This is a genomic window from Candidatus Omnitrophota bacterium (genome assembly GCA_041649175.1).
Taxonomy (GTDB): Bacteria; Omnitrophota; Gorgyraeia; order Zapsychrales; family JBAZNR01; genus JBAZNR01.
In genome coordinates, this window is the sequence record JBAZNR010000002.1 from 288,358 (window position 1) to 388,443 (window position 100,086).

The following is a 100,086-nucleotide window of genomic DNA, read 5'->3' on the forward strand; positions in this document are numbered from 1 at the left end:
TAAACTCATTGAAAAGATCCCGCCGCAACAAGCCTCTTTGGAAGATGCCAAAAACTCTATTCGTAATCAACTTTTCCAGGAAAAATTTCAGGAGCGCCTGCGTCGGTGGCTGGATGAATTAAAGAAAAAGGCGTACATTGAGATCAAGAAATAAGACAATTCTGATCACCACCGGAGACCCCGGCGGCATCGGCCCGGAAATAATCTTAAGGTCACTTCGTGATCCCGCCATCAGCCGGCTCGCGCGCTTTATCATTATCGGCGATCAGAAAAACTATCCGGCTTCGCTCAAAGACCTGCCTGCGCCTCATGAATTTCTCGATCTCGCGCATTCCTTTGCTCATCGCATTGTCATCGGAGACACCAACCCATTTAACGCGCGCGCGTCTTTAGCCTATTTGAACAAAGCGATCTCGCTATTAAAAGAGAACAAAGCCGCCGGACTTGTCACGGCTCCCATTTGTAAAGAATCCATTTGTTCTCTTGGGAAAAAATTTTCCGGACACACCGAATATCTCGCCCAGGCATTTCATGTTAAGAAATTCGATATGATGTTCGTCGCCGGAAAGTTGAAAGTCGTCACCGCAACCCGTCATATTCCCATCAATAAACTACACTCCGCCATCACAAAAGAACGTGTTTTAGCGAGTATTGTTCTTCCAACACAAATATTAAAGAAGCATTTCAAGATCCATAAACCAAAAATCGCTGTTTGTGGGTTAAACCCTCATGCCGGAGAAAAGGGAACTATCGGCAGAGAAGAAATTGACGAGATCATTCCGGCAATTAAGAAAGCGCAAAAATTAGGGATAAATGCCTGCGGGCCGTTTTCCGCCGATACATTGTTTTACCCAAAAAACACGGCGCAATATGATTTAATCATTGCCATGTTCCACGACCAAGGCTTGGCACCTATAAAAGCGTTATATTTTAAAGAATTGGTCAATGTCACTATTGGGCTTCCTATTATTCGAACTTCGCCCGCGCACGGAACCGCTTTTCATCTTGCCGGAAAAGGGAAAGCCGACGCTTCTTCCATGAAGTCCGCCATTAAACTTGCCGCTCAACTTGTCGGATGAATTTATCTAATATAAAACCAAAGTACCGCTTAGGACAAAATTTTCTCATCGACAATAATGTCCTCAATCGCATTGTCACATCATGCGGATTTGAAAAAGATGACCAGGTTTTAGAAATTGGGGCGGGGCTTGGCGCGCTGACAAGAAATATCGCGCCCATCGTTGGGAAAGTTTTCGCGGTTGAAACCGACCGTCAGCTATGCGAAGAACTTAAAAAAAATTGCCCTCAAGACAACATTGATATTATTCACGCAGATTTTTTAAAATATAACTTAAGCCTTTTACCTGACGGATTAAAAGCCATCGGAAATCTTCCGTACTACATTTCCTCACCCATCGTTGGAAAGATCGTTGAATATCGTAAAAAGTTCATTAGCTTATCGATTACCGTTCAGCTTGAATTCGGCAACCGCATGGTGGCATTGCCGTCTACTAAAGACTACAGCGCCTTTAGCTGTTTTGTTCAATATTACACCGTGCCAAAAATCCTTTTTAAAATTAAAAACTCCTGCTTTAGGCCCAAACCTAAGGTTGATTCCTGCTTTTTGGATATGCAGATCAGAAAATCTCCGCTTCATCCCGCCAAAAACGAAGAGCTATTATGGAAGATCGTTCACGCCGCCTTCGGGCAAAGGCGCAAAGTCATTACCAATTCACTTTTGCCTGTCATCCCGAAAGAAAAACTGCTCATTATCCTTGAATCGCTTAAGCTCGCGCCTTCTTTGCGCGCGGAAAACTTAAGCATCAAAGATTTCGTGGATATAACTAATTTATGTTCTGCTTAGAGGGCTAGATCGAGGGAGAGAACTGCCAGCAATCCTTGAACCAGCGTTGTTTAAGTTGATCACGCTTATATTCAAAGGCATAATTAAAAACTAGGTCTTGGGATTTTTTACTGATGCGCTCAAACCGAACGCCGAATAAATTTCCTTTTTCTGATTTGCTCTGCCAAACAACACGGCCCACCGCGTCAATAGGTTCAATATCTTCCGCTAAATAAACAACTAAGTCCAGTTTTTGATCAAGAGAAATATCATCGTTTGTGTTAAAACACATTCCGGAAGCATTGATATCTTTACTGCAGGCTTGCGCAGGAACTTCATCTTTTTCTTTGCGGTAAAAAAGCTTTCCTTGTGCTTCCCAGCGCGGTAAGTACCGGCGCTCCGAAGAAGCAAATTTTTGTTCGTTTGAGATTGCGTTTTGAGTGTTCATCATTTTCTCCTAAAAAAATAACCACGTTGTCCCTTTAAAAAAGGGAATCCGTGGCTTTTCTGGTTAGAATATATCACGCAAACCCCAAATGCGCAAGAAACTAATTTTTAAGCCTTTTATCACTTGACACTGCCCGGGGCAAGTGATACACATAATATAACTATTTTGGTTCTCTTATGAAAAAATATCAAGCGCTTCACATCTTATTGATAACTATTGGGTTATGCCTATCTTTTTCCGGCCTTCACACAGTGATCGCGGGAGAAGAAAAAACAACGGCCTATCAGCTGGCTTTACTTCACACTAAGGCACTTTTCCCCGAAGAAGCAATGATGAATCCGTCTCTTCGTCCGGAAAATGCCGTTATCACAGAATTTCAGTGGCTTTTGGATAGCTTGAGCACGCGCTGTATAAATTCCCAACCAGAAATTGTTAGCATTATCATCTCTGCCTGGAAACTTGTACGAAGCCGGCACTATGATATCTCGCTTTTAGACGCGACGCGCGGACTGACAAGAAACGCTTTAAATAAAAGTAAATTCGGGAATACAAAAGTTGATTTTCAAAAAACAAGCGGAATGTGGACTTCGCAATACAAGCCAAAAAAATAAGAAAGGCAAAATAAGATGGAGAAACGCATATTCTTTCATGATACCGATTCAGGTGGCATTGTTTATTACGGAAATTATTTGAAATATCTCGAGGAAGCACGTACCGAATTTTTGGAAAAAAAAGGCTTAAGTGTCGCCGAGTTTTACGCGCGCGGGCTTTTGTACGCGGTAAGCCAATGCACGATTTTTTATCGCAGTCCGGCCCGCTACGGTGAAGTGCTTTTGTGTGATGCCAAATTAACAAAAGCAACGGCCGTAAAATTAGTTTTTGACCAAACCATCCATGAGAAAAAGACCGGGCGTTTAGTCGCGGAAGCCGAAGTAACGCTCGTTTGCCTGAACAAAGAATTCCGCCCGACCGCTATGCCGGATGACCTAAAAGAGATCCTTGAGCGCTGATCTGCGCCAATTTTTCACGGTCATTTAAGAGGAAAAGTTGCGGTTTTAATCTTGTCACGCCTATTCTTTGATGGTAGTATATAACTTCACTAAACCATTAAATGCTTCACATTTCACTGTAATTAGGGAAGGTTACTATGCTTTCAAAAGACGAAGTCCGCTCCATCGCACACTTATCGCGCGTCCATTTACAAGACGATGAGATCCAAAAACTAACCAAAGATCTCGAGCAGATCCTTCATTATATTGATCAGTTAAGCCAAGTTGACGTCTCAAAAGTTGAACCAACCAGTCATGTCTTACCGCTAAAAAATGTTTTCCGCGAAGATATTGTTAAGCCGTCGCTGGCACAAAGCGAGGCATTAAAGATTTCCGTATCGCAACACAATGGCTCATTTAAAGTCCCGCAGGTAATCGAATGAACCTCAATGAACTAACCGCTCATGAGCTTCTAGAGCTTTTAAAAGCGAAAAAAACGAACGCCCAAGAGATCTTTTCATCGTTTAGGCAACAGATCCAAAAAGTTGACGGAAGAGTGAAAGCCTTTGTGCGGCTTCACGAGCAGGACAATAAAGAAAATTCTACGAATGGAAAGTTAGCCGGAATTCCTATCGCCATCAAAGATAATATTTGCATCAACGGTGCCGAGACAACCTGCGCTTCACATATCCTTAAAGGTTTTAAACCGCCGTACGATGCCACCGTTATTGAAAAACTTAAAAAATCCGGAACAAACTTTTTAGGCCAAGTGAACATGGACGAATTTGCGTTCGGCTCTTCAACCGAAAATTCTCATTATGGCCCGACGCACAATCCCTGGAATCTTGATCATGTTCCTGGCGGCTCCAGCGGCGGCTCCGCCGCCGCCGTCGCCGCCCACGAAACTCCGTGGGCTTTAGGCTCCGATACCGGAGGCTCTATCCGTCAACCGGCATCTTTTTGCGGCGTGGTCGGTTTAAAACCAACGTACGGACGCGTTTCGCGTTACGGACTTATCGCGTTTGCATCCAGCCTTGATCAAATCGGGCCGATCACCAAAGACGTTTACGACTGCGCTTTATTGTTAAATATTATTTCCGGGCATGATGAAAAAGATTCCACCTCCGCCGAAATCCCAGTTACAGATTTCACCGCAAAACTTGACGGAAATGTTAAGGGCCTTCGTATTGGAATTCCCAAAGAATATTTTATTGAAGGGCTTGATAAAGAAGTCCATGGTGCCACCACCGCCGCCATTGAACAGTTAAAGAAAATGGGCGCAAGCTTCAAAGAAGTTTCCTTGCCGCACACCTCATTCGCGGTTGCAACGTATTATATTGTAGCAACGGCCGAAGCAAGCTCGAATTTAGCGCGTTTTGACGGCGTACAATACGGATTGCGCCAGCAACCTAAAGCCACGCGGCGGTCAGCTTTGATCGACATGTATGAAGAAACAAGGGACGCTGGGTTTGGCGCGGAAGCAAAACGGCGCATTATGCTGGGAACATATTCGCTTTCCGCCGGATATTATGACGCTTATTATCTGCGCGGGCAAAAAGTAAGAACGCTTATCAAAAATGATTTTGATAAAGTTTTTACGGAATTTGACGCGGTTATTTCACCCACATCGCCGACAACGGCCTTCCGCATCGGAGAAAAATCGTCCGACCCATTATCCATGTATCTTTCGGATATTTATACCATCTCGGCTAATTTAGCCGGTATTCCGGCAATTTCTATTCCGTGCGGATTTGGGAAAAATAATTTACCCATCGGATTACAGCTAATGACAAAACCTTTTGACGAAGAAACATTATTGCGCATCGCTTTTTCTTATGAGCAAAATACAAATTGGCACAAACAAAAAGTATCGTTATGACCGAATTTGAAACAGTAATAGGGCTAGAGGTCCACTTGCAATTTAACACCGCCACAAAAATATTTTGCGGCTGTGCTAATCAATTCGGGCAAGCTCCTAATTCTCAAACCTGTCCGGTTTGCCTCGGGCTTCCCGGGACTTTGCCCGTGTTTAATAAAAAAGCCTTAGATTATGCCATCAAAGTCGCTCTGGCCTTAAATTGCTCCATTAATCCTTACATTAAATTCGACCGGAAGAATTATTATTATCCCGATCTCCCCAAAGGCTATCAAATATCGCAATACGATCTGCCGATCGCCAATCACGGATTTTTGATGGTTAAAACCGGGAACGAGCTTAAAAAGATCAATATCAAGCGCGCGCACTTGGAAGAAGACGCCGGAAAGCTTATTCACGACGCGTCGAATAACTGTAGCCTCGTGGATTATAACCGCACCGGAACACCTCTCATGGAGATCGTCAGCGATCCGGATATGCGCACGCCCCAAGAAGCTTACGATTACTTAACAACGCTCAAACTTACGCTGCAATATTTAGACGTGTCCGATTGCGATATGGAAAAGGGAAGCTTGCGCTGCGACGCCAATGTCTCTCTTCGAAAAAAAGGTGATAAAGAGCTCGGCGTTAAAACAGAGATCAAAAATCTCAATTCCTTCAAAGCCGTTAAAGCGGCTCTGGAATTTGAGGAAAAGCGTCAAGAAAAAATGATCTTAGCCGGGGAGCGCATCATTCAGGAAACCCGCCTTTGGGACGACGCCAAGGAGATGACCAATTCCATGCGCAGTAAAGAAGAAGCGCATGATTACCGTTATTTTCCGGAACCGGACTTGGTTCCGTTTATCGCCGGACAAAACGTGATCGACACTATTAAGAATTCCATGCCGGAACTTCCTCCGCAAAAATTTGACCGTTTTGTCAAACAGTACGGCTTATCCGAATACGACGCCAATGTCCTTATTCAAGATAAAAAGTTGTCCGCGTTCTTTGAGAAATGCGCCGCAAAATCTAATTTAACAAAAAAAGTCTGCAACTGGATCATCGGCCCATTAATGAGTGAACTGAATTCCAGAAAAAAAGACATCAACGCGATCAGCTTAACTCCCGAAAACCTTATTTCTCTTATCGAGAAAGTAGAAGACGCCACCATCAGCAATTTAACCGCTAAAGATATTTTACCGCTTTTGATCGATTCGGGAAAAACGGCCGAGCAAATTATCCAAGAAAAAGGATTAGCACAAGTTTCAGACGACAGCGCCTTAGAAAAAATTGTCGATGAAGTTATTTCAGAGAACGCGTCCATTGTTCAACAGATCAAACAGGGAAAAGAAAGCGCCATGGGTTTTCTGGTCGGCCAATCAATGAAAAAAACCGCCGGAAAAGCCAACCCTAAAAAGATCGGTGATATCATTAAAAGGAGGCTTACCAATGTTTAAGCGGTTTTCCGTTATTCCACTCTCGATTCTTCTTTTGGCCATTTTGATCGGCCCGGCCATTTGCCAAATTGACCAAAAAGCCAAAGACGACCTTTACCAACAAGTTGAGCTTTTTAGTTATGCCCTCACAACCGTTCAATCGGAATATGCCGAAGAGCCTGCCGCCAAAGACCTTATTTACGGATCTTTAAAGGGAATGCTGGCCTCACTTGATCCGCACAGCCAATTTCTTTCTCCGGATGATTACAAAGAACTCAAAACAGAAACCGAAGGGAAATTCGGCGGGCTGGGCATTGAAATATCTGTGCGCGACGGGCTTTTAACCGTTATCACGCCACTAGAAGACACCCCGGCGTGGAAAGTCGGATTAAAACCGGGAGATAAGATCGTTAAAATAGAAGACGAATTAACCCGCGACATGACGCTCGATGATGCTGTTAAGAAATTACGCGGCAAACCTGGAACCGATGTCAATATAACGATCTTGCGCGAATCCGAATTCAAAATTCACGAATTCAAGATCACCCGCGAGATCATCCATGTCCAAGACGTCAAAGACCCCATGATCTTAGAAGACACCATCGGCTACGTGCGATTGGCCGAATTCAGAGAAGATTCCGCCAAAGATTTTCATAAAGCCCTAATGCAAATAAAAGACCAGGGAGCCGACAGCCTCATTTTGGATCTGCGCAATAATCCCGGTGGGCTTTTGAATGTCGCCATTGACATTACCCAAGAATTTTTACCGGAAGGAATGGTTGTCGTTTCCACCAAAGGCCGCCATCCATCCTTGAATACTGAAACAAAATCAACGAACAAAAGCACCGACTTTACCACGCTTCCGATCGTGGTTTTGATCAATGAGGGAAGCGCTTCGGGAAGCGAGATCTTGGCAGGAGCTTTAAAAGATAATAAGCGCGCCATTATTTTGGGCGAGAAATCATTCGGAAAAGGGTCCGTTCAATCAGTCGTCCCACTGCCTGACGGCTCGGCACTTCGTTTAACGACCAGCAAATATTTTACGCCATCGGGAGTTTCGATCCATAATGTCGGGATCATCCCGGATATCGTCGTTGCTAAGATCTTTAAAGACGAGACGGAAGGATCTCCCGAAAAAAGCCTTAAAGAAAACGTCGATAAAATATTTAACAACATTGAAGAGAACGGCGCGCAAGAAAAATCAAAAGAGCCTGAAGGCGCCACGGTTCAAGAAGGCGACAAGCCTGCCGAAACAAAAGAAGCAAAAGAAGTAAAAGAACCGGAAGCCAAGAAAAAGCTTTTAGAGGATAATCAGGTGCAAAGCGCTATCAGCGTTCTTAAAGGCATCAAAGTTTATACAAAACTTAAAAACCCGTAAAACTTATGGCGCCACTTTCACGCGGACCAAACATCAAAGATGTCATTATCGGAGTTCTGCTTTTCGTCATTGCTCTCCAGGGGTTTTTGCTTTTTTCCACACAAAAGAAAAAGGCTCCTCATAAGAAAAGGCCCGCTATCACCAAGCCTTTAGCCGCAAAGCCAAAACCTCAGAAAACAATCGGGAATATCGTCATTATCATTGACGACTGGGGATACAGCATCGACCGCTGTTCTCATTTGCGAAAGATAAAATCGCCGGTGACCGTATCTATTCTTCCTAATCTTGAGTACAGCACCGAAATAGCCGCCTGCGCGCACCATAACGGCAAAGAAGTCATGCTGCATCTTCCCATGGAACCGCATAAATTTTTTGAACAATATCCAAAAGGCTATCTGATCTCCTCAAATATGAGCAAGGCGCAAGTGGAATCCATTATCAGCAGAGCGCTCGACAATGTTCCGTATGTTTCCGGTGTCAATAACCATATGGGCTCACGGATCACAGAGAGCAAGCGCATTATGCCTATTGTCTTTGACGCTTTGAAAAAGAAGAATTTGTTTTTTGTCGATAGCTTTGTCACCGCAAAGTCCGTTTGCGCGAAAATAGCCGCGGAAATGAAAATGCCGTTCGCGCAACGAAACATCTTCCTCGACAACGAGAACAAACGCGAATATATCGAAGGGCAATTCGCCCAGCTCGCCCAAGAAGCGCGAGAAAAAGGATCTGCTATCGCCATAGGGCACGACAGGGAATTGTCACTAGAAATTATCGCGGAACAAACCGAACTTTTAGAAAAACAAGGTTTTAAATTTATCACGGTCGCCGAATACCTTAGCTTAAGATGAATATCTTAGGAATAGAAACATCGTGTGATGAAACCGCCGCCGCCATTGTTTCCAACGGCCGCAAAATCCTCTCCAATATTGTCACCTCAAGCTTGAAGGAACATAAGAAATACGGCGGCATTATCCCTGAGATCGCCTCTCGACGGCAGATCGAGCTCATCAATTTGGTTGTTCAACGCGCTTTAGATCAAGCAAAACTGACTTTAAATAACGTTAATGCCATTGCCGTCACCACAAAACCCGGCTTGATCGGTTCGCTTTTAGTCGGAATTTCTTTTGCCCGGGCATTATCCTTTGCGGCAAAAAAACCTCTTATTGAAGTGGATCATATCAAGGCTCATCTTTACGCCAATTTTCTTGAAGGAATAAACGCTTTGAGTGAAAACGCGCCGCTCAACAAACAACGGCCCAAATTACCGGCTTTAGGATTAGTTGTTTCCGGCGGTCATTCCAGCCTTTTTCATATCAGATCATTTAAAGACTATCGTCTTTTAGGAGAAACGCGTGACGATGCAGTGGGGGAAACATTCGACAAAGTTGCGCGTATGATGGAGCTAGGTTATCCGGGAGGCCCGGTGATCGACCGGTTGGCGAGGACAGGAGAAAATACCGAGATCCATTTTTCCTGTGCTGACCTTCCAAAAACTTTGGATTTTAGTTTTAGCGGAATTAAGACAGCTGTGCTATATTATGTTCGCGACCACAAAATGAAGAAAGATTTTTCTCCTGAGAAGATCGCATTCGCGTTTCAAGATAGCGTAACAACCGTACTGGTGAATAAATCTTTACGGCTGTGCAAAGAGATGAAAATACCCACTCTTCTCATCGGGGGAGGCGTCGCGGCAAACTCCATGTTACGAAAAAAACTTTCAGTCGAAAGCAAAAAACAGAATATCCGCGTTTTTTTACCGTCGCTGGGTCTTTGCATGGACAACGCGGCCATGATCGCCGGTTTAGGATACCATCTTATTTAGAAAGGAGACATCACGTTGACAGGAGAAATTCTTGACACACTTATTAAAATCGTTTTAAGCGTTGTCTTGTCGGGCTTTATCGGGGCAGAGCGCGAAATACGGCATAAAGGCGCCGGCCTTCGAACCCATATCTTAGTTGGCGTCGGTTCAACGTTGATCGTCCTAACATCCTTTCACGTTTCGGATATGTATAAAGATATTATTTTCGTCGATCCCTCGCGCATGATCGCGGGTGTAGTTACCGGCATCGGATTTTTATGCGCCGGAACGATCTTTCGTAGCGAAGCGCAGATCACAGGGCTAACAACTTCCGCCAGTGTCTGGATCGTTTCCGGGATAGGGATCGCGGTCGGCTGCGGCGACTTTAGCGCGGCGATCGTCGTGACCGCGGTTGTCTTTTTAGTTTTGATCGGGCTTCGTTCGCTGGAAAAGAAACTTCAAAATTTCAATTATTTGATCTAATTAAATTATTACCAAGGAGGCGGTTATGGCCATGTTAAGAGACAGAAAAGACCAGGGGGAAAGGATCGTTGAGATCAGCGCCAAAATGCAAGGGACGCTTTCCTTTAAAGATTCCGTGAATTTAAAAATTACCGGACGTTTTGAAGGAACTCTGGAAACCAGAGGAACGCTCACCATCGGCGAAACCGCCTCTGTCGAAGCGCACATCACCGGAGAGAATATTGTCGTTGCCGGAAAGATCAAAGGCGATGTGACCGCCAAGAAAATGCTTGTCTTAATGCCAACGGCCGTTTTAAACGGGAATATCGCCACGCCAAAGCTTAATATCGTGGAGGGCGCCATTTTCCACGGAAAATGCCAGATGTTCGAAGACTCCTTAGACGTCGATGAATTGTCAAAATATCTAGAGATCGAGATCAATGCGATCTTAGAGCTCGCCAATTCCGGAAAGATCCCCGCCATGAAAAACGGCAATGCCTGGCGGTTTGAACGCACCAAGATCGACGAGTGGGCCGCCTCGGAAAGAGTAAAATAAAATGTCCGATCAATTTATCTCGGTTCGTGAAACAGCCCAGCTTTTAGGCACCACCGAGAAAAAAATCATGGATCTGGTGGAAAAAAACGAACTGCAGGCTTACCGAATTGCCGGCCAGTTTTTGCGCCTTAAAAAAAGCGAAATCTTGGCTTTAAAAAGCAAGGGGACCGTTGCGGTTGAAACAGCGCAAATTGCGTACACTCCGGCCGAGCGCCTGCGTGATTTTATTTATTTTAATGATTTTTACATCTTAGCGGTCGCCGTTATTTTAATCCTTCTCTATATCATCTTCTATGTGGTCTAATTTTAGAAAATACAATTTTGTTATTAGCATCTTTACCGGAGTATTTTTCCTGGCCGGCTGTGCTATGTTCCAGCCTAGCGCTAAGGCCGATAAAAGGCGGGCGGAAATAGAAACTCGCCAGAAGAATTATGAAGCACTACATACGGCTGTCCGCGCGAATACCCTTACGATCGACACGAGTGACTCGGCAATCCGCGATCTGTACGGAGAACCGGGGCAAGTCTTTAGCTCCGGGTCTTCCTCGGGGATGTTCCAAATTTGGACCTACGAAAAAATTCTCTCGACCGGCAAACCGGAATGGGAAACCATACGCCTTTACTTTAACAATGGCAAGCTGGTCAGCTGGAGTTATTAAGCAAAAGGTCCCGCCGCATTTTAGGCCACGCGCAAGCAGAGAAAAGTCTTGATATTTTATATTCTTTCACGTAGAATTTAAAAAATTCGACGGAACACACTTTATTGGCGGGGTAGCTCAGCCCGATAGAGCACTCGGTTCATACCCGATTGGTCGAGAGTTTAAATCTCTCCCCCGCCACCATTTAGGAAAAATAAAATGAAAAAAAATAATATCCTTACCATTGTCTTCATCACCGTCTTGTCTATTGTCCCTCTCGCAGCCTTTGCTCAAGAAAGCTTAAATCCTTTGATCGAAAAATCCGCGCCAGTGCAGTGGCTCAAAGTAGACAGAGTAAGGTCGACCGATACGCTGGTTTTAGACAATGGTCAAAAAGTGCAGTTGATCGGGCTCAATGCGATCGACGTTCCCCAAAGAAAAGACGTTAAGCGAAATTCCTATAACATCATCATTGAAGAAGTCGACCCCGTGGCAACCCTAGAAGAGCAAGGTATGGATTTTGTTAATTCACTTTTGACCGGGGAAAAAGTCCGCATCGAGCTAGACGCGCAAACCAGAAATGATGACGGAATAATGTTAGCGTATGTTTTCTTAGAAGACGGCACCTTTGTTAATGAAAAAATACTTAGCGAAGGATACGCCGCGTTCAAGACGATCCCACCGAACACAAAGTATGAAGATGTTTTACGCCGCGCGTATCAACAAGCCCGCAGTGAAAAGCGGGGAATACACGGCGAATAATTTTCTGCTTAAAACAAATTTGGCTGTCACGCTATGCCGCTGATCAAGATCTTTCTGGTTCTATTTATTTCCATTCTCCTATCAAGTGTCATTGCCTATTATGGCGCCCGCTGGTTTAACAAATTCTAATCTCTTGTATGGATATTTTTATTCAAAAAGTTAAAGAGTCGGCTTTGCACAACAAGCTTTTTTCAAACGGCGACAGGGCCCTCGTTGCTGTTTCCGGAGGGCCGGATTCGGTCGCGCTGTTACACGCCCTTTCTCAACTGCGTTACGCGCTCGGCATTCAGCTTGTGGTTGGACACGTCGATCACCATTTACGTGCGACATCCTCAAAAGACGCGAGCTTCGTTAAAAAACTATCTAAAGAATTGAATATTCCCTGCGAGGTCGTTTCCGTGAAAATTCAAAAGTCTTGGCGCGCCAGTTCCGTTGAGGAACTGGCGCGCCAGGCGCGTTTTAACGCCTTGGTTCGCCTAGCAAAGAAGCATAAAATGAACACGATCGCCTTAGGACACACCCAAAATGACCTGGCCGAAACGGTTTTAATGCGCATTTTACGCGGCAGCGGGCTTTTAGGCATGCAAAGCATTTTACCCAAACGCGTTCTTTACAATACGGTCTTTGTCCGCCCGCTTTTGCATATGACCCGGGCTGAAATTGACAAATTCTTACAGAAAAACCGCTACGCTTTTCGCCTGGACCCCACAAACAAGCAAAAACTATTTTTCCGCAATAAGATCCGCCTGGAACTTTTGCCGCTTCTTCAAAAAAAGTTTAATCCCGGAATCCAAAAAACGTTAACCGGATTAGCCGAAACAAGCGCAATCGATTACAGCTATTTAGAAGAACAGGCGCAAAAAGAATTGAGAAAAATTTCCGGGGAAGATCCCAAAAAAATTCCTTTAGAAAAATTTAACAAGCTCCATCTAAGCCTGCAGCGTATGATCATCCGCCTTTGCATCCAACAAAAAGCCGGAAATACCCGGCAGATCACCCTTGACCATATTAGGGAAGTGGAAAAGCTGATCGCCTCACGCGGTAAAAACGCGCGGATCCGTTTTCCCAACGGCCTTCGCGTTACCAAAGAGGGCGCTTTTCTTGTTTTTAAATAAGAAACTCTTGATTAAATCAACAAATACGATATAATTGTGGCGCTCATGAATAAATCAAATTCAAAAACTCCGAAAAAGCCTTCCTTCAGGCTAAATCCTAAAAATCGTTTGCCGCAAAACGGCCAAAGCGGTTTGTGGCTGTGGGTCATTTTGATCTTTGTCTTCTTTTTAATGTTCAGCCAAACCAATGTCAGCACCGTAACCCTTCCGCAAGAAATGACTTATGGAGAATTTTATTCCATCGTCAAAGATAATACCGCAACGCAAAAAATAAAATCATTAGCATTAACTGAAAACCTCTTGCAGGGAACTTTAAGTGACGGAAAGAAGTTCACCGTCTATCTTCCTACCGACGACAAAGTGATCCTGGACTTGATCCGCACCAATGTCAGCGATTTTAACGTTACTCCGGCTAAAACATTTTGGAGCAATTTATTGTTTTCACTGGGGCCCATGGTCCTTTTGATCTTATTTTTCTGGTTCGTCTCTTATCGCGGCGCCCAGATGGGAAATAAGGTCTGGTCATTCGGAAAATCCCGCGCGAAGGTTAGCGGTGACGGAAAAAATAAATTCACCTTTGAAGATGTGGCCGGCGTTGATGAAGCCAAAGAAGAATTGCAAGAGATCATTGAATTTCTAAAAGACCCTAAAAAGTTTCAGCGTTTGGGGGGAAAAATTCCAAAAGGCGTTCTTTTAGTTGGGCCTCCGGGAACCGGAAAAACCCTTCTCGCCAAAGCTGTTGCCGGCGAGGCAGGCGTTCCATTCTTCTCGTTAAGCGGATCGGATTTTGTGGAAATGTTCGTCGGTGTCGGCGCCTCGCGCGTCCGTGACCTTTTTGAACAAGGCCGAAAGGCTTCCAAAACCTCCGGTAAAGGAGCCATCATTTTCATCGATGAGATCGACGCGGTAGGGCGTTTACGATTTTCAGGGATCGGCGGCGGACACGACGAGCGTGAGCAGACATTAAACGCGCTTTTAGTGGAAATGGATGGCTTTGATACGCACGCCGGGCTTATCCTGATCGCCGCGACCAATCGTCCTGACACTCTCGACCCGGCATTACTGCGCCCGGGGCGCTTCGACCGTCAGATCGTTGTTTCTTTGCCCGACATTCTCGGACGAGAAGCTATCTTAAAAGTACACACGCGAAATTTAAAACTTTCTCCAACGCTTGACCTTAAGGCCATCGCGCGTCAAACCGTTTATTTTTCCGGAGCTGACCTGGCGAATGTCTGCAACGAAGCCGCGCTTTTAGCCGCGCGCCACAACAAAGAGGCCATCGGCCAAGAAGAACTTTTAGCGGCCGTTGAACGCGTCACCATGGGCCCGGAAAAAAAGAGCCGTGTGACATCGAAAAAAGAAAAAGAGATCACCGCCTATCACGAAGCAGGGCACGCACTTTTATCACTTTTGATCGAAGAAGTTGACCCCTTTACAAAAGTTTCCATTATTCCGCGCGGCATGGCCGGCGGATATACCATCACACCACCAAGTGAAGACCGCCATTATTGGGGCAAGAGAGAATTAAACGGAAAGATCGTCGTCGCCTTAGGCGGACGAGCCGCGGAAGAAATATGTTTAAATGAAATTACCACCGGCGCGCAAAGTGACCTTCAATTCGCCACCGAGGTCGCCCGAAAAATGATCTGCGAATACGGCATGAGCGAAAAACTCGGGACCTTAACGCTGGGGCGTCACAATCATCAGGTTTTCTTAGGCCGCGATATGATGGAGCAAAAAGATTACAGCGAAGAAACCGCCCGAGCCATTGACAATGAAATTCGCCAGATCATTGACGCCGCGTATACAAAAGCACAAAAATTACTGACCCAGCATCGTGACCGATTAGATATCCTGGCAAAACGCTTAATTGAAAAAGAAGTGCTGGACGTTGAAGAAACACGCATTCTTTTAGGATTGAGCCTTCCGTCATCGGAACAAAATTCATCACAACCAGATCCATCTTCCAATAAGTCTTGAAATTATTTACCCCAACACCCCGAACACCCTTTAAACACTGCGCCTCGCATAACTTTCGTCCCCAATTTACCGTCCGCGCGAGAAATATCTCTTTACCTCTCGGAAAAAAAACAAAGATCATGGGGATCTTAAATCTCACGCCGGATTCTTTTAGCGGCGATGGATTCTTAACAAAAAACTACAGCCCCGCGCTTGGGCTAGAGCTCGCGCAAAAACTCATCCAAGACGGTGCTGACATTATTGACGTCGGGGGAGAATCCACCCGGCCCAGCGCCCGTTTCATCAGCGCCAAAGAGGAAATAAGACGCATTATTCCCACCATCAAACTTCTCACTAAGAAAATAAAAAAACCTATTTCCGTCGATACTTATAAAGAGCCCGTCGCGAAAGCCGCGCTTGATTGCGGCGCGGCGATCGTTAACAATATCAAAGGAACCTCTCTTGATAAAAGTTTAATTAAAACCATCAAAAGCTACCGCGCCGCCATTGTCCTGATGCACATCCGGGGAAACCCAAAAACAATGCAAAAAAATATCCGCTATCAAAACGTGATCGCGGAAATAATTTCAGAGCTGAAAGAATCGATAGAAAAATGCTTGGAGTTTGGACTATCATCAGATAAAATCATTGTAGACCCCGGTATCGGGTTTGGAAAAACCGTCGATCAGAATTTTGAGATCATCCGGAGATTATCGGAATTTAAGACGCTGGGATTTCCTATTCTTGTCGGAACATCCCGAAAATCTTTTATCGGTAAAGCGCTGAACAAAGAAGCACATCAGCGTCTCTGGGGAACAGCGGCCAGTGTCGCCGCCGCCATTTTAAACGGCGCGCACATCGTGCGCGTTCACGACGTTAAAGAAATGCGCGACGTCGTTAAAGTGACCGACGCGATCCTTAACGCAAAAAATAAAAACTAAAAAATGCTCGAGACCATCATATCTTTCTCTAAACCCGCCGCCGAGATCATCATCCTCTGGGTCGTTCTTTACCGCATTCTCGTTTTTTTTGAAGGCACGCGCGCCATTCACGTATTTAAAGGGATCTTTTATCTTTTGGCGCTTTTTGTTATTTGCCAGCTCTTTGCGCTCGGAACGCTCAATTGGCTGCTCACCAAGATCTTCGGGATCTCCGTTATCGCTTTTTTTATCATCTTTCAGCCCGAGCTTCGCCACGGATTAGCCCGATTAGGACAGCCTCATTTATTTACCATTGATCTCGCAGAACCGGAACTTATCATGATCATTGACGCGCTCACCTCCGCCGTTTACAAGCTTTCCGCAAAAAAAATAGGCTGCATCGTCGCCATTGAACGCCAGGCAAAACTTAATACCTGCATCGAAAGCGGCATTAAGATCGACAGCCATGTTTCGACGGAGCTTTTGCAAAGCATCTTCACACCGCCATCGCCTTTACACGACGGAGGTGTGGTGATCCGCGCCGAACGCATCATTGCCGCGTCGTGCCTTTTTCCGCTTTCGGAAAATCAAAATTTCAGCAAACTCATCGGAACACGCCATCGCGCGGCCTTAGGAATTACCGAACAAACCGACGCCATCGTTATTCTCTCATCGGAAGAAACAGGAGAGATCTCCATCGCAGTGGACGGAAAGTTTATCCCTGTCACCAATAAAGAACGATTTGTTAACATTCTAAAAGAACTCTTGATAGGAAAAAAATGATAACGCGCTGGTTTACTCATAACCTTGCCTTAAAAATTATTTCTCTAGGACTTGCCATTGTCATTTGGATCTATGCCAATAGCGAGCTCTTAAAATCTCTGCGATGATCTATGCCTAAACTCGGTGTTAATATTGACCACGTGGCTACCTTGCGCCAGGCCCGGCGGGAATTCGAACCGGACCCGATCGCCGCGGCTCGTCTTTGCGAAAAAGCGGGCGCGGAGAGCATTGTGGCGCATTTGCGTGAAGACCGACGGCATATCAACGATAAAGATATTATCGCGCTAAAAAAATCCGTAAAAACGCGTTTTAATTTAGAGATGTCCGTTAACGAAGGAATCGTTAATATCGCTTTAAAGATTAAACCCGACCAGGCAACTCTTGTTCCCGAACGCCGCCAAGAAGTTACCACTGAAGGGGGACTTGATGTTTCGAAAAATTTTAGCAAAATCAAAAACGTTGTCGCGCGTTTAGAAAAAAAGGGGATCACCGCAAGCCTTTTTATTGACCCCGATAAAGCTCAAATAAAAAAATCTTTTGAAGCCGGCGCGCGCATGATAGAGCTTCATACGGGCTGTTATGCGCGCGCCAAAACAAGATCCGCTATCAAGCGCGAACTTTTCAAATTAAAAGACGCAACAAAGTTCGCGCAAAATTTAGGAATAACGGTTAACGCCGGACATGGGCTTAATTATAAAAACGTTACGGCAGTCGCCCAAATTAAAGGAGTGGAAGAGCTTAATATCGGACATTCGATCATCTCCGAATCTGTTTTTTGTGGACTAGAGAAAGCTGTTCAAGAAATGATCAGGAAAATAAAGAAATGATCCTCGGTACCGGAATAGACATTATCGAAATTGACCGTGTAGAGGCGGCTATTAAACGTTGGGGAGATAGCTTTTTGCGTTATATCTTTACCGACGACGAAATTGCCTACGCCAAAAAACACAAATACCCAACCCAGCATTTCGCGGCGCGCTTTGCCGCTAAAGAAGCTGTTCTAAAGGCCATCGGTGATAATAGTGTTTTGCATTGGAAAGATATTCAGATCACCAACGATAAAAACGGAAAACCCGTTTGCCGCTACAATAAAAAAAGCTTCAAGAAAAAGATCCTGATCTCGCTTTCGCACACCAAAAATTATGCGGTTGCCAGCGCCATTATTACGGACTAAAAGAAACGTCCACAAGAATGATTTCGGCCATGTGCTTATTTTAGCCGGATCAAAGCAGATGCTGGGCGCGGCGGCCCTTTGCGCTTTATCGGCTATGCGCGCCGGAGCAGGGCTTGCAACGATCGGAATTCCAAAAAGCCTGAATTTAACTCTTCAGAAGAAAATCTCTCCCGTCATTATGACTTGGTCGCTTCCGGAAACAAAAGAGCAAACACTCTCATTCAAGGCTTATCCGGCTATCAAAAAAAGGCTGAACTCATTTGATTGTGTCGCCATCGGGCCCGGTTTATCGACAAACACGCAAACACAAAAACTCATCCGAAAAATTATCACAACTGCCGATAAGCCTTTAGTTATTGATGCCGACGCGTTAAACGCGCTCGCCAAAGATCTCAAGGTGCTTTTAAAAAATCCTTCCGAGAAAGTTTTAACACCGCACCCGGGTGAAATGGCGCGATTAACCGGGCTTTCCAAAAAAATGATCGAGAACTCTGGGCTGAAAATTGCGCAGCAATTTTCCGCCCAATATCACTGCATCCTCCTATTAAAGGGAAGCCGCACCATTGTTGCCGCGCCAAACGGAAAAACTTATATCAATAAAACCGGAAATCCCGGTATGGCAACAGCCGGAAGCGGAGATGTCTTGACCGGAATGATCGCCGCGTTTTTGGCGCAGGGAATTCCGGCATTTGACGCGGCCAAGCTTGGCGCTTATCTGCATGGCAAAGCGGGAGATATCGCGGCACGAAAAAAAACCCGCCTTGCGCTTATTGCCACGGATATCATTGATGAAATTCCTAAGGTCATAAAATTCTCTTCGTAGGAATTGGCCATTTGGCATTTATTTGACATTAGTAATTTGGAATTCAAATTAGGCAGCCTTGTTTTTATTATTGCCCTTAACGTCGTCGCCTGTTATACTTAACCCGTCTTAAACGTATTTGAAAAAACGACTCCTGACTTCACTTTGCCTACTCGTTTAATTTTTAAGCTTCCTATCATTCATGCTTAAAAAAATCATTCTCTTAAGCCTTCTCCTTCTAACACTCGTTAGCTCTCCTCTCTTTGCCGATACCATTATTTCTTCCAATATTGCCGGAAATACAACTTGGACGCTAGCCAATAGCCCTTATATTGTTACAGGAGATATTCAAGTCGCCTACGAAGGCCCCTGGTATTGGGGTGCCCGAGCCGTCCTCACAATACAACCAGGTGTTCTGGTCAAATTTGAACCAGGTGCCGGTCTGGTCATCGGAAACGGAGCGGCAGGTGGCCTTCAAGCGGTGGGTACAACCGAGCAACCTATCACGTTTACTTCCAATGCCGCTACTCCCGCACCAGGAGATTGGAAAGGGATTTATTTTCACAACAATACCGTCCAAACCAATCTTGATCATACAATAGTCGAATATGGCGGCCATACCAACAACGCCAATCTCTACTTTGAAGGAACGTCTCCTCCTGTTATCAATTCGACTATCCGCTTTAGTAGCGGTGACGGTATTTATGCCAACGACACCTCTGTTCCTGCTTTAAGCAATCTCGCCATTAACGATAATACGTTTTATCCCGTCAATATTCATGCCACGACTGTTGACAGTCTTGGCCTGTTAAGCGCTTCCGGAAATGGGCAGGGAGATATAGTGAAGTTACGAAGCACTGGCACAATAGGCGCAAGTACCGCTTGGCCATACACATCAATTCCTTATCTTGTCGCCTCCGACATTGAAGTCGCTTACATAGGTCCGTGGTATAACGGCGCCAGGGCTGTCCTGACAATACAACCCGGCGTCACCGTAAAGTTTGACCCCGGTGCCGGCTTGTTTATGGGGATCAACAATGCGGGAGGGCTTCAGGCTGTGGGTACAACCGAGCAGCCTATCACGTTTACTTCCAATGCCGCTACTCCAACTCCCGGAGACTGGAAGGGGCTTTATTTTGGGACCGGCACCGTGCAGACCAATCTTGACCATACGATAGTTGAATACGGCGGCAATACCAATAACGCCAATGTGTATTTTAACGGCACCTCTCCTTTGATGACAAACTCGACGATCCGCTCGGGCAGTGGTGACGGTATTTATGCCAACGACACCTCTGTTCCTGCTTTAAGCAATCTTACCATTAACGACAATGCGTTTTATCCCGTCAATATTCATGCCACGACTGTTGATAGTCTTGGCCTGTTAAGCGCTTCCGGGAATGGACAGGGAGATATAGTGAAGTTACGAAGCGCTGGCACAATAGGCGCCAGCACCCCTTGGCCTTACACATCAATTCCATATCTTGTCACCTCCGACATTGAAGTCGCTTACATAGGTCCGTGGTATAACGGCGCCAGAGCTGTCCTGACAATACAACCAGGTGTTACCGTAAAGTTTGATCCCGGTGCCGGTTTATTCATAGGAGGCGGCCACGATGGCGGACTTCAAGCGGTGGGCACAGCCGAGCAACCTATCACATTTACGTCCAATGCCGTAACCCCCGCGCCAGGAGACTGGAAGGGAATTTATTTTCAAAGCAACACTGTCCAGACCAATCTCGATCATACGATAATTGAATACGGCGGCAATACAAATAACGCCAACATCTATCTTAATGGTACTTTTTTTGCTATTACTAATTCGGTCATCCGTCTTGGCAGCGGTGACGGTATTTACGCCAGCGACGGTTCCGTTCCTGCTTTAAGCAATCTTACCATTGATGATAACGCGCTTTACCCTGTCAATATTCACGCCTCGAACGTTGACAGCCTTGGTCTGTTAAGCGCTTCCGGAAATGGGCAGGGAGATATGATAACGTTACGTAGTGCGGGCGCAATAGGCTCCAGTACCCTTTGGCCATACACATCAATTCCTTATCTTGTCACCTCCGACATTGAAGTCGCGTACACAGGTCAGTGGTATTGGGGTGCCAGAGCCGTTCTCACAGTCCAACCGGGTATTACCGTTAAATTTGATCCGGGTGCCGGCCTGTTCATAGGAGTCAACCATGATGGCGGGCTTCAGGCTATGGGCACAACCGAGCAGCCTATTACGTTTACTTCCAATGCCGCTACTCCCGCGCCGGGAGATTGGAAGGGGATTTATTTTGGAACCGGCACCGTTGAGGCTAATCTTGTCCATGCGATAATTGAATACGGCGGCAATACCAACAACGCTAATCTCTACTTTAATGGCACATCTTTTCCTGTTGTCAACTCGACCATCCAATACAGCAGTGGTTATGGCATTTATCTCAATAACGCATCCTTGAACCTGAGCGCACTGACAATTCGCAATGGTTTAAATGACGGAATTCATTTGAGCGGCGCCTCGGCTTTATCTCTTACCAATAGTGCTATTGAGAATAATTCAGGTGACGGCATTGAGCTAAATGAAACTTCAAGCCTGGCGCTGATGCATAGCGCAGTACAAAATAATTCCGGTTACGCCCTGAATTCCGCAAGCTCCCAATCCCTTAGCGCAAATTATTTGAATATCGCTTCCAATGGCGGTGGCATAAATGCAACTGCTGGCAATATCAACGCTTCTTATGTTTGGTGGGAAGATGTCTTCGGCCCATCCGGCGCGGGACCGGGGACAGGGCAATCGGTAAGTACCAACGTTACTTACGAGCCCTGGTGTGCCGAACCGGTCAATGACACTTTTTATTTTTCCAATGTCGCGCCATCTTTGCCACAGTTTAATCAAAACAGTGACATCACAGTTTTACATGCACAGTTGGCCCAAAACGCGAATTGGCAAGCCACGATTAGAAATAGCGATTTGCAGGCAGTGAAGAATTTTTCCGGCGCAGGCAGCATCATTGACCAGCCTTGGGGCGGAGACGATAGCAATGATCAGCCGCTTCCCAACGGTACTTATTTTTATATGATTTCTGCGCAAAGCACGCAAAATCCCGAAACGACCACCTCTGTTGCCGGACGCATAACGCTTGATGACAGCCTGCCGCTTCATATCCTCAATAATTCAGTCTCGCAGCGGTTTTTCAAGCCGCGTCTTCACACCACGACATCCATTCAATACACTCTTCGGTTTAATGCCAATACCACCATTCAAATTAATAATTCGTCCGGAAACATTGTGCGCACACTGATCAACAGTGAACTTCGTTCAGCCGGAGATTACGCAGAAAACTGGAACGGCACCGATGACAACGGACAACTTTTACCCGATGGGATTTACACCTACACCATTGATGCGCAGGCGATTATCGGAGGAGAGGCTCAATACAGCCCGCCACCCACCAGCGAGCATGTGCCCCTGACCAGCGTCACCTTCGCGCCTGAGCCGTTTTCGCCCGAGCGAGGAGAACGCCTGGCTATTAGCTATAATGTTGCAGTACCAGCAAAAGTAAAGTTTGGCATTAATTTCTGGGCATTTGCGTCGGACAAGCCCAGTGAAGGAACCGGCAATATCGTTTATTGGAACGGCCGCAACGACCAAGGACAATTTTCGGATTCGGTGCAGATCGTATCCCAGAGCTTACGACTTCCAGAAAATTTCATCGCGATTGTCGATGACCGCACTCTAGATATTTCCGCGCTCACCACCGATCCCTATTTGATCAAACCAGTTTACAATGAAGTTACAACCATTACCTATACGATCAATGAGCCGGCGAGTGTCACGACAAAGATCATAAGTCAAAATGGAAGTCAAATCATAAGGGTTGCGGAAGAAAACGTTCAAAGAGAAGCCGGAACTTATTCGGTCATCTGGGACGGCAGGAGCACGTCAGGAGAAACTGTTACAACGCCGGCAGATTATCGGGTTCGCGTAGAAGCGATAGACAATTACGGAAAAATTACTATTCGGGATGGCAATATTCGAATTGCTTACTAGCGCAATAACCAAGAAACCATGAGCAATCTTTTTAAAAATATCATTCTCAAATTTTCGCTAATAGTCGCACTGCTTTTCTGTGCCGTTCCGGCCGAGGCTACGAACGGGTTTTGCCACGACATGTGCTTTGGCGGCCCTGTTCAGCCCTGTGAGGTTGAAAATTGCTGGTGGTGCTGCGAAGTCATCACGACTGAATTTGACAACATCTATGACCCGGTCGACAGATATGGCAACTTGCAAAGCATGGAAAGCTTAACAGGAGAAACCTGCCCAAATACAAAGCCAGAAACGCCTATAAACCCTATTCATGGCAAAACCGACCCCGTCAACTTATCCAACGGCCAATTCTATTACAATTGCCACGATACGCAGATCCCGGGACGCGAAATCGACCTTGAAGCAACGCACATCTACAATAGCGGCTCGGCTTACAATGGCCCCTACGGCTACGGCTGGACATTCAACTATCATATGCGCCTGCACGAACTCGCTAGCGGCGACGTCGCCATCACCACCGGCAACGGACGTAAACTTTCCTACACCTATAATGGCTCGGTCTACGCGCCACCGACGGGGCGTTTTGAAGAATTACTTTCCAATCCCGATGGAAGCTGGACGCTTGTGCAAGCGCACGGCCAAAAATATCAATTTGACGCGGATGGAAAACTTGTCCAGATCCAAAACCGCAATGATAATACCATCACATTATCTTATGAAGAAATCCGCCAGCCTATTTTTGGCTACAGCCCTTTTGCCTTGGCTGTTGAGATCCAAGTCATGGTCGGCATTGATTGGCGCCTAACGCAAATCACCGATACAACCGGACGCGTTATCACGCTTAACTATAACGCGAGCGGACTTTTGGAAACGATCATAGATGGCGCCAGGCAATACACCTTTACCTACGACTCCAACACCAATGATCTTTTAAGCATCACCAAGCCGGCCACAAACGAATTTCCCGAAGGAGTTACCCAGTCTTTTACCTACGATGCTGAGCACAATCTCGTTTCGATGACCGATGCCCGCGGGCAAGCCTTTGTTCAAAATATTTATAATACGGATGGGCGCGTGGAAGAACAGATCTTAGGAGGAAATACCATTTCCTTAAGCTACAACGGCAATCAAACCGTCCAAACCGACCCCAACGGTAATGAAACCGTTTATACGTTCGACACCAACGGCCTCCTTTTAAGCCGGGAAGAACGCACCCGAGATTTACGCCCCGATGATCCGGATTCGTTCATAACCGCCTATGCGTATGACGCGTATCAAAACCAGATCGCGCAAACCTTACCCGGCGGTAACGGAGTTAAACTCACCTATGATACGGCCAATCCCAATATCCGCTCCAAGGGAAATCTTTTGGAAGTTCGCCGCAAAGAGGATATGAGCCAACCCGATAATAATATCAACGATATCGTCGCCAACTTTAGCTATGAGCCCAATTTTAATTTTGTTCAAACGGCAACCGATCCTAATGGAAATACAATAAATTACACCTACGATTATCAGCTTTCCCCCGAAGACCCGCGTTACGGGGAAAACGGAAATTTAGCCGAAGTGGCGTATCCGGAAATTAGTGGCGAAACGCCGCGAGCGGCGTTTCGCCACAACCAATACGGCCAGGTCATTGAGGCGACTGACCCTAACGGCAATACAACGCACTATGAATATTTCCCGCAAACCGGATATTTACAGCGCGTCATTGAAGACCCCAATGGCATTAACGCCGTCACCCAATTCGCTTATGATGATTTTGGAAATCTATCTTCCGTCACCGATGGCAATAATCACACAACGGGCTTTCTCTATAATGAATTAGGCTGGCTGACGCGAGAAACCGATGCGCTCGGGTTTCAAACTAAATATTTTTATGATGAAAACGGAAATTTGATCAGGACAGAAAGACAGACAGATGTGCAGGGAAATCAGTGGCAAATCACGCGATCTACCTATGATATTTTAAACCGATTAACATCCATTACTGATCCTTTAAACCGTGTCACAAGTTTTGAATATGATCTAAATGGAAATCGGGCTTCCGTCACCGACGCGCTGGGACGGATTACCCATTACGATTATGATGAAAGAAACCTGCTTTGGAAGGCGACGGATGCTCAAAACGCGGTAACCGAGTATTTTTATAACGCGAACGCAAAGCTATCGCGCATTGATGATGCCAATGACAATTCAACTATTTATGACCATGACGGGTTTGATAGATTAACGCATATGACGTATGCGGATAACTCTTTTCATGAATATAGTTATGATAAGAATTCGAATATGACGGAAGATTTGACACCGAGCAATGCGGCGATCAGTTACGAATATGATGTTCTTAATAGACTGACCGCTAAACGCTATCCCCTAAACCCTAGTGACGATGTGGAATATGATTACGATTTGGGCTCGCGTCTTATTAGCGTACAGCGTATAGCAAATGGCGTAGCGTATGGATATGACGCGCTAAATAGAATTGTTTCTTCCGAACAAACGCTAAACGCTATACGCTATGCGCTCGGTTATGCGTACGATTTAGCGGGCAACCGTATAGGCGTTGATTATCCATCCGGACAGAGGATAGGATATGGATATGATGCGTTAAATAGAATCAGCCAAATATTTGATAATGGAACTTTGCTGGGAAGTTATGGCTACGATGTGTTGGGCCGCCGTACGAAAAAATCTCTACTCGGAGGCGGCCCTACCGGCATCGGCCCGCAAAAAACCACTTCCTATTCCTACGATCTTGCCGATCAATTGGTTAAACTGGATAACTCGATACCAACGACAAGCACTGTTCCCGACGCCGGAATTATTTCACAATTAAGTTATGGATATGACTTGGCGGGGAACCGCACTGCGAAAAAAACACTCTCCGTAAGAACAGATCCGAATGGGACAGGTAATACACCGCATTTTACTTCAACGACGTTAAAAGAAATCTACAGCTACGATCCAACCTATCAAATCATTGGCTTTGATATTTCTACGGAAGCTTCCGTCACCCATCACAGCTTTGCTTATGATCTTCTTGGAAATCGTACTCAAGCGGATGATATTACATATCAATCGAACAGCTTAAATCAATATACGAGTGTTGATGGGGAAGTTTATGCGTATGACGGTAACGGGAACTTAACTGATGACGGGAATAATACCTATTCCTATGACAGTGAAAACAGACTTTTGTCTTCAGTCTTTAGTCTTGGGTCTTTGGTCTACGAATATGATGGTTTAGGCCGCCGGATAAGTAAAAACATCGGCGGCCGTCTCACTTACTTCATTTACGACGGTGACCGTATTATTGAAGAAAGAAGCGATAGCGGTTCTTTACTTGCTTCTTATGTTTATGGAAGCGGCCTCGATGAAGTTCTAACAATGAATCGCAATAATCAGAATTATTTCTATTTTCAAGATGGGCTTGGTAGCACCTCTGAGATCACAAACAGTAATGGACAAGTTCTCGAAAGCTATGCTTATGACGTGTACGGAGCACCTACGATTCGAGATACTGACAACAGAATAGCTCCTTCCAGTGTTATTGGTAATCCTTTCATGTTTACGGGTCAAGAGTATGACAGCGAAACCGGAAACTATCATTACAATGCCAGGGCTTACCATCCTCTTACCGGACGATTCCATCAAAGAGATCCGCTGGGCAATATTGATAGCGAAAACTTGTATACATACGTCCTCAATAATCCAATAAATTTAATTGATCCTTATGGAGAATTAACGTTTCCTGGTATCGGATGGGTTGACGTGGGAGAAAAAGCAGGGCGATCAGCATTAAATTATTGGGCGTCTCGGGCTGCTCTTGCTCGTAATCCATTTGAAGGTGGATTGTATAATACATTGGGCTTCTTTTCGGCACTTTGGACACCATGTACGAGTGATGCTACTTTTACAGTTCTTGGTTTGGCGACTGGAGTGAATGCTTATGGAAAATCACCAGCTTATTGGCAATATTATCCAAAAGGAAATCCCAAATATGCCTCACCGTGGTTAACAAAAGGTACAAAATTTAGCCCACCTTATAAGACAGGAGCAGGGGCTCAAAAAGCATTGAATTTGCCACCGCACAACCCTGGAACCGCTGTAAGACCTATGAGAATTGGGCCAGGGGAGCAAATTGCAGGTCCACGAACACCGAGACCACAACCATGGAGAAACCTACCCGGAGAAGGACAAGAATATTACAGAGGTTATAATTTTCCTAATTAAAGGAGGGAACGAGTGCTTATAGTAAGAAAATTAAATAATTTTAACAAAGTTGCTAATAAAGTAACTCTGGCTGAACTTAAAAAATACATACTTCCTGATGGCGATTATGCTGTTGAGCTGTTTGAGGACGAGAAAGTAATACATTTAAATATTCCTCATGGCAATATTTATTCAGAGTGCAACGAGAAAGAATGGAAAGAAGTCTTAGGGGGTTTAAGAAAATTAGGGTTAGAATTTTAGAAAACAGAAAACGGGACAGGTTAGAATTCCAATCATCTCATTTGTGTTGTTGGTAAACCAGTTTCCCAACAACACAAATGTTGCTTGTTCAGTTCTGCCCCTTATCGTACTAAATCCAATAATTAACGGGGCATTGGCTGATTAAAAACCAATCAGCCATCCCGCCAAAAGCGGCGGGATAACTTTCTTCGAAATTTATTATGAAGTTAGCAGAAATAGATCTTTCACCTGAATCAGGCCGCCCTTTTGCCACAAACGCTAGGTTTTGTTTCGCTTCAAAAGCAAGCAAAACAAAACCCGCGTGGCTTAGGGTCTTCGACCGCACGAAAAAAAGCCTACTAGGAGGCGGCCCTTCCGGCATCGGTCCCCAAAAAACCACTTCCTATTCTTATGATCTTGCCGATCAATTAGTTAAACTGGATAACTCGATACCAACGACAAGCACTGTTCCCGACGCCGGAATTATTTCACAATTAAGTTATGGATATGACTTGGCTGGAAACCGTGTTGTGAAGAAAACACTCTCCGTAAGAACAGATCCGAATGGGACTGGCAATACACCGCATTTTACTTCAACGACGTTAAAAGAAATCTACAGCTACGACCCGACGTATCAAATAACAGATTTTGATATTTCTACGGAAACGTCCGTCACCCATCACAGCTTTGCTTATGATTTGCTAGGGAATAGAACTCAAGCCTCGTAACATTGCTATCATGACATAGCAATTATCTATTGACACCAAATTTTCCATACGTTATATTGAAAACCTTACTGGATTTGTCCCGACTCGCTAGATATAAGGAGAGAGAATTATGTTAGCACTTGCACTACTTGCCATTGGAGTTATCTCACGACTCATTACTCACGCACCGAATTTTAATCCTGTCATCGCCATTGCTTTATTTAGCGGAGTTTACGTGAGCAGGAAATACGCCATTATTTTGCCATTGGCATTAATGGTTTTAAGCGATGCTGTGATCGGATTTCACGATACAATATTTTTTACATGGGGAAGTGTTGCCCTTATTGCCGCCATAGGAGTTTGGGTGCGCAACCGCAAAAATCCCGCAACCATCATTGGCTCAACGCTTTTTTCGGCCGTTTTATTTTTTATCATCACCAATTTTGGCGCCTGGCTTTCTTTGTATCCAATGACACAAAAAGGATTTATTGATTGCTACACCTTGGCTATTCCATTTTTCAGAACGACTCTTTTAAGCACAGCCGTTTACGCGGCTGTCTTTTTTATTACTTACGAGCTTATTGCTTTACGGGTTAAAGACACACGCTTTGCCCGCGCTCTTTTAACAACTTAATTTACTATTGGGTTTTCTGAATATGAAGAACTGATAGTTTTCCATCAGTTTTTCAGACTTCAGGATGGTTAGTTTTCAACTAACCAAGGGAAGTCCGTGAAATTCTTACCATAGGAATTAATTCGGACGCGGTCCCGCCGCTGTAATCCTTGATTTAAGCCTTTTAGCAAAGTTTGCCACTGTTCATCTGCGGATGAACGGGAAGGCCGCTAAAAGAAAAGGAAAGCCAGAAGACCTGCCTATAGTTAACCACAAACCTGCGCGAGACAGGATCGAACACATTTAACCCGGGACTAAGATACAGGGTGCACTCCCAGATGATGATATTCGTCTGGGAGTTTTTTGTTTGATCTTGCCTTGCCTTCGCCACAAGGAGGGCGCCATGAACAAAAGATTATTAGGATTACTATTGTGCTTTTGCGTTGCCGCAAGCGGCAACGCAAAAGCACAAAACGCGGCAGAAACCGAGCTAGACCCTATCGTTATTTCTACCAGCCGCATCGCGCACCACGATTACAAACTGACCGGTAATATTACGGTCATTCAAGGTGAGGATATTACCGCGTCCACCGCACAAAATATCCCGGAGCTTTTAAACGAAACGCTCGCCATCCACGTGACCGATACCGGCACATCCAAAACATCCACGCTGGATATCCGCGGCTTTGGCGACACCGCCGCACGCAATATCTTGGTTTTAGTCAATGACCGCATTTTAAATACGGTGGACATTTCGCCGCCGGATCTGATGCAAATTCCATTAAGCTCGGTCGAGCGTATTGAAATTATCCGCGGAGCCGGTTCCGTCCTTTATGGCGACCGCGCGGTCGGAGGCGTCATCAACATCATCACCAAAAAAGGAAAAGGGAATTTGTCCGGAAAATTTGGTTCGTCCATCGGAAGCTACGATAAACGAGAAACGGATATAGAGCTTTCCGGCTCTAAGGGCGACTTTGCTTATTTTCTATATTCTCTCTACAAGGACGACCGCGGATACCGGCAAAATAGCGATGTTTTATCCAAAAGTTTTAACACCCGTCTTGATTATGAATTATCCAATAAATTCGCGGCCGATATTGACCTTAGCCATCATGAAGATAGCTATGGTTTGCCCGGATACTTGACCGGACCTAATTTATCAGCGCTAGGGCCACGGGCGAGCACTTTCCCGAATGATTTTGCCCGAAGCAAAGATGATAATTTAAAGTTGGGTTTTAACATCACTCCTTGGCCGGAAAATCTTTATTTAGGAAGCTTAGGCGTAAATCTTTATTATCGCGACCGCAATATTTTTGACAGTTTTGATTTTGGGATGAGTTTGCCGTATAAAACAAATCGCAGTACTCGAACAAAAGGGCTTGGCACGAAATACATCTTTGACCACGAGGTTTTTAATAAGGAGCTTCATTTTGTTACGGGAGTTGATCTTTACGATACGGAGAATGACATTATCGGCAGCGGATCAAATCCGGATGATGTCACCATCTCCAGGACCGATGTGGGATTATTCGGGCAAGCAGAGTATGAAGCCTTGGACAATATTTTTGTTAACGCGGGACTGCGTTATGCGAGGGCTGATTACGCCTTTAGCCAAAGAAATAGCGCCGTGGATGAAAAAAGAGACCCCGACGCGCTCGTTTATAACGGCGGGCTAAAATACGAATACGCCAAAGGGTCGAATGTTTATTTTAGCATTCAAAGGACATTTCGATTTCTCGCGACCGATGAATGGTACAGTTCTTCCACATTTTTTGGAGCGACCCCGGGGCTTAATTTAAACCTGGATCAGCAAAAGGGAATTCAATACGAGGCGGGCCTTAAACATAATTTAAACAACATCACGACGTTAAGCTTAACGCCTTATTGGATAGAAAATAGGAATGAAATTTATTTTGACCCCAGCGCCAGCGTAAATTCCAATTACAAGAAAACCACGCGTTATGGCGTAGAGGTCGGGCAGGAAACCGATATTGCCAAATTAATGAACATTGCTCTTTTGGATAAGCTGTCGCTTTCGACAAGCTATACATTCCAAAGGCCTTTTTTTAGCGGGGGAGCCAACGACGGGAAAATAATTCCTTTAGTACCGCGCCAGCAATTTACCACCACGCTAGCCGCGCAGTTTTGGGATCATTATAATGTTTCTTTGATCACAACTTATGTCGGCGCGCAATTTGCCGTGAACGACGTCACCAATATCGTCCCCAAGGTTGAGCCCTATATCACGCTCGATGAAAAGATCTCTTATCAAAGAGAGAACTGGGAAATATTTGGCTCCATTAACAATATCTTTAATCAGCGGTATTCGCCGTATGTTTTTTCTTACGGAACGGCTCAGTATTTTTATCCGGCCCCGGGGCGGAATTTTATTTTCGGGACAAAAATTAAGTTTTAAATCGCGCGCTTTGCGAGGAGTGATATACTACAGGGGCTGTTTGCGGCATGCCGCAAACAGCCCCATTTTTATGAAATTTCCTTTTATTGTTAATTTCACCGAAAAACTTTCCTTAAAGATCCTTTGGCTTTCCATTGGGCTATATGTTTTCGTTTTTTCGTCCTATTCTTACTTTAAATTCATATCCTTTTCCTATTTTGATTTCGATCTTGCCGTCCACGCGCAAGCCCTCTGGAACATTATTCACGGCTCCAGCGAAAGCTCTATTTTAGGGATCAACTTTCTGGGAAATCACGCGCATTTTATTTCTTTTCTCATCGCGCCCATTTACTTCATTGCTCCACATCCTTTAACTTTGCTATTTTTACAAACACTGTCTTTGGGCTTAAGCGCTTATCCTATTTATCTGATCGCGCGTAAAGCATTAGATTACCGCTGGGCCACCGCCATCGCCGTGATCTATCTTTGTTATCCGGCGCTTGGATACGTTAATTTATTCGAATTTCATCCCACCGCATTCGCCACACTTTTCTTAGGGTTCACACTTTATTATTTTTATACCAAAAACTTTTCCAAATTCCTTATCTTTGCGTTTCTTTCCATGATCTGCCAGGAGAATATCCCGCTTGCCATCATTGCCCTCGGGCTTTACGCGCTTTTTATCCGCAGAACATTAAAATGGGTTCTTGTCCCGATTGTCGCCGGTACGCTGTATTTCTTGCTTTGCGTCAAAGTGTTTCTGCCGTATTTTAATTCAAATACGATCCAATTTTCCATTCTTTATAGTCATCTAGGAAATTCTCCGCAAGAGATCCTTAAAACGATTTTCTTTGATCCGGTAAAAATGCTATTGCTCATTTTTTCCCCTGAAAAAATCTTTTATTTCTTTGAGGTTTTTGGCCCTCTGGGATTTTTGCCGTTTTTCTCTCCTTTGAGCCTTTTGATCTCCTTACCATTTTTCTTGCAGCATTTACTTTCGCAGCGCCCCAATGAAGTCACATTGTATTTTCACTACATGGCGGAAATAATTCCTTTGATCTTCTTTGCCTTCATCCTTGGGATACAAAAACTGCTTAAAAGGGGAGCATTTCAGGGCCGACAGAAGATCTTGATAGGATCATTGGCGGCCCTTATCCTCTCATTTAATATCTTTTTAGGGCCGCAAACTCAATCATCCAACGGCCTAAAATACTTACACCAAAGCACGTTTGATCGTCAAAAAGAACAAATACTGAGCTTAATACCTCCCGGCGCGTCCGTTGCGGCAACGTTCGAATTCTTGCCGCGCCTAACAAGCCGAAAAGAGCTTTATTCGCTTCATCATATTTATGACGCGAAATACACGCTCTCAACAAAACCTTATGAAATTCCGGGCAATATCCAATATCTGCTTTTAGATGCCGCCGATCAGATGACATTTTCAAGCTTCTACGGGGCAGCCAGCTATCGGAATCTGCAAAATTTCCTGCAACAAGATCCCTGGGGCGCGATCGAGATAAAAAACACGGTCGTCCTCTGGAAAAAAAACGCGAACAGCGTCTATGATCCGCATTCTGTTTTGAAAACAGCGCCCGGCCCGCAATATCCGCTTCACGAAAATATCGGTAAAGATCTGATCTTTTTAGGTTATGATGTTAACGATATTGGTGGTGATCAAATTTACCTTACGCTCTATTGGCAATGCATCAATAAAATTTCTGATGATATCGATATTATTTTTGATATTGTAGATAGAAACGGCACCATTGATCAAAGACTGATCCACCCGGCAGGGTATCGTATTTTTCCCACACAGTCCTGGCAACCCGGGCAATGGATCAAAGAAGACCATGTTCTTTTGACTCCTAAGAATTACAGACGGGACAAGCTTAGCGTTGAAATAGGATTTTCCTCGTTTTTCAGCAAGAAAAGTTATGATATCAGCGATCACACGTTTGGGCGAATTCCGTTAACCGGAACAAAGGTAAAATAAAGCTTATGTCGATCAGCGTTAAATGCAATCTCTGCGGCGGCGATCACTACAGCGTTTTGTATCACGCCCGCGACCCAAAAGAAAAAAGCGACTCTGTTGCGCCCTACAAAATAACCGATCACGAAATTAATGTCCCGGTGCGCGTGGTTGTGTGTTTGCGCTGCGGACTCACTTACGCCAACCCTCAGCCGGACAATAAAACGCTTATTTCCAGTTACGCGGAAATGACCGATGAGCCTTATTTGGAAGAAGAGCAAGGACGGCGCGCGGCCGCGCGCTTAATCCTCAATTTCTTAAAAAAACAGAAGAAATCCGGAACGCTTCTCGACATAGGATGCGCGACGGGATTTCTTTTAGATGAAGCGCGCAAAGATGGCTGGGATGTTTTTGGCGTTGAATTATCCGACTGGGCGGCCGGTTACGCGCAAAATAATTTATCTTTAAAAAATATCACCAAGGGAACCGTTCACGAGGCTCATTATCCGGATAATTTCTTTGATGCCATTATCCTCAAAGACGTCATCGAACATCTGCGCGATCCCAGAGCAACACTTTTAGAAATACGCAGAATATTAAAGCCCAACGGTGTTATTTGTGTCAACACGCCAAATATCAACAGCCTTTTAAGCAAGATCCTCAAGGCAAAATGGTGGGGCATTAAGCAATTGCATTTGTTCTATTTTACGCCGGCAAGTTTGGCAAAGATGTTCGAGGCGACGGGTTTTGTTTCATTAAAGATCCGCTCGCACGCCCGCGTATTCACGCTCAATTATTGGCTGAATAATTTTGGCCGCTATAACCCGGCCGCAAAATGGTTCATAAAATTCCTAAGCCGCTATCCTTCGCTTGAAAAAAAACTCATCTGCCTTGACCTCGGCGACCAAATGGAGATCTTCGCCCGAAAAAGCCGCCAGCTTCAGTACATCCATGAACTTGAACCAACGCACCCAAATCCCGGAAAAAGAAAATTAAAATGCGTCGCCGTTTTACCGGCCTATAACGCCGCTAAAACTTTGCAAATAACCTACAACGATATCCCCAAAAATGTTATTGATGAGATCATTTTAGTCGACGATGCCAGCCGAGATGACACGGTCGCCATCGCGAAAGAATTAGGAATAAAGGTTTTTGTCCATGAAAAAAATAAAGGGTACGGGGCAAATCAAAAAACATGCTACACGAAAGCTCTGGAGCTCGGCGCCGATATCGTGGTCATGGTCCATCCTGATTATCAGTATGACCCGACCGTTATTCCGCAGCTGATCGAGCCAATTCAAAAAGGAGAAGCCGATGCCGTTTTTGGCTCGCGCATGATGCACAAAGGAGCTTTGGAAGGCGGCATGCCTTTATGGAAGCACAACGCCAATATTTTGCTGACGGCACTTGAAAATGTTACTTTGGGAACTTATTTAACGGAATATCACTCGGGGTTTAGGGCTTACAGCGCGAAATATCTGCGCAGCGTTAATTTTGCGGGCAATTCGGACGGATTTATATTCGACACGGAGATCATCGTGCAGGGAATGCTGAAGTTTATGCGCATCGCGGAAATCCCCATCAAGACCAGATATTTCGATGAAGCCTCCAGCATCAAATTCTGGCCGTCGGTCAACTACGGACTGGGAATTTTAAAAACACTTTTCAAATATCTTCTCCACCAACACGGTATTCGATTTAAACAATTCGAATAATTTTCCGCCTAGAAAATTCTTTCAATAGGGCAGTCGATTCTTTCAAATTTTGGCTGCAACTTGGCGGGCTGACGCCCAAAACACATTCCCAAACTTTCATAAAGCCCAACCATATCCAAACTGACATAGCGTTGTTTAATGGCTTCGGCCGTATTGACATATTTTATTTTATCGCCGCTAATACCGGCAACCGTCACGCCAACCGTTCCGTTCAACAAAAGCAAAACTGCGGCGGCTCCGGCTTCTTTACCAAAATTCACATCATAAGCAGAGGAGTGCCCGCAGCGAACCAAATGGCCGGGCGTTACTTCGCGCACTTCAGGGGCTTCATTAATTCCTTTAACGTAAAGCCCTTGTTTTTTCATGAATTCTGTTATTTCCGGATCTTTCTTAAGACGCTTTCCTAATTCCTGGCGTACATATTTGGCGGCACCCGCTAATTTTTTATGGCCAAACGCGTCAGCCACAGATGACTCATCATAAAGCTCCGCGCCGCTGGCATCTTTTAATCCTTCCGCCACCACGATCATATAGGTTCCGGCTTTAACATCGCTTTGACGAATGCGGTCCATATAACGTTTTTTCATGTGATCATAGAGAATATCAAAATTAACCGGAACTTCCGGGATCAAAACCGCGTCGGCATCCGCCGCCACACCACCGCGAAATGCCGTATGCCCGGCATAGCGGCCAAAAACTTCCAGAACAATAACGCGATTATGCGTATTGCCGGTTGTTTTAAGCTCTTCGGCAAATTCCGCAATGCGATTAATGGTAGAGTCTCCGCCGACCGAATACGTTTGCAGATCCAGATCCATCGTCTTTGGCGCGTGGACGCATTTAATTCCTTTTTGCGTCAGATCGACCATAACACTTCCGGAATCATCGCCGCCGCTGATGACCAATCCTTCAATGGCAAATTTCTTTAAGCCTTCTTTAATGCGGTCATATTTCTTTTCATCGTCGATGGATTTGATCTTAACGCGGGAATGCCCGGCTTCGGAACCGGCCAAATTAGCATCGATTTTATCGGCGCGCTCTACGGTCAATTCGGTCAGCTTATCAAAATCCACCAGATTATATAACCCGGCATAACCGTTAGGGATCACGTAGCAGGAAACCCCGTGAGCCTGAGCCATTTGTGCCGCGCCTTTAACAACGCCGTTAAGTCCGCCGCAATCGCCACCGCTGGTAAGAACAGCTATCTTTTTCATGTGTTGCTCCTTTTCGAGAAAATATTTAGAATAAACGATAAATTCAAAATTATGTGTTAGCTTATCATAAGAGAAATTGAAAATCAAATCAAAATAAAGCCGTGAAACCATCGTGAAACCATATAGACTTTTCACTATACCCGTGATAAACTACAAAAAAACAAAATGATCACTGTCGACAAAGTTTCAAAATTTTTTGGCTTATCCCGCGCTTTAAACGATGTGTCCTTTCAGATCGCCAAAGGCGAGATTGTCGGATTTTTAGGGCCCAACGGCGCCGGAAAAACAACGTTGATGCGCATTTTAACCGGCTATTTTCCGCCCAGCCAGGGGAAAACCACGATCGCCGGATACGACATCGTCAAAAATCCTCTCTGCGCAAAACAATCTTTGGGCTATCTTCCCGAAAATCCTCCGCTATATCCTGAAATGAGCGTTGCTGACTATCTTCGTTACGCCGCGCAGCTTAAAGGCCTTAACGCTACCACGGCAAGATCACAGATCGATAAAACGCTTGCTAGCTGTGACATTGATTCAGTTAGAAACAAGGCCATTTCTTCGCTTTCCAAAGGATTTAAACAGCGCGTTGGCATCGCCCAGGCGATCATTCACGATCCACAAGTCCTTATATTAGACGAACCAACCAACGGGCTTGATCCGCTGCAGATCATTCAAGTTAGAAATCTTATCAATAATTTAGGAAAAGAAAAAACGGTTTTGGTAAGCACACATATTCTCTCTGAAATAGAACAAATCGCCCATCGCGTCGTCATTATTAGCGAAGGAAAAATTGTTGCGGACGATTCCCTGGCAAATATGCTTAACGGCCCCCAAGGAAAAAATAATTTGGAAGATACTTTTTTAAGACTAACCGCTTCAACCGAGCCTCGACCATGATCAAAAAAGCCTTTGCCATCGCCGCAAAAGAATGGGGAACTTATTTTAAGTCTCCCATGGCCTACATTATTCTGATCATTTCTATTTCTGTTTTTAACGTCTTCTTTTTTATGATCATTGACCAAAATAGAGAAGCATCCTTGCGCGACATGTTCAAGTTGATGGAATTTATTTTCGTCTTTACCATACCGCTTTTAACAATGAAAGTCTTTGCCGAAGAAAAACGGCAGGGGACATTTGAATTTTTGCTAACATCGCCCATTTCCAATACCACTATTGTTTTGGGAAAATATTTAGGGACACTTTTATTTTTCACATCCCTGATCTTCGCGACGTTCATTTACTACATTATCATCGAATATTTCGGGCAACCGGACCGCTGGGCTGTTTTGGCCGGTTATTTTGGCATATGGCTTGAGGGTGCTTTGTTCATCGCTGTCGGAATTCTCATATCATCCTGGACGGCAAATCAGATCATTGCCGCCATTATTTCTTACGCTGTTTTGCTAACACTTTATCTTTCGGCCGTCTTTGTAAAATATGCCGATCCTGTTACGGCGGAGATCATCCGGAACATAAGCTTCTGGAGCCGGACAGAATATTTTAGCAGCGGGCTTGTGCAAAGTTCTGACTTGATCTATTACGTCACATCCATCGGCTTTTGTCTGTTTTTAACTCGATTAAGTATTGAAAACCGTCTATGGAAATAAAAGTTAAACAAAGCTGTTCTTTCTTCCTTTATATAGGTTCATTGCTTTTCTTTTTTCTTGGGATGAGCTTGAACTATATCAATCAAGGAACTGATCTTTCGAGCGCAATTTTCTTATCCGCCGGGTCTTTTTTTCTGATCGGCGCTCTATTCTTATCCGCCCAGAAAATCAAAAAAATATTCACGGTCTTTAAAGTCATTCAGCACAGCTTCATTGTCAGCGGTGTTGTTTTGCTTTTCATCGGCCTCATCACCTTAAACATTGCCGGACTTGAATACAATGTCAGGTTCGACCTTACCCAGTACAAACAGCACACCTTAAACCCCGAAACAATATCGATCGTTAAGTCTATTAAAAAAGATGTCCGCTTGATCGTTTTATACGTCGGGATCCCGCCCGGATATATTCAGGACCTCTTGGCTGAATATCAGAAATTAAATCCTAAATATATCAAAGCACAGGTCATTGACCCCTTAGAACAATTGGGGTCCGCCGCAGAATTTGGCAATACGATCCGCGCCGATGAGAAAAAGGCAGTGGTCCTTTGCGATAAAGAGCGCCAAGATATTGACTTTACCGAAGCCCCGCTAACGGAGGAGATGCTAACAACTGCCATCGTCCAAGTGGGGCGCGACAAACGAAAGATCTGTTTTGTTGCGGGGCATAACGAATATTCCATCCACGATACAAAACCCGAGGGCTTAAGCATTTTTAACGCTCTTTTAAATGAGAATAATTGCATCACGCAAGAGACCTTATTAGAAGCCACCAAAGAGATCCCGAAAGACTGCGATGTCTTAGTGATCGCCGGGCCAAAATCGGCATTATCGCCATTGGAAGATAAATTGGTCCAAGATTATTTAGAGGGCGGGGGAAAAGCATTATTTTTGATCGAATCAACACCAATGGCAGAAGAAGGATCGGTTTTAACTGAACAAGATCGCCAGAAAAATCCGCCGTTTAATAATTTGCTTAATCGCTGGGGATTTAAAATTAACGATGATGTTGCCGTTGACCTAGAAAATCATGCCGGCCAGGATGTCGGCTGTCCGGCGACGCGCAATTACCCAAAACATAAAGAGATCGTTGACGGATTAGATTATACGTTTTACATCCGTCCGCGTTCCATTTCGCTTTTAACAGACGCATCTTCAACTATCCGCGTGGCACCTTTAGTATTGACCTCCTCCGGTAAAAACAGCTGGGCTGAGACAAACCGTAATCTTCAAGTGAAATTTGAACAAGGACAGGACGATCCCGGGCCGGTCATCATCGCGGCTGTTTCCTGGGAACCTAAAAACGACCAAAGAAAATCCGACACCAAGGTCATTGTTTTTGGTGATGGGGAATTCCTAACCAATAATTTTATTTCCCAATACAGTAACGCCGAAATCGCTTCCAATGCGATCAGCTGGCTTTCGGAACTCGACAAAGATATTTCCCTAAAATCTAAAGATATCAAGATCCATCAGCTGAATTTAACCAGCCAGCAAAAGCGTATCGTCATTGTGCTTCTTTTTTCTGTCCCGCTTTTGATCGCGCTGATCGGGCTTTTTATTTGGAAAAAGCAGGGCCGTTAGAAATGCCGATGTTTTAGCTAAAAGCGTTCAGGATTGGGGAAATCTTTCTTTACACCCTTGCGCAAATTTGATATATTACAGCGCTTGAAAAAATAATTTTCGGTCGAATTATTACGCCGACGTAGCTCAAGGTTGGCTCCGGTCTTTCTGATGAAATTGGTAACCGGAGTCCCGGCTTCAACAAATTGAAAAATAGAAGAGCAGGGAAGAGCAGCTGTTTTGCTCCTTGGTTTTTTCACATTTGCTGGCGTAGCTCAGTTGGTAGAGCAACGGTTTTGTAAACCGTGGGTCGGGGGTTCAATTCCTCTCGCCAGCTTTAATTAGGGGTTAGGTACATCCTATACCCCAAACGCTAATTCGGGCAGATACTCAAGTGGTCAACGAGAACAGACTGTAAATCTGTTGCGCTTGCGCTTCGGAGGTTCAAATCCTTCTCTGCCCATTGTTTCGTCCACTCGGGTAAAACCTTTCAACCAGAAATGGGGAAAGGTTTTACCCGATAATGAGAAAAGGAACAATGGGGTTGACGAGGCTCCGCCCGAGTCAACCCAAATAAAAAACTTTTCTCCCGTTCGTTCTTATTAATGTCCTTCGCTTACTGAAGCGAAAATAAAAAAAGAGCTCAGGACGCTCAATCTTTCTGTGCATCGCAGTGGAAGATTTTCGCGCGAGAGTAGTTCAGTGGTAGAACACTAGCCTTCCAAGCTGGATACGAGGGTTCGATTCCCTTCTCTCGCTCCAAGTTTTTTTCTGTAAGCGAGACTCCGCCTACCATAAAAAGGGGAAGGGCGGAGCAAGCTGGATACGAGGGTTCGATTCCCTTCTCTCGCTCCATTTTTTCAACCCTTTAAAAAAGGAAAACGAAATGAAAGTAACCTTGCTTATTCCTACCCTCAACGAAGTGATCGGCATGAAAGAGATCATGCCGAAGATCAAAAAAGAGTGGTATGACCAGTTATTGATCGTCGATGGCAAATCAACCGACGGCACCATCGAATACTGCAAACAAATGGGTTACCCGGTCGTTATCCAGCAAAAAAAGGGAATGCGTAACGCCTATATGGAATCATTGCCGCACATTACCGGTGATGTCATCCTGACATTTAGCCCCGATGGAAATTCAATTCCAGAACTTATTCCGGTTTGTATCGAAAAGATGAAGCAAGGTTATGATATGGTAATCGTCTCTCGTTATGCGCCGGGCGCCAAAAGCGAAGATGACGACCCCATCACAGGTTTCGGCAATTGGTCTTTTCGCACCATGATCCGCCTTTTCTTTGGCGGCGGTATGACCGACCCGATGGTTATTTACCGAGCCTACAGAAAACAACTCATTTACGACCTAGATCTCACTAAAGATTCGAGTTTCGAAAAAGAGGAAAAACTTTTCAACACAAACATAAGCTGGGAACCTCTTTTGTCTATTCGTGCCGCCAAGCGAAAACTAAAGATCGGCGAAATTCCCGGAGACGAACCTGCCAGAGTCGGCGGGGAACGGAAACTCCAAATTTGGCGCTGGGGCGCTTGCTTTTTGTACGAAGTGATCCGAGAGATCTTTGTCTGGCGATAGGCCACCTTTTCACAACCTAACATGCCTTTAAAAAAGAATTTCCGAAACACGATCCGGTCGGATTGGTTCCTTAGCCTTATTCTTTTGGCGATCTTTCTGGTCGTTATGGGCTATAAATACAACTGGGACGATCAGCATTTAGAGATCCCGCTTTTAAAATCCCTCATTGACCCCAACTTGTATCCGGGCGATTATTACGTTCAAAGCCTCAAAAATAATTTCACCAGCTATTTTTACATCATCTTATCCCGCATTATTACCGTCGGTCAAATTCCAGCGGCTTATTTCATCCTTTATCTTTTTTCCCGCTATTTTCTTTTATTCTGGACTTTTAAACTTTGGAAATTTGTAGCCCAAGAAAAAAGCGCAGCGTTCATCTGCACGGCGATCTTTATTTTCTTCGGCCACACGCCCGAATTCCTTTACCGAACATTTTCCCATCAGGAATTCAGCTTTGCCTTTATTCCGGCAGGGATCTACTTTTTGTTTCGAGAGCGATTTATCCTCGCCTCGGGCATTTTAGGGTTCGCGACAAATTTTCACGCCCTCTATAGTTTTTTTCCGATGTTCTATCTTTTGGTTTATTTAGGATTGAACACCAAACGCCACGGATGGCTTATCCTCTTGAAGTCATGCTTATCATATTTTCTCTTCGCTTTGCCGATATTGATCTGGATCCTTAACAAAAGCTTGCCGCATTACATCGCCGGGGGAAACACCATCAGCCCGTCGCAGTGGATACCGCTTTACAAGCTCGGATGCCCGCAAAACTTTATTTTTGACGGAATGACTTTGGGGCATTTATTCGCGAATCCCAAAGAGTGGTTTTTCGCGACGCAAAAATATTGGTTTTTTCTTTTTCTGCTTATTCTCAACTTCAGCCACAATGAGGAATTTCGACGCGAGCGAAAGGTGGCCGCTGTTTTAATTGGCGCGCTAGCACTTATGGCAATTTCGTATTTCTTTACCTACATCCAACCGTCGCGCTTTATCATTGACCTCAATTTTGTCCGAAATATTCAATTCCTGAATTTCATTTTTATGGGATATTCCTCGCTTTTTTTCATCCGCCTCATCAAAAGCGAAAAACCGTTTAACGCCTATTGCATCCTTATTATGTTCATCTTTTTTTCTTTTAGCGATACCATCGCGATCTTGGCGGCAATTCTTTTGACCATATTTCTTTTTGCCAAGAAACTACTTTCCCGCATCAAGAAAGAACGCGCGGCCGAAATTGCTTTAAAAATCATCGGATGCGTTTGTTGCGCCATTTTGATCTTTATTTTAAAAGAGCGGCTGGCCGGAAATGGAGCCAGGGCTTTTTATTTAACGATCGCGCTGATCCTTATTCTGCCGGCTATTTTTTACGGCATAAATTCTTTCTTGACGAGAAAACTCAAGAAAGAACTCCTCTCGTCGGCTCAGCTATTCATCATTTTGCCCTTGATTATTCTTCTTGTCTATTTTGGATACCGCCACCATCGCTATGTCACTATCGAAAAACAAGGCACCGGTTTCTGGCAATTACAAAGGGATTGGGAAGATGTTCAACGCCACGTACAAACGGACACCCCCAAAGATGCCGTCATTCTCGCGCCGATCGATATGGAAATGGGAGGGTTTAGGATCCTCTCCGAGCGAACGCTCATCTGTTGCGAGCGTGACTGCGGCATTGTCGGATTTGATTATCATGCCGCGGAAGAGTGGAGACGACGGCGAGATGATGTTTCGGCGTTTCGCGTATTAATTAAAGATGATATCCGTTCTGCGCTCACAAACGCGATCGTACGCTATCAAGCGACCCACATCATTTTTACCAGTTATTCCCAGCCGAAAGAAAAGCAGGGAGTTCTGCAGAAGATCTACGCAAATAATAGTTTTGCGCTTTACAAAATTGCTGTTTCCGGCCCTCGATAGAAAAAATACAGCAGTGCCTGTATCCTTCCTCTAAGTTGTTTATTTTCAGCGGATAAAGAAATTTATAAAGACGATTTGTCAAGATTTTTCTCTTGAACAGCCTATATAATAGTATATAATACACACTAAGTTACGCCCTTCAAAAGCAGTATAAACGAGCGTGTATAAGCGAAAAAATCCGGAGGGCGGCCTTTGGCAAAAGCCAAAGGCCGCCCCTCCTTTAATTTTCATTGGAAATGAGCAGCGCAATTAACGACGAAAATCAAAATCTTCCCGAACGACGCGCCGCAATACGCATCAGTTGCCAAACTCCTTTGGCATTTAAAGTCTGTAAGGAAGAGACGATCTCAAAGATCATGGAGGGCTACGCGCAGAATATCAGCAGCGACGGTTTGCGCTGTACTATTTCGCAGGAAGTTCCCGTGGGTTGCACCTTATGGCTCAAACTTGACACCGACGCGTTAAGCCTTTGTGAAGAATTGGATAAAAATGCCGTTATTTTACAGCACGGGATTTTAGGAAAAGTTGTCTGGCTGGATAAAGTCTCCGATGACCATTATGATATCGGGTTGCAATTTATTACACGAGAAGAACGAGAATAACACTTCCATGAAACAACAAAAATCTTTACAACAAATTGCGGTCCTGGGCGATGGAGGATGGGGAACAACCCTGGCGATCCACTTAGCCAAAAAAGGATACTCCGTTAAGCTTTGGGGAGCTTTTCCCACCTACGCAAAACAAGTTAGCGCGACTAGAGAAAATAAAAAATTTCTACCCGAAATAACGATTCCTCAAAGCGTTGCCATTACCGGCGATTTATCTTTCGCGCTTAGCGGCGCTTCGGTGATTGTCTTGGCGATCCCGTCTCAGTATACGCGCAGCATCGTTCAGCGATTAAGAAATTTCGATCTTTCAGGAAAGGCTCTGCTGAGCGTAACGAAAGGTATCGAGATCTCAACACTTAAACGTATTTCGCAGATCATCCATGAAGAATTAGGGGCTGTGAATTTGGCGGTCCTTTCAGGGCCAACCATCGCCAGAGAAGTTGCGCTGGGGATCCCGACAACAGCTGTCATCGCGTCAAAAAATATGGTCATCGCTAAAAAATTACAAAAGATATTTAATTCAAATTCGTTTCGGATCTATACGAACACCGATGTTGTCGGCACCGAACTTGGGGGAAGCGTTAAAAATGTCATCGCCATCGCTTGCGGCATTTGCGACGGATTAGGATTTGGAAGTAACGCGAAAGCGGCTATCTTAACGCGCGGCTTAGCGGAAATGGCGCGCCTAGGTATTGCTTTAGGCGCCCAAGCAAAAACATTTTCGGGATTAACGGGGTTAGGCGATCTGGCGACCACCTGTTTTAGCCCTGAAAGCCGCAACCGCCGTGTCGGCGAAAAGCTCGGGGAAGGAAAAACCATCAAGCAGATCCTCGCCTCGACCAATATGATCGCCGAAGGGATCAGCAATGCCAAAGCGGTTTTTCTTTTAAGCAAAAAAAATAAAATTGATATGCCCATCACATCTCAGGTTTATAGTATTATTTATCAGAAAAAAAATGTCCGAAAAGCTGTTACCGATTTAATGCAACGAACACTAAAGTCAGAATAAAAACTTAATTTTAAGGAGAGTTGTCGGAGCGTGGCGCAGCTTGGCTAGCGCACTTGTATGGGGTACAAGGGGTCGTGAGTTCAAATCTCACCGCTCCGACCATTAAATGTATGGAAAACTGGAATAATAAAGAACGTCGGCGCTATATCCGGATCACCAAGCATTTCATTATTTCTTACTTTGACCGCAATGATCCGGCAGTCAAACATGATGTCTCTCAAGTGCGCAATATCAGCCTAGGAGGGATCTGTTTTATTACATCCGTGCAATACGCGCCGTCCACAAAACTAGCCATTGAATTAAAGACACCCTATTTATCGGACACGGCGCATATGGAAGGAACGGTTCTGGAATCCAGCGAAAAGATCACCGGAATGATCTATGAAACACGGCTTGTCTTTAGCCCTTTAGCCCCTCAAGTCGAAATTATATTAAAACGCGTGATCGAGACATTTTTAAAGATGAAAGAGGAGAAAAACAGCAATGAATAAACTTAATGTGGGACTGATCGGATTTGGCGTTGTCGGATCCGGAGTCGTCAAATTCCTAACGGAACGAAAAAAATTCATCGCCCGAAAATTCGATACCGAATTTGTTATTAAGAAGATCTGTGACCGTAATATCCGCGCCATCAACCGCACAGGGTTAAGCAAGTCCACTGTTTTTACAACAGATTATAACAATGTCATCAATGACAGCGAAATTGATGTCGTCGTTGAGCTCATCGGAGGGCTTAAACCGGCCGAAGAGATCATGATGACATCATTACGCAACGGAAAACATGTCGTCACGGCCAACAAAGAACTTTTAGCGCATAAAGGCAAGGAACTTTTTACTGAAGGAAAAGAGCGCCACCGTGACATTTATTTTGAGGCTTCTGTCGGCGCCGGAATTCCCATTATCAAGTCCATCGCCGAAGGATTAGCCGGAAACAAATTTAACGGTGTTTACGGTATCATCAACGGAACTTCCAATTTCATCTTAAGTGAAATGACCAAGAATGAATGCACCTTTGACTATGCGCTAAAAGAAGCTCAGCAGCGCGGCTACGCGGAAAGTAATCCGACGCTGGATATCAGCGGGATGGATTCGGCGCACAAACTGGCCGTTTTGATCTTTTTGGCGTTCGGAAAATTTGTTGATATCAAAGATGTTTATACGGAAGGGATCTCGCATATCACCCATGCGGATATTGAATACGCGCAAAGTTTAAACTTGACCATTAAACTTTTAGCGATCGCAAAGAAATCAGACGACCGCCTGGAAGCGCGCGTCCATCCGACACTGATCCCCAAGAATCATCCTCTGGCATCCGTTAACGGCGTTTTTAACGCGCTTTTACTAGACACGTATCCAACCGGAGACGTTTTGCTTTATGGACAAGGCGCGGGACAAATGTCGGCCGCCGGAGGAGTCATCAGCGATCTGATCAACCTGGCGCTTCGGCATAAATTAAAATCAGCCGCAAGAATTGAAAGCTTGGTCAAAGAAAACCCAACTTTAAAATTAAAGAAAATGGATGATATCGAGGCGAAATTTTATATTCGGTTCATGGCGATCGACAAGCCGGGAATTTTATCTGTTATCAGCGGCATTTTAGGAAAACACGGTATCAGCATTGCCTCGGTGACCCAAAAAATACACAAACGTTCTTCGGCGGTTCCGGTTTTTATGCTCACACATCCGGCTAAAGAAAAAAAGATCCGCCTAGCCTTAGAAAAGATCAGCCGGCTGGCTATTGTTAGAAGCGACCCCGTTGCTATTCGAATGGAGAAATTTTAAATGGCTTGGCGCGGCATTATCGAACACTATAAAGAATTCTTACCCGTAACGGATAAAACTCCCGTTGTTTCGCTTAATGAAGGGAATACGCCGCTTATTTTGTCAAATTACCTGACAAAAAAGATCGGGCTCAATGTTTATCTTAAATACGAAGGATTAAATCCCACCGGATCATTTAAAGACCGCGGGATGACCATGGCGATCTCAAAAGCCCTGGAAGCCAATTCAACCGCCGTTATGTGCGCCTCCACCGGAAATACTTCGGCCTCAGCAGCCGCGTATGCCGCGCGTTGCGCTATGAAATGCATTGTCCTTATTCCCGACGGAAATATCGCTTTAGGAAAATTGGCGCAGGCCATGATCCACAATGCCCAAGTCATTGCGGTTAAGGGAAATTTTGATGATGCCCTTGAATTGGTTAAAGAGATAACGAATAAATATCCGATCTCGTTGGTTAATTCTTTAAATCCGTTTCGCATTGAGGGGCAGAAAACTGCCGCCTTTGAGATCTGTGATTTTTTGGAAGACGCTCCGGAATTCCACGCGATCCCTGTTGGAAACGCGGGGAACATCACCGCGTACTGGAAAGGGTATAAAGAATATAAAAATGCCGGTCGATCATCACGGCTTCCGGTGATGCTAGGATTTCAGGCCGCGCTTTCCGCGCCAATCGTCAAAAATAAGATCATCAAAGATCCTAAAACGATCGCAACCGCTATCAAGATAGGAAATCCGGCCAGCTGGAAATCCGCACTTGCCGCACGCGACGAATCAAAAGGGCTCATCAATGCTGTCACCGATAAAGAAATATTATCGGCGTATAAAATATTAGCGCAATATGACGGTGTTTTTGCCGAACCGGCCTCCGCGGCATCCGTTGCCGGAATTTTAAAACTGAACGCCGCAAATTATTTTCGCGATAAAAAAGGGCCGATCGTGTGTACTTTAACCGGACACGGGCTTAAAGATCCCAACATCGCTATTCAAAGCATCAAGAAACCTGTTTCGCTTAAAGTTGATCTTAAAACCATATTAAAATACATTGGTTACTAAACGCTCTTTAAAAAATAAAAAAGTCCTGGTGACGTGCGGGCCGACGTGGGTCGCGATCGACGATATGCGTGTTATCAGCAACCGATCCACCGGAACGCTGGGGCATTTGATCACCAAGGAACTCATTAAAGAAGGGGCTCTCGTAACACTTTTGCAAGGGCCGACGACTGATCCGGCTAACTGCAAACCAAAAAAAATCATTCCGTTTCTTTTTTTTGAGGAACTTAAGCGTCTATTAAGCCAAGAGTTAAAAAAAGGATATGATGTTGTCATCCACGCGGCAGCTGTTTCGGATTACAAACTTCGAAAAACCTATTCCGCGAAACTCAGCTCACATATTCCACGGTTAACGCTTAAGCTCACTCCAACTGAGAAGCTGATCGAACGGATCAAGAAAATATGCCCCCGGGCTTTCTTGGTCGGTTTTAAACTCGAATCAGACATAAGTAAGAACTTGCTTTTAACAAAAGCCGGACGCCTTTTTACAAATGCCGGTTGCGGCCTTGTCATCGCAAACACTTTTGACAAAAACGGTTATCGCAGTTATATTTTAGGCTCAAAGAAAAACGTTTTAGGGCAAGCAAAAACCAAAACGGTTACGGCAAGAAAAATCATTCAAACCTTAAAGAGATGTCTATGAAATATATCATTATAGTTCCCGATGGCATGGCAGATGAGCCCGTCACGGAATTAGGCGACAAAACACCTCTGCAAGTTGCTCATACGACCAATATGGATTATTTAGCTCAAAACGGTTTTGTCGGCTTAGTTCAAACAATTCCGGCTAAAATGCCGCCGGGATCCGACATCGGCAATTTGGCCATGCTCGGCTATAATCCCAAAAAACATTTTTCCGGACGGGCCGCGCTAGAAGCCGCCAATCTCAACATCACCCTCGCGAATGATGAGATCGTGTTTCGTTGCAATTTAGTTACTATTTCTAACGGTAAAATGGCCGACTACAGCGCCGGGCATATTTCTACCAAAGAAGCCGCGCCCATTATTGAAACGCTCAATAAAGAAATTGATATTCCGGGCGTTAAATTTTATGCCGGAAAAAGCTATCGGCATCTGGTCGTCATCAAAACAAATAAAAAGGAACTCTTAGCCAAAATTAAATGCGCTCCGCCGCACGATATTTCGGGGCAGGATATCAAGCGCTATTTGCCGGGCGGACGCCAAGCCGAAATCCTTTTGCGGCTCATGGAACATTCGAAGAAAATTTTGGAAAATCATTCCATCAATCAAGTACGCCTTGACCTCAAGGAAAATCCGGCGAACATGATCTGGCTTTGGGGGCAAGGAACCCGGCCGCATTTGCCGTCATTTGAAGAGCGATTCGGCATTAAGGGATCAGTGATCTCTGCCGTCGATCTCGTCAACGGCATAGGGAAGCTGACCGGCCTTGACGTTATTACCGTTCCCGGCGCAACCGGATACTATGACACCAATTACGCCGGAAAAGCGCAGGCCGCTTTAGATTCGCTCAAGAAAAAAGATTTTGTTTTTGTCCATATTGAAGCGCCCGATGAAGCCGGACACAACGGTGATTTTAAAATGAAGACGGCGTGCATTGAACGCATTGATCGAGAGATCGTCGGGCCGATCTTAAATCATTTTGACAAACACAGCGATTTCCGTATTCTGATCGCGCCGGATCATCCCACACCGGTTAAGAAACGCACGCACACAAGCGATCCGGTTTGTTTTGTGATGTACGGCAAAGGTATCATTAACGATAGTGCTCAAGAATACAACGAAATAACCGCGCAACAAAAAGGATTAAAATTCCAAAGTGGGGAAGCGCTCATCGAATATTTTATCAAGGGTTAACAACACCAAAAACAAAGGGCAAGAAAAGATGGAAAAGAAATTAGTTGTGCAAAAATACGGCGGGTCTTCGGTCGCCGATATCGACAGGATTAAAATAGTCGCTCAGCGTATCGCGTCCTATAAAAATCCTCATCAAAATGTTGTTGTTGTTGTCTCCGCGATGGGAGACACAACTGACGAATTAGAGGACTACGCGTTTAAGATCACCAAGAATCCTCCGGAACGAGAAATGGACATGCTCATGTCAACGGGAGAGCAGATCTCTTCCTCACTTTTAGCGATGGCGATCCGAACACTAGGCCACGACGCCATTTCGTTTACCGGGGGACAGGTCGGAATTAAAACCGATAGATCGCATACCCGAGCACGAATTTTAAGGATTGACACGCGAAGAATTAAAAAAGCTCTTTTGGAAAATAAGATCGTTATCGTCGCGGGATTTCAGGGCGTCACTCACGACGACGATATCACAACTTTAGGGCGCGGCGGATCAGACTTAACGGCTGTTGCCTTAGCGCAAGCGCTGGGCGCGAATGTTTGCGAGATCTATACCGATGTGACTGGAATTTTCACGACAGACCCGCGCATTGTTCCAAAGGCAAAGAAGATTCCGGTCATTACTTTCGAAGAAATGTTGGAAATGGCGGCCTTGGGCGCGCAAGTCATGCAAGCCCGTTCTATTGAAGTCGCCAAGAAATATAATATCCCATTACACGTACGTTCAAGTTTTGCCAAGGAGGAAGGAACCATGATCGTGAAAGGAAATGAGAAATTAGAAAGTGTTTCAGTGCGCGCCATTACCAGCAATAAATCAGAGGCCAAAATTACCATTTGCGACGTTCCGGATAAACCAGGCGTTGCAGCACGTATTTTTACCGAAATTTCTAAAAAAGGCGTTAATGTCGATATGATCGTGCAAAATGTCAGCCGCACGCGCCATACCGATATTTCGTTCACAGTACCCAAAACCGAGATCAATAAAGCGCTTACAACGGTGCGGCATATCAATAAAACCATCGGTTTTGGAAATATCACCTACGATAAAGACATCGCGCGCATTTCTATTGTCGGATCGGGTATGCGTTCGCACCCCGGAATTGCCGCGAAGATGTTCAAATCATTAGCCGATAATAAAATAAATATTGAAATGATCTCAACATCAGAAATTAGCGTTTCCTGTATCATCGAAAGAAAATTTGCCAACAAAGCTGTTAAGGAACTACACAAAAGTTTTAAATTAGAAAAGGTATAGAAAGGACCGCTTCATGCCTCACATTGTTATTTACGATACCACCTTACGCGATGGCGCCCAAACTGAGGGAGTTTCGTTCTCCGTCAACGACAAAGTGAAGATCACGGAAAAATTGGACGAACTCGGGATTCATTACATTGAAGGCGGCTGGCCGGGCTCTAATCCGAAAGATAAAGAGTTTTTTGCGTTAATGAAGAAACACAAGCTCAAGAATTCTGTTCTGGCGGCCTTCGGCTCGACCCGGCGCGCTCAAACAACACCCGCGGAAGATAAAAACCTTCAAGAGCTCATCAAATCCGAAACAAAAACGATCACCATCTTCGGAAAAAGCTGGGACTTGCATGTCACCGACGTTTTGCGGACAACTTTGGATGAAAATTTAAAGATGATCTTTGATTCGGTGGAATTCCTCAAGAAAAAAAAGAGGGAAGTCTTTTATGACGCCGAACATTTCTTTGATGCTTATAAGCGCAATCCCGAATATGCCTTAAAAACAATTCTGGCCGCGCAATCTGCCGGCGCCGATTGCATTATTCTTTGCGACACCAACGGCGGAAGCCTACCCGAGGAAGTCCGCCGTATCGTCTCGGAAGTAAAACCAAAACTTAGCGTCCAGCTAGGAATTCATACGCATAATGACTTATCCGTATCGGTTGCCAATTCCATTGCCGCTGTTCAAGCCGGCTGCACGCAAGTTCAAGGAACACTCAACGGTTTAGGAGAACGCTGCGGAAACGCGGATCTTTCTTCCATCATCGGGATCTTAAATACAAAAATGAAGATGAAGTCAATCCCCGACGATAAACTTAAGCTCTTGACCGAAACGTGTTACTTCGTAAGCGAAATGAGCAATCAAAAACTCCCCGATAATCATGCTTTCACGGGGCATTCGGCATTTGCCCACAAAGGCGGCGTTCATATTGATGCCGTCAACAAAACGCCCATAGCCTACGAGCACATTGATCCGCAGTCAGTGGGAAATCATCGCCGGTTTTTAACATCCGAGCTGGCAGGAAAAATTCCCATCGTTTTAAAAGCGCAGGAATTAAATTTAAAGCTGGATAAAAAATCTCCGCAAGCCAAGAAACTTTTAAAATCTCTTCAGGAAAAAGAGCATGGAGGTTATCAATTTGAAGCGGCCGACGCTTCGTTTGAATTATTCATGAAGCGCGAGCTTAAAAAATATCCGTCTTTCTTTAAATTGGAAGCGTTTAAAGTCACCGTGGAAAAACGCCACGACGGAAAAGTTTTCGCCGAAGCATCTATCCGATTAAATGTCAAAGGCCACGATGAATTCAGCGCCGCCGACGGACACGGGCCGGTAGACGCCTTAGACAAGGCTTTACGTAAAGCTTTAAATAAATTTTATCCGCATTTAAATCAAATGCATTTATCGGATTTTAAAGTGCGTGTTTTAGATACAAAGGCCGGCACCGCCGCCAAAGTTCGGGTTTTGATCGAATCGCAGGACGATAAAGATTCCTGGACCACCGTCGGTGTTCACGAGAATATCATTGAGGCTAGCTGGGAAGCGTTGATGGATTCTGTAGAATATAAATTATTAAAAGACCAGAAGAAATCTTAACTGAAATTTCCAAATGGCCTCATTAACATGATCGAATTATCCACGCGTTATGATCCCAAAGAAACAGAAGATAGGCTGCGCGCCTACTGGGAAAAGAATAATTTATTCCACGCTAGGCCCAATCCCGATAAAAAGCCATTTACCATCGTCATCCCGCCGCCCAATGTCACCGGCATTTTGCATATGGGCCACGCGCTCAATAATACTTTGCAAGATATCCTCATTCGCTATAAGCGCATGAAAGGATTTGAAGCGCTTTGGATGCCCGGCACCGATCACGCCGGCATTGCCACCCAGAACGTCGTCGAAAAACAGATAGCCAAAGAAGGAAAACGCCGTCAAGATCTAGGCCGAGAAGAATTCCTTAAGAAACTTTGGGAGTGGAAACAGCAATACGGCGATACCATCATTCATCAGCTTAAAAAACTCGGAGCTTCCTGTGACTGGGAGCGTACGCGTTTTACCATGGATGATGAATACAGCAAATCCGTACGCCATGTATTCGTTGAACTTTATAAAAAAGATTTAATTTACCGCGGACAATATATCATCAACTGGTGCCCGCGCTGCCAAACAGCCCTTTCCGACGAAGAAGCCCAACACAAAGAAACACAAGGATCGCTTTACCATATTCGCTATCCCTTCAAAGACAGTCCTGACGAATACGTCACGGTCGCTACAACCCGTCCAGAAACCATGCTCGGCGACACCGCCGTTGCCGTTAATCCCAAAGACAAGCGATATAAAAAATGGATCGGGAAGATCCTTATTTTGCCTTTGATGAATCGTGAAATAAAAATCATTGCCGACGATCTTGTTGATAAAAAATTCGGCACCGGCGCAGTGAAAGTCACTCCCGCCCATGACCCGAACGATTTCATTATGGGACAAAAGCACAAATTAGAATTTATCAATATTATGCACGCGGATGCCCGGCTTAACAATAATGCCGGACAATTTAGCGGTTTAGATCGATTTAAAGCAAGGGAAGCCGTCATTGAAGCCCTTAAAGAAAAAAATCTTTTAGAGAAAATTGAACCGCACCAGCATGCCGTCGGGCATTGCTACCGCTGTCATACGGTTGTTGAGCCATATCTTTCCAAGCAATGGTTCGTCAAAATGAAACCACTGGCCAAACCGGCTATTGAAGCGGTCAAAAAAGGGAAGATCAAGTTTTATCCCAGCCGCTGGACCAAGGTTTATCTTAATTGGATGACGGAAATCCGCGATTGGTGCATTTCACGGCAGATCTGGTGGGGACATCGTATTCCGGTTTGGTATTGTCAAGATTGCCCGGAAGATAAAAATATTATTGTTTCTGAAAATACGCCGCAATCTTGCCCGAAATGCCGATCAACGAACCTCATCCAGGACGAGGATGTTTTAGATACTTGGTTTTCATCATGGCTTTGGCCTTTTGCTACTTTCGATTGGCCCAAGAAAAATGAAGACCTCAAATACTTCTACCCAACATCCACTTTATTGACCGCTCCGGAAATTATATTCTTTTGGGTAGCGCGAATGATCATGGCCGGAATAGAATTTATGGGAGATATTCCATTTTCTAAAGTTTATCTGCACGGAACCGTGCGCGATGCCAAGGGGCAAAAAATGTCAAAATCCCTCGGCAACGCCATTGATCCCCTGGAAATCATTAATGAATACGGAACCGACGCGCTGCGTTTTAGCCTTATCGTCAATGCCGGGCAAGACCTCTACATTTCCAAAGAAAAATTTGAAATCGGACGAAATTTCGCCAATAAGATCTGGAATGCTACGCGTTTGATTTTGATGAATATTCCTGATTCCAGACAAAGCAGCAGCACCGCCCAAACTTTCAACATCAAAGACCTTGATCTTCCGTCCCGATGGATTTTAGTTCAACTCGACATCACAATCAAAGGAGTTGAAAAAGCGCTTGAGAATTACCGATTCTCCGAAGCAGAAAGCCTCATCTATGATTTCTTTTGGAAAAACTTCTGCGATTGGTATTTGGAAATCTCCAAAGAAAAACTTAACGACAAAACCACGCGATCAGTTGCTTTGTTCGTCCTTGAGCGATCTTTAAAAATTATTCACCCCTTTATGCCTTTTGTGACCGAAGAGATCTGGCAGAAAATAAAAGGCAGTGAGCAATCGCTGGTCATCAGTTCTTGGCCAAAAATCGATAAAGATCTTGTCGATAAAAAAGGCGCGAATTCCATGCAGGTGTTGATCGATCTCATCACGGCCATTCGCACCAGCCGCGCGCAATGGAACATCGATCAAGCCTCAAAAACAGATTGTACTTTAGTTGCTTTAGATTCAAAAACCCGCAACCTCTTTAAAGAAAATTCTTCCGTGGTCAAAACACTGGGCAAAATAGAAAATCTTTCCATTGAAGAAGATTTTCAGCGGTCAAAAAATACCGCCGCTGGAATTGTCGAGCAAATAAAGTTTTTTATCCCACTTTCCGGAATTATTGATATTGAAAAAGAAAAAGCCAGAATCCAAAAGCAAGTCACAGAACAAGAAGCCGCTTTAAAAAATCTTTCCGCGCGCCTCAATAACAAGGAATTCACTCAAAAAGCCCCCGCAGAAGTCGTGGCAAAAGAAAAAGAGCGCTCCGCAATCCTTCAAAAGCAAGTGATCACGCTCAAAAAAGCTCTCGCCGAATCCGCCTAACCTCTTTAAATGCTAAGGCTTAAATAGTTCAATCTCCGCTTGAAAATATGTTATACTTTAACTAAGATAATTAAAGGCAAACTGTTCGAAAGAACGGGGCATCTCGCGCAACAAGCGAGATCTTCATCGTGAGGATGAGGGCAAAGCCACAGGTCTAAAACCTGAAATTAAGGGAACGACAGCTGGGTTGCATTATCTTAAACCGAAACATAAAAATATTCGGATCTTAAGAACGCATCCATCCTGTCGACAATTGGCAGGATTTTTTATTTTAAAGAAAATGAAATTACCAAAACTAAATAAACGCGGTTTAAGCTTGGCAGAGCTTCTGGTAGCAGTTTTTATTCTGGCCATCGGCGTTTTGAGCGCTGTTATGTTTTTCGCGAATGCCATTGCATCAACCGAATTCGCTAACAATATTACCATCGCAACATCGCACGCGGAGCATATCCTAGAAGAAATGAGAACGCGCAGTTCTTTGTCAAACATTACATCAACAAACTGGAGCACCTGGGGACAGGACGACGGGATGATAACTTTGCCAAGTGAGACGATCAGTGTCACCTATACTAATCCCTTGGCTAACCCCCTGGAAGCCGCAGTAGCTATTGGCTGGACAAAAAGCGGACGAACGAGCAATGTTACTATGACAACACGGATAACGAAATGAAATTACGAAATATTCATGCTCTAACATTAGTTGAGGTTATGGTCACCACGGGAATTCTCGCGGTAATCATCATTGCTTTACAAACAGTTTTTACGACGGGAAATATGTCCTGGCAGACATTTGAAGGAAAGGTAACAGCCCAAAGGCAGGCAAGATTAGCGCTTATGGCAATGTCTCAGGAATTACGCGAAGCAAGCAATATTTCCCGAACAGAAACCGCAAGCAGTGTGTCATTTACATTTTCGCGTGAAGGTGTCGGAACGGTTGTTTACAGTTGGACAACAACCGGAAATGACGCAGGAAAACTTTTAAGAACAGCGGATGGGACAACACGGACATTGGCATCGGATATTTCGACTCTTTCGATTCTTCCGATACCCGATGTTGCAGACCCAACGACTATTACGATAAATTTAACGGCAACAAAACAGATGTCGAACGGACAAATAAGTAGTGTTGCTTTAAAAGAGAAGATCGCTTTACGCTAGTTAAAAAAGGCGGTGACTATGTTTACAAAATTAAAAAGCAATAAGGGAGTAGCCCTCATTACGGCCTATATCGTCATTGCTTCACTGATCACGCTATCGGCCGGATTCGCGCTTTCGTCTGTCACCGAGCTTAACAATGCAAAGCGCTACAATAACTCAACAAAAGCTTTTTGGCTTGCCGAATCCGCAGTCAACGAATTTATCCATAACACAGATATGCTTGGCGCTGGCAGCACAACAACCTTAACCATCGGAGGATATCCGGTCGTTTTAACAAAAGACGATTCAAATCCAAACCGGCGCCTGGTGACAGCTACCGCAACTATTGGCAGCAGCCAACGAAGCATTCAAATTGAATTTCCGGCATTGCCGCCGAATATCTTTAACCACACCATTGCCTCAGGTGGAAATTTTACCGCTGTCGGCGCAAGCTGGCGTTATTCAAACCTTAACGTCCATGACGAGACGAGACTCCACGGAACATTTCAAAACAGCGCTTTTCACCTTAACGCAAACTTCGAGGATAAACTGGAGAACCAGCTAGTCGCTAATACAAAATTAACTTATCCGGACATGAACGGCAATAGCGTTCCGGATGAATTTGCCGATTTTGTTGAGTATAACCGGGATATCGCCGCTTCTTATCCGACGAGCGAAGTCATCTATGTTACTCCGGCAAACGGAGAAACTGTTGTTGTCTATCCACATGCCGAAGTAGAGGACGAGCCGGTAACGGGCAAGAAAATCCTTTACGTAGAAGGCAGCGCTCCAGGGCAAGGAGATGTTGAAATATGGTTTGACGCAAACGGCTGGAACGATAATGAAGACCTCACAATTATTTCCACCGGAACCGTTAGCTACGTGGAGCCCCTTGACGGCGTTGCCAATAACTCGCATCTTAATGTAATTGCTTGGGAAAATTATAATCAAGGCTCTATTTTGGTCGCCCGACATTCCGGATCCCTTTACTCGCATGGAACAGCTAATTTTACCGAAATTCTTTCTTCCTCAGAAACAGAAGGAAATCTTATTGCCAACAACGGGATCAGTTTTACAGAATGGCTCCAAACAACAAAAGATTTTCAATACGTGAGCCCCATTGTTAACGGTGAAGTGCCCGCGGGCTTTGAAGGTTTGGTCGGAGGGGCAGCCCCAGGATATTCATCAACCCCTAATTCTTGGAAAGAAATATAAACTCTTATGATTAAGAAAGTTATTTTATTTACGGTGGCCGGCCTTTTCTTTGTCCTGACCATCAATTTTTTTCTTTCCCGCATGCTCGAATCTCACCTAGACAAGCCGGTCAGCGTCAAGAATCGTGACGCGTCAAAACCAAACAATGAGGAGCCCGTTAAAGTAAAATCTCAAAAAAGAAAACTTGTTCCTGTTGACCCGAAAAAATACGGCTTTGAAGTCCGTTCAAAAGAGAATGCTCCTCGAACACAATTAGAATGGGACATACAGGTTGAGAAAATTACCGAAAAATCTGGATTGCTCAAAAATAAAAAAATCAAAGACGCTATCAAAGAATCCCCATCAACCATAGAGCAATATCAAAAGAATGTCGATGCTTTTGATGAAAGGATCAAATATTACGAAGAGCTCAAGCACAGCAATCCGAGCGATCAACAAGCCGAAGAAATGTTGCAGAACTTATACCGTCTGAAATCCGTGTCAAAAGTGTTAGAAAAGGACATTTCCTCTTCCGTCACCGCACCGTAAGAAATCTGATAGTAATAACTTTCTCAGCAAAAAAATATAAGTTATTTCAGAGCTGCTTATGTTTCCGGCTAAAGAGAATTGTCTTGAAACAGCCCCTTCGCGATATTATAATCAAACATCTATGAAGAATAAAAATCTGGGCTTTTACGTCGACAACTTAATATCTCTGGCATTAAGAGAAGATGCCGGTCGAAATGATTTAACCACCAATGCCTTGATCCCAAGAAATCAGGTCTCAAAAGCCTATATCGTCGTTAAAGAAAAATCTATTATTTTCGGGCTGAACATTGCCAAGAAAATATTCAGGAAACTTGATCCCCACATGCAAATTCACGTGCCACATAAAGACGGAACGCTTGTTTCTCCAGGAAAAAGAATTCTTTTCTTAAAAGGAAGGACCCGCGCGATCTTAACGGGGGAACGAGCTGCGCTGAATTTTCTAGCTCATCTATCTGCCATCGCGACAAAAACACATTCTTTTGTTGTCAAAGTTCGGCCGTTTAAAGTCCAGATCATGGACACTCGAAAAACAACACCCGGGTTAAGAACGCTAGAGAAAGAAGCCGTGCGGTGTGGTGGTGGCATCAATCATCGTATTGGTTTATCTGACCTTATTCTTATCAAGGACAATCATATTGCCGCATGCCACAGGCAAAGAAAATCCATCCAAGAGATCATGCGCCAAATTAAGGCTAAAACTCGTAAACCTATTGAAATTGAAGTTCAGAACTTATCACAATTTAACGAAGCCCTTAAGGCAAAACCAGATATAATATTGCTGGATAATATGAGCCTGCGGGCCATGAAGCAAGCCATTGCTTCAATAAAGAAACTTCCTAAAAAAAATCGGCCGCAGGTCGAGGCATCAGGGAACATAGACTTAGACAATGTTCGCTCAGTCGCAAAAATCGGTGTTGAGCGCATTTCGATCGGCGCGCTCACGCACACAAAGAAATCAATTGATATGTCACTGGAGCTGATTTAGGCTATGAGAAATAAAGTCATTTTCACTTTGTGCTGTTTTTTATTCCTTTCTTCTGGCGTAAAAACATCTTTCGCTCAAGAGACCGAGCAATATACGCTTTTTGACGACAAAAGTCTCCTAGAAGGCTACGCCAAGAAAAATGAGCAAAAATCAAAAGAGATCCTTTTGGCGATGATCAAAGACGATAGCCTTTCTCCCTACGAATGCGCTGCCGCCGTGCGTGTATTAAAAAATACTTTCTCTCAGGAAATTTTTGGCGCCGAAAAGAAATCCGTCGAAAAAACCCTAATCTACCGGCTCAACCATACTGACTCTAGCTTTGTTCAAGTGGAGATCATGCATACGCTCTGTCTGATGGATCGCTACCAATACTTTAACTCCATGGTCCCTTTACTTATTCAGTCCTTAGACCACTATAATAAAGTCGTTAACGAAATAGCCTATAACAGCCTTGATCACTTAATTAAAACGGGGCATAGCCGTCCGCGTGAAGCCAGAATTGTTTTCAATACGCTACGGAAAATATTCTTCCTATCTCGAAAGAAATTAAAAGACCTTAAAGAGCCCGGAACAAAATTAAAACAAAAACTAGAATTATTGCGCTGGTCAGTAAAGATCCTCGGGAACCAGGAATTAAGAAAACTTCCGCCTGAGATCATTAATTTTCTCTAAAAGGAGAGAGCCATGAACACAACGAATCAGACAGAATCTAATGACGAGTTGATCGCAGAGCGAAGAAAATTTGTCCGCTTGAATGTCAATGTTGACATCAACTATACGGTGGTTTCCAGCTCGGGAGGTTCTCAAAAAGGGCGATCACGCAATATCGGAGCAGGGGGAATATGCCTCTTGATCAACACGGAAGTTCATGCCGGGGACCTTGTAAAGCTCGACATTTCGCTTCCCGATGACCCTCCCACAATTTCTGCGAACGGCCGGATTGCTTGGGTCAAACCCTTCACGGTCGCCAGCGAAAAAAATAAACGTTACGACGCCGGCATTGAGTTTACGGATATCAGCGATGATGACCGAAAAAAAATCAATAAATACGTATTTAGCCTGAAACTCGGCTAATTTTTCTTTAGATCTTATTGTGAAAATCGCAAAATCAACATGGGCCATCTTTATTGCTGCCGCAATTGCCTGCGGCGCTTGCTGGTTCTCATTTAGTTATCCGCAATTTTCATCCGCTAATTTTTCTGTCAATCGAAGCCAGGCTCTTGCCATTGCAAAAAACTACTTATCGGAAAATTATTCGCTTGAGGCATCAAATTATAAAACCGCGGTTATTTTCTATGTCGATACGGACGCCGACCGCTACTTGCAAAAATCTCTGGGCTTTAAAGAAGAACAAAAATTCATCTCCGAGCATCAATTCGATCTTTTCTTATGGGCGGTCCGATTCTTTAAAGAAAATGAAAAAGAAGAATTCCGCTTTGCCGTAAGCGCTGCTACCGGTGAGATCGCTTCCTTTACCCGATTCATCAGCGACACCGAATACCGTGATCCAACAACAGAAGAAACGGCAAAGAAACGCGCTATCCAATTCCTAAAAGAAAAATTCAATTTCGAAGAAGGTAATTATACCGTTCATCAAAGCCGGGAGCAAAAATACGACCATCGCACCGATTATGGTTTTTCCTGGGAGAAAAATGATGTTTACGTTCCCTGGGGCAAAGAACCTGGCTTAGGCGGAGCAAAGCTTCTGATCGGCGCAACTATCTCCGGAAACGAAGTTCTTTCTTTTACAAAAAACCAACTAGAAATTCCGGAAAAATTTTCCCGTCATATTAAGCGACAGCAGCACACCGGAGAAAATCTCTCCGTTCTTTTTACAATTTTTTATATTGCGCTTCTAACCGCCTCAACATTTTTGGTCGTTCTCCGGCGTAACCACGCCGCGCTTTCCACCACAAAGAATTTCTTTATCGCATCAGCTGTTATTCTCTTTTTTCTATCACTTTTTGACTTTCTCAACAATCTTCAGGCCTTACTTTTTCAATACCAAACAACGGCATCATTGTCATCTTACTTCTGGCAATATAGCTTTGGTTTCTTGGTAAAAATATTCTTCATTGCCATTGCTATTTTAATGCCGGGGCTAGCCGGAGAATCTCTGCGCCACGAGATCTATCCTAAAAAAATTCAGGGATCTTTTTCCCATTATCTTTTGTCAACCTTTTGGTCGCGATCAGTTTTTTCTCTGATCATTCTGGGATATTTAGCCGCCATCATTATGGCCGGCATCCAGTCTTCGGCTTTTCATTTGGGACAAAAATACCTTGGCGTGTGGATCGAGCGAACATGGCTAACGCAACTCTCAACCGCCTACTGGCCTTTCTTTTCAGCTTTAGCGATCGCGTTTCGGGCAAGCATTGTGGAAGAAATAACATTCCGAATATTTGCCATTCATTGGATCAAAAAAATTACGGGGAATATTTTCTTAGCGGTCATTCTCGCATCAACGATTTGGGGGTTTGGACACACGCTTTATCCGGTTTTTCCCATGTGGTTTCGGGGAATAGAAGTAGCTCTCATGGGATTGTTTCTATCTTATGTTTATTTGAACTTCGGCATTATTCCCGTGCTTGTCGCTCACTATGTTTTTGATGTCTTCTGGGGATCTGCGGATTTTCTTCTGGGAAAGTCGCAGCCGGTTGATTTTTATTCTTCACTTGCCATTCTGGCACTGCCACTTCTCCTTGGCATTGCGGCACTTATCCTTAATAAAGAAGAACGAGAACGAGCTATTGTATGGCGGCTCAACAAACATCAGCTTTATAATCTCGGGGTTTTGAAAACCTTTCTAGAAAATAACTCTACACCAAAACCATCTGAAGAAATTCGCCAAGAACTCATTACTCATGGATGGGATGCCGTAGTCATTGAAAAAGCTTTGGAAAGCGTTAAAAAATAGGGTAAGACAAATATCTAGTAAAATTTTACTATTTTTCTTGCAAAGATGGGTTCGTCTGTTATAATTCTCACGTTAATAAAGCCGTAAATCATCGTAACCCATTGGGAAAGGATAAATAAGGATGCTGTTAAATCCTTTGGAATTTCATAAACCCGCAACACTACAAGCCGCTGTTAAGCTCTATTCTGAACTTCCGGACGCGCGACTTTTGGCAGGGGGGACGTTTCTCCTTAACAGCTTAAAAACTATGAAGAGAAGGGGGAACAAAACTCCTTCTCATGTCATTAGCCTAAAGCACATTCCCGATCTGCACGGCATTGCCGTTAAAGATGAGAAGCTTTTTATCGGCTCAGCGGTCGTCATCAATGACCTTTTTGCCTCATCCTTGCTTACCGACAATTTCGCCCTTTTAAGAATTGTTTGCCGCAATATTTCTACCAATCCGATCAGAAATATGGCAACAGTCGGAGGAAATCTTACCAGCCGCTATACATGGACAGAGCTTGGCGCAGCGCTGATCGCCCTGAAAGCTGATATGCATTTTGTCGGGCCAGACTTAAAGGAAGAGGTGCTTTCGGTGGAAGATTTCTTCGCCAATAATGCGCGCACAAATAAAATTCTTCGCGCAATTTCGATCATTAAAGATAAAAAGATCAAATCTAGCTATCAACGCGTAAAGAAGCTATCCGATGTGGACGTGCCGCTTTTGGCGGTTTGCGTAACAGCTCAATTTTCCGGAAATCATTTTAAAGACACGCGCGTCGTCATCAATAGCGGAACAGCTTTCGCTAAAAGAGACCTTGTTTTGGAAAAATTCTTAAACGAATCCTCTGCTCACAAAAATTTAGCACAAGAAGCGCTCGATCATTTAGACACGCCCATTTACGATACGCGCAGTGATGATTACAAAAAAGCCATGTTTCGCGTCGGTATAAAAAACGCGATCAATGAATTAATTTCCGGGAGGGAAAAATGACCACTCTCATGATCAATAAAACAAAATACGAAGTCGAACTAAAAGGGCACGAGACACTTCTTGAGGTTTTACGCGATAAGCTAGGCTTAACCGGAACAAAGACCAGTTGTATGGAATCGGAGTGCGGGGCCTGCGTCGTTAACATTGACAAAAAAGCTATTCTCTCTTGCATTACGCTTGCCAAAGATGTGGAAGAAAAAGAAGTGACAACCATCGAAGGTTTAAGCGACGGAGAAACCCTTCATCCTGCACAACAGGCATTTTTAGATAAAGGGGCGGCACAGTGTGGTTTTTGTATTCCCGGCATGATCATGTCGTCCAATGCGCTTTTAGAAAAGACTCACACGCCAACCCAAGAAGAAATGGAATATGCTTTAGACGGCAATATCTGCCGCTGCACCGGCTATATCAAGATCTTTGAAGCTGTTCGCGAGGCCGGGCAAGTCATGAAAAAGAAAGGGCATTAAAGGCGCTTATGAGTACCGCCATTAACAAAGAATATATCAATCCCGTCGGAAAAAGTGTTCCCAAGATCGACGGAAAAGGCATTGTGACCGGGCAGATCAAATATGTCTTTGATGTTTCATTTCCCAATATGCTCGTCGGAAAGATGATCCGCAGCCCCCATCCGCATGCGCGCATTATCAGCATCGATACATCAAAGGCCGAAAAACTTCCCGGCGTTAAAGCGATCGTTACCGCCAAAGATACGCACGGAATTAAATTTGGGTCCAACGAATATTTCTTCCCGCACACAGTTGATCAACAGGCTTTAGAAGGCGACAAAGTCCGCTATATCGGCGATGAAATAGGAGCAGTTGCCGCCATCGACGAGGAAACAGCCGAAAAAGCGATCAGCCTTATTGATGTTCAATACGAAGTTCTACCGGCTGTTTTTGATATGGTGGAAGCTATGAAACCCGGAGCACCGCAAATTCACACCGCCATGAATAACATTGCGGTTATTTTGCCGGTCAATTTCGGGAATGTAGAACGCGCCTTAAAAGAATCTGATTATGTCCGCGAAGATGTTTTCTATTCTCAGGCGGCCGCACATTGCGCTATGGAACCTCATGTTTGCGTCGGGCAATTTGAAAACTTCTCAAATAAAATTACATTATGGTCATCCAGTCAAGCACCGTTTAAATGCCGCGAAGCTTTAGCCAAATGCCTTAAAATGGATCTTAACGATGTTCGCGTCATCAAGCTTGCCGTCGGGGGTGGATTCGGCGGAAAATTAGAAATGCTTCCGATGGATTTTGCGTCATGTTTACTGTCAAAAAAATGCGGCGGCTTGCCGGTCAAGATCACCTATACACGCGAAGAAGAATTTGCATTTTCTAGGCGAAAACACGGCATGCTTTATAAATTAAAATCCGGCGTTAAAAAAGACGGGACACTTATGGCCATTTCCGGAGAAGTCATTGCCGACGGCGGCGCTTACTGTAGTTACGGCCCAACCGTCATGGCAGCCGCTATTATGCGCACCTTCATGGTCTATAAAATAAAGAATTTTCGCATTAACGGTTATCGTGTTTATACCAACAATCCCATCAGCGGCGCTATCCGAGGTTTTGGCGGTGTTCAATCTGGATTTTCCATCGAATCTCATATGGATCTGTTAGCCGAAGGCATTGGCATGGATCCGGTTGAATTCCGGCTAAAAAATATCACCGAACCAAACATGGTTACGGTCAATAAAATGTATTTAACGTCAAACGGCCTTCGCGAGTGCATTGAAAAAGCTATCGTCGCGGCAGATTGGAAAGGCAAACGCGGAAAACAAAAACACCTTTGCCGCGGCATCGGTATCGGTATTGCCGCCGATGTCATGGGTTCCAAGATGTATAAATCACACGAATCTGCCGGATCTATTCTGAAGGTCGAAGAAGACGGATCGGTTTATTTATTTACCGGAGCCGCCGACACCGGACAAGGATCTAATACCGCGCTTTCACAAATTGCGGCGCAAGAACTTGGCGTCAGCTATAGCCGCATCCGCTGCAAGTCCGGCGATACAGAGATCACTCCGTTTGATACCGGAAGCTTTGCCAGCCGCGTTACTTTTATTTCCGGCAACGCCACAAAGCGGGCCGCAACCGATGCCAAGAAACAAATCTTGACCATTATTGCCGAAGAGCTTAAAACAAACATCGAAGATCTGGATATTCAAGCCGAACAAGTTATCAATAAAAAAGATAATAAAGCCTTAATGACATTTGACAAAGCCCTCGAGCTTTGCTATTCATTTAATTATGGCCGGCAAATTATCGGGCGGGGGAGCTATAACCCCAAAACAACTCCCGTTGATTTTAGGACCGGGGAAGGGAATGTTTCCGGAAGTTACGGATTTGAGGCTCAAATTGCCGAAGTTGAAGTCAACAAAGAAACCGGAGAAGTTAAGATATTAAAAATGTGGGATGCTCACGATATCGGCAAGGCCATTAATCCGCAATCGGTGGAAGGACAAATTGAAGGCTCTATCGCCATGGGGATCGGTTATACATTTTACGAAGATCTGAAATTTAAAAATGGCAGAGTAGTTAATCCGAATTTTGCCAATTATCGTCTACCTAAATCGATCGGAACAGTTCCAATTGAAACGATTATGATCGAAACTAATGACCCGGAAGGCCCATTTGGCGCCAAGGGAATGGGCGAAGCATCACTTCTTCCGACGTCGGCGGCTATCGCTAACGCCATTCATGATGCCGTCGGAATACGCATGAAAGAATTACCGATCACGCCGGATAAAGTCTTAAAGGCTTTAAAAGAAAAAGAATTAGCTGAAAAGAAATAATAACCGCTATCACAATTTAGGAAACGAAAGGAATTAGAAAATGAAACGCGCACTCTTGGTCGTCTTCGCCGCACTTTTCCTCTCATCATGCAGTTTATACGTCATCGATTCCAACGAAACATCCCTTGAATACTACTCCCCAAAATCATCCGCCAACGACGTCGCCTATCTGGAAACCGTCGATAAACCGCACGAAATGATCGGAATTGTTACGGTTAACGTCGAGCGTACACAGAGCGAGAATGATACCGCAAAAACAGAGATCATTAACAAGCTCAAACAAGAAGCAGCGACTATGGGCGGCGATGCTATTACCAACATCCAGACAAACGCCGGCACCGGCGCATGGGCCAAGGCAAAACCAAAGAAACTTTTTGGAAATGCCAATATCCGCACAAATTTCACGGCTGATGTTGTCGTGTTCAAATAAAATATTATTCTAAGATTTAATTAAAGCGATGCTTCGATTTTCTGAAGCTCTTCGGGCGTATTAAAACTAAGCAAAATACCCGGATCATGGACAGCGGTTAGAAAAGTTTCGCTGGTAAACTGGTGCTGAAGAGTGTTTAATCCTGCGGAGTCATCCAGGGTAAGAAAATCCGCCTTTAACCGTGAGTGGAATATCGGCGGATGACCTTTTTTCCCGTTATAAGTTGGAATTAATATGGCGGGTTTTTCTTTATGAAATTGATCGATAAGAAAATTTACAGTTTCAATTTTAACGACAGGAAGATCAACAGGGAAAAGCATGATCCCTTGAGCATGGGGTGATGTAGTCCTAAGACCAGTTTTAAACGAAGATGTTTGCCCTAATTTGTAATCTTTATTGTAGACAACTTTAATCTTCCCGTGTTCTAATAGGTGGGGCTTTATTTGATCAGCATCGTGTCCAAGAACAATGATAGCTTCATCAACAGCCGAATCAATCAAGAGCCGCTGCAAACGGCCGATGACCGTTTCGTGTGAAAATGTCGCAAGGGCTTTGGGTGACCCAAACCGAGCGCTAAAGCCGGCTGAGAGTAAAACGCAGGAAATCATGAGGAGATTATAATTTTCTCTACCGGGATTGTCAAATCGCATCCCAAGGCCTCTTGTTAAGACTTAAGAAATTGATAAAAAATCAACCACGCTAAATTTTGACAACATCGCAAAGGAGTAAAATTCCTTGTTAACTTTCTATTTTCTAATTGTGATCATCGGACTTGCGGCTGCTGTATGGCTTTTCTTTTCTGAAACCCAGCAACAAAACAAGAAAAATAGCCCCAGTCTTTTAGACCGACTCGAGCTTAACACAAGCAAAACACCAACCCTTGACGATGCACCGGCTTTAAAACCAGTTCTCGCAGATCCTGACCTCGAGCTAATTCAAGAACCATTCATGGCCAAATCTCCTGCTGTTGAAATAAAAAATCCGGAAAGTTCAAGCTTGGCAGAAATCGCACTTAAGGAGACCGAGATCCTGGAATTAACATCAAAATACGAGCGCCTTGAGTCCCTGTTCAAAGAAAAAGGCGAAGAGCTCGACAAAAAAGAAAAAGCTCTTCTTATAGAAATTAAAACGCGAAAAGATTTCAACAAGGTCAAAGATATTTTAGAAAAAGAGATCAAGGACATTAAAGAAGATAGTCATAAACTCGAACTTGAATTGGGAGCTTCCCGGGCCGAAACGGAAGGTTTTAAAAAACGCATCACGCAACTTGAAGAAAAGATTAAGCAAAAAGAAGATGATATCAAATCAAAGGAACAAAAAATCGATGAGCTAAGCAAGCTTTTCGCGAATGCCATTAAAAAAGACGCCATTAACGCATCCGCAAGCCATGGCGTAAAAGTCGAGATAAAAGAAACTGTCTCTGATGCCGCGCCAGCAGCAGCACCAGTCGCAACACCAGTTGTAGAGCCAGCGGCTATTGAAGAAAGTACGAAAGAAGAGACTGATAAACCTAACGACACCGCTTTAGATAATTCTGCCGTCAAACAACAACCTCAGCCACCCCAAGAAGAAGCTCCAAAAAATGGATGAATTTTTACTGCAAAAGATCTTAGTCGCCGCAAAAAAAGGCCAAAGCTTTGCTTTTGCGACCATTGTTGAGTCAACCCTAAAAGGCACTCCGCGAAAAACCGGAGCTAAAATGGCTGTTCTGGAAGATGGGTCTTTGTACGGAACCATCGGTGGCGGTCGAAACGAACAAAACGCGAAATTTGAATGCCTTGATTCCATTAAAACTAAAAAATCAAAACTTGTCACCTATAACTACTTTGGGCAAGAAGGCCAATCAATTTGCGGAGGCCGAATCAAGGTCTTTATTGAGCCATTTATAGGCAAAAAACACCTCATCATTTGCGGAGCCGGTCACATTGCTTTGCCTTTGTCAGCCATGGCCAAGATGCTTAATTTTAAGGTCACCATTATCGATGACCGCAAGGAATTTGCCCAAAAAAGCCGTTTTCCGCATGTCGACAGCATTGTTCTGGGGTCTCATTCAAAAAAACTTGCCGAAATACCCATAACCTCAGAAACTTATATTATGATCGTAACTCAAGGCAATGAATATGACTTTGAGTGCCTTAAAATAGCCATAAAAACCAAGGCTTCCTACATTGGGGTGATTTCCAGCAAGGTAAAACGGATCAAGTTCTTTAAGCGGCTACGGCAGGGGGGAGTTTCAGAGAAAACGCTCAGCCAAATTCACGCTCCAGCCGGCTTGGATATTGGCGCCCAAACCCCGGAAGAAATCGCCATTTCTATCATTTCCGAGATCATTGCCAAGCAATCCGGAGCCATTAAGGGAGCTCTAAAATTCAACCAAAAATAGCAAAAAATCATAATTTTTACCCCCTTAGAAAGGAGTCAAAATGACTAAAGATGAAGTCATTGATCTTATACGCGATGCCGGTTTTGGCTTTCTGGCTACAGTAGATGGAAGCCAGCCTAAAGTCCGACCCATGATGCCTTATTTGACCGAAGATGGTATGCTGCTTCTGGCCTTACTTGGACACTCCAGAACGGTCGCTCAGGTCAAAAAAAACCCCCTAGTTGAAATTTGTTTTGTTGACCGAAAGATGGCATTTTGTCGCATTGCCGGAACAGCCAAGATCAGTGAAAATCCAGAAAACAAGGAAACTGTTTGGAACAATATCCCAATGTTGCGGCAGTATTTTTCAAGTCCGCAGGACAGTAATTTTGTATTATTGGAAATAGGCATAAATTCAGCTGAGGCCATGACTCCGCAGCAAAAGACCCCAGATATCGTTAATCTAAAATAAACCTCTTGGGAGCCGTTTTAAGGGCCTAAAAGGGCCATTAAAACGGCTCCTTTTAACTTCCCAGAACCCAGCCTAGAATCGCTCGTTTTACCAGCCCAGAACAAAAAACAGGCAAACACTGGCACATAATGCTGCATTTTAGAACTATTAATATGTCTATCAATTCAAATCAATAGTAAATCATCAAACTGCAACAAAACACGCTGTCACGGTAGGGCTATTATAATCGCGGTAAGTTTGAAATCGGTTATTAACAGGTTATATTAAATAGCTCATAAGCTTATACGGTTTAATGCTTTACAATTAAAATGCCACAATACATATAGTTAACATAACATATATTATAGGAAGTAAGTAAAAAGAGAGAAAAACAAGTTATATAGAGGATTCAAAACGGATTTTTGGGGTTTTTCAACGACTTTATCCTAATAAGAGCTTCCGCGACAAGTTGAAAGCAACATTCAGAAACGCTACGCAGGTTCTTTCATCTGCACATTCCCGCCTGCAATTTTAATGATTTTTCCTGAAACAAGCGCCAGGGCTATTTTCTTTCGCCCAGATCGTAATATTCGTCCAAAACTAGCCCTTGAAATTCCCATGGCTAAGGCCCCTGCCGCTTGGTCCAAATTCTCAAAATCAGCTAATTTTATAGCCTCAAATTCGTCCAAAGCAATCTCGATTTCATCCGGTCTTCCCGGCTTTCCCCTTGGGCTAAATTGCCTTATTTTAGGCTCTTTTTGGACAAATCTTATCTTCTTCGGGCGACCTTTCTTCATATTCTTTCCTTTCAGTTTTCGTAATTATAGTCAAATAAAACACCAATTCAACTACCCATTTATTATGAGCATATGCTCATAATATCACTTGAGTATAAAACTTCAACAAAATACTAAAAAAATTGCCAGGACTGAGGAAATCCAATCCTGGCAAAATTGAAACTGACTAAAAAAGTGGATAAAAAACGTGTTTTAAAAAGTGTTAAAACGTCCTTTCAACCCCTCATATTCTTGGTTAATTTCGCTAGGAAGACGTCCTTCAAATTGATTAAAAAAGGCCTGCTGGCTATTTAGTTCTTGTGCCCATTCTTCTTTGTTAATGGCAAATAGGTCCTTCATTGTTTCCGCGGATAAATCCAGCCCAGAAAGATCGATGTCTTTGGGGTCCGGAATAAAACCAATGGGCGTTTTGATAGCGCCAACTTTGCCATTACAACGGTTAAGGATCCACTCAACAATCCGTAAGTTTTCCCCGTAACCAGGCCATAAAAACTTGCCATTTTCATCCTGCTTAAACCAGTTAACGCAAAATATACGGGGAGCTTTTTTTCCCATTATTTTCCCCATCTTTAGCCAATGCTGAAAATAGTCTGCCATGTTATAACCGCAAAAAGGCACCATCGCCATGGGGTCATAACGCACTTCACCCTGTTTGCCGAACTGCGCGGCAGTACGTTCGGAGGCCATAGTAGCTCCCACAAAAACACCATGTTGCCAGTTAAAAGCCTCAAAAACCAGCGGTGTCAGCTTAGCCCTGCGGCCGCCAAAAATGATCGCTGAAACCGGAACGCCTTTTTTAAGGTGCGAGGTGCCTTTCGGAGCCGTAGGACACTGACTAAATGGAGCCGTAAACCGGCTATTGGGATGAGCTCCCAAGACTTTCTTCCCGTTCGCATCTGTCATTCCGGGATGCCAAGGTTTCCCTTCCCAATTTACCCCTTCAGCAGGAGGCTGTTCATCGCCCCCTTCCCACCAAACCGTATTATCGGGTTTTAAGAGAACATTAGTAAAGATTGTATTTTTTTGGATGGTTTTAATGGCATTTGGATTGGACTTCAAATTTGTCCCGGGTAAAACACCAAAAAACCCGCTTTCCGGATTAACCGCTAAAAGCGTTCCTTTTTTATCCGGACGCATCCAGGCAATATCATCGCCAACCGTTGAAACAGTGTATTTCTTTTTAGACAAGCTTTTGGGCGGAACAATCATGGCAAGATTGGTTTTGCCGCAAGCACTGGGAAAAGCACCAGTCACATACTGCATTTTTCCGGCCTTGCTTTTTAAGCCTAAAATAAGCATATGCTCGGCCATCCAATTTTCCTGCCTTGCCAGATAGCTGGCAACACGAAGCGCTAAGCATTTTTTTCCCAAAAGAACATTGCCACCATAGCCGGAACCGACGCTCCAAATCGTATTATCCTGAGGAAAATGCAGAATAAGCCGGCGGTTAATGTCAAGATCGGCTTTGCTATGTAAACATTTCGTAAACTCACCATTTTTTCCTATTGAATCAAGGACTTTTTGTCCAATACGCGTCATGATCCGCATATTAAGAACGACATAAATACTGTCCGTCAACTCAACACCAATCTTACAAAAAGACGATCCCGGAAGCCCCATAGCAAACGGGACAACATACATCGTGCGGCCTTTCATGGCGCCGCGAAAAAGATCCGCCGCCTTTTTATAAGCATCTGCTGGAGACATCCAATTGTTGGTTGGTCCCGCATCTTCTTTCTTTGGAGTACAAATAAAGGTGAGATTTTCCGTGCGCGCGACATCGCTGGGATGCGTACGATGATAAAAACACCCGGGGAGTTTTTTAGAGTCGAGGGTCACTAGCTCTTTCGTGACAAGAGCCTCCTCTTCTAATTTCTTCTTTTCCTTCTCGGATCCACTGATCCAAACAACTTGATCCGGCTGACACAAGGCAGCCATTTCTTCAACCCACAAGTTCAATTTTTTATGATCGCTCATCTTGTTTCTCCGTTCGATGTTTTCTTTAAGAAATAGAATTTACTATCTCTGCGTTCCTTTAAAATCGCCATCATTATACAGAGGAAAAGCGCCTTGTCAATATTTTCACGTGTTTAAAAGCAAAAAAAAGGCGGCCGCGAAAATCGCGGCCGCCTTTTACCACTTATAATCGTTATTATTTATTTTATGATCCGGTTAAAATCGTCTTGGATGCGAATAATATCGTCTTCTCCTAAATATTTTCCGCAAGCAACTTCGATAAAAACCAGATCTTTTTTTCCGGTATTGCCGATGCGATGGACCGCACCCAGCGGAACATCAACAACTGTTCCGGGAACAACCGCTAGTTTCTTCTTATTAACAACAGCTAATCCACGTCCTTCAACAATGATCCATTTTTCAGAACGGTGTTGATGCTTCTGAAGGCTCAAGCGGCATTTTGACTTGACTTTAACACGCTTAACCCAAACTTTTGGTTCATAGAAAAGCATGCGGTATTCGCCCCAAGGACGAACAGAATGTTTCTTATTAAACCGAGGGATCTTTCTTTTACTTTTCTTAAGCATATTCTTAATTGACTATAACCGATTCATAATATTGTCTAAGATCTCGCGGGATCGGACCTCATCGCCAAGCGTGCCGACGCGGATCGCAACCTTGGTTAGATCCTTCGAAACATGTTCGATATCGATCCAGACATGTTTTCCATCAGCATATTTTGATTCGATCTTGGCCGTCGTCTTATCTTTGTTGTCAACCAAAATCGGCAACTCTAATTTCTTTAACGCGAGAATTGATGCCCGATGTACACGGTCAACCGAAGCGTTCAACTGTTGCTCAAGTTTTCCGGTAACCCATATCATGCCGCCGGCTCCGGCCGCCGCACCGACCAAAAGTGGAAAACAACCAGAAAGCTGAAAAGACAGCAACGCTGCTACTGCTGCCAAAGATATCTTATTTTTCATCAGTTCCTCCTTTAGGATCAATGATCCTTGTTTATTCTACTAAAAAATATTTTTATTGCTCCTAATAAATCATTTAAATTTTTAGACGTATGCGCTCCGGAAATAAAAAATGTTTCAAGCTCGGCCGGCGGCCAATAAATTCCGGCTTGAAGCAATTCCCGGAATAATTGCCGGTATAATTTTGATGAAGATTTATTTTGCGCATCGCTATAATTTTCAGCGCCATTTCGCCCAAACCGAATGCTCAACATTGACCCATAACACGATAAAGACGCATTAATTTGATCGGCCTTAAAATATTGGTTCACTTTTTTTGAGAACTCATCCGATATCTTATTTAAACGCGAGTAAAATGACTTGGTGAGAATTTCCAGCGTAGCAATTCCTGCGCTCATAACAACCGGATTTCCCGCAAATGTTCCTGCCTGATAAACACCGCCTTCGGGTGCCAAGCAATTCATAATATCATTTCGCCCGCCGTACGCACCAACAGGAAACCCACCGCCGATAATTTTCCCTAAGCAGGTCAGATCCGGAATAATTCCAGTATCACACTGAACACCGCCTCGGCTTAAACGGTATCCGCTCATCACTTCATCAAAAATAAGGACAATACGATATTTCTTTGTCAAATACCGCAAGGCCTTTAAGAAATCCTTATTTGCCCGCACAACGCCCATATTTCCGGCTACAGGTTCCAAAATGACACAAGCAACTTGCTTATGAAAACGCTCAATGGTTTCCGTTGCTTTTTGAATATCGTTAAATGGAAGGCTGATCGTTTCTTTAATATGGTTTTGCGTGATCCCTAAGCTTGAAGAACTTTTTAAATTCGCAACCCCCGAACCGGCCTTGATCAAGAGATCATCAAAATGCCCGTGATAACAACCGTCAAATTTGACGATCATATTTTTCCTGGTAAAACCTCGGGCAAGCCGAATAGCGCTCATGGTTGCTTCCGTTCCGGAATTAACAAAACGAATTTTTTCTATCGAAGGAACATCCCGTACGATAACTTGAGCTAAGGTAATTTCCGGCTTCGTTGTTGTCCCGAAACTTGATCCCGAGAGGACAGCCGTACGAACAGCCTTTACAACATTTGGATGCGCGTGGCCAACGATCAAAGCACCCCAAGACAAACAATAGTCGATGTAGGAATTATTATCCACATCAAAGAATTTTGCTCCGTGTCCACGCCTTATCACAAGCGGATCGCCGCCCACCGCCATAAAGGAGCGGACCGGGCTATTAACACCGCCGACTAAAACTTTTCGAGCTTGCGTAAATAATTTTATTGATCTTTGGATAGCCATTTTAAAATATCCGCTGCATGATAAGAGATAATAACGCCTGCTCCCGCCCTTTTAATGGCCGTCAGACTTTCCAAGACAACATCACGTTCATTGATCCAATTCTTTGCGGCAGCGGCTTTGATCATGGAATATTCCCCGCTGACGCTATACGCAGCAATTGGCACATTAAATTGAGATTTAAGAGAAGCAATGATATCCAGATAGGCCAATGCCGGCTTAACCATGATCACATCAGCGCCCTCTTTAATATCTTGTTTTGCTTCTTTTAAAGCCTCCCGGGAATTTGCCGGATCCATTTGATAAGATTTGCGGTCGCCAAAATGCGGCGTCGATTCGGCCGCGTCGCGAAATGGGCCATAGAATGACGATGCGTATTTAACCGCGTACGACATGATCGCCGTATCCTGAAATCCATTAGCGTCTAGATCTTCTCTAATTTGTTTGACTCTTAGATCCATCATATCCGACGGCGCAACAATGTCGGCTCCGGCCGCGGCATGTGACACAGCCGCTTTCCCAAGGATCTTGATCGTTTCATCATTATCCACATAATTATCCCGGACAATTCCGCAATGGCCATGGTTCGTATAGCCGCATAAGCACACATCAGTGATAACCAAAAATCCTGGAAAATTTTTCTTGACCGCTTTAACAGCCTTTTGAACAATTCCCGCGGGAGAATAAGCCGATGTTGCGTTTGCGTCTTTTTTACTGCCAACGCCAAAGAATAATCCGGCATGCCCACCGAGTTTTTGATATTGCTCAATGCTCCGCAAAAGATTATCTGTTGAATGGCGGTAGATTCCAGGCATTGACGCGATCGCTTCTTTTTTACTGCTTCCATCAACAACAAAGAAAGGCTGGATCAACTCCTCCGAAGAAATTCTAGTCTCCCGAAAAAGACGCCGCATTGTTTCATTTTTTCTTAAACGACGAAATCTCATGTCAGCTTAATACCTCGCTTTCATACCCTAACAATTTTAACGCTTCTTGGGTTAACGGGCCTTTAGCAAAAATATTCCATTCTTTGGGGATCACGCGAAAATCCGCAAGAAAATTATTTACAGTAGACGGACTGGTAAATATTATGGCATTAATTTTTTCTTTGGGAATATTTTTCTTCGCCGGTTTTTGGTTCTTATAAATTGCGACTTCGTGGATAACCGCCCCTCTTTTCAAAAGCTCTCTTTTCAGATACGGATTGGAAAGGTTCGAACGAGGAAAAAGTATTTTGATCCCTTTCAGAATGAAAAACTTTTCCAAGGCTTTTAAAAGCCCTTGGCTCGTCTCAGGAAAAGCAGTTACCTTAGGATAGATGCCAGCTTTAATAAGCGCATCCGCCGTGTCTCGGCCGATAACGGCAAAATCATTTTCTTTGAACTTCCGAACGGAACATTTCGCCTTCCGCGCGGATTTTAAGAAATACTCAACCGCGAACCGGCTAGTTAAGATAATAAGCTGCGAGCTTTGTATACGCTTCGACAGGCTCGCTAAATCCTTTCTTGAGAATTTTATTTCCGAAATAGCGATCATGGGAAAATGAATGATCTTTCCCAGTGATGCATATTTCCGGGGATGCGTTCCCAAATAAAGAAATGTCGGCTTCCCAGAGAATTCATTGTTGGCCTGCGCTTCCTTTTTCCAGAATTTAACAACTCCCCCCACAATGATTAAAGCCGGTGGATCAATGTTAATTTTGCGCGCGATTTGCACGATCGTCGCAATTGTCCCAACGGCGATCTTTTCTTCAGGATAAGTTCCCCGGGAAACGATCATGACGGGAGTTTCGTTTTTCCATCCTGCTTTCTTTAACGACCGGATAATGGCCGGTAATTTGCTTAGCGCCATAAGAAAAACGATAGTATCTGTTTTCGGAATTACGATGTTTCCTGCATTATCTCTCCCCTCATCCGCGCCATGACCGCTAAGAAAAGCAACAGACGATGAAATGCCGCGCGCCGTCAAAGGAATACCCAGCGCTGACGGAATTCCGGTGACCGAGCTAACACCCGGAATGATTTCAACCGGAATATGGTGAGATCTTAAATACTGGATCTCATCCGCTCCGCGGCCAAAAATGAGAGGATCGCCGCCTTTTAAGCGCACAACATTTTTCCCGTCCATAGCCGCCACGCGCAACATCCTGGAAAGCTCCGGTTGCGGCAAAGAGTGGCTGCCTTTTCGTTTTCCGGAATAAATTTTCTCAGCTCCTTTGGCATGATCAAGCAAACTTCGACTTGTTAGATAATCGTAGAAAACAATGTCTGCCTTTTTTAATGCCTCAACGGCCTTGACCGTTATTAAACCCGGATCTCCCGGGCCCGCCCCCACCAAAGAAACACATCCATATTTCTTGCGTGCGTCCATCGAGGAAAAAATATCTTTAAGCCAAGCATCACGGTCTCTACCCACAACCGCCAGCTGGCCTTGGAGCGGTGTCGCTTCATAGGGCAAAATTTCGGTAATCAAATGCTCAAGCTTAAGTCTTTTTAAAGCACACGTCGCAATAATAACGCCGTCCAGTCTTCCGCCTTGAACCTGTTTAATTCTTTCATCAATATTACCGCGTACTTCAACCGTTTTTACATTTGGATTTAACCGCAAAATAGCCTCACGCCTGGAAGGGCTACTCGTCCCGATCTTAGCGCCTTTTTTAAGCCGGGATATTTTATCCTTGCCGACAAACGCATCCGTTTCATCCAAAGGATCAGTAAGGGCAAAAATAGATAACCCCGCTGGCAGCTCTTGCGGCAGGTCTTTCGCGCTATGAATGGCAATGTCAATTTTCTCAGAAAGGATGGCACTATCTAAGGTATCTGTAAAGAAATTATCAGCGCTGTGCGACAAAGATGTTTTTTTATCCTTGTCCCCTCTTGTATCAAATATTTTGTGGACATGCGGCAACCTAATGCCCCTTCCTTTAAGCAAAAGAAGGATCTCTTCAACTTGCACTAAAGCTAGGCGGCTGCCGCGAGAACCAATTCTAATTTTTCGCGTGCTGATAGCTTTTTTCATGCTGATTTTTCCCTGAGCATATTTTTAATCGAATTACGAATATGGGCGCTACGGCCGGGATCAAGCCCGGATGTTGAAACGGCAATAATTAATTTCCGCTTTTTGTAAACAGCCGGCGATATGAAACTTGACCGGCGATGATCATCCGCCACATTGACCAATAACTTCTTTTTCTTGGCTAATTTCTCAATACGATGATTGAGAGCTAAATTATCCGTACACGCATAAATAAGTTGATGCCCGGCTAAATCGGAGTTCGTAAAGCGTCGAACCATTAAACAGATTTTCTTTCGATGACCCAAGTGAACAATTCTTGGCAAGGGTTCTTTAGCGACAACCGTAATTCGCGCTTTAAATTTAACTAAATTCTTTAGTTTTTGCAAAGCAATTTTACCGCCCCCCACTATAAGAATCTTGCAGGAAGCGGAGTCAATAAAAACCGGAAAATAACTTTTGCTAAGCATAAGATTATTCGCTGATAAGTTTCTTGATGGCAGGAAGCATTTTTTGAGTGGCCTCTTCGCCGCTTTTGATGAGATGATCAACGCGGTAGAGTTCAAACCAGCTAACGCCGGATAGATCCGGATGAATGACAACATCCGCCTGCTGAGCGCTCTGCTCCGCAATAACATATTCGGTCGCCTGAAGGCTGCAAACAATAATGTCAAATATGTTCGGCAGAAAAAGACGGGTCAAAAGCCGATTAAGGCGAACAGCTAAATAGCGATAAGGAGATCTTAAAAACGGAATGCTTTCTTCCTTAAGCAATTGCGCCTGAGATATCTCATATCCTTTAGAAACATCATACGGCGACTGCAAGACATTAACAGCGATGATACGCTTTATTCCAAGATCCGTTAAAACATTTGTAGGCAAGGGATTAACAACGCCCCCGTCAATAATGACTTGATCATCTTTAATGACCGGAGTGATCAATCCCGGAATCGCAATGCTCTGACGAACAGCGTCTACCAAGCGTCCGGTATCAAGCACCAGTTCTTCGCGCTTTACCAGATCATAAGAAACGATCTTTAAGGGCAGCCATGTGCTATAAAATGTCTTGTCTCCTAAATGTTTTTCTAGCCAACGCGTCATATTGGTACCGCGAATAAATCCCGATTTAGACGGCAGGATAATATCCAAAAGTTTCATGATGGATAATTTCTTTTCAAACTCTCTGGCAACATTCTCTAATTCTTGCGCATTTTTTCCAATCGCCCATAAACTTCCGATCACAGCACCAATGCTACTGCCGATCACGATATCAACCGGAATATTCTCTTTTTCTAAAACCCTAATAACACCGATATGCGCAATCCCTAGCGCCGCCCCGCCACCTAAGACAAGCCCGACGAGAACACCGCCTATCCGCCGCGAGATCCTCGTTACTGTTTTTGAATATTCGCTTTTTAAATGCGGCGCAATAACTGTCAATGATTCCGAAACAATGGCAACATTTAGTTCTTGATGCGTAATAAAAGGCAACGTCGCATAAACATCATGGTGGATGATCTTGCTGATCTCCCCAAGAGGTAAATGCGGCTTTGGGTCCAAGCGGCTGATAATCACCCTCACCTTTTCTTTGATAAAATTTTGAGGAAGTGTCTTTTCCAACCGCTCAAGAACTTGCCGTGTCAAATGCATATCTTCATGATGATCGAGCCCAACCAAATGAACGATGTCGGATTGCGTTAAAGTCGTAAAAACCACATCGTCCATCTCCGTCGGCAGATCAACGATCACATAATTATAATCGTTGGCCAAAAGACTGACAAAAGGACTGATCTGGCCCACCAGCCATGAGTCCTGCGGATTAAAGACAACATTGAGCAAGTCGATCTTTAATTCTCCGCGCGAAATACTACGCAGTACTTTTTCGTGATTGCCGGCAATGTTCTTAAGTTCAATGGGCTCTTTTTTCCAACGAGGCGTTGATTCTCCGGCTTCCGAAGAACGCTGCGCCGATTCTTTGGGCAAATCGGAATTTATGCTCACAAAGATAACTTTCTTAGAAGTTTCTCGCTCTAAGCTAAGTGCCAAATTAATGGCATACGTTGAGCTGCCTGCCCCTTTTGTAGAGCTATAAACTGAGATGATATTATTCTCGGATGATGCCCGGGAATGAAGCGCTTCGCTCTTGATCCGTCGGGCAAGGCTATGGCTTAACTCGACCGCTAGACGCGGAACCAGATCTAAAACAGAAGAAAAATCTTCTTTCTCAAATTTTAGAATAACCGAATCATTCACCGCTTCAAAGGTAAGAGGATATTGACCTGAAGGAAGAAGCGAGATAACGCCAAAATACATCCCCTTGCGGACATATTCCACCGCCATCTTTTCCCCGCTCGCCTTGACAACATAAGCCTGCAAGCGGCCGGAAACCAGACAGTAAAAAGCATCCGGAGAACTGCCTTCCTTACAAATGATCTCCCCCTTTTTATACTCAACAAGGGAGGATTTTTTGGCAATAATCCTTAACTCATACCATCGCAAATTGCTAAACAACGGTATTTGCTTAATGAGGGAAAACTTTCCTAATATTTTTGAGAGAACGCCCATAGTTTTTATTTTATGATGTCATTTTCTAGCCACGTATACTCGCCCGCCATAAGCCCTTTTGCAATATATCGGGATTTCTTATCGGTATTAACCGAAATTCCTTTAAAATTTTCCTCAATTCTCTGACGAGCCTGACAACAAAAAACATCCGCCAGTCGAAGTGAATTTTCCTTATCTTTTGATTCCCTTGACAAATGATCCGCATAGCTGCAAGCAGCCGCAATGGCAAAAAGATCAGATCCGATATCAACAAAACGGCTCAATAGCCCTTGTTTTGCTTCCAATTTCTTTTGATAAACCATCATTTGATGAAAAATATCCCGCGCTAAACGTTTCGACGCATTTTTCACAAAAACCATGTGCGACGAAAGCGACGAAGAAAGACCTTGTAAATCTGTAGCCACAATCGTCGGCATCCACAACTTCGGATACCATAACGCATAATAGGATAAAGCGCTTAACAAAGTCTTTATTTTTTCCTGGATAGAAGTCCTTGAATCAAAAAGCGACTTGCTCCGGCTCAGATGCGGATCAAGGGCTTCCCGAGCGATAAAAAGACGCATGATCTCGGTTGTCCCTTCAATGATCAAATTGATCCGGACATCTCTTAACACGCGCTCGACCGGATACGGATCCATGCCACGCGCTTTAAGCGACGGAGCTGTTTCGTAACCCTGGCCGCCACGAATTTGCAATGTCTCATCCGTAATGCGCCAGCTATGCAATGTGCAAAAATGTTTCGCGATGGCAGCCTCAAGACGGATATCCCGATTTTTATCATCCGCCATCGCTGATGTCAGCCACGCCATAGCATCAATAGCAAAAGAATGGCTTGTGATATAGCCCAGCTTTAACGCAATGCTTTCATGCTCCCCTATGGGCCCGCCCCATTGTTTTCGCTTAGCAGACCATTCCCGGGCTACTTTCAAACACCATTTAGAAATACCGGCTGAAGCTGCCGGAAGAGTTAGCCGCCCCGTGTTAAGCGTCATCAGAGCAAGCTTTAGCCCTTCTCCTTCTCCTAAAATGATATTTTCTCTGGGAACTTTCAAATTGTTAAAGCGGATCAAGCCGTTTTGAATACCGTGCAAGCCCATAAATTGACAGCGCGAAACAATTTCAAAGCCCGGTGTATCTGTCTCGACAATAAAAGCCGTGATCTGCTTTTGCTCTTTCCCTCTAACGATTTTAGGCGGCGTAACCGCCATCACAACGACAACACCGGCAATAAGGCCGTTGGTACACCATAACTTTTCACCGTTAATGAGAAAATATTTTCCATCTTCGATCGGAGTGGCTGTCGTTCTCATTTGACGAGGATCGGATCCGGCTTCCGGCTCAGTGAGCGCAAAACCCGAAATCACTCCTTTAGCAAATTGAGGTAGATATTTTTTCTTCTGTTCCTGTGTTCCGAACAGCTTAAGCGGCTGAGGAACGCCGATACTTTGATGCGCGGACAAAAGAACAGCCGTGGAGCCGCAATAACTTGCGACCAGATGGATGATGCGATTATAGTTTGTCTGGCTGAATCCCAAACCGCCGTATTCCTGAGGAATTTTTATAGCGAAAGCTTTTAAATCAGCTAATCCTTGGATAACTTCCGGAGGAATTTCTCCGGTTTGATCAACCTTATCCGGGTCAAGCTTTGCCTTAAGAAGGTTTTCTATTTTTCCAAGAAACTCATCGCCGATCTTTTTGTCTTCAGCAGATTGTGCCGGAAAAGGAAAAATCAATTTCCAGTCCAAAACACCATGAAATAATTTCAAAGCAAAGCTTGGATATTTCCATTCGCTTTCCCGAGAAGCTTCGGCTAATTCGAGCGAAGCACGTTTTTCCGCGCTGATATTTTTATCAAACATGCTCATTGCGCTCTCCTTTTTAAAAAACTGATTAAAAATGTGATCATTGCTTCTTCGATAGATATTTCTCAACAAGCTCTGAGACATTATCTTTTGTTACCCGACTATACCAAACTCCATCCGGATAAACCATGATATTGACTCCCAGATTGCACTGCCCCAAGCATTTTGCTTGTGCGACGCGAATATCCGGATGCAATCCTTTCTCTTTCGCAATACGCCTTAACTCACTAAACACTTCTTCACCGCCATGATCGCCGCAACTTGGCTTTGCTCCATGCTGATCGTTGGTGCAAACAAATATCTGTTTACTGTAAGGAATTTTCTTGTTTTCCATCGCTCCTCCTAACCCCATTTTAAGGATCCTTTATGGCAATTTATCAATAAGGGTGTTGATCCGGTCAATAATTTCTGAGGCATAATCTCCTTTGCGCAAATGGATGTGCGCTTTGGATTTCCCGGAAATTCTCTCATCAAGCTCTCTTAGAATCCGAGGAATAGCTCCGAGTAATTTATGAACAAATCGATAAGCCAAAATTCCAACTAACACAAAGTAATACGCAAGGAATATGGCCGCCACGATAAGAAAATCTTTTAAAAAATGAGTTGCCATTCCCGTCTTTAAGTAAGTATGAACAAGGTCATAGAACATAAAATAAAAGAATCCCGTAATCAGCAAGAACGGAACAATGGCCGATATGAAAACAATTCTTAGGATCCGTGATTCAAATTGATTGATCGAGAATATTTTACGATTTTTGTCGTTCATAGAAAATCTCCTTTTATCAAATAAATTTTTTAGCGTGCTCGATTAGAATCCGATCATTAATTATTTTGAAAAACAGCTCCTGTTGTGATGGTAAATGTTGTTGTCCCTGTTTTTCCAACTTCAACAGGATCTGCCGTGATGATATATGAATACGGCTGAATATCAGGGTCAAATGTAAATCCGGAATGCGTCCCTGAAAAATAGTTTTTCCCTAAATATGGCGAAACCCCACCGGTCAAGGCATCTACAGACGCGGGATAGCTGGAATTGAAAATCAAATAATTCTCCAAAGCTGTTGCGATCGTTCTTAACCCCGCCTGAGCCGCTACGTCATTGGCGGACATTTTTGCCTTTATTAAATTTGGGATCGCGATAGCCGTTAAAACCCCAATGACGGCCACAATGATCATCATTTCAACTAAGGTAAAAGATCTCTTATTCATTATATGCCGGATCCTGATAAAATTTTTTATTTGCTCGGCTTAAATTATTCAAATAGTCGCACGGCAAAAACCTTTCGGCGTTAAATTTCTCTTTAAGCCGAAGAAGATCGTTAACAATATTTTCTGGCCCAACAAAATCCGTATAGCGCAGTAATCCTCCACGAAATGCCGGAAAACCCGTACCCATGATCATCCCCACATCAACTGTTTCGGCATTATCCACAATGCCTTCCTGCAGACAACGCGCCGCTTCATTAATCATCGTATAAACCATGCGCTTGAGATATTCACTTCTCTGGGGGTCAGGCAAAGCGGATTTTGTGATCATTCCATAAATTTCCGGGTTGGGAATTCGTTTCTTTCCGTGGATATAGAACCCTTTTCCGGTTTTCTTACCGAAAGTCTTTTTTTGATAAACTTTCTCAAATATCCCAACAGGTTTAAACCTTTCACCCAAGCCTTTTTCCAAGATCTGCAAAACTTTGAAACCAACATCCAGGCCAACTTCATCCGATAAAGCGAACGGTCCCATCGGCATTCCAAAATCTGTCATGACCCTATCGACATATTCAACGCGATTTCCCTCTTCCAAGATCCGCCCGGATTCGTTGACATATCCCAATAAAATCCGATTCACTAAAAATCCACACGAATCTTTGACGATAATTGGAGTTTTTCCTAAGCGTTTTGTGCATTGCAATGCGCTCGCAATTGTTTCCGGTGAAGTTAAATCAGTTTTAATGATCTCGATTAACGGCATTCGCTCAACCGGATTAAAAAAATGTAAGCCGATCACCCTAGACGGGTCTTTCGCCTCTTTGGCCATTTCGGTCACGGATAAAGCTGAGGTATTGGTGCATAAAATGGCTTTCGAGGAAACAGCGGCGCTCAATTCCTTAAAAATATTTTTCTTAACATCAATATTTTCAACGACCGCCTCAATAACCATATCCGCGTCTTGAAAACCTGAATAATCCAGCGTTGAGGTTATGCGCGCCATACCGACGGATGATTCAAATTCTTTTATTTTTCTTGCCTTAACAGCTTTTTGATAGATCAAGCTTGCGGCCTTCAATCCTTTAGCAATGGCATCATAATGAACATCTTTTAAGCGCACCCAGATCTTTCGAGAGCTTAAAAGCTGCGCAATGCCCCCGCCCATAATGCCAGCGCCCAAAACAGCACATTTCTTGATTTGCAGCGGCGCAATTGACTCGGTTCCGGGGACAATTAATTTACGATACTTTTCCGTAAGATAAAAAAGTTGAATAAGATTTTTTGAAACATCTGTTGCAACTAATTCGCTAAAGGCCTTAGCTTCCCGAGAAAGAGCGGTCACACGATTGAGCCCGTAGGTACTTTTGATGACTTCGATTGCTTTAAGAGGAGCCGGATAAAAACCTTTGGTTGTTTTAAGAACTGTTTTTCGCGCCTGGTCAAAGATAATACCGCGGCCTAAAGATGTTCTTTCCAATAAAAACTCTTGGATCGTTTTCTCTTTTCGCGGCTTGCGATGATAACCCTTGGCGCTTACTTCATCCACAAATTGATCGAGCAAGATATCGAGATTTTTTTGAGGAAAAATCCTATCCACGAGCCCAACCTTGAAAGCCTCTCGCGACGATATAAGTTTTCCGGTTAAAATCATTTTTAGCCCTTGAGTCAAGCCGACCAGTTTTGGCAAGCGATAAGTTCCGCCAAAGCCTGGAATAATCCCTAAATTGACTTCCGGAAGGCCCATCTTAATTTTCTCGTTAAATGTCGCCACGCGATAATGACAAGCCAGGGCTAATTCGCACCCGCCCCCTAAAGCAACGCCATCAATAACAGCAATAGCAGGAATTCTCAAATCTTCAATTTTGTCTAAAATTTGCTGGCCGGCGCGCGATTTTAGCTCACCATCTTGAGGCACTTTAATTCCTTCAATTTCTTTGATGTCGGCTCCGGCAATGAACACATCTTGTTTTTTGCTAACAAAGACCACCGCTTTTAACATTGAATTAGATCTGATCTCTTCCAGAAAAACCTCTAGTTGTTTTAAGGCCGCTGAGCTTAGAAGATTGACCTTAGAATCCGGCTGATCAAATTCAATAACTCCGACATTGTTTTTTACGTGATAGAAAACTGAATTTTGATTCTCCATCTTTACCTTTCTAAAATGACAGCCGCGCCCTGCCCGCCGCCAATGCACAATGAAACAAGGCCAAGGTTAAGATTTGCGCGTTTCAGATGCTTTAACATCGTCAGGATCAATCTTGCGCCGGTTGCGCCAACAGGATGCCCCAAAGCAATGGAGCCGCCATTAACATTGAGAATATCCGCGTTTACATTACCGATAATACCTTCATATCCGAATTCTTTGGCAAATTCTTGAGAATCAAGCGCGCGCAAACAAGCCAGCACTTGCGCTGCAAACGCTTCATTGATCTCAATAGCCTGGATTTGCTTTAAGGTAAGCCCGGCTTTTCTTAAAACCTTCGGGATAGCATGCGCCGGGCCAATTCCCATTCGTTGCGGCTCAACGCCGGCAACAGCAAAAGCCCGGACAAAACCCAGCGGCTCCAAATTAAGCTCTCGTGCTTTTTTCTCACTCATCACCAGCAATGCCGCGGCTCCGTCGGTCACTTGACTTGAATTTCCCGCCGTTACCGTTCCCGTTTGCTTTTCAAAGATCGGCTTTAATTTTGCTAAGGCTTCCATCGTTTGATTTTCACGCGGGCCATTGTCTGACTCAACAGCCGCTTGATATTTTGGGGCCGGAATGACCGGAACGATCTCTTCCCGTAAAACCTTTTTGGCGGCCACAGCCCGCTGATGGCTCAGGAGCGCAAATTGATCTTGCTCTTTTCGAGTAATGCCAAACTCTTTAGCTAAAACTTCTCCGGTTTGCCCCATATTAAGGCCGCAAACCGGATCAGTTAATCCTAAATGAAGGCCAACGCGCGGAGTCAGAAATTTTAACTTGAAAGATAATGCAATTTGTGCTTTTTCAACAATTGTTTTTGCGCGCCCCCACTTAAAAATCATATCTTGCAAATCTTTAGTGAGTAAAAAAGGAATGTTGCTCATCGATTCTGTGCCGCCGGCAATAATACACTGGGCCTCTCCGCTTAAAATTTTAAGCGACGCTGTTGTAACAGCTTCTATTCCTGATGCACAATTTCGATGGACCGTAAAAGCGGGTGTCGTGATCGGAATACCGGCCAAAAGAGCGATAACCCTGGAAATATTAGCGGCGTCGGCTGGCTGCGCGACATTACCGAAGATAACCTCATCAACTACGCCAACATCAAGGCTGGTCCGTTCAATAAGTTCGCGAACAGCAATTCGCCCTAATTCCTGAGCGCTGACGCGGTCGAACAAAGTGGAAATCTTGCAAAATGGTGTCCGTATCCCTTCGACAATAGCAATTCTTTCCATGATTCTTTCCCCTATTGGTTATTTCGGCCGAACATCAATGATCCGCTTTTCTTTTGAAGATGTTTCAAGCTCCAAGCGGCGCACCATCTCATCAAAAGAAATAAAAAATACGGCATTAGGCGTAATTTCCGTTGCCAAAACAATATTTTTCTTGATCGCTTCTTCGATCTGCCCTTTATCAACACCGTCTTTCACGCAAACATAAACAATAACTTCATCGATTTCGAATGGGTCATTATCTTTTTTACGGATCTCAATTTGCCATTCCGGAATTTGTTCAAATTTTTCTAGGATTTCCGAAAAACTATTTAAGTCGACCAATGTCCCTTTGATTTTGGATAATTTAAGGCTCCTCACATCCGACATACGCGTAATATTACTTGAAATACGCGGAACGGTTCTTCGGCAAAACGGGCACGGCTCATACGTTATCCCGCCTTTCACAAAATCACCAGTTCGATATCTGATAACCGCGCTGCCGCGCGAATCAATAGAGGTGTAAACTAATTCTCCATCTTCTCCTTCGCGCTTTATTTCACCGGTTTGCGGATCAATAACCTCGAAGATCTCTTTATCCGGATAAAGATGATATCCGCTGGAAACACCTGCCGGAGCTGGACATTCGGCCCAAGCTGTGCGCGCCTCGGTAAACCCATAAGTCCCAAAGATAAAAGGATCTTTTGAGCCCAAAGAACACAAAAGTTCGGTTACGCGTGTTTTGAATGTATCCGGAATACGCGACGCCCCTAAAACAACTTTTTTAATAAAACTTAAGTCGCATCCTTTTTCTTTTGCCGCGCGCAAGATATGATACAAATAACTCGGCACACCTAAGACAACAGCCGGTTTCATTTTTAAAAGAGCGGCAATGCTAGCTTCGGTGCCGGAAACTTTCCCTCCTCCGGTGCTAAGGATGAGGATGCCGGAAGACAGTCCCCCAAAAACAACTTGCCAGAAAGCTAAATGCGGCGCGTACGGAAATAAATTAACAATATGTTCCGATTCCTGAATACCAAACAGGCTTACCATGCGCGATCCGGAAATAGATAAGTTATTAATATCATGCTTTGTATAAACATACGGTAGCGGCCTTTCGGTCGTTCCCGTCGTAAAGGTAATAAAAACAGGCCGGTATTCTTTGGAAACTTCATCTTTAACGAACTGTTTTCCCTGCAGAACCGATCTTAACGCCATACTGGCTAACTTATGAGCCGGAAGATACTTTTTTATTGTTTTCGGATCTGGTTGCAAAATAAAATCTCTGAACCGATCCGCATTCTTTCCCGAATCAAGAAAATCGCGCTTTGAAGTCAAAGGAATATGCTTTAGATCCTCCACTGTTTTTATTTTTCGCGGGTCGATCCGTTTTTGATCAAATAAATTCCGATAAAAGGAACTAAACGGATAAACTTGACGATTTAAAAAACTATGTAGTAATCTATTTTGCAAATCCCGAACTTGAACCCGGGATAATTTTGACAAATTCTTCCAAGGGTCTATCATTTAAATTTTATTCCTGAGATTCCTCCGCCCGCTTTCGCGCGATGGCAATAACGTTGTTGATGACTTCCACTAAAGTTTCGGTGGCAAAAGGTTTCGAGACATAATCATCAACCCCATAGCCTTTGGATAAAGCTTCCGGGTCTTTGCTTTCCACGATTTGCCCGCGGTCTTTGGTCAGCGGATTATTCGGAAGCCACTGAAACTGCTTCTTCTTTTTAGAATAGACCATTTCCCCTTTTCCGCTTACCATAACGATAGGGATATTCTTAAGCTCCTCATCTTGCTTAAGGGCCTTGGCAATTTCTGACCCTCTTCGTCCGGGCATAATGTTATCCACTAAAACCGCATCTGGCTTTTCTCTGCGGCAAATATCTTCCGCTTCTTTAGGATTTATCGTCGTGACAACTTCAAATTCACCTGTCGCCTCTAAATTATCTTTGACCAAAAGGCACAAATCCGCTTCATCATCAATTAGAACAATCTTTTTCTTATCCGGCATACCTATCTCCTTTTAAGATTTAGTTTTTATTATTCCGACTGGGAACCCTCTTCGCTTTCCCTCAGCTTTTTCTTTGCTAATGTTTCCTCGATCAAGGCAACCAATGTTTCCGTGTTAAATGGTTTTGACAGATACCCATCGACCCCATAGATCGCCATCGCGCGATCAGGGTCTTTCTCGCGGACAATATTACCGCGATTCTGAACGACAGGACGATTAGGCATCCAGCTCCATTTGTTTTGTTTTTTTTGATAAACCATCTCACCTAAGCCGCTAACTAAAATAATGGGGATCTTCGCCGTATCAGGATCTTTTTTAAGAAGACTGGCTACCTCTACCCCATTTCTTTTTGGCATCACGATATCCATCAAGATGATATCCGGATTTTCACTCTTGCAGAATTCTTCGGCCTTTTCAGATTCCGACAAAGTTGAAACACTAAATTTTCCGGTCTCCTCCAGATTCGATTTGACCAAAAACCCTAGGTCCGCTTCATCATCGATCAAGGCAATCTTTATCGGATCAGCCATTATTTTCCTCCGCTGATATTTTTTTTCTTTTCCTGCGGCTCTGTGCACATCGGAAGCATAATAAAAAATGTTGTTCCCTGACCTTGCTTGCTTTCGACATGAATAGACCCCTGATGCCGCTCTAAGATCAAATAAACCGTGCTGAGCCCAAGCCCTGTCCCTTTCCCAGGTTCCTTGGTCGTAAAAAACGGGTCAAAAACGAACGGAAGATGTTCCGGGTCAATGCCTGTCCCGGTATCTTTCACTTCAATAATAAATTTCTCAGCCGCATCGTGCAAAGCGGACGATGTTTGAGGATAACCCACGACGGTGATTTCTCCTCCTTGCGGCATGGCATCGATCGCGTTAGCAAAGAGATCGAAGAAAACTTGCTGCAAGATAACTCCGTCTCCCATAACAAAGAAATCTTCCGGAGGATATTGACAGGTAACTTTCACATTGTTGGTTTTGGCTGTGCTTTCAATAAGAAGTACCGCAGGCTCAATAACATCGCGAACATTGATAGGCTTTAGCTCAAGCTGAGATGACCGGGCAAACTTTAAAAGCGCGTTAACAACCTTATTGGCTCTAACCGCGGCGTTTCTAACCATCGTCATATATTCAAAACCCTTTGTGCCTTTCTCCGGAAGGACTTTCTCAAGGCGCTCAATGCCCTGCAAGATAACGGCCAAAGGATTTTTAATTTCATGTGCTACGCCAGAAGCCAAGACACCGACCGCCGCCATTTTCTCTGTTTGGATCAGCTGATTTTGTGTTTCCTTGATCTCGCTATTCGCAACTTCAAGGTCTTTGACCATCCCCTTAAGAGCGGATTGATTATCTTTTAAGATTTTGTTCGCAAGCTCTAATTGCTTTTGATTTTCCTCAATAAGCCGCTCTTTTTTCTTTAAATCTGTAATGTCCCGATCAACCCCCCGGTAACCGATAATATGTCCTCGGCTATTGTGGATGGCAAATCCCTTAACTTCCAAGAAGACCTCATGGCCATCTTTGTGTCGTCGACGGCCTATCTCCTCAATGACCAAATCCCCTTTTTCTCTGGTTTTTACAACATTCTGCATGGCCTGTTCGCGATCTTCCGGAAAACAAAAATCATAGAAATATTTCTTTTGGACAATTTCTGATGGCGCATAACCAAGGACATCCGTAACGGCATGACTTGAATACATATACATCCCATCGGTATTGGTTTCCCATATCCAGTCACCGGTCCCGTCCGCCATATGGCGGAAACGTTCTTCACTGATCGCTAACTTTCTGATCATTCTTTTCTGTTGGCGAACCGAGAAGAAAGAAATAATAAAAACCCAGAAAAATAAGAATGAAATGACCCCCGCGACAATTTGTTGAGAAATAATATCACGTTCCCACGTTGACGCATCAACATCAAGCCCCATGACAGCGATCACGTCATTTGTCTCAGCATCTTTTAGCGGAATAAGCGCGGAAACCCACGTTCCCCAGCGATCAGTTAAAGGCCCTTCGACAAATCCATCGCCGCCAGTAAACAAAGCACGAAGCTCCGTTGAAGCCTCCTCATAAACCTCTCCCGGAGATGAATAGTCCGGAGAATCCGGGTCTTCTCCGTCAACAAGGAAAATGACCTTATCATCCTTTTTCCCCATCAAATAAGCAAAACGTAGCGTTGGATTGGCTTTAACAACCTGGGTCATCTGTTCTTTTAAGCGAAGGTATTCTGGCTTTATTAAGTCATTTTCACTACCAGTTAAACTCTGCACGCTGTCATTTCTGACAGCTGCAGCCAAAATCCTAACCTGAGAAAGAAAATTGGCTTTTTGTGTCTTTTTTTCATGATCTCCGATGAATTTCACAAAAAACCAACTCAAAAGAAAACAAAGAAGAATAATGAGAACATAAAAGAATATAAAAGAAATTTGAGATGAAGAAATACCTACAGAATTAATGCGCGCTTTTGTTAGTTTGGGCATAGGTTGAATATTTATACTAGTATTATTGTAGCGAAGGGTTTAAGAAAATCAAAACAAAAACCCGATTTTCTTTATGAAAATCGGGTTTCAGATTTTACTGCAATTTTACGGCTCTAGTGGCTTTCAATGCCAATAGCAAATTCATAAACTAAGCGCCCGCCATGATAGCCGGCAACCATAACAAAGCCGGTAAGAAAAATAAGCAACGCCAAAAACACTGCCTTAAACCAAGAATTCTTTTTCCTTTGGATAAAGCAAAGAATAGGTAACGACACCCAAGAAAGGCCCAAAACCCAAAAAGCAAAAAAACGATGCGCATAAAAAACAGGATGCTTCAAGCCATATTCTTGCGCTTCCTCAAGCCCGGTTACAACAGCTAAAGGTGTTAGCAATGTTCCTAGAATATAAACATATAAAGCTGCCTGCCGAAAATTTTCTTTTTTTAGAACAATCCCAAAAACATAAAGTATCAGGGCGCTTGGAAAAAGCGCGATCGGGAAATGAACCAGCATCGGATGAAGATGCAATTCTATTTCAGGCACTGCCCACCTCTTTTATTTGACGCATAGACTGCGCGCCTTTGCTTCAATAGAAGCCAAAAGCTCGTTAAATGACTTTTCAAAAGCCGCGATACCTTCGGAGAGGAGCTGAGAACAAACATAATTGATGTTAATGCCGTTCTTATTTAGCGCCGTAATGATCTTTTGCGATTCTTTTGCGCTTTCCACAAAAGCTTCTTTTACGACACCGTGATCTAGAAATGCTTGCAGGGTTTTTTCCGGCAATGTATTAACCGTTGGCTTTGCGATAAGTTCTGTAACATACTTAATATCACTATACTGCGGATTTTTCGTCCCTGTCGAAGCCCAAAGAACGCGCTGAGGTTTTGCATGTTTTTTAGATAAAGCCCCAAACGATTTCTCAGAAAATATTTGTTCAAATTGTTGAAAGATAAGCCTTGAATTAGCAACAGCGGCCTGCCCCCGCAAAGCTAAGATTTTATTCTTAAGTTTAAGATCAGATTCGTCGGCACTTCTTTGCTCAAGCAGTTTATCAACCGTCGTGTCAATACGGCTAATAAAAACACTGGCAACTGAGTGTGTTGAGTTTAAATTGATCTTTTTATTGCCCAGCCGGCTCATTCCTTTGACAAACGCCATCGCTGTCTGGATATACTGATCCAGCGAGAAAATAAGAGTTACATTAACATTGATCCCTTGGCTCAATAATTCTTCCGCAATAAAAAATCCGGCTGATGTCGCCGGAACTTTGATCATAACATTAGAACGCCCAACTTTCTTGAACAATCGCACGCCTTCATCAATGGATTCTTGCGCTTTCATTGCTAAACGTGGATCGATCTCAAGGCTAACATAACCATCCAAACCACTGGTTGATTCATAAATACCGCGAAATGCGTCCGCCGCATCGCGCACATCTTGAGTTGTTAGTTCATCATAAATTTCAAAAGTATTTCTTCCTTCCCCGGCTAATTTAACGATTTGTTCGTCGTAATCAGCACTTTGGCTGATGGCCTGATTAAAAATAGTAGGATTAGATGTCATGCCGCGCAAACCTAGACGAATCCATTCTCTAAGCTTGCCGCTTTTGATCATGGACCGGCTGATATAATCCAGCCAAATGCTTTGACCAAAATTAGCCAACTGCGTAATTGTGGTCTTGGGCATATTTCCTCCTATTTTCTTTTAATGGCTTTTCGGGCGGCAGCGGCAATATCCACGTCTTTAAGCCCATATTTCTTGAGCAACCCTTGCGGATCTCCGGACTCTCCGAATGAATCGTGAACAGCTACCATTTCTAAAGGTGTGGGATGATTTTGGGATAAGACTTCGGCAACCGCGCTTCCTAATCCGCCGTTGATCTGATGTTCTTCGGCAGTAACGATCGCGCCGGTTTTTTTAGCTGATTCAATAATAGCATTTTGATCAATGGGTTTTATGGTATGCATGTTAATGACGCGAGCTTCAATGCCTTCTTTTTTCAAAAGCTCGGCGGCTTGGAGAGATTCATGAACCATCAATCCACAGCCAATGAGTGTGACATCTTTACCTTCTCTGAGGATATTCGCCTTACCAATGGTAAAAGAATCTGATTCTTTCGTTAAAACCGGAAACGGCGCTCGGCTGGTGCGCATATAAACGGGGCCTTTAAAATCAACAATAGCACGTGTTGCCTTGCGCGCTTCAATGGTATCAACCGGACAGAGCACAACGATGTTAGGCAAAACGCGCATGATCGCAAAATCTTCCAAACACTGAGCTGATGCCCCGTCTTCTCCCACCGTAACTCCCGCATGCGAACAGACCACTTTAACATTACAGTTGTTATAGCAGACATCCAAGCGGATCATATCATACGCGCGATTGGTAAGAAAAACCGCAAAGGAAGTTGCGAACGGAATAAATCCCACACAGCTTAAGCCCGCCGCCGTTGCGACCACATCTTGCTCAGTAATCCCTAAATTGAAAAATCGTTCCGGAAATTTAAATTTGAAATATTCGGCGCGTGTCGCGTCTTCCAGGTCACCGGACAAAACAACAATATTTTTATTTTTATGACCCAACTCAACTAACTCTTCGCCAAAACCATCGCGCGTAGGGATCATTTTAAGATCAGACATGGTTTCCCTCGCTTAATTCTTTGAGAGCCGCTTCGAGTTGTTCTTTATTAGGAGCTTTTCCGTGCCATTTGGATTGGCCCTCCATAAATGAAACACCTTTCCCCTTAATGGTGTTGGCAAGAATAACTGTCGGCTTGTTTTTAATCGTATCTGCTTTATCAAACGCGTCTTTTAATTCTTTTAAATTGTGGCCGTCAACCTCCAAAACAAACCAGCCAAAACTTTCCCATTTGGCTTTTAATGGTTCCAAACTCTTAATTTCATTCGTCGGACCGTTTTCTTGAACTTTATTGCAATCAACAATAGCGCATAGATTGTCGATCTTGTGATGCGCCGCGGTCATCGCCGCTTCCCAAACGGAACCTTCCTGAATTTCGCCGTCGCCCATCACGCAATATGTTCTAAAATCTTTTTTTAAAAGCCTGGCACCCAAAGCGATCCCATTAGCGACCGATAGCCCGTGACCTAGAGAGCCGGTACTAAATTCCACGCCAGGAACTTTTGTGTGAACATGGCCCTGCAAACGGCTGCCCAATTTTCGAAATGTTTTAAGTTCATCTTTTGGAAAATAGCCGCAATTGGCCAGGGTCACGTAAACAACCGGCGAAACATGCCCTTTCGAGACAATGAGCCGATCACGGTCGTCCCAGCGAGGATTTTTCGGATCGTGCTTTAATTTATAAAAATAAAGGGTTAAAAAGATTTCGACGGCCGATAAAGACCCTCCGGGATGGCCAGAACCGGAACAGAAAAGTGTTTCGAGGATTTCTTTGCGCAGCTGTACGGCTTTTATCTTTAATGCGGCAATATCAAAAGGCTTGGCAGACAATGATCTTCCTTCTGTTGGTATTCTCTGGTATTTTCACGGATATTGGTGGGCCATGCAGGACTCGAACCTGCCACCCTCTGATTAAGAGTCAGATGCTCTACCAGATGAGCTAATGGCCCTAAATTTCAAAAAAGCGAAAGTATTATAACATTGAAACAAAATTAGGCAAGATTTTAAACCACAAAAGAATTAAGTTAATTTTCTCTTCCAATATCAAAAACGATTCTTGAACTAAAAACTTTCGTAGAGTACAATGGGAGAAGTTATTCAAGCAAAAATTCATTTCTAATACGCTAATGACCAGAAATACTTTATTTCTTTTTATTTTTTTCCTTGTGACAATAAATACATGGTCGAAATCTGCCCTGGCCCAGCCATCCATCATTGAAACCGTACAAAACACACTTCCCTCGATCGTCACTATTCAATCCGAAAATGCCGGGCTTTTGTCGGACCAGCGCCCCGCAGCCGCCTTTGACAAACAATCCGGACGGATCATCGTCCTTAGAAACGTAAAAACAGCACAATACAATCGAAACGGTTCCGGCGTCATCATTGACCCTCGAGGCATTATCGCCACCAATGCGCACATCGTTAAGCAGTCAGGGCGAGTTACCGTAACCTTGGATGACAAAACAGAAATTCCCGCTAAAATTCTAGGCATCATTGAAAAAGAAGATCTAGCCCTCTTGCATATTACGGCGCCACATCCTCTGAGAGTCATTGAATTCGCCGATTCTGACCAAATAAAATTAGATGATGAGGTTGTAATGGTCGGCGGCTCCGAGCTTCTTACTGACACAATTTCCGGAGGAAGGATCATTGGGATAGGCTCACACGCATCTGAGCAACAACCTGACGATGCTAAAACTGCTCTTCTGCAAGTTGATATGAACTTATACCGCGGCGACAGTGGCGGGCCGGTTTTTGATACCAAAGGCCACTTGGTCGGGCTCATCGTTGCGGGACAAAAAACAAAAGATCGTTCCAGTTTTATTATTCCGTCCAACCAGATAAAGAAAAGATACCTTGAATTCTTAAGCCATCCAACAAATCCTTAAGGAAGATTCAAAAACATTTATGAAAAACATATTCAGCTCTTCCGCCAAGAAAATCATCATCTATGTCCTGATCTTTTTAAGCTCCGCGGCGATCGGAGTTTATTTCCGGCTCTACCCATTTTTAAACTACACCTCATCCGCGGCCAGCGAAAAAGCCAGCTTACTCGTCGTAACGCGCCTAAAAAGCGCCACTCAACACGATATTCAGAAAAAATTCCCCCAAATGCCTCCCTCGCAGCAAAATCAAATCGCCGAGGAGGAATTCAATAAACTCGTTCGGAAAAACAAGGCAAATGTCCGCCTTAGCATTGATAAAATGGCCAAAGAAATTGACCTGACCGAAACTGACCGCGATAACGGGCCTTATCTTTTAGAAGCCGACCCTTACTACTATTTTTCCCTGACTCGAAATATCGTTCGAACCGGAAAAATCGCCGACACCATTAAAGGAAGCAAATACCTCAACAAGTTGATGCTAGCGCCCACAGAACACTGGGAACCATTCACACTGCATCCCTTCGTGGGATTTGGGTTTTATAAAATACTTTCTTTTTTTAACCGCAACATTGAACTTATGCAAGCGGTTGGTTTTGTCCCGATCGTTCTCTTTATTTTATGCCTCATCCCTTATTCTATGATATGGAACTTACTGGGATGCGGCCGGATCTCCTCTTTCCTCGGCACCATTTTTCTTTCGCTTTCTCCCATGTTCCTTCAACGAAGTGCTTGGGGCTGGTACGACAACGACCCTTATAATGTCTTTTTCGCTCCCTTGATCTTAGCTTTCCTATTTCTAGGAATAGACCGCCTAAGAAAAAACCAAGTCAAATCGGCTTTTGGCATCGCCGTCGCCTGCTCCTCTTTAATTACTCTTTATGCATTTTTCTGGCAAGGATGGGTTTATATCTTAAGCATTATTTTTTTGGCAAGCATCGCAATGCTCATTTATAACCATTTTGGTAAAAAAGAAAAACTGCGGACAAAAGATCTTTTTTTCTATCTTGCTATCGTGCAATTAACGAGTTTGGTTGGCATTGGGGTCACGTTCGGAGCCAAAGAATTCTTCATTCTCTTTCTGGAAGGCTGGAATGCGCTGAAGAATTTCTTAACTCCTCAATTAAGGCTTTGGCCGGATCTTTTTATCAGCGTCGGAGAACTTAAGAAAACTTCCCTCAACAATATTATTTCACTGGACGGAGGAATAGCCGTCTTTTCATTCGCCGTCCTCGGGCTTGTCGGATACGGCATCAGAGCTTTTAGGGCCTCAAAAAAAGAAGATCCGCTAAAATTCATTGCTATCGCCTTTTTATTCTTTTTTTCTTTATTTATCGCGTTACGCGCCGAACGTTTTGCGCTGCTTTCGCTTATTGCGCTTAGCATCCTTTTTCCTTATGGATTACAATATGCTTTTGAAAGATCAAGGAATATTCTTGCCGCAAAATTAGCTTTCTTGCCTTTTAAGGTAACTTTCTATGCTTTCATTTCCTTAGGGCTGTGCACAATGCTCTTTTTTTCTATTCGAACCGCGCATAATTTTTCTTTAGAACAAAGGCCGATCTTCAACGCAATATGGGATAAGGCATTGACCAAAATAAGATCTGATACTCCCGAAGAAAGCATCGTTAACTCCTGGTGGCCGCCCGGACATTTTATTACTTCGATGGCTCAGCGGCGCGTCACATTTGACGGAGCGACCATCAACAATCCGCAGGCTTACTGGCTTGCCAACGTCTTTTTAAGTCAAAATGAGCGGCAAGCTCTAGGCATTTTACGAATGATCAATAACAGCGCAAACCAGGCAAGCGAATATTTACAAAGCCTCGGAATAAAACTTTCCGTTGCTGTTGCAAAGATCCATCAAGTTACATCGCTTAACGCGCGCGATGCCGCTATAGCTCTTGGGGACATTCTAACCGAAGAACAAGTTGAGCATTTACTATCCTTAACACATGCTCTTCCCCCTTCATCATATTTCTTTCTTTACAATGACATGGTCGAAAAAAATCTAGAATTGGGTTTTGTGGGTCGATGGAATTTCAAAAAGATGGAAGAAATAAGCGCTGATAAGAAACTATTAAAACAAGTTCCGCCGCGTAACTCGCCGCAATACATACGCTTTTTATGGGACACCATCGGAGGGCCTCTAAACTATAGCGAAATTTTTGTCCAGCGCGCCGTCTTGAACAATGTGGTGCATTTCCCTAACGGCTTAAGAATAAACTTAAACGATATGAATTGCGCTTTGATATCCGAGCAATCAAAGATAGGGATCCCACAAAGCATTTTCTATCTAGAAAATAATGACGTGATTGAAAAGAAATTCGCTAATGCTAATTTATCTTTTTCGGTTTTATTGTTCCAGGAAAAAAATCGCTACTCTTGCCTTTTTCTTGACCCGCGGCTTGGTAATTCACTTCTTATGCGGCTCTACTTTTTTGATGGCAAAGGGTTACGATACATTACACCCTTCACAAAAGAGCAAGATCTGACCGGCCGGACAAAAATATCTGTTTTTGAAGTCGATTGGAAGAAATTTACGGCAGACACTCAATTTTAAAAATAACTTTATTGGGGATTTGTGTCAGGAGGATTTTCTAGACTAACATTGCCCCGGACGCCAATTCTTGTGCTGATCGGTGCTGAACGTCGTCGAGGCGCAGAAGGCGGAGGATTCTCGCCATATTCCAGAACTCTCTTCTCTTCGAGTTGAGATTTTTCCGGAGGCAAGATTTTCCCTTTGACCCGTATTTTTGTAACCCCTCCAAAACTACTCGGAGGCTCTTCAACAACTTTTTTCTTCTCTCCGGATCTAACCAAAACGCCTTTTTCCTGGACCGGAAAAGGCTGAATATCAACCAGGGGGCCTTCTTCTCCGGGAACAGGATAATGGCCGCGAATTAGATTTTCAAGCCTGGTCGCCAAATCGTCCTGGCTAAGTTCTCGCAAGTTCGTAATCGATTCCAGGGTTAATTCACTTTGATCGTTCATGAAATAAGCAATACCTAGCCCATAATGCACCAGCGGTATCTTGGCCCTTTCAAGAACTTTCTTAAAATAATAAATAGCCTGTGCCGGCTGCGACTTACCCAAAAGATAGATCCACCCCAAGGAAAACTGAGCACTGACCAGATCCGGGTCGATCTCCAAAGCTTTTTTACAGGCCTCTTCTGCTTTTGGAAAATCACCCATACCATAGTAAGCCTTGGCCAGATTTTCAAAGGCTTCTTTATATTGAGGATCGATCTCCGTCGCGGTTTTAAAATACCAAACCACCTCAGCCGGACTTACCCCGTTGGCCTGATAAGCTAATCCTAAACCGTTGTATGCTTTCGCAAAATTAGAATCCATATCGATCAATTTCTCGTAAAGCTCAATAGCTTTATCAAGCTGGCTTTCATTGTATAGCTTATTAGCTTGCTCAAAGATCGCCTTAGGATCCCGTAGGGCATCTTCCGCGGAAAAAGCCAAAGATCCTGCAAAAAAAGCAAAAAGCATGAGAGCGGTCATCATAAAATACTTCTTCATTCTTCCTCTGCCTCGTCTGCCTGCCCGGTTATTTTCTCAAATATGCTTGGCTTAATCGGCTCTACCTCTTCCGGCTTTGCTTCTCGCTCAAGCGCTTTCACGCTTTTCTTCATCTGAATTCTTTCCGAAAGTTTCTGTTCAGAACCACTGCCTTCTTTGACCTGCTGCCCTTTACCCGACTCACCCGCTTTGCCACTGACCTTTTTACCGGAGCTGCCAGTCTCAGCCCCTGATTCAATGGTCTTCAATTCCTCGAGTTCAGTCGCAGGAGTTCCTAAGATCAGCTTAACAACGGTCATAGACGCGCTGATCTCTTCAGACCCTGCCCGCTTAGGAGCCATCGAGATCTTTGATATTTTTAACAGATCATCCGAAGCATCAACCGCATGCATAAATTTAACCACATCTTCTAGGCGCCCGTCGCATTCTAAGCTTGCATAATATTCCACATATCCTTTTTTTTGCTTTGAGTCAGCAGGGCTAACTTTGGCGAGATTTATTTTCGCGCTTGTTGCTAATATTTCAAGCTGTTTTAGAAATGACGCGATGATCTCTTCTTCTGTTTGCGATTTTTGCGCGTAAAAGGGGCTCAGCACTTCATTTTCTTTTAAGATCTTATTTTTGTAAGCTAAGAATCGTGAATCACTTTTTATGATCCCCTCTTGCTCAAGAATACTTTCATCTAAAACTTTCAAATTAGACAATGCGGGCCCCAGAAAAAGACGATCGCAGATCGCCAGGACAACAAAACCAAGCGCGATATATAAGATCTTTTTCTCTTTTTCCGAAAGCTTAGATATGAAATCTGTAACCATAGGTTTTACTCTTTAAGGAGCTTGTTCGACGGGAACTCCGCCTTCTTCTTCCGCCGCAATTTCTTCATCTTTTGCGCTCTCTAAACGAAAAGCAACTTCAAACGCTGCCACATCCTTGCCGCGCTCTTTTTTTGCCGTTGTTGATTTTGTTTTAACACCTTTAAATAAGTCGGAATTTTCCAGGTCTGTCACCAGGGAAAAGACGCGCGACATTGATTCTGAAGTCCCCTGAATAGTAATAACTCCCTGGTCATCCATAGAAATACTGCTCAGGTAGATCTCTTCGGGGACAAGGCGATAAAGCTCATTTAAAGCCTCCAGTCCGATCATGCGGCCGTTAAGGTAATCTTTAACTATTCTTGTTTTCGAGGATATCTTCTCTAGCACTTGCGCCTCTTTGCGTTTAGGCTCGTGAGTATTTTTTAATTTAATCAAAAAAGAATTCTTCGTTTGCACCTTACTGAAAAATATAACCCCAACCAGAATAAGAAAGATAATGGCAAAAACGCCCAACTTCGTTAATTCTTTTCTTTGGCCTTCCAGAGTTCTCTGCAAGCGTAATTCTTCCGGCATCAAGTCAATGCGAGATTCATCAAAAGCCAAGATCGGCGAAAGCACGTCTAGAAATGATTCGCCATTTGTCTCCGCAATAACCTTACGAGCCATGGGATCAATTTTAAGATTATCAAAATACGGAACGATCTTCACATTGTTACTAAGCGATTCTTTTAAAAAAGGCTGTAAGTCTTTTAAATAACTATGATCGCTCGTCAATACAAACGTGTCCGGGGCTTTTTCGATATCTTCGCTTTGGTAAGATTCAATGGATTTCTTCAGTTCGCTGATAAACTTATCTCGGGCCGGCTGCCCTTCCGCGATAAGCTGAGCGGCACCGACCGGAATATTTCTGCAAGCGATAACCGTTCCTTTAAAAGCAACCGTAAAATCAGTAGCATTTGCCGTAACATTGATGATCCCCGTCGGAGTTTCCGCCGCGACAAGATTAAGAGCCTTAGAATAAAATCGTGCTATATTTTCAGAAGTAAAGAATACTTTCTCAATGACTAGCCCTGACTGCTCTAAAATGAGCAGCTGATTTTTTAGAACATTGCGATTAACGATCACCAGAAGAACCTTGCTGTAGTTTCTCTGATAAACCCCGATATTCACGTAATCAATGATAATTTCCTCGCGTGAATAAGGAGTATGGCGTCCGGCCTGCAGATCAATAATAGATTTTATTTCGTTGGGGTCCAGGGAAGGAATTTCAATATTTTTCGTGATCGTGGTATTGGGGTTGACAATATAAATGTCGTTTGCTTTTT

92 protein-coding genes, 6 tRNA genes and 2 riboswitches (1 of these 100 only partly in view) are annotated in these 100,086 nt (G+C 44.0%); of the genes, 68 read left to right on the forward strand and 30 right to left on the reverse strand.

Annotated features, from left to right (window positions below; translation table 11 throughout):
• The 3 genes in view from WC676_06465 to rsmA are tightly spaced (each overlapping or abutting the next) and all read left to right on the forward strand, a layout consistent with a single transcriptional unit that may run on beyond the window.
• Positions 1–154 carry the end of a peptidyl-prolyl cis-trans isomerase gene (locus WC676_06465; protein MFA5060255.1) on the forward strand. 788 nt of this gene lie to the left of the window's left edge, so only the last 154 of its 942 coding nucleotides appear in the window; its start codon lies off the left edge, out of view; the stop codon is at positions 152–154.
• Positions 138–1,079 (forward strand): 4-hydroxythreonine-4-phosphate dehydrogenase PdxA, encoded by a 942-nt coding sequence (pdxA, locus tag WC676_06470; protein MFA5060256.1) that lies wholly within the window; start codon positions 138–140, stop codon positions 1,077–1,079. Before WC676_06465 ends, pdxA begins: the two co-directional genes overlap by 17 nt.
• The gene (gene rsmA / locus WC676_06475) at positions 1,076–1,864 is read left to right on the forward strand and encodes a 16S rRNA (adenine(1518)-N(6)/adenine(1519)-N(6))-dimethyltransferase RsmA (protein MFA5060257.1); all 789 of its coding nucleotides are present in this window, start codon (positions 1,076–1,078) and stop codon (positions 1,862–1,864) included. The genes pdxA and rsmA overlap by 4 nt, the downstream gene beginning before the upstream one ends.
• A 4-nt stretch (positions 1,865–1,868) precedes the next feature.
• Here the strand turns inward: rsmA and WC676_06480 are convergent, their stop codons facing one another.
• The gene (locus WC676_06480; GenBank protein ID MFA5060258.1) at positions 1,869–2,294 is read right to left on the reverse strand and encodes a PilZ domain-containing protein; all 426 of its coding nucleotides are present in this window, start codon (positions 2,292–2,294) and stop codon (positions 1,869–1,871) included.
• Between the two features lie 173 nt (positions 2,295–2,467).
• Between WC676_06480 and WC676_06485 the strand changes: the two genes are divergently transcribed.
• The 29 genes from WC676_06485 (at position 2,468) to WC676_06625 (ending at position 34,817) form a co-directional block, all read left to right on the forward strand.
• On the forward strand, positions 2,468–2,902 hold the full coding sequence (locus WC676_06485; GenBank protein MFA5060259.1) for a hypothetical protein: 435 nt from the start codon (positions 2,468–2,470) through the stop codon (positions 2,900–2,902).
• 15 nt (positions 2,903–2,917) lie between these two features.
• Positions 2,918–3,301, forward strand: a complete 384-nt coding sequence (locus tag WC676_06490; GenBank protein ID MFA5060260.1) for a thioesterase family protein — start codon at positions 2,918–2,920, stop codon at positions 3,299–3,301.
• 137 nt (positions 3,302–3,438) lie between these two features.
• Positions 3,439–3,723, forward strand: coding sequence for an Asp-tRNA(Asn)/Glu-tRNA(Gln) amidotransferase subunit GatC (gene gatC, locus WC676_06495; protein MFA5060261.1), 285 nt, complete (start codon positions 3,439–3,441; stop codon positions 3,721–3,723).
• On the forward strand, positions 3,720–5,159 hold the full coding sequence (gatA, locus tag WC676_06500) for an Asp-tRNA(Asn)/Glu-tRNA(Gln) amidotransferase subunit GatA (GenBank protein ID MFA5060262.1): 1,440 nt from the start codon (positions 3,720–3,722) through the stop codon (positions 5,157–5,159). Before gatC ends, gatA begins: the two co-directional genes overlap by 4 nt.
• Positions 5,156–6,592 (forward strand): Asp-tRNA(Asn)/Glu-tRNA(Gln) amidotransferase subunit GatB, encoded by a 1,437-nt coding sequence (gene gatB / locus WC676_06505; GenBank protein MFA5060263.1) that lies wholly within the window; start codon positions 5,156–5,158, stop codon positions 6,590–6,592. Before gatA ends, gatB begins: the two co-directional genes overlap by 4 nt.
• A complete protein-coding gene (locus WC676_06510; protein MFA5060264.1) occupies positions 6,585–7,949 on the forward strand; it encodes a S41 family peptidase in 1,365 nt (454 codons plus the stop codon). The genes gatB and WC676_06510 overlap by 8 nt, the downstream gene beginning before the upstream one ends.
• Positions 7,950–7,954: 5 nt before the next feature.
• Complete coding sequence (locus tag WC676_06515; protein MFA5060265.1) at positions 7,955–8,797, forward strand: divergent polysaccharide deacetylase family protein; 843 nt, start codon at positions 7,955–7,957, stop codon at positions 8,795–8,797.
• Positions 8,794–9,771 (forward strand): tRNA (adenosine(37)-N6)-threonylcarbamoyltransferase complex transferase subunit TsaD, encoded by a 978-nt coding sequence (gene tsaD, locus WC676_06520; protein MFA5060266.1) that lies wholly within the window; start codon positions 8,794–8,796, stop codon positions 9,769–9,771. The genes WC676_06515 and tsaD overlap by 4 nt, the downstream gene beginning before the upstream one ends.
• A 15-nt stretch (positions 9,772–9,786) precedes the next feature.
• Entirely contained in the window at positions 9,787–10,233 is a 447-nt protein-coding gene (locus tag WC676_06525) for an MgtC/SapB family protein (protein ID MFA5060267.1), read from the forward strand.
• 25 nt (positions 10,234–10,258) lie between these two features.
• On the forward strand, positions 10,259–10,768 hold the full coding sequence (locus tag WC676_06530; GenBank protein MFA5060268.1) for a polymer-forming cytoskeletal protein: 510 nt from the start codon (positions 10,259–10,261) through the stop codon (positions 10,766–10,768).
• A 1-nt stretch (position 10,769) separates the two neighbouring features.
• Positions 10,770–11,072, forward strand: a complete 303-nt coding sequence (locus WC676_06535; GenBank protein ID MFA5060269.1) for a helix-turn-helix domain-containing protein — start codon at positions 10,770–10,772, stop codon at positions 11,070–11,072.
• The gene (locus WC676_06540) at positions 11,062–11,427 is read left to right on the forward strand and encodes a hypothetical protein (protein MFA5060270.1); all 366 of its coding nucleotides are present in this window, start codon (positions 11,062–11,064) and stop codon (positions 11,425–11,427) included. Before WC676_06535 ends, WC676_06540 begins: the two co-directional genes overlap by 11 nt.
• A 106-nt stretch (positions 11,428–11,533) precedes the next feature.
• Positions 11,534–11,610 (forward strand) — tRNA-Ile (locus WC676_06545).
• Positions 11,611–11,625: 15 nt separating this feature from the next.
• Positions 11,626–12,168, forward strand: a complete 543-nt coding sequence (locus tag WC676_06550; protein MFA5060271.1) for a thermonuclease family protein — start codon at positions 11,626–11,628, stop codon at positions 12,166–12,168.
• 137 nt (positions 12,169–12,305) lie between these two features.
• On the forward strand, positions 12,306–13,283 hold the full coding sequence (tilS, locus tag WC676_06555; GenBank protein ID MFA5060272.1) for a tRNA lysidine(34) synthetase TilS: 978 nt from the start codon (positions 12,306–12,308) through the stop codon (positions 13,281–13,283).
• A gap of 45 nt (positions 13,284–13,328) precedes the next feature.
• Positions 13,329–15,263 (forward strand): ATP-dependent zinc metalloprotease FtsH, encoded by a 1,935-nt coding sequence (gene ftsH / locus WC676_06560; protein ID MFA5060273.1) that lies wholly within the window; start codon positions 13,329–13,331, stop codon positions 15,261–15,263.
• A gap of 119 nt (positions 15,264–15,382) precedes the next feature.
• Positions 15,383–16,183, forward strand: coding sequence for a dihydropteroate synthase (gene folP / locus WC676_06565; protein MFA5060274.1), 801 nt, complete (start codon positions 15,383–15,385; stop codon positions 16,181–16,183).
• Between the two features lie 3 nt (positions 16,184–16,186).
• Positions 16,187–16,945 (forward strand): diadenylate cyclase CdaA, encoded by a 759-nt coding sequence (gene cdaA, locus WC676_06570; protein MFA5060275.1) that lies wholly within the window; start codon positions 16,187–16,189, stop codon positions 16,943–16,945.
• 110 nt (positions 16,946–17,055) lie between these two features.
• On the forward strand, positions 17,056–17,772 hold the full coding sequence (locus WC676_06575; GenBank protein MFA5060276.1) for a pyridoxine 5'-phosphate synthase: 717 nt from the start codon (positions 17,056–17,058) through the stop codon (positions 17,770–17,772).
• Positions 17,769–18,119 (forward strand): holo-ACP synthase, encoded by a 351-nt coding sequence (acpS, locus tag WC676_06580; protein ID MFA5060277.1) that lies wholly within the window; start codon positions 17,769–17,771, stop codon positions 18,117–18,119. Before WC676_06575 ends, acpS begins: the two co-directional genes overlap by 4 nt.
• Positions 18,094–18,942 carry an NAD(P)H-hydrate dehydratase gene (locus WC676_06585; protein MFA5060278.1) on the forward strand — a complete coding sequence of 283 codons (849 nt, stop codon included), beginning with the start codon at positions 18,094–18,096 and terminating at the stop codon, positions 18,940–18,942. Before acpS ends, WC676_06585 begins: the two co-directional genes overlap by 26 nt.
• A gap of 181 nt (positions 18,943–19,123) precedes the next feature.
• On the forward strand, positions 19,124–22,966 hold the full coding sequence (locus WC676_06590; GenBank protein ID MFA5060279.1) for a FlgD immunoglobulin-like domain containing protein: 3,843 nt from the start codon (positions 19,124–19,126) through the stop codon (positions 22,964–22,966).
• 18 nt (positions 22,967–22,984) lie between these two features.
• Positions 22,985–27,199: an RHS repeat-associated core domain-containing protein gene (locus tag WC676_06595; GenBank protein ID MFA5060280.1), complete on the forward strand. Its 4,215-nt coding sequence runs from the start codon at positions 22,985–22,987 to the stop codon at positions 27,197–27,199.
• A gap of 12 nt (positions 27,200–27,211) precedes the next feature.
• Complete coding sequence (locus WC676_06600) at positions 27,212–27,439, forward strand: hypothetical protein (GenBank protein ID MFA5060281.1); 228 nt, start codon at positions 27,212–27,214, stop codon at positions 27,437–27,439.
• A gap of 200 nt (positions 27,440–27,639) precedes the next feature.
• Positions 27,640–28,146, forward strand: a complete 507-nt coding sequence (locus WC676_06605; GenBank protein ID MFA5060282.1) for a hypothetical protein — start codon at positions 27,640–27,642, stop codon at positions 28,144–28,146.
• Between the two features lie 109 nt (positions 28,147–28,255).
• Entirely contained in the window at positions 28,256–28,759 is a 504-nt protein-coding gene (locus WC676_06610; protein MFA5060283.1) for a DUF6580 family putative transport protein, read from the forward strand.
• Between the two features lie 48 nt (positions 28,760–28,807).
• Positions 28,808–29,017: riboswitch (cobalamin riboswitch) on the forward strand.
• Positions 29,018–29,141: 124 nt separating this feature from the next.
• Positions 29,142–31,154, forward strand: a complete 2,013-nt coding sequence (locus WC676_06615; protein MFA5060284.1) for a TonB-dependent receptor — start codon at positions 29,142–29,144, stop codon at positions 31,152–31,154.
• Between the two features lie 70 nt (positions 31,155–31,224).
• Entirely contained in the window at positions 31,225–33,126 is a 1,902-nt protein-coding gene (locus tag WC676_06620) for a DUF2079 domain-containing protein (GenBank protein MFA5060285.1), read from the forward strand.
• Positions 33,127–33,131: 5 nt separating this feature from the next.
• Positions 33,132–34,817, forward strand: a complete 1,686-nt coding sequence (locus WC676_06625; GenBank protein MFA5060286.1) for a methyltransferase domain-containing protein — start codon at positions 33,132–33,134, stop codon at positions 34,815–34,817.
• A gap of 8 nt (positions 34,818–34,825) precedes the next feature.
• Here WC676_06625 and WC676_06630 read toward each other — a convergent pair whose 3' ends face one another.
• On the reverse strand, positions 34,826–36,031 hold the full coding sequence (locus WC676_06630) for a 6-phosphofructokinase (GenBank protein ID MFA5060287.1): 1,206 nt from the start codon (positions 36,029–36,031) through the stop codon (positions 34,826–34,828).
• A 165-nt stretch (positions 36,032–36,196) separates the two neighbouring features.
• On the opposite strand from WC676_06630, the gene WC676_06635 reads away from it, so the two are divergent.
• The 31 genes from WC676_06635 to WC676_06785 all read left to right on the forward strand — a co-directional run bounded on the left by WC676_06635 (position 36,197) and on the right by WC676_06785 (position 65,479).
• Positions 36,197–36,928: an ABC transporter ATP-binding protein gene (locus WC676_06635; GenBank protein ID MFA5060288.1), complete on the forward strand. Its 732-nt coding sequence runs from the start codon at positions 36,197–36,199 to the stop codon at positions 36,926–36,928.
• Positions 36,925–37,638: an ABC transporter permease gene (locus tag WC676_06640; GenBank protein MFA5060289.1), complete on the forward strand. Its 714-nt coding sequence runs from the start codon at positions 36,925–36,927 to the stop codon at positions 37,636–37,638. Before WC676_06635 ends, WC676_06640 begins: the two co-directional genes overlap by 4 nt.
• A 68-nt stretch (positions 37,639–37,706) precedes the next feature.
• Entirely contained in the window at positions 37,707–39,218 is a 1,512-nt protein-coding gene (locus tag WC676_06645; GenBank protein ID MFA5060290.1) for a GldG family protein, read from the forward strand.
• Between the two features lie 243 nt (positions 39,219–39,461).
• Positions 39,462–39,534 (forward strand) — tRNA-Thr (locus WC676_06650).
• Positions 39,535–39,577: 43 nt separating this feature from the next.
• A tRNA-Tyr gene (locus WC676_06655) sits at positions 39,578–39,660 on the forward strand.
• Between the two features lie 225 nt (positions 39,661–39,885).
• Positions 39,886–39,959 (forward strand) — tRNA-Gly (locus WC676_06660).
• Between the two features lie 124 nt (positions 39,960–40,083).
• The gene (locus tag WC676_06665; protein ID MFA5060291.1) at positions 40,084–40,788 is read left to right on the forward strand and encodes a glycosyltransferase; all 705 of its coding nucleotides are present in this window, start codon (positions 40,084–40,086) and stop codon (positions 40,786–40,788) included.
• A gap of 21 nt (positions 40,789–40,809) precedes the next feature.
• Positions 40,810–42,705, forward strand: a complete 1,896-nt coding sequence (locus WC676_06670) for a DUF6798 domain-containing protein (GenBank protein ID MFA5060292.1) — start codon at positions 40,810–40,812, stop codon at positions 42,703–42,705.
• Positions 42,706–42,941: 236 nt separating this feature from the next.
• On the forward strand, positions 42,942–43,307 hold the full coding sequence (locus WC676_06675) for a PilZ domain-containing protein (protein MFA5060293.1): 366 nt from the start codon (positions 42,942–42,944) through the stop codon (positions 43,305–43,307).
• A gap of 7 nt (positions 43,308–43,314) precedes the next feature.
• Entirely contained in the window at positions 43,315–44,322 is a 1,008-nt protein-coding gene (locus WC676_06680; protein MFA5060294.1) for an NAD(P)H-dependent glycerol-3-phosphate dehydrogenase, read from the forward strand.
• Positions 44,323–44,346: 24 nt separating this feature from the next.
• Positions 44,347–44,424, forward strand: a tRNA-Pro gene (locus WC676_06685).
• A complete protein-coding gene (locus WC676_06690) occupies positions 44,397–44,813 on the forward strand; it encodes a PilZ domain-containing protein (protein MFA5060295.1) in 417 nt (138 codons plus the stop codon). The genes WC676_06685 and WC676_06690 overlap by 28 nt, the downstream gene beginning before the upstream one ends.
• Positions 44,806–46,104, forward strand: a complete 1,299-nt coding sequence (locus WC676_06695; GenBank protein ID MFA5060296.1) for a homoserine dehydrogenase — start codon at positions 44,806–44,808, stop codon at positions 46,102–46,104. Before WC676_06690 ends, WC676_06695 begins: the two co-directional genes overlap by 8 nt.
• A complete protein-coding gene (gene thrC, locus WC676_06700; GenBank protein ID MFA5060297.1) occupies positions 46,105–47,157 on the forward strand; it encodes a threonine synthase in 1,053 nt (350 codons plus the stop codon). It begins immediately after the preceding gene.
• Positions 47,147–47,797, forward strand: coding sequence for a phosphopantothenoylcysteine decarboxylase (locus tag WC676_06705; protein ID MFA5060298.1), 651 nt, complete (start codon positions 47,147–47,149; stop codon positions 47,795–47,797). The genes thrC and WC676_06705 overlap by 11 nt, the downstream gene beginning before the upstream one ends.
• Positions 47,794–48,990 carry a cofactor-independent phosphoglycerate mutase gene (locus tag WC676_06710; GenBank protein ID MFA5060299.1) on the forward strand — a complete coding sequence of 399 codons (1,197 nt, stop codon included), beginning with the start codon at positions 47,794–47,796 and terminating at the stop codon, positions 48,988–48,990. The genes WC676_06705 and WC676_06710 overlap by 4 nt, the downstream gene beginning before the upstream one ends.
• 28 nt (positions 48,991–49,018) lie before the next feature.
• Positions 49,019–50,242, forward strand: a complete 1,224-nt coding sequence (locus tag WC676_06715) for an aspartate kinase (GenBank protein ID MFA5060300.1) — start codon at positions 49,019–49,021, stop codon at positions 50,240–50,242.
• A 13-nt stretch (positions 50,243–50,255) separates the two neighbouring features.
• Positions 50,256–51,827: a citramalate synthase gene (gene cimA / locus WC676_06720; protein MFA5060301.1), complete on the forward strand. Its 1,572-nt coding sequence runs from the start codon at positions 50,256–50,258 to the stop codon at positions 51,825–51,827.
• 27 nt (positions 51,828–51,854) lie between these two features.
• Entirely contained in the window at positions 51,855–54,491 is a 2,637-nt protein-coding gene (locus WC676_06725; protein ID MFA5060302.1) for a valine--tRNA ligase, read from the forward strand.
• A 65-nt stretch (positions 54,492–54,556) separates the two neighbouring features.
• Positions 54,557–54,686, forward strand: a riboswitch (cyclic di-GMP riboswitch).
• An 85-nt stretch (positions 54,687–54,771) separates the two neighbouring features.
• Complete coding sequence (locus tag WC676_06730; protein ID MFA5060303.1) at positions 54,772–55,161, forward strand: prepilin-type N-terminal cleavage/methylation domain-containing protein; 390 nt, start codon at positions 54,772–54,774, stop codon at positions 55,159–55,161.
• A complete protein-coding gene (locus WC676_06735; protein MFA5060304.1) occupies positions 55,158–55,649 on the forward strand; it encodes a hypothetical protein in 492 nt (163 codons plus the stop codon). Before WC676_06730 ends, WC676_06735 begins: the two co-directional genes overlap by 4 nt.
• An 18-nt stretch (positions 55,650–55,667) precedes the next feature.
• A complete protein-coding gene (locus tag WC676_06740) occupies positions 55,668–56,843 on the forward strand; it encodes a hypothetical protein (protein ID MFA5060305.1) in 1,176 nt (391 codons plus the stop codon).
• A 6-nt stretch (positions 56,844–56,849) separates the two neighbouring features.
• Positions 56,850–57,371 (forward strand): hypothetical protein, encoded by a 522-nt coding sequence (locus WC676_06745; protein ID MFA5060306.1) that lies wholly within the window; start codon positions 56,850–56,852, stop codon positions 57,369–57,371.
• 121 nt (positions 57,372–57,492) lie between these two features.
• Positions 57,493–58,356, forward strand: coding sequence for a carboxylating nicotinate-nucleotide diphosphorylase (gene nadC / locus WC676_06750; protein ID MFA5060307.1), 864 nt, complete (start codon positions 57,493–57,495; stop codon positions 58,354–58,356).
• Between the two features lie 3 nt (positions 58,357–58,359).
• Positions 58,360–59,028, forward strand: coding sequence for a hypothetical protein (locus WC676_06755; GenBank protein MFA5060308.1), 669 nt, complete (start codon positions 58,360–58,362; stop codon positions 59,026–59,028).
• A 12-nt stretch (positions 59,029–59,040) separates the two neighbouring features.
• A complete protein-coding gene (locus WC676_06760) occupies positions 59,041–59,430 on the forward strand; it encodes a PilZ domain-containing protein (GenBank protein MFA5060309.1) in 390 nt (129 codons plus the stop codon).
• A 19-nt stretch (positions 59,431–59,449) separates the two neighbouring features.
• Positions 59,450–61,273 (forward strand): type II CAAX endopeptidase family protein, encoded by a 1,824-nt coding sequence (locus tag WC676_06765; protein ID MFA5060310.1) that lies wholly within the window; start codon positions 59,450–59,452, stop codon positions 61,271–61,273.
• Between the two features lie 121 nt (positions 61,274–61,394).
• Entirely contained in the window at positions 61,395–62,249 is an 855-nt protein-coding gene (locus tag WC676_06770; GenBank protein ID MFA5060311.1) for an FAD binding domain-containing protein, read from the forward strand.
• Positions 62,246–62,716 (forward strand): (2Fe-2S)-binding protein, encoded by a 471-nt coding sequence (locus WC676_06775; GenBank protein ID MFA5060312.1) that lies wholly within the window; start codon positions 62,246–62,248, stop codon positions 62,714–62,716. The genes WC676_06770 and WC676_06775 overlap by 4 nt, the downstream gene beginning before the upstream one ends.
• Positions 62,717–62,724: 8 nt before the next feature.
• Entirely contained in the window at positions 62,725–65,049 is a 2,325-nt protein-coding gene (locus WC676_06780; GenBank protein MFA5060313.1) for a molybdopterin cofactor-binding domain-containing protein, read from the forward strand.
• A 40-nt stretch (positions 65,050–65,089) separates the two neighbouring features.
• Positions 65,090–65,479, forward strand: a complete 390-nt coding sequence (locus WC676_06785) for a hypothetical protein (GenBank protein MFA5060314.1) — start codon at positions 65,090–65,092, stop codon at positions 65,477–65,479.
• A 20-nt stretch (positions 65,480–65,499) separates the two neighbouring features.
• Here the strand turns inward: WC676_06785 and WC676_06790 are convergent, their stop codons facing one another.
• Entirely contained in the window at positions 65,500–66,087 is a 588-nt protein-coding gene (locus tag WC676_06790; protein MFA5060315.1) for a nucleotidyltransferase family protein, read from the reverse strand.
• Positions 66,088–66,214: 127 nt separating this feature from the next.
• On the opposite strand from WC676_06790, the gene WC676_06795 reads away from it, so the two are divergent.
• From WC676_06795 to WC676_06805, 3 genes are read left to right on the forward strand one after another with little or no spacing between them, the layout of a single operon-like run.
• Entirely contained in the window at positions 66,215–67,069 is an 855-nt protein-coding gene (locus WC676_06795; GenBank protein ID MFA5060316.1) for a hypothetical protein, read from the forward strand.
• Entirely contained in the window at positions 67,062–67,862 is an 801-nt protein-coding gene (locus tag WC676_06800) for an XdhC/CoxI family protein (protein MFA5060317.1), read from the forward strand. The genes WC676_06795 and WC676_06800 overlap by 8 nt, the downstream gene beginning before the upstream one ends.
• A 40-nt stretch (positions 67,863–67,902) precedes the next feature.
• Entirely contained in the window at positions 67,903–68,313 is a 411-nt protein-coding gene (locus WC676_06805; protein ID MFA5060318.1) for a pyridoxamine 5'-phosphate oxidase family protein, read from the forward strand.
• A 470-nt stretch (positions 68,314–68,783) separates the two neighbouring features.
• Here WC676_06805 and WC676_06810 read toward each other — a convergent pair whose 3' ends face one another.
• The 24 genes from WC676_06810 to WC676_06925 all read right to left on the reverse strand — a co-directional run bounded on the left by WC676_06810 (position 68,784) and on the right by WC676_06925 (position 93,479).
• On the reverse strand, positions 68,784–69,089 hold the full coding sequence (locus WC676_06810; protein MFA5060319.1) for a DUF134 domain-containing protein: 306 nt from the start codon (positions 69,087–69,089) through the stop codon (positions 68,784–68,786).
• A 192-nt stretch (positions 69,090–69,281) separates the two neighbouring features.
• Positions 69,282–71,066, reverse strand: coding sequence for a phosphoenolpyruvate carboxykinase (GTP) (locus WC676_06815; protein MFA5060320.1), 1,785 nt, complete (start codon positions 71,064–71,066; stop codon positions 69,282–69,284).
• Positions 71,067–71,245: 179 nt separating this feature from the next.
• On the reverse strand, positions 71,246–71,632 hold the full coding sequence (locus WC676_06820) for a phosphomannose isomerase type II C-terminal cupin domain (protein MFA5060321.1): 387 nt from the start codon (positions 71,630–71,632) through the stop codon (positions 71,246–71,248).
• A 12-nt stretch (positions 71,633–71,644) separates the two neighbouring features.
• Positions 71,645–72,031, reverse strand: coding sequence for a DUF3568 family protein (locus WC676_06825; GenBank protein ID MFA5060322.1), 387 nt, complete (start codon positions 72,029–72,031; stop codon positions 71,645–71,647).
• Positions 72,032–72,048: 17 nt separating this feature from the next.
• Positions 72,049–73,344, reverse strand: coding sequence for a glutamate-1-semialdehyde 2,1-aminomutase (gene hemL / locus WC676_06830; GenBank protein MFA5060323.1), 1,296 nt, complete (start codon positions 73,342–73,344; stop codon positions 72,049–72,051).
• A complete protein-coding gene (gene hemB, locus WC676_06835; GenBank protein MFA5060324.1) occupies positions 73,323–74,255 on the reverse strand; it encodes a porphobilinogen synthase in 933 nt (310 codons plus the stop codon). Before hemB ends, hemL begins: the two co-directional genes overlap by 22 nt.
• Before the next feature lie 34 nt (positions 74,256–74,289).
• Positions 74,290–76,359, reverse strand: a complete 2,070-nt coding sequence (gene cobA / locus WC676_06840; GenBank protein ID MFA5060325.1) for a uroporphyrinogen-III C-methyltransferase — start codon at positions 76,357–76,359, stop codon at positions 74,290–74,292.
• Entirely contained in the window at positions 76,356–76,823 is a 468-nt protein-coding gene (locus WC676_06845) for a bifunctional precorrin-2 dehydrogenase/sirohydrochlorin ferrochelatase (protein MFA5060326.1), read from the reverse strand. The genes cobA and WC676_06845 overlap by 4 nt, the downstream gene beginning before the upstream one ends.
• Before the next feature lie 4 nt (positions 76,824–76,827).
• On the reverse strand, positions 76,828–78,864 hold the full coding sequence (locus WC676_06850) for a patatin-like phospholipase family protein (GenBank protein ID MFA5060327.1): 2,037 nt from the start codon (positions 78,862–78,864) through the stop codon (positions 76,828–76,830).
• 59 nt (positions 78,865–78,923) lie between these two features.
• Positions 78,924–80,783 carry an acyl-CoA dehydrogenase family protein gene (locus WC676_06855; GenBank protein MFA5060328.1) on the reverse strand — a complete coding sequence of 620 codons (1,860 nt, stop codon included), beginning with the start codon at positions 80,781–80,783 and terminating at the stop codon, positions 78,924–78,926.
• 37 nt (positions 80,784–80,820) lie between these two features.
• Positions 80,821–81,132: a (2Fe-2S) ferredoxin domain-containing protein gene (locus tag WC676_06860; protein ID MFA5060329.1), complete on the reverse strand. Its 312-nt coding sequence runs from the start codon at positions 81,130–81,132 to the stop codon at positions 80,821–80,823.
• A 12-nt stretch (positions 81,133–81,144) separates the two neighbouring features.
• The gene (locus WC676_06865) at positions 81,145–81,546 is read right to left on the reverse strand and encodes a hypothetical protein (protein ID MFA5060330.1); all 402 of its coding nucleotides are present in this window, start codon (positions 81,544–81,546) and stop codon (positions 81,145–81,147) included.
• A 56-nt stretch (positions 81,547–81,602) separates the two neighbouring features.
• Complete coding sequence (locus WC676_06870) at positions 81,603–81,989, reverse strand: prepilin-type N-terminal cleavage/methylation domain-containing protein (protein ID MFA5060331.1); 387 nt, start codon at positions 81,987–81,989, stop codon at positions 81,603–81,605.
• A complete protein-coding gene (locus tag WC676_06875; protein MFA5060332.1) occupies positions 81,982–84,132 on the reverse strand; it encodes a 3-hydroxyacyl-CoA dehydrogenase NAD-binding domain-containing protein in 2,151 nt (716 codons plus the stop codon). The genes WC676_06870 and WC676_06875 overlap by 8 nt, the downstream gene beginning before the upstream one ends.
• A gap of 2 nt (positions 84,133–84,134) precedes the next feature.
• A complete protein-coding gene (locus WC676_06880) occupies positions 84,135–85,409 on the reverse strand; it encodes a thiolase family protein (GenBank protein MFA5060333.1) in 1,275 nt (424 codons plus the stop codon).
• Positions 85,410–85,427: 18 nt separating this feature from the next.
• The gene (locus WC676_06885; GenBank protein MFA5060334.1) at positions 85,428–86,912 is read right to left on the reverse strand and encodes an AMP-binding protein; all 1,485 of its coding nucleotides are present in this window, start codon (positions 86,910–86,912) and stop codon (positions 85,428–85,430) included.
• A gap of 7 nt (positions 86,913–86,919) precedes the next feature.
• Entirely contained in the window at positions 86,920–87,411 is a 492-nt protein-coding gene (locus tag WC676_06890) for a response regulator (protein ID MFA5060335.1), read from the reverse strand.
• A gap of 29 nt (positions 87,412–87,440) precedes the next feature.
• Positions 87,441–87,941, reverse strand: coding sequence for a response regulator (locus WC676_06895; protein MFA5060336.1), 501 nt, complete (start codon positions 87,939–87,941; stop codon positions 87,441–87,443).
• Positions 87,941–89,890 carry an ATP-binding protein gene (locus tag WC676_06900; protein ID MFA5060337.1) on the reverse strand — a complete coding sequence of 650 codons (1,950 nt, stop codon included), beginning with the start codon at positions 89,888–89,890 and terminating at the stop codon, positions 87,941–87,943. Before WC676_06900 ends, WC676_06895 begins: the two co-directional genes overlap by 1 nt.
• A 113-nt stretch (positions 89,891–90,003) precedes the next feature.
• On the reverse strand, positions 90,004–90,432 hold the full coding sequence (locus WC676_06905) for a DUF2231 domain-containing protein (GenBank protein ID MFA5060338.1): 429 nt from the start codon (positions 90,430–90,432) through the stop codon (positions 90,004–90,006).
• A 12-nt stretch (positions 90,433–90,444) separates the two neighbouring features.
• Positions 90,445–91,578 carry a transaldolase gene (gene tal, locus WC676_06910; GenBank protein MFA5060339.1) on the reverse strand — a complete coding sequence of 378 codons (1,134 nt, stop codon included), beginning with the start codon at positions 91,576–91,578 and terminating at the stop codon, positions 90,445–90,447.
• Between the two features lie 8 nt (positions 91,579–91,586).
• Entirely contained in the window at positions 91,587–92,531 is a 945-nt protein-coding gene (locus tag WC676_06915) for a transketolase family protein (protein ID MFA5060340.1), read from the reverse strand.
• On the reverse strand, positions 92,524–93,360 hold the full coding sequence (locus WC676_06920) for a transketolase (protein MFA5060341.1): 837 nt from the start codon (positions 93,358–93,360) through the stop codon (positions 92,524–92,526). The genes WC676_06915 and WC676_06920 overlap by 8 nt, the downstream gene beginning before the upstream one ends.
• Before the next feature lie 43 nt (positions 93,361–93,403).
• A tRNA-Lys gene (locus tag WC676_06925) sits at positions 93,404–93,479 on the reverse strand.
• Positions 93,480–93,656: 177 nt separating this feature from the next.
• Here WC676_06925 and WC676_06930 point away from each other — a divergent pair.
• Positions 93,657–94,421 carry a trypsin-like peptidase domain-containing protein gene (locus WC676_06930; protein MFA5060342.1) on the forward strand — a complete coding sequence of 255 codons (765 nt, stop codon included), beginning with the start codon at positions 93,657–93,659 and terminating at the stop codon, positions 94,419–94,421.
• A 19-nt stretch (positions 94,422–94,440) separates the two neighbouring features.
• Positions 94,441–96,978 (forward strand): STT3 domain-containing protein, encoded by a 2,538-nt coding sequence (locus WC676_06935; protein MFA5060343.1) that lies wholly within the window; start codon positions 94,441–94,443, stop codon positions 96,976–96,978.
• An 8-nt stretch (positions 96,979–96,986) separates the two neighbouring features.
• On the opposite strand, the gene WC676_06940 is transcribed toward WC676_06935, so the two are convergent.
• The 3 genes from WC676_06940 to WC676_06950 form a co-directional block, all read right to left on the reverse strand.
• Positions 96,987–97,946, reverse strand: a complete 960-nt coding sequence (locus WC676_06940) for a tetratricopeptide repeat protein (GenBank protein ID MFA5060344.1) — start codon at positions 97,944–97,946, stop codon at positions 96,987–96,989.
• Positions 97,943–98,761 (reverse strand): type 4a pilus biogenesis protein PilO, encoded by an 819-nt coding sequence (pilO, locus tag WC676_06945; protein MFA5060345.1) that lies wholly within the window; start codon positions 98,759–98,761, stop codon positions 97,943–97,945. The genes WC676_06940 and pilO overlap by 4 nt, the downstream gene beginning before the upstream one ends.
• 12 nt (positions 98,762–98,773) lie before the next feature.
• Positions 98,774–100,086: PilN domain-containing protein (locus WC676_06950; GenBank protein MFA5060346.1), on the reverse strand; the 1,313-nt coding region annotated here is incomplete at its 5' end.

What these genes read in the sequence shown, in the direction of transcription:
- rsmA (MFA5060257.1), top strand. Translation starts at nt 1,076, where the DNA reads ATGAATTTATCTAATATAAAACCAAAGTACCGCTTAGGACAAAATTTT.
- WC676_06480 (MFA5060258.1), bottom strand. Translation starts at nt 2,294, where the DNA reads ATGATGAACACTCAAAACGCAATCTCAAACGAACAAAAATTTGCTTCT.
- WC676_06485 (MFA5060259.1), top strand. Translation starts at nt 2,468, where the DNA reads ATGAAAAAATATCAAGCGCTTCACATCTTATTGATAACTATTGGGTTA.
- WC676_06490 (MFA5060260.1), top strand. Translation starts at nt 2,918, where the DNA reads ATGGAGAAACGCATATTCTTTCATGATACCGATTCAGGTGGCATTGTT.
- gatC (MFA5060261.1), top strand. Translation starts at nt 3,439, where the DNA reads ATGCTTTCAAAAGACGAAGTCCGCTCCATCGCACACTTATCGCGCGTC.
- gatA (MFA5060262.1), top strand. Translation starts at nt 3,720, where the DNA reads ATGAACCTCAATGAACTAACCGCTCATGAGCTTCTAGAGCTTTTAAAA.
- gatB (MFA5060263.1), top strand. Translation starts at nt 5,156, where the DNA reads ATGACCGAATTTGAAACAGTAATAGGGCTAGAGGTCCACTTGCAATTT.
- WC676_06510 (MFA5060264.1), top strand. Translation starts at nt 6,585, where the DNA reads ATGTTTAAGCGGTTTTCCGTTATTCCACTCTCGATTCTTCTTTTGGCC.
- WC676_06515 (MFA5060265.1), top strand. Translation starts at nt 7,955, where the DNA reads ATGGCGCCACTTTCACGCGGACCAAACATCAAAGATGTCATTATCGGA.
- tsaD (MFA5060266.1), top strand. Translation starts at nt 8,794, where the DNA reads ATGAATATCTTAGGAATAGAAACATCGTGTGATGAAACCGCCGCCGCC.
- WC676_06530 (MFA5060268.1), top strand. Translation starts at nt 10,259, where the DNA reads ATGGCCATGTTAAGAGACAGAAAAGACCAGGGGGAAAGGATCGTTGAG.
- WC676_06535 (MFA5060269.1), top strand. Translation starts at nt 10,770, where the DNA reads ATGTCCGATCAATTTATCTCGGTTCGTGAAACAGCCCAGCTTTTAGGC.
- WC676_06540 (MFA5060270.1), top strand. Translation starts at nt 11,062, where the DNA reads ATGTGGTCTAATTTTAGAAAATACAATTTTGTTATTAGCATCTTTACC.
- WC676_06550 (MFA5060271.1), top strand. Translation starts at nt 11,626, where the DNA reads ATGAAAAAAAATAATATCCTTACCATTGTCTTCATCACCGTCTTGTCT.
- tilS (MFA5060272.1), top strand. Translation starts at nt 12,306, where the DNA reads ATGGATATTTTTATTCAAAAAGTTAAAGAGTCGGCTTTGCACAACAAG.
- ftsH (MFA5060273.1), top strand. Translation starts at nt 13,329, where the DNA reads ATGAATAAATCAAATTCAAAAACTCCGAAAAAGCCTTCCTTCAGGCTA.
- folP (MFA5060274.1), top strand. Translation starts at nt 15,383, where the DNA reads ATGGGGATCTTAAATCTCACGCCGGATTCTTTTAGCGGCGATGGATTC.
- cdaA (MFA5060275.1), top strand. Translation starts at nt 16,187, where the DNA reads ATGCTCGAGACCATCATATCTTTCTCTAAACCCGCCGCCGAGATCATC.
- WC676_06575 (MFA5060276.1), top strand. Translation starts at nt 17,056, where the DNA reads ATGCCTAAACTCGGTGTTAATATTGACCACGTGGCTACCTTGCGCCAG.
- acpS (MFA5060277.1), top strand. Translation starts at nt 17,769, where the DNA reads ATGATCCTCGGTACCGGAATAGACATTATCGAAATTGACCGTGTAGAG.
- WC676_06590 (MFA5060279.1), top strand. Translation starts at nt 19,124, where the DNA reads ATGCTTAAAAAAATCATTCTCTTAAGCCTTCTCCTTCTAACACTCGTT.
- WC676_06595 (MFA5060280.1), top strand. Translation starts at nt 22,985, where the DNA reads ATGAGCAATCTTTTTAAAAATATCATTCTCAAATTTTCGCTAATAGTC.
- WC676_06605 (MFA5060282.1), top strand. Translation starts at nt 27,640, where the DNA reads ATGAAGTTAGCAGAAATAGATCTTTCACCTGAATCAGGCCGCCCTTTT.
- WC676_06610 (MFA5060283.1), top strand. Translation starts at nt 28,256, where the DNA reads ATGTTAGCACTTGCACTACTTGCCATTGGAGTTATCTCACGACTCATT.
- WC676_06615 (MFA5060284.1), top strand. Translation starts at nt 29,142, where the DNA reads ATGAACAAAAGATTATTAGGATTACTATTGTGCTTTTGCGTTGCCGCA.
- WC676_06620 (MFA5060285.1), top strand. Translation starts at nt 31,225, where the DNA reads ATGAAATTTCCTTTTATTGTTAATTTCACCGAAAAACTTTCCTTAAAG.
- WC676_06625 (MFA5060286.1), top strand. Translation starts at nt 33,132, where the DNA reads ATGTCGATCAGCGTTAAATGCAATCTCTGCGGCGGCGATCACTACAGC.
- WC676_06630 (MFA5060287.1), bottom strand. Translation starts at nt 36,031, where the DNA reads ATGAAAAAGATAGCTGTTCTTACCAGCGGTGGCGATTGCGGCGGACTT.
- WC676_06635 (MFA5060288.1), top strand. Translation starts at nt 36,197, where the DNA reads ATGATCACTGTCGACAAAGTTTCAAAATTTTTTGGCTTATCCCGCGCT.
- WC676_06640 (MFA5060289.1), top strand. Translation starts at nt 36,925, where the DNA reads ATGATCAAAAAAGCCTTTGCCATCGCCGCAAAAGAATGGGGAACTTAT.
- WC676_06665 (MFA5060291.1), top strand. Translation starts at nt 40,084, where the DNA reads ATGAAAGTAACCTTGCTTATTCCTACCCTCAACGAAGTGATCGGCATG.
- WC676_06670 (MFA5060292.1), top strand. Translation starts at nt 40,810, where the DNA reads ATGCCTTTAAAAAAGAATTTCCGAAACACGATCCGGTCGGATTGGTTC.
- WC676_06675 (MFA5060293.1), top strand. Translation starts at nt 42,942, where the DNA reads ATGAGCAGCGCAATTAACGACGAAAATCAAAATCTTCCCGAACGACGC.
- WC676_06680 (MFA5060294.1), top strand. Translation starts at nt 43,315, where the DNA reads ATGAAACAACAAAAATCTTTACAACAAATTGCGGTCCTGGGCGATGGA.
- WC676_06695 (MFA5060296.1), top strand. Translation starts at nt 44,806, where the DNA reads ATGAATAAACTTAATGTGGGACTGATCGGATTTGGCGTTGTCGGATCC.
- thrC (MFA5060297.1), top strand. Translation starts at nt 46,105, where the DNA reads ATGGCTTGGCGCGGCATTATCGAACACTATAAAGAATTCTTACCCGTA.
- WC676_06710 (MFA5060299.1), top strand. Translation starts at nt 47,794, where the DNA reads ATGAAATATATCATTATAGTTCCCGATGGCATGGCAGATGAGCCCGTC.
- WC676_06715 (MFA5060300.1), top strand. Translation starts at nt 49,019, where the DNA reads ATGGAAAAGAAATTAGTTGTGCAAAAATACGGCGGGTCTTCGGTCGCC.
- cimA (MFA5060301.1), top strand. Translation starts at nt 50,256, where the DNA reads ATGCCTCACATTGTTATTTACGATACCACCTTACGCGATGGCGCCCAA.
- WC676_06725 (MFA5060302.1), top strand. Translation starts at nt 51,855, where the DNA reads ATGATCGAATTATCCACGCGTTATGATCCCAAAGAAACAGAAGATAGG.
- WC676_06730 (MFA5060303.1), top strand. Translation starts at nt 54,772, where the DNA reads ATGAAATTACCAAAACTAAATAAACGCGGTTTAAGCTTGGCAGAGCTT.
- WC676_06735 (MFA5060304.1), top strand. Translation starts at nt 55,158, where the DNA reads ATGAAATTACGAAATATTCATGCTCTAACATTAGTTGAGGTTATGGTC.
- WC676_06740 (MFA5060305.1), top strand. Translation starts at nt 55,668, where the DNA reads ATGTTTACAAAATTAAAAAGCAATAAGGGAGTAGCCCTCATTACGGCC.
- WC676_06745 (MFA5060306.1), top strand. Translation starts at nt 56,850, where the DNA reads ATGATTAAGAAAGTTATTTTATTTACGGTGGCCGGCCTTTTCTTTGTC.
- nadC (MFA5060307.1), top strand. Translation starts at nt 57,493, where the DNA reads ATGAAGAATAAAAATCTGGGCTTTTACGTCGACAACTTAATATCTCTG.
- WC676_06755 (MFA5060308.1), top strand. Translation starts at nt 58,360, where the DNA reads ATGAGAAATAAAGTCATTTTCACTTTGTGCTGTTTTTTATTCCTTTCT.
- WC676_06760 (MFA5060309.1), top strand. Translation starts at nt 59,041, where the DNA reads ATGAACACAACGAATCAGACAGAATCTAATGACGAGTTGATCGCAGAG.
- WC676_06770 (MFA5060311.1), top strand. Translation starts at nt 61,395, where the DNA reads ATGCTGTTAAATCCTTTGGAATTTCATAAACCCGCAACACTACAAGCC.
- WC676_06775 (MFA5060312.1), top strand. Translation starts at nt 62,246, where the DNA reads ATGACCACTCTCATGATCAATAAAACAAAATACGAAGTCGAACTAAAA.
- WC676_06780 (MFA5060313.1), top strand. Translation starts at nt 62,725, where the DNA reads ATGAGTACCGCCATTAACAAAGAATATATCAATCCCGTCGGAAAAAGT.
- WC676_06785 (MFA5060314.1), top strand. Translation starts at nt 65,090, where the DNA reads ATGAAACGCGCACTCTTGGTCGTCTTCGCCGCACTTTTCCTCTCATCA.
- WC676_06790 (MFA5060315.1), bottom strand. Translation starts at nt 66,087, where the DNA reads ATGATTTCCTGCGTTTTACTCTCAGCCGGCTTTAGCGCTCGGTTTGGG.
- WC676_06800 (MFA5060317.1), top strand. Translation starts at nt 67,062, where the DNA reads ATGGATGAATTTTTACTGCAAAAGATCTTAGTCGCCGCAAAAAAAGGC.
- WC676_06805 (MFA5060318.1), top strand. Translation starts at nt 67,903, where the DNA reads ATGACTAAAGATGAAGTCATTGATCTTATACGCGATGCCGGTTTTGGC.
- WC676_06810 (MFA5060319.1), bottom strand. Translation starts at nt 69,089, where the DNA reads ATGAAGAAAGGTCGCCCGAAGAAGATAAGATTTGTCCAAAAAGAGCCT.
- WC676_06815 (MFA5060320.1), bottom strand. Translation starts at nt 71,066, where the DNA reads ATGAGCGATCATAAAAAATTGAACTTGTGGGTTGAAGAAATGGCTGCC.
- WC676_06820 (MFA5060321.1), bottom strand. Translation starts at nt 71,632, where the DNA reads ATGCTTAAGAAAAGTAAAAGAAAGATCCCTCGGTTTAATAAGAAACAT.
- WC676_06825 (MFA5060322.1), bottom strand. Translation starts at nt 72,031, where the DNA reads ATGAAAAATAAGATATCTTTGGCAGCAGTAGCAGCGTTGCTGTCTTTT.
- hemL (MFA5060323.1), bottom strand. Translation starts at nt 73,344, where the DNA reads ATGGCTATCCAAAGATCAATAAAATTATTTACGCAAGCTCGAAAAGTT.
- hemB (MFA5060324.1), bottom strand. Translation starts at nt 74,255, where the DNA reads ATGCGGCGTCTTTTTCGGGAGACTAGAATTTCTTCGGAGGAGTTGATC.
- cobA (MFA5060325.1), bottom strand. Translation starts at nt 76,359, where the DNA reads ATGAAAAAAGCTATCAGCACGCGAAAAATTAGAATTGGTTCTCGCGGC.
- WC676_06845 (MFA5060326.1), bottom strand. Translation starts at nt 76,823, where the DNA reads ATGCTTAGCAAAAGTTATTTTCCGGTTTTTATTGACTCCGCTTCCTGC.
- WC676_06855 (MFA5060328.1), bottom strand. Translation starts at nt 80,783, where the DNA reads ATGAGCATGTTTGATAAAAATATCAGCGCGGAAAAACGTGCTTCGCTC.
- WC676_06860 (MFA5060329.1), bottom strand. Translation starts at nt 81,132, where the DNA reads ATGGGGTTAGGAGGAGCGATGGAAAACAAGAAAATTCCTTACAGTAAA.
- WC676_06865 (MFA5060330.1), bottom strand. Translation starts at nt 81,546, where the DNA reads ATGAACGACAAAAATCGTAAAATATTCTCGATCAATCAATTTGAATCA.
- WC676_06870 (MFA5060331.1), bottom strand. Translation starts at nt 81,989, where the DNA reads ATGAATAAGAGATCTTTTACCTTAGTTGAAATGATGATCATTGTGGCC.
- WC676_06875 (MFA5060332.1), bottom strand. Translation starts at nt 84,132, where the DNA reads ATGGAGAATCAAAATTCAGTTTTCTATCACGTAAAAAACAATGTCGGA.
- WC676_06880 (MFA5060333.1), bottom strand. Translation starts at nt 85,409, where the DNA reads ATGGAAAGAATTGCTATTGTCGAAGGGATACGGACACCATTTTGCAAG.
- WC676_06885 (MFA5060334.1), bottom strand. Translation starts at nt 86,912, where the DNA reads ATGATAGACCCTTGGAAGAATTTGTCAAAATTATCCCGGGTTCAAGTT.
- WC676_06890 (MFA5060335.1), bottom strand. Translation starts at nt 87,411, where the DNA reads ATGCCGGATAAGAAAAAGATTGTTCTAATTGATGATGAAGCGGATTTG.
- WC676_06895 (MFA5060336.1), bottom strand. Translation starts at nt 87,941, where the DNA reads ATGGCTGATCCGATAAAGATTGCCTTGATCGATGATGAAGCGGACCTA.
- WC676_06900 (MFA5060337.1), bottom strand. Translation starts at nt 89,890, where the DNA reads ATGCCCAAACTAACAAAAGCGCGCATTAATTCTGTAGGTATTTCTTCA.
- tal (MFA5060339.1), bottom strand. Translation starts at nt 91,578, where the DNA reads ATGCCCAAGACCACAATTACGCAGTTGGCTAATTTTGGTCAAAGCATT.
- WC676_06915 (MFA5060340.1), bottom strand. Translation starts at nt 92,531, where the DNA reads ATGTCTGATCTTAAAATGATCCCTACGCGCGATGGTTTTGGCGAAGAG.
- WC676_06930 (MFA5060342.1), top strand. Translation starts at nt 93,657, where the DNA reads ATGACCAGAAATACTTTATTTCTTTTTATTTTTTTCCTTGTGACAATA.
- WC676_06935 (MFA5060343.1), top strand. Translation starts at nt 94,441, where the DNA reads ATGAAAAACATATTCAGCTCTTCCGCCAAGAAAATCATCATCTATGTC.
- WC676_06940 (MFA5060344.1), bottom strand. Translation starts at nt 97,946, where the DNA reads ATGAAGAAGTATTTTATGATGACCGCTCTCATGCTTTTTGCTTTTTTT.
- pilO (MFA5060345.1), bottom strand. Translation starts at nt 98,761, where the DNA reads ATGGTTACAGATTTCATATCTAAGCTTTCGGAAAAAGAGAAAAAGATC.